Origin of the sequence: Enterobacter sp. MEB024 (assembly GCF_030209635.1) — a bacterium.
In the GTDB taxonomy this organism is placed as follows: Bacteria; Pseudomonadota; Gammaproteobacteria; order Enterobacterales; family Enterobacteriaceae; genus Enterobacter; species Enterobacter ludwigii.
Window position 1 is genome coordinate 57,672 of record NZ_JARVRQ010000013.1, and the last position, 114,126, is coordinate 171,797.

Consider the following 114,126-nt stretch of genomic DNA (forward strand, 5'->3'; position numbering starts at 1 on the left):
ACCGTTTGATCCAGCGGACCACCGGCAAAGCGATGGGCGATTATGGCTGCATGCTGCGCGCCTACCGCCGCCATATTGTCGACGCTATGCTGCACTGCCATGAACGCAGCACGTTTATTCCCATTCTCGCGAACACCTTTGCCCGTAAGGCGACGGAAATCCCGGTACTGCACGCCGAGCGCGAGCACGGGGAGTCGAAGTACAGCTTTATGCGTCTCATCAACCTGATGTACGACCTTATCACCTGCCTGACCACCACGCCGCTGCGCCTGTTGAGCGTTTTCGGCAGCATCATTGCCGTGTTCGGCTTCGCGCTCTCCGTGCTGCTGGTGTTACTCCGCCTGATCTACGGTCCCCAGTGGGCGGCGGAAGGGGTCTTCATGCTCTTTGCCGTGCTGTTTATGTTCATCGGCGCCCAGTTTGTCGGGATGGGTCTGCTCGGGGAATACATTGGCCGTATTTATAACGATGTTCGCGCACGTCCGCGCTACTTTATTCAACGTGTTGTCCGCCAGGAACACAAAGCATCTCAAGAGGAAATTCACCCATGAAAGCTGTTGTCTTTGCCTATCACGATATGGGGTGTGCGGGCACGCTGGCCCTGCTGGAAGCGGGCTATGAAATCGCTGCAATCTTCACGCATCCGGACACGGCCGGAGAGAATAACTTCTTTGGCTCGGTGGCGCGTATCGCCGCAGAGCGCGGTATTCCGGTTTACGCCCCGGACGATGTCAACCATCCGCTGTGGGTGGATCGCATCCGGGCGCTCGCGCCTGATGCCATCTTCTCGTTCTATTATCGCAACCTGATTTGCGATGAGATTTTAAGTCTGGCCGCAAAAGGGGCATTTAATCTTCACGGCTCTTTGCTGCCCGCCTACCGTGGCCGCGCACCGCTGAACTGGGTGCTGGTGAACGGCGAAACGGAAACCGGCGTCACTCTGCACCGTATGGTGCACCGCGCAGATGCCGGTGCCATCATCGCGCAGCAGCGCGTGGCTATCGATGCGGATGAAACTGCGCTGCAGCTTCATCAGAAGCTCTGCACCGTAGCGCAAAGCCTGTTACGTGATGTGTTGCCAGCGATCCTTAACGGCACCTTCAGCGAGACCGCGCAGGATGAGAGCAAGGCGAGCTGTTTTGGCCGTCGCAAGCCAGAAGATGGTCGCCTGGACTGGAACAAGCCGGCTCGTCAGTTGCACAACCTGGTGCGTGCCGTTACCGACCCTTGGCCGGGGGCGTACAGCTTTGCAGGCGTAAGTAAATTTATCGTCTGGAAATCCCGCGTACGCGACGACATTCCTGCCGCCAAACCGGGCACCGTTGTCTCGGCTTCCCCGCTGATTGTCAGCTGCGGCGAGCAGGCGCTGGAGATCGTTACCGGGCAAACCGATAACGGCGTTTATGTTCAGGGCGCGCAGCTGGCTCAGTCTCTGGGGCTGGTCACTGGCGCACTGATCACCAGCGCACCGGTTGTGGCCATCAAACGCCGCACCCGCGTGCTGATCCTCGGCGTCAATGGCTTTATCGGCAACCACCTGACCGAGCGTCTGCTGAAAGACGATAACTACGAAATTTATGGTCTGGATATCGGTGCTGATGCTATCAGTCGTTTCCTCGACAACCCGCGTTTCCACTTTGTGGAAGGGGATATCAGCATTCACTCCGAGTGGATTGAATATCACATTAAAAAATGTGACGTGGTGCTGCCGCTGGTGGCGATTGCCACGCCGATTGAGTACACCCGTAACCCGCTGCGCGTGTTCGAACTGGACTTCGAAGAGAACCTGAAGATCATCCGCGACTGTGTGAAATACGACAAGCGCATCATTTTCCCGTCCACTTCTGAAGTGTACGGCATGTGTACTGACAAAAACTTCGACGAAGATACCTCTAACCTGGTCGTCGGGCCGATCAACAAACAGCGCTGGATTTATTCCGTCTCCAAGCAGCTGCTCGACCGCGTGATCTGGGCCTACGGCGAGAAAGCGGGTCTGCGCTTTACGCTGTTCCGTCCGTTTAACTGGATGGGACCACGTCTGGATAACCTTAACGCGGCGCGTATCGGCAGCTCACGTGCCATCACCCAACTGATCCTGAACCTGGTGGAAGGCTCGCCCATCAAGCTTATCGAAGGCGGTAAACAAAAACGCTGCTTTACGGATATCAGCGACGGTATCGAGGCGCTGTTCCGCATCATCGAAAACAAAGAGGGTCGCTGCAACGGAGAGATCATCAACATCGGTAACCCGGATAACGAAGCGAGCATTCGCGAGCTGGCTGAGATGCTGCTGGCAAGCTTTGAACGTCATCCGCTACGCGATCGCTTCCCGCCGTTTGCCGGTTTCCGTGAAGTGGAAAGCAGCAGCTACTACGGTAAAGGTTATCAGGACGTTGAGCACCGTAAACCGAGCATTCGTAATGCGAAACGCTGCCTGAACTGGACACCGACGGTGAAGATGGATCAGACCATTGATGAAACGCTCGATTTCTTCCTGCGCACCGTGGAGCTGTCGGAACAGGTCTCATGAGAAAAGTCGGTTTACGCATTGATGTCGACACCTTCAGGGGGACGCGTGACGGCGTACCCAAACTGCTGGAACTGCTGAGCAAGCACAACGTGCGCTCATCCATTTTCTTCAGCGTGGGGCCTGACAATATGGGACGTCATTTATGGCGTCTGGTTAAACCGGCATTTCTGTTCAAAATGCTGCGCTCACGCGCAGCCTCTCTCTACGGCTGGGATATTTTGCTGGCCGGAACCGCATGGCCCGGCAGGCGCATTGGCGCGGGTAATGAAGCCGTTATCCGCGACGCGGCGCAGCACCATGAGGTTGGACTGCATGCCTGGGATCACCATGCCTGGCAGGCCTGGGCTGGCGTATGGGATATTCCACGCCTGTCGCGTGAAGTTGAACGCGGCATGCTGGAGCTGGAGGCCATTACCGGCCAGACGATTCGCTGCTCCGCCGTGGCGGGATGGCGTGCCGACCAACGCGTGGTGAAGGCCAAAGAACCCTTCGCGTTTCGCTACAACAGTGATTGCCGCGGCACCGGGCCTTTTTTGCCGCTCATCGGGGAGAATCGCCTGGGGACGGTGCAAATCCCGGTCACGCTTCCCACCTGGGATGAAGTGGTTGGGCGCGAGGTCAGTGCCGGAGGGTTCAATCGCTATATTCTGGACTGCATTCATCGCGACACTGGTACGCCCGTCTATACCATCCACGCGGAAGTGGAAGGGATTGCGTATCAGCATGATTTCGATGCACTGTTGACGATGGCCGCTCAGGAGGGCATTCAGTTTTGTCCATTGAGCGAATTGCTGCCAGAGGATCTTAGCGTCCTGCCCGTGGGCAAAATTGTGCGTAATGAACTGGCTGGCCGGGAAGGCTGGCTTGGCTATCAACAAACCGTGAGTCCGGTATCATGAAAGCAGCCCGTTATGGCTTAGCGCTTCTCGCACTGTTTATCGTTTACTACCTCATTCCGATCGATATCCGCCTGCTGTGGCAGCCTGATGAAACGCGCTATGCGGAAATCAGCCGCGAAATGCTGGCGTCTGGAGACTGGATTGTCCCGCATTTTCTGGGGCTGCGTTACTTTGAAAAGCCGATTGCGGGCTACTGGATCAACAGTATCGGGCAACTGCTGTTTGGGCATACTAACTTTGCCGTGCGCGCCGGCGCCATATTCTCAACCGGGTTGACGGCTCTGCTGGTGATCTGGATGGCGTGGCGCCTGTGGCGGGATAAGCGCGTTGCCATTTTCTCCGGCCTTATCTTCCTGACCCTGTTCCTGGTGTATGGCATTGGTACGTACGCCGTGCTGGATCCCATCATTACCCTGTGGCTGGTGGCCGCTATGTGCAGCTTCTGGCTGGCCTCGCAGGCTGAAACCGTGGCCGGAAAAGCGGGTGGCTACGTGCTGCTCGGGCTTGCCTGCGGCATGGGGGTGATGACCAAAGGATTCCTGGCGCTGGCGGTGCCGGTGATAGGCGTGCTGCCGTGGGTGATTGCGCAGAAGCGCTGGAAAGAGGTGCTGATCTTTGGCTGGCTGGCCATCGTGAGCTGTGTGCTGATCGTCCTGCCCTGGGCGCTGGCCATTGCGCACCGAGAGCCTGATTTCTGGCGCTACTTCTTCTGGGTTGAGCATATTCAGCGCTTTGCCCAGAGCGATGCTCAGCACAAGGCGCCGTTCTGGTACTACCTGCCGTTCCTGCTGGCCGGCAGTCTGCCGTGGCTGGCGCTGTTGCCCGGCGCATTTCGGCTGGGCTGGCGCGAAAGAGACAACACGGGCGGTGGCTTTTATCTGCTTGGATGGGTCGTGATGCCGCTGCTGTTCTTCAGCATTGCCAAAGGCAAACTGCCAACCTACATCCTGCCGTGTTTTGCTCCGCTGGCTATCCTGATGGCGCGCTATGCCTGCATCGCGGCGGACAAAGGGGCCAGAGCGTTACGCATTAACGGCGGGATTAACCTGGCGTTTGGTGTGATTGGCGTGGTGGCGGCGCTGGTGGTCTCACCGTGGGGGGTTGCTAAGCATCCGGTCTGGACATCCGTTGAGCTGTATAAAGTCTTCTGCGCGGTGCTGGCGTTTCTCGTCTGGGCGGCTGTCGGCTGGTTTACCGTGCGGCAAAGCGCGCAGCGCTGGTGGCTGGCGGCGTTGTGTCCTGCTGGCGTGGCGCTGCTGATTGGGTTTGCCATTCCTAACTTGGTGGTAGATTCCAAACAGCCGCAGTCGCTGGTGGATACCATCCGTGACCCGCTTCAGAGCAGCCGGTTTGTGCTGGCGAACAATGTTGGCGTGGCCTCCGGGCTGGCGTGGGAGCTTAAGCGTAATGACATCATTCTGTTTGGTCAGAGCGGCGAGCTGAGCTACGGGCTAGCGTACCCGGATGTGAAAGACCGGTTTGTCGAGAAAGATAATTTTGCGCAGTGGCTGGCAACGCATCGCCAGCAGGGGGGCGTGTCACTGGTGATCCTGCTGTCAAAACACGACGATATTAAGCGGGCTCATCTGCCAGAACCGGACAGCCTGTATATTCAGGGCCGTCTGGCCTGGCTGCAGTATTTACCGCAATGACGACCTGGCTCTGGTTGATACTGGCAAGCCTGCTGACCTGCGCAGGGCAGTTGTGTCAGAAGCAGGCCACCCGTCCGGCGAAAGCCGGGCGGCGTGGCGCGCATATTATGCTGTGGCTGGGCCTGGCATTGCTGGCACTGGGCAGCGGCATGCTGGTCTGGCTGGTGGTCCTGCAGCGCCTGCCTGTCGGCGTTGCCTACCCTATGCTGAGCCTCAATTTTGTCTGGGTGACCCTGGCGGCGAAAGCATTCTGGCATGAAAAAGTCGCGTTGCATCACTGGCTGGGCGTCGGGTTCATCATCATCGGCATTGTTATCCTCGGAGGAAGCCTGTGAGAGGAACGTTCTGGGCGTTATGCAGCGTAATGCTGGTCAGCGCGGCGCAGCTGCTGCTGCGCTATGCCATGCAGGCTCTGCCGCCAGTCAGCGAGCTTTATGCGTTTGTCTCTGCGCTCTGGCACTTATCATCCGGTACTGGCGCGCTGCTGCTGGGACTCATGGGGTATGTGGCCTCGATGGGCTGCTGGTATCTGGCGTTGCATCGCATGGCGCTCAGCAAAGCGTATGCCTTGCTGAGCCTCAGTTACATTCTGGTGTGGGCCGCGGCCATTTTGTTGCCCGGCTGGAACGAACACTTTTCCTGGCACGGGCTGGCGGGGGTCGGGATGATTATTCTCGGCGTGCTGGTGATTTTTATGCCACGGACATCCCGTGGTGAGCAATCGTCCCGGCGGTAAGGGTATAAGGCGTTGAGGTGCAGACGGCAAGACTGAGCGAGCCGAACTGGAGCTGGCTTACCGAATGCGTCTGCGACGTGCTGTCGATGCTGACAATCTGCCAGGCGCTGCCGCCTCGCTGCTTCACGATGGCCTCTTTACGCGTCCAGATCCCCCAGAAAGCAGAAAGCTTTGTCTCCGGGTCTTCGCGCTCCAGCTCCGCATGTTCCGCCACGCTGAAGACGGCGTTAGCCAGCGCCTGCCAGTTTTCACGTGGGCGGATAACTTCGATATCACACCCCACTTCGCCTTCGTCGCTCAGCAGCAGCGCGATATTATCGCCGCTGTGACTCAGGTTAAACCAGAAGGGCTGCGCATCCACGAAGGCCGGCTTCCCTTGATCACCATAGACGATCTCGGGTAACGGAGAAGGAGAAAGCGTTTTGGCGAGCAGGGTTCTCCCCGCCAGCCAGGATGCATTTCGTGCACCCGCAGGTGCCATATGTGCAAGCGTCGACGCCAGCGGGTCTGCGCTCAGGGTGGAGATCTTTCCCAGTATAAACTGGTACATAGTTACGCCCAGCGTTTGATGATTATCGACGTGTTGATGCCGCCAAATGCGAAGTTATTGCTTTGCAGATACTCGCAGTCAATCTGACGGGCTTCACCCATAATATAATCTAAAGCACCACATTGCTCATCCGGTTGTCTTAAATTGAGCGTCGGGACAAACCAGCCCTCACGCATCATCTGCAGACTCATCCAGGCTTCCAGCGCCCCACAGGCGCCTAACGTGTGGCCAAAGTAGCTCTTCAGCGACGAAATTGGCACATTGTCGCCAAAGATGGCGGCGGTGGCCTGGCTTTCGGCGATATCACCGCGATCGGTGGCGGTACCGTGCGCGGAGATGTACCCCATATCCCGCGCGCTTAACCCTGCTAACGCCAGCGACTGCTCCATACAAATTTGCATGGTTTCACGTTGTGGCTGGGTGATATGGGCTGCATCACAGTTGGTGGCGAAGCCAACGATCTCGCCATAGATAGTTGCACCGCGTGCTCTGGCATGCTCAAGCTCTTCCAGAATCAGGGTGCCTGCGCCTTCCCCAATGACCAGACCATCACGCTGCGTATCAAATGGCGAAGGGGTGGTTTTCGGCGCATCGTTGCGCTGGCTGGTCGCGAATAAGGTGTCAAATACCGCCGCCTCTGACGGACAAAGCTCCTCTGCTCCGCCTGCGACCATCACGGTCTGATAACCGTGACGAATGGCTTCCCAGGCGTAGCCAATGGCCTGACTGCCTGACGTACAGGCACTCGACGTCGGGATAACGCGACCCCGAAGACCAAAGAACAGGCCGGTATTCACCGCGGTCGTGTGTGGCATCATCTGCACATAGGTCGTACCGGTGATGTTGTGGGTGTGTTTTTCGGTGAGCATGGTGGCGAATTCGCTGACTGGCCCGGTACTGCCTGTGGAGGAGCCATAGGCGATACCGGTTTGGCCATTCGTGAGCACCGCCTCGCCAATCAGCCCCGCCTGCTCCAGCGCCAGCTCGGTGGCGCGGGTCGACATCAACGACACGCGGCCCATGGCGCGAATACGCTTGCGGGTATAGTGTTCCGGCAGGGTGAAATCATCAATCGGCGCGCCCAGCAGTGTGTGCAGGCCATCGTAAACCTGCCACTCCGGCATTTTGCGTACCGCGTTGTCATACGCCAGCAGCCTGCGGGAAACGGATTGCCAGTCCTCACCGAAGGCGGTAACGCCGCCCATACCGGTAATCACCACGCGACGCGTCATAGCATTCCTCCGTTAATGGAAATGACCTGGCGGGTAACGTAGCCTGCAATATCTGACATCAGATAGCTGGCAAGTCCTGCAACCTCTTCGGCCTGGCCCATCCGTTTCATGGGAATGATGGACATTGCCTCTTTCAGCGCAGCCTCTTCCATTTCAATCATGCCGGTATCAATCAGCCCCGGCGCAATGCAGTTCACGGTGATTTTGCGTTTTGCCAGCTCAATTGCCAGTGCTTTGGTCGCGCCAATAATGCCCGCTTTTGCCGCGCTGTAGTTCACCTGACCGCGGTTGCCCATCATGCCGGACACGGAGGATAAGGTGATAATGCGCCCCCCTTTTCGGGTGGCGATCATCGGCATAATGCAGGGTTGAATAACGTTATAAAAACTGTCGAGATTGGTATGGATGACGCTGTCCCAGTCGTCTTCGCTGAGGGCCGGAAACGCACCGTCGCGGGTGATACCGGCATTACTGACCACGCCATACCATGCGCCGTGGGCCTCGATATTCTGCTCCAGCACGTCACGGCACTGTTCGCGGTTACCTGCATCGAAAGAGAGCAGGCGACCCTGACCGCCCGCCTGTGTGATGGTATCCAGCGTCGCCTGCGCGCCTGCGGCGTCACGGTGGTAATGTACGCCTACGGTAAACCCGTCAGCGGCAAGCTGGCAGGCGATGGCACGACCAATGCCTTTGCTGGCCCCGGTGACCAGTACGGAACGACTCATGCGTGAGATCCCTGATTAAAAAGCGATGTTAATTCTTCTGCGCTCGGCTGGAAGGTATTGACCCGGCCCGTGGCCAGCGTCTCCTCACCTGAGGAGATCGTACATTCAAAACTGCCGAAGCGTTCATCCTGCATCAGCAGTCTGACGGTGATGTCCAGCGTCGCGTCTTTTGCGAAACGTCCGCTGGCGCAGACCAACTCGCGCGCACCCAGCACCATGCCCAGCGCAATATGATCTTGCCCTTTCTGCTGGCGATGCCAGCCTGACCAGACGCCAACGGTCTGCGCCATCAGTTCGAGCGCGTACCAGCCAGGCAAATCGCCCTCGGCATTTAAAAAGGGCGCCAGTACGCTTTGGCCGTTGACCGCGACACGGCATACGGCGGAATCGTCGGTGACGCGTTCAACGGATCCCAGCAGCATCATTGGCGCATCGTGCGGCAGATAGTCGACGGGTGATAAGTAGCTCATGACACTCTCCCCAACAGGATGCTGGCATTGTTGCCACCAAACGCGAACGAGTTAGATAAAATGACCGGTTTTTTCAGCGCGGTACTCTGGTGCAGCACGCCGCACGGCGACAGCGTCTCGTCCGGCGCGTAGCGGGCGAAATCCTGCGGGGGTAACGGCAGGTCACGCGTCAGAATAAGCCAGCTCAGGGCCGCTTCGGTGATACCGGCAGCGCCCAGCGTATGGCCGGTAAGGTGTTTGGTAGAACTGCAGGGCACGTTTTCTCCAAAGAGGTCGTGTACCACGTGTGATTCAATCTGGTCGTTGAGCGGTGTGGCGGTGCCGTGCAGGTTGATATAGCCAATATCCTCAGGCTGCAGACCCGCGTCATTGAGCGCCTGGGTAATGGCGCGAATGGCGCCTTCACCCTGCGGATGCGGCGCCGAAATATGGTAAGCATCGCTGGACTCGCCTGTTCCCAGCAGCGCGACCCCGGCGGGTTCACGGCTCAACACCATCAGCGCAGCGGCTTCACCAATGGTGATACCCCGACGGTCGCGGCCAAACGGCTCGCAGAGCGTTGGGGAAAGCGATTCCAGACTGTGAAAGCCATTGACGGGCATCCTGCTCAGGGTATCTGCGCCGCCCACAATGGCAATATCCACCAGCCCGGCGTCAATCAGACGCCGGCCGCTGATAATTGCCCGCGCGCTGGAGGAGCAGGCGGTCGAGAGGGTATATGCCGGGCCCTCGAGCTGTAACCAGTTTGCAAGAAAGCGGGACGGATCGCCCAGCTCCTGTTGCGGATACTGCCACCGGGTGCTGGCTTCGCCGTTGAGCGTTAATCGTACGTGCTCATCCCCTTCATCGAGGCCGGAGGTGCTGGTACCCAAAACCACGGCCACGCGGTCGCGGCCGACCCGGGTAATCGCGTCGTCAACGGTGGACTGAATCTGTGCCAGCGCGGCCAGCAGCAGCTGGTTATTGCGGGTGCGGTGCGCGGACAGGGTATCCGGAATGGACGGCAACTCGCCTTCCACGCCGCCCAGCACGGCATCGGGCGCATCCTGCAACCAGCCGGACCGACAATGCATGCCGGGGGCTACACCCGCCGTCAGGTTAGCGGCAATCTCATCCAGCGAGTTACCCAGCGCGTTGACCATGCCAACAGCAGAAATGTAAATCATCTCAGTCACCCAGATATTGAATGGTGATGTGGTAGTTAAAGACGTGTTGCTCGATGCTGATTGGCACGCGCTTGCCTTTGCGTTGCAGGTAGACAATGTCAGTCACCAGCTTGCCGCTGGCATTGCGTAGCTCGCGCCGATCGCCCTTGTCTTTAAGCGTCCAGCCCTTCGGCAGTTGTGGCTGCCAGGCGCTGAGTGGCCAGTGGCTGAGCATCACATCGGCCAGTACCTGGCTGGCGGGAGGCAGCTGCGGCACAACGATCGACTGTTCGGTGTGGATCCCGGTGTCGTCGTAAGTCGCCAGGAACAGACGGATACCGACGGAAGAGAGCCCGGCAAGCGTCACTTTGTGATCATCCGCGTTGAGCATGACCAGCAGGGACTGCGTTTGTCCGTTGAAGGTTCCGGTCAGCAGCTGCTGCGAACTGACCGCCGGGGTAATACCGGGCGGCGGCAGCGTCACTCGGGTTCCTGGCTGAAGCCAGGCCTGCGGACGTGTCCCTTCAGTATCGGTCGAATGGCTACAGCCTGCCAGCAGCAGCGTCGCGACCAGCGCGGCTGCGCGGTAAAAAGCATTCATTTTCGTTTTCTCTCTTTCTTAACAGGCATCGCCAGCGGCGCCAGCAGGAAGGCGGTAAAAATGCCGCTCACCAGCACAATACCGAAGCTGCTGATGGCCTGCGTGGCGCTGAACACGAGCATGCCTAACGTCAGCAGCGTGGTCATCATCGCCAGCGTGATGGCCAGCATCGACGTCAGCGGCGTACCGCGCGGGTTGCCGAAAAACAGCGTGTAGTTAATGCCAATGCCGAGCACCAGGACCAGCGCCAGCAGTGAAAACAGATTTACCGGATGCCCCGTGACGGCCAGCGCGGCCAGCCCGCAGCTGAGCGACAGCACGGACGGGACCAGACTGATAAGCCCTTTTCGCCAGCCGAGGCGTACCATCGCCCCGCAGGCAATCACCGCCAGCGCGACAAACAAGAGTCCCGTTAACAGCGTGCGGTAGAGCGCAAACAGGCTGTCAAAACTGGCCTTGCGATCGACCCAGACGACGCCCGCATGACGGGCGGCTACTTCGCTGAGTGCGGCGCTGTTGCGGGCGTTGTCCACCGGTACTAACACACCGCTTTCGCCGTCAGGCAGGGTCAGCCACAGCAGACGCCAGCCTTCGCTGGCCGGACTGGCGAGCCACGCCTCCACGCTCACGGGCATGGCGTTCAGATTCGGTGTGACGGTGTTCAGCCCCGCGTTTCGCAGCGCGTTCGTTATGGCCGGCGCGGCCTGCTGCAACAGCAGCAGATCGCTTTTCTGGCGCGCCAGCGAATTTAAGGGCAGGGTCCGCCAGCGGGTAATATCCCCCGCTTTTTGGGCCTGGGCTAACGCCGGGGTAAAGGCTTCCAGCCGTTCCAGCGTTTGCTGCGGCGATGCGCCATACACCACAAACCATTTCTGATCGACACCTTGCCCGGTCAGGGCGGTAATGGTTTTCTCCTGCGCCAGAATGTCTTTGGGCAGCGCCTGTAGCTGGGCGATATCGTCGTTGACCTTCAGGGTGGCAAGCCCGGCAGCCGAGACCAGCGCCAGTACCACAGGCAAGCCCACAGAGAGTTTTTTATTGCGTCGCCAGGCGGCCAGCCAGCGCAACATCAGGACCATAAACGGAACCGGCCGCACCGGCAAACCACGACACAGCCAGGGATGCCAGAAAATCACCGTCAGACAGGAGGCGCTCAGCCCCACCGCGGCAAACACCGCCATCTGGCGGATCCCGGGGAAGGGGGCCAGCATCATAATCAGGTAGGCGGCAACGGTCGTCAGCAGCGCCAGAAGCAGCGCATTACGCACTTTGGCCAGGCTTTGCCACGGGGAATGTTCTGCGCCGTGCACCATGCGTTCGGTGAGGTAATAGAGCGTGTAATCCGCTGAAATTCCGATGATGCTCATGCTCATCACCAGCGTCATCAGATGCAATTCGCCAAACAGCAGCAGCGTCACCACCGTGCCCGCCAGCGCACCTGTGGCAATGGAAATCAGACACAGCAGCAGGGGTTTCAGGGAACGAAACACTGCCAGGATGAGCAGGATAACCCCAAGGATCGTGACGATGCCCAGCGTGGAGATGTCCCGTTTTGCCTGCTGGCTGGCGTAATCACTATAAAACACGGTACCGCGTGAGAGCAGCTGCGCCTGCGGAAAGCGTGTTTTCAGCGTCTCCTGCAGGGCGGTAAGGGTGGTTACCAGCTGATGGGTTTGCTGCATATCAAACGATGAGCCCGCCAGCTCACCGTGCAGCATATACCAGTAATTTCCACTGGCATCCTGGGTGACCAGCCAGCCGTCCATCAGCCGTAGCTTCTGGCTGTTTTGCGCCAGCGCCAGCTGCGAGCCGCGCATCAGCATCAGGGGATCGTTTTGCAACTCTTTGCCACTCACGCCGGAAAAGGCCGAGTAGAGCTGGGATAAAATCCACTGCGCCTGCGCCTCACCGCCGTTTTGCAGGCGGTCCCGGGTGGCCGAATCAATCAGGCCGTTGCGATGCTGCCAGAAGAACTCGCCCCAGGCCTTTTGCCCGGCGGCGTCCATCGGGCCTTTAACCTCCCTGAGCGAATGGCTGTTTTTCAACAGATCCAGCCACTGCTGCGCCACCCGCGGATCGGGTTCTTTACCGGGACTGACCAGCCAGACAAGCTGGCGATCAAGACGCTGCATAAACGCGTCGTTGAGTGCCGGCGGGATTGCCCCGAGCGTCTGCTTCGGCAGCATAGCCAGTACGCTGCTGTTCAGGCGCGCGCCGGGCAGCAGCGACAGCAACACACCCAACAGAATCAGGCATACCGTCGCCCACAGCAGCGCCGGGCGCAGGGATTTACGGTGCGGCAAAGCGTTGGCGTTCGTCATCGGTCAGGCTGGCGGGCGTCAGTGTGTGGCGGGAAAGGACGATATCGGTACGATCGCCCTGCTTATCGTTGAGGCGAATCGTCTCAAGGTAGGTCGCGCCGCCCAGATCGAGGGTAGCGAAAATTTTGTCCAGCGGTGTCGTTGTGGGGGTCAGCACCAGCGACCAGCGGCCTTCGCCGAGATCGCGAAAATCGATGCGGAAGTTCTCTTCCAGCACCTTGCGGTCGGCCTGGAACAGCGCCCGCAGCAGGTGGTTGAACTGGAACATCTGCGGGTTATTGTCGGCGGTAATGGTCTGCGGAGGCTGGCCGTTGATCGTCTGGATCATCCGTTTATCATCCAGCAACAACGTCATGGGGAAAGGCGCTTTTTGATCCCACAGAAGGCCGCTGTCGCGTGCGATCAACATTTCGCCCTGCGAGCGCAGCGGCTGCGGCAGATCCTTAATCGTCCGGACCTGTTCGAAATGCGCGCGCACGACAGGTTGCCCGGTAAACCGCTGCTGCAGCTCATCCAGCGTTACGGCGCTCACCAGCGGGCTGATCATCAGTGCCAGCACAGGCAACCATTTCATGGCGTAACTCCCATTCGTTCAAACAATATAGCCGGGCTGACAAAGCACATTTCACGGCTGGCTTCTTCGACGGCCACCTGGATGGTATAGCCGGTGGTGGTGCGTTTACCGGTTTGCGCGTCGAAAATTTGATAGGCGATGCGCAGACGGTTTTCATACTCTTCGATGTGCGCGCGCACACGGATGCGCTGCTCAAAGGTCACCGCATCGCGGTATTTCACCCGGGTATCGACTACCGGCCAGACATAGCCTGACGCCTTCATCTGGCGATAGCCGTAGTTAAACTGGTTGAGCAGCGCCTCGCGGGCAATCTCAAAGTAGCGGAAATAGTTGCCGTGCCAGACCACGCCCATCATATCGACATCGTGGAACGGAACGGTGATTTCTACTTCGGTCGTAAAGCGGGGATCGGTCAGCACCCTTTACTCCTTCTCTTTGGCATCCGGCAGGTGCCAGAAATCGAAAAAATTAAACCAGTCGAGCGGTGACATTAAGGCGTAATGCTCAAGCCGCTGTGCATAGCGATCGACGGCCTGTTGCAGCGCCTGCTGGCGCTCCCCGCGTGGCAGAAGCAGCGGGTCGGCAAACGGTTCGCAGTGTATCGTGAGCGCACCCTGCTGACGCAGGGCGTAAATCAGCACTACCGGGCAGCGCAGAATGGAGGCGAGAATAAACGGCCCTTGCGGGAACGGGGCGGGCTGTCCCATAAACGAACTCCAGATCACCCGCCAGTCGCCGCCGCGCTGTGGCGTGACCGCTATGCGATCGCCCACAATGGCGACCCATTCACCGCGCTCAAGCTTCTCTTTGATGGCGATAGCGGTATCCGGCCCAATGTCCGTCACGGGCATCAGGTTAACCCCCGCCTGGGGTGCCATCTCGGTCATGATCTGTTTAAAGCGCTGCGCGTTATCGCTAAAGACCAGCGCGTTGATGACTTTGCTGCCTTCCAGCTGAACCAGTGCCCGGCAGGCTTCCACATCGCCAAGATGCGATGCGAGCAGCAGTTTGCCTTGCGATGCGTCAGCATCCAGCACGTCATATGCACCGGGAGCAAAGACCACGTCACGATGAAACTTCAGTTCGCCGCGCCAGCTGGCGACTTTATCCAGCATGGCGTTACCGAAGCGCATAAAATGGAAAAAGCTGTTAAGGCGTGGCGGAACAGGCATGTTCCGCTGCGTCAGCACCTGCTTCACTCGTGCTGTCCACTGCTGTGAAGCCTGTCGCGCCGGTCGGGCCGTAAGCCAGTACACCGCGATAACCGGCCACAGCAGCACGGTAAAGGCCCGGCGGCCAAACAGCTGCCAGACGCGCAGCATCAGGCGCATTCCCCACAGGCCTTTCACCTCGTCCTGCTGCGCCCAGTGCTGGCGGCGACGACGAAACAGCAGGGCGGGAATGCGGGGCAGCATGCCGAAGAACAGCCGGGTGTGCATCAGCGAGATCCGCACGTTGTCTTTGAGCGCGTCGAAATGGGATAACCCGTCCGGCGGATAGGTAACGCGGGTCGGCAGAAAATAGCTGGTATTGCCCTGCCAGTAGAGACGGACCATCACTTCGGTGTCAAAGTCCATACGTTTGCCAAGCGGCACGCGTGCGGCCAGCTGCAGCGTGGGCGAGACCGGGTAGACCCGAAAACCGCACATGCTGTCTTTAAGTTGCAGGGACAGGGTTTCAATCCATACCCAGACGTGTGTTATCCAGCGACCGTAGAGGCGGGAGCGCGGAATGGAATCATCGTAAATGGGCTGGCCAGATATCAGCGCCTCCGGGTGACGCTCAGCCAGAGCCAGCATTTTGGGGATATCCTCAATAGCATGCTGGCCGTCGGCATCCACCTGTACGGCGTGGGTATAGCCCGCGCGGGCCGACTCTTCCAGCCCCTTAATGACCGCGGCACCTTTACCTGCGTTTTGCGCCAGACGTACCAGCGTAATCTGGGGCTGCCCGGCGGCCAGACGCTCCAGAATGCGGCGCGTCTGCTCGTCACTTCCGTCATCGACCACCAGGCAGGGCAAGCCGAACGGCGCCAGCCGCGACAGTACCTTTGCCATCATCGCGCCATGGTTGTAGCACGGGATCAGCACGCAGGGGCGGAAGGTTACTGACACAGGCGAATCTTCCCGCTGCTGGCAGTATGGCGATCGTCACCGGCATGGCGCTGGTAGCTGAAGGTCAGTATCTGACGTTCGGCATGCCAGTTAAGGACCAGCGTGACCGTGGTATCCGGCAGCAGAGGGGCCTGGAATTTCACATTTTGGATGCTGTGAAAACGGTAACCCGGTGCCAGCAGCGTGGTGGCGTAGTGCATGACCCAGTCAATCTGTGCCACACCTGGCAGCAACGGCTGTACGGCAAAATGCCCCTGGAACCAGAACAGGGAGGGGTCAATATGCAAAACGATTTCCAGGTGCTGCGGCTGTGCCTGGTGGCGTTCGATTTCATGAATTTTCATGAAACAACTCCTGTAACTGCGCATAGACACGCTTATTCATACTGTTTACCGGCATCTCATCGATAATGCGCCAGTAGCGGGGGACGGCGACCGGCTCAAGCCAGGGCCGCAGGGCGCGGCGCCAGGCCAGTTCCTGCGTTTTTTTGCCCTGCTGATGCCAGCGCTGACGGGTCTTCTCATCCAGAACCAGCAGGACACCTATACCCTGACGACCTCCGCGGGTAACCGGTAACGCTGCGGCTTCACATATGCCCTCAAGCTCCAGCAGGCGACGTTCAATCTCGTTCAGTGAGATACGCTTTTCTTCGATTTTGACCACCCGACCACGACGTCCGGCAATGCTAAAAAAACCGTTACTGTCGAAGTGCAGGATATCGTCCAGCTGTAACCCTGCGGCTTCGTGAATGAGCGGGGAGGTCACGCGGCAGATTTCCCCTTCACTCTGGAACACCACACCGGGGAAGGCGAACCAGGGTACGCTGTCCGCCTGACGGTGCCGCCAGGCGAGGATCCCGGTTTCGGTGCTGCCATAGATTTCATCCGGCCAGACGTTAAGCCAGCCATGGGTCTCCGTGACATCGCACCAGGGCAGCATTCCCCCAGCGGAGATCAGCATCACGACGGGAGGGGCAGTCAGCTCGGTATCCAGCCGTTTCAGGAACGCCGGACTGCTGATAAAAAGGTACTGCCTGTCGTGAGGGAGTGCCGCCAGCTGCTCAGCGTAATAAAGCATGGCGGCGTGCAGCGGAAGCCCCATCGCCATTGGCAACATGATGCGGAACGTCAGGCCATAGAGATGTTGTGGTACGACCGAGGCCACAATGCTGCAGCCCGCCAGGCGTTCGCCAAAACGGTTCGCCAGCAGGCATGCTTCACGGTCCAGGCTGGTGATGTGCTTAATGACCCGGCGTGGGGTGCCCGTGGAGCCCGAGGTAAAAAGCTCAACAAAGCGCGCGTCGTCAATGACGGACAACGGTGCCCATTGGCGCACGGTCTGGGAGGAGGAGGTCACCACAATGACCTTTCCCTGAATATCCAGCGTCTTATCGCTCAGGACACCGCTAAACAGCGACTGCTGTTCGTCGAGCAGAGAGACCCGGCTATGGCCTGGAATGACCGGGGTTTTACCGGCATGCAGCGAGGCCAGCAGCGCAACAATAAACAGGTAGCTGTTTTCAAAGCACAGCGCCCAGCGTTCACCCTCCTGCTGTCGCAATGCTTCTACCAGCAAGGTGACATCGTGGCGCAACTCACCCAGCGTCCAGGTGCGATCGTCAAGCCAGGCGATCGGCATGTCGTCAGGGCGTGGAGCATTTAACCACTGGCCCAGCGGGAGGGGTTTATTCATCGAGCTTCTCTTTTTTCATCACCCGTTGACGCACCAGCCACTCTGTCGCCATCATCGTGCCCATCAGAAAATAAGCCACCATACCGTTCCACACTGTCCAGACATGCATATCGCCGTGTAGCACGGTAAACAGGGCTATCGCACCGTTACCGAGGAAAAACCCGCACCACACCAGCGTCACCTTACGGGTATATCGCACACCCGCCGGAGGCAAATTCGGTTCACGCAGACGTGCCAGCCGTTCAACCAGCGGCATGGTTGTCCACAGTGAGCCGCCAAACACGGCCAGCATCACGAGATTAACCACCACCGGATAGAGCAGCAGCCACTGGTGCGCTTTCAGCAGATAGCTTGCCGCGCAGAGCGCCAGGCCTGCCAGCGCAATGCACTGCACCACATACCGCATCGGGCCTGCGTTTCGCCGCGCCTGATGCAGACGCAGCACCAGCACCAGGGCCATCAGCGGCAACAGCCAGTGCAGACCGTTGTGCGTCAGCCCCAATCCAATCAGGAATGGCCACGCCAGCAACACGACTCCCGTCAGGAGTGGGATCGCCGGAAACGCTCGTCCTCCAGGCACGGTGGTTTACTCGTCGCGCAAAAGCTGAGCGACAGCGTCAACCACATCCTGCACGGTACGGACAGATTTGAAGGTTTCCGGTTTGATTTTCGTCCCCGTTTTCTTCTGCAGGTGAACAATCATGTCCACTGCATCGATACTGTCCAGATCCAGATCTTCGTACAGGCGAGCCTCAGGCGTGATTTCCTGTGGGTCGAGTTCAAACAGCGTAGCCAGGAGTTCGCAGACTTCCTGATAAATGGTTTCTTGTTCAGTCATAACGGATCACATCTCAGGCGCGTTGAGCGTTGATAAAAGAAGCCAGCGTGGCGACGGAAAAGAAGTGCTGACGCATCTCTTCGCTTTCGGCAGACAGCACCACGCCATACTGGTTTTTCACGGCCAGGCCAAGTTCGAGGGCGTCGATAGAGTCGAGGCCCAGTCCATCACCAAACAGCGCAGCATCGGTATCGATATCCTCGGCGGTAAGCTCGTCCAGATTCAGCGTAGTGATGATGAGATTTTTAATTTCAAGATGAAGCGCTTGCATCATTAATTCCTGACAAAGATTGAAGGCCTGATGTTAATCGATGCTGCAGATGCCGGTTTAACTGCCTTGCCGCCAGTGCCGGTTCTTGTGTCTTCGCATCGTAAAAAGCGTCGATATTCACGCGATCGCGAACATCTACGGTGAAAACAGGTTTTACGGGCGGTACGTCGTACCAGTGACTTTTTTTATCCAGCAGAGGTTCGCTGCAGTGGATCACCACGATGCGCAGGTCGCTGTGGCAGCGCACGGCAATATTTGCCGCGCCGCGCTGGAGGGAAATTGCCTCTCCCGACCGGGTTCGTGTGCCCTCCGGAAAGATTAACAGCGTGTCGCCCTGGGCCAGACGCTGCTGGCTTGCACTGAGGAGCGTTTCCGCTTCGCTGTTAATCAGGTAATCCGCTGCGCGAATGACGCCGCTGACAAAGGGATTGCGAAGCAACGCACTTTTCACCAGACAGTCGGTTTCGGGCATGACGGACGCCAGGATCACGTAATCAATCAGCGTCGGGTGATTGGCCACCACCAGACAACCGCGATCCCCGCGAAGGGCGTCAAGATTGTGAATGCGATAGTCCAGTACCCCGGTGCCACGGGCGACATGTAAGAAAAAGCGGAAGCTGGCCGCGATACTGCGACGCGCCAGGCGACGGCGTCTGGCGCGGTCGCGCTGAACCAGCAACAGCAGATTGAACCACACCAGCGACAGCAGCAACCCGCCCGTGCCAAACAGCACGAAGCAGAAGCCGGTCATCATCAGACGCCATAACCAGTTGATACGGGCAGTCAGGCGGCTCATTCGCGTGTCCATTGCCACAGCAGACGTTCGCCTGAAACCACAAACTGCCGTTCATCGCGGAGGTAACGTTGCAGGAACATCAGGCTCTGCGGCAGGGGAGGTTCTTCACCCGTGCTGCCGCTGTGGGTTTCACACTGCAGTGTGCTCCCGGCTTCAATCACCAGGGCCAGCGCGTAGGGCCAGGTGGGCATCTGCGGCGGTAAACCCGGATGATAAAAATCGGGCAGGGCGCCGTCAAAATCGACCAGCAAGACGCGGGAATAGCCCGCCTGAAGCAGGCTCAACACTTCATATAATGCCTGCTGGAAGGTGTCCAGCCCGGCAGAAACAGAAGACGAGACGATGGGGTGTCGCGCAGTGATCGTCAGGTTGCCCACCGCCGAATTGTGCACGGACATGGCAAAGTCTGTCGGCGAGACGGCCTGACCGGTCGCCAGGGAGTGCAGGATGCGGAAATTACGCTCCAGTTCGCCATGACGGCTGGAATAGACAACGGCATCAATCGCGTGGCGGCGAAGCAGGGTGAGTCCGAGGTCTACCGCCAGCTTACTGCCCGAGTTGAGGCGGCGCGCGGTCATCATTGGCAGTTCGGTAAGCTTAGGCAGCGGCGCAGCCGGGTCGAGGGTAAGGTGCTGGCGTGACCACGCCTGCCACTCTGCGGCATCGCTCAGGCCTGGCGCTCTTGCCTGCCAGTCAATTATGTTCAGTGAAAATTTCATCTACGCGCGTCCGCGGAAAACCATCATTAAAAGACAGGCAAGCCTGCCGGGCAGTTCAACTGCTCTATTGTTCAATTTTTTGACAAATCAAAAGGGTATGACCTACCCCAAGGTTGTCCAGCCGCTGTTCTACGTGGAAACCGGCCCGCTCCAGGTAGTGATAAAATTTCTCTACACTGTAAAACCGGCTGTTGCCGTTCGCCATACAGGTGAAATAAAGCGAGGTAGCATTCAGGCTGAATGAGGCGGCTTCAAATTTTTGGGCATCCCAGAACAGTTCCATGATGCACAGTCGCGCGCCGGGCTTCATAACCTGTGCAACGCGAGTCAACATGGCGACAATCTGGTCCGGAGAGAAACAATCCAGGAACTGGCTCATCCACCAGATATCGGCTTCACCCGGCAATGTCGCATGACTAAGCATATCGACAGCATGGAAGCCAATGCGATGAGATAAACCTGCTTTTTCGATGTTTTCCTGCGCCAGCGTTATCTGCTGTGGCAGGTCAAGGATCGTCACGGCAACATTGTCGTCATAGCGGCAGCAGCGTAACGCCCATTTACCCGTATTTCCGCCCACATCGTACAATTTTGTCGGCGAGCTTGCGAATATATATGGCAGCGCCGCGTCGAAAGCGGCATCAGAATAGTAATGATCAAAAGCGAACCAGCTCTCTTTTGTCTGCGCGGGTAATTGTGATAATGCCGGATAGATGGTTGGCCAGTTACCAAACACGGATAATCCCGCCGGTTTTTCTTCCTGCAGGGCATCGGCCAGATGGAATAACCCCTGGTAACAAACATCCTGCGTGAAATCCATATTCACGCGAGTCATGGTGTCATGCAATAAGAAATGGCCCACCTTTGCCAGGAAATAGCGCCCTTCTTTACAGGTAACGATCCGTCCGCTTAATCCCATATCCAGCAATACGCTTACGCTATAACTGCTCAGGGTACTGTTTTCGGTTATTTCCTCGAGACTTGCCCCTGTTTTCCCTTTTTTATCCAGCCAGGAAAGCACGCCCGAATTACGCAGACAACGCGCGGTCTGAAACAGCATCGGCGCAAAAGCGATGCGTTGCGCTTCGGTAATGGCATCCAGCGCGTTGAGGGTGTCCTTTTCGTACATGTGTGCGTAACCTTATGAGGCCGAGAAAAACGTTATCGGGCCATGTCGGCCCGACATGAGGAAAATATTACAGCGCGGCGCCTGCAGAGAGGTTCATCTGAATATCGTGGTCGAGGTTATGAACCCAGCGGTTATAGTTTTTGTGAATTTTACCGTCGGCGGCTTTCAGGTTCATACTGCTTTCGTAATTAATTGAATAGCTTGTCGCAGAATAAGGAATACGGATTTCGACCGAGTGGTCGCGTGCCTGCAGACGGCCTTTAATTACGCCCGGGCCCGCTTCGCTCATGATCCAGTCGCGCTTCTGGCCTGCTTTCAGAATGGCGGTTTTCACCTGCTCTGCGGTGTGGCCTGTACTGACAGTAGCGTGAACCTGATCGATTGGGGCGGTACGCGCGCAACCGGCCAGTGCGCCGACGACAGCAACAGTAGCAAACCATTTAATGATCTTTTTCATCAACAACTCCGTATCAATAATAACAATTTAAATCAGTAATTTTAAAAAATTATATTTTGGCGGGGTATTATCGCTAATGAGGATAATTTTTGTCGATATAAAAGTGGGTATTTATTTTACGTGACGGGAGGTGTAATGCATTGAAATGAAAGGGTGAGAATTATATGCCGTGTAATTTGCGTTAAATAAATATTTGCATGACGATTCATTTATTAGGGCGGGATAAATAACGCGAAATCCTCCTTACCGAAAATGAAAATTACCGCGCGGTGAGCGTCGCGGTAATTTTCGGTGTGTTGCACAGTTACGCGCTGTGGGACCCGTTATCCCGGCAGTCGGCTTTTCGGTCGCCCGGGACCCAACAGGATCGCCAGTTTGCTGCCACCTTTGGTGGTTTCCATCCAGATCTTACACACGCTGGTCAGCGGGACTGACAGTAACATCCCGACCGGCCCCAGCAGCCATCCCCAGATCAGCAACGACAAGAACACCACCAGCGTCGACATTCCGAGACGGTGGCCCATCATGCGCGGCTCAAGGATATTGCCCAGCACCATATGCACGACCAGAAACAGCGCCCCCACCAGCATGCACTCGTAAAAGCCATTGAACAGAAACGCCTGAATCATCGGCGGCACGGCGGAAAGCACCGCGCCGATGTTGGGTACGTAGTTCAGCAGAAACGCCAGTACGCCCCACATCAGCGCGAACTGCACGCCCATCAGCATCAGTCCCAGCCAGACAATCACCCCGGTCCAGACGCTTAACAGCGTTTTCAGGGCCAGATATTTGGACACGCCCTTCAGGGCCCGGTGTAAACCCGCAATATGAATTTGCGGGTTATTCAGCGCAAAGCGCAGCTTATAAGGAACATGGCGGACCTCGAACAGCATAAACACCACCGTCATCACCAGCAGCAGGATGCTGGCCATCGCGCCGGAAAGGCCGGTCATCAGGGTGGTGGCGTAGGTCATGACCTTCTCTGAATCCATGCGGCGTAACATCCGCTCGGGTGAGATATGCAGGTTAAGAAAAGGCATCATCTCCTGAAGCGAAACGATCTTACGCGTCAGCTCTTTGTTGTACTGCGGAAGCATGGTGGAGAATTCACTGAGCGACGCCGCCAGCACGCCGAAAAGCGCCGTCAGGGCAATCATCATCACGATGACCACGATAGTAATGGCCACCGGACGGCTGATGCCCCGGCGCAAAAACCAGGTCACCAGCGGATTAAGCACAATGGCAAAAAAGAGCGCCAGCAGGAGCTGGACAATGATGTCAGCGGCAGCATGGATACCTGCGAGGATAACCACCAGGCAGGCGAGTTTTAATAAGATGTGAAGTCCTGCTTTGTCGGACTGGTTCGGTATCATGCGGGTTCCTTAATGTGATAGCCCGTTAAGTGTAGTGCCCGGTGGCCGCTTCGTCTGGAGCCGATAATCTGAAAGTCAGTGCTGATTTTCTTATCCTGCCGTGGTAATAGTGAAACACTGTTGTAAAAATTCAGGTTAAACCCCATGCCAGAGCATGCCGCCGAACCGGCGCTGAGCGGATTGCGCCTCAATCTGCGCATTGTTTCCGTTGTGATTTTTAACTTCGCCAGTTATCTGACGATTGGCCTGCCGCTGGCGGTGTTGCCGGGCTATGTCCATGACGTCATGGGTTTTAGCGCATTCTGGGCGGGGCTGGTCATCAGCCTGCAGTATTTCGCCACGCTCCTGAGCCGCCCGCATGCCGGGCGCTATGCGGATCTGTTTGGGCCAAAGCGCATCGTCATTGTCGGGCTCTGCGGCTGTTTTCTGAGTGGTCTGGGCTACCTGCTGGCCGCCACCACCAGCCACTGGCCGCTGGCCAGCCTGGCGCTGCTCTGTCTGGGGCGAGTGATTCTGGGTATCGGACAAAGTCTGGCGGGCACCGGTTCGACGCTGTGGGGCGTGGGTGTGGTGGGTGCGTCCCATATTGGCCGGGTGATCTCGTGGAACGGTATCGTCACCTACGGCGCAATGGCGCTGGGCGCACCGCTGGGGGTGATCTGTTATGCCTATGGCGGGCTATCCGGGCTGGCTATCACCATTATGGTCGTCGCGCTGCTCGCGATTCTGTTTGCCCTGCCGCGCCCGAAGGTGAAGGCCAGCAAAGGCAAGCCACTGCCATTCAGGGCGGTGCTGGGGCGCGTCTGGCCTTATGGTATGGCGCTGGCGCTGGCAACCACCGGCTTCGGCGTGATCGCCACGTTCATTACTCTCTTCTATGACGCCAAAGGCTGGGACGGCGCAGCCTTTGCCCTGACGCTGTTTAGCTGTGCGTTTGTCGGCGCGCGTTTGCTCTTCCCGAACGGTATCAACCGTCTGGGGGGACTGAATGTGGCGTTGATCTGCTTTGCGGTAGAGATTGTCGGGCTGGTGTTGACCGGGATTGCCACCGCACCGTGGATGGCGAAAATGGGCGTTTTCCTCGCCGGCGCTGGCTTTTCGCTGGTCTTCCCGGCACTCGGCGTGGTCGCGGTAAAAGCCGTGCCACAGCAGAACCAGGGGTCGGCGCTGGCGACCTACACGGTGTTTATGGACATGTCGCTGGGCATTACCGGGCCGCTGGCAGGGCTGGTGATGGCGTGGGCAGGGGTACCGGTAATCTATCTTGCCGCGGCGGGTCTGGTGGTTATCGCATTGATGCTGACATGGCGGCTAAAAAAATGGCCCCCGGTGCAGGCACCGGAGGCCACGTCATCATCGTGAAGAATTACTGGATCACGATGGTGTTAATGATGTTTTCAGCAGCTGTCTGCGCTTTCTGCTGATTTTCCGCCGGCAGAGTGATCTGCAGGGTCAGCAGTTTGTTATCGACCTTGCCAAGCACCACGGAAGAGTAAGCGGTCTGGCCTTTTGCTGAAATGATGCTGTCCAGCTGTTGCAGCGTGTGGCCTTTCAGTTCGATAGATTTATTGGTCACGACCTGCAGCTGCGGATCGCGGCTGCGCTGCTGATCTTCCAGACGTTTGGTCATGACGGCCAGGTCTTCGCTGGTGTCGTCGCCCACAATCACAATAACGGCTTTCTGCCCGGTTGCATCGGAGTAAACGTGCATATTGTTCGCCTGGGTACCCAGCTTGCCGCTCTGGTCAGTCATATCTGCCGGCAGAGAGAAACTGAGTTTACCGTCCAGCAGACTCACCGGCTGACCGGTGGCGTTGCTCTCTGCAGACGCGCCCTGAGCAGGCGTTTTCGTGTCGCTGTTATCACAGGCTGCAAGGCCCACAACCAGCAGGCCAATCCCGACATATTTAACCAGATTGCGCATTAACTTCTTCCTTTCGATAAACGGCCATAACGGCTGATTGGCTCATCTTATCACAACTGATAAAGCGAACCCTTAACCAGCCTGCAATGCTGTGATTTCAGATTTATCTGCGAGTCTTTTCAGCAGCATATTCAGCAGGACGCCGTACATCGGCAGGAAGAACACAATGCTGATAAGCACCTTGAAGCAGTAGTCCACAAGGGCGATTTCCATCCAGTGCTGGGCCATAAATGCGTCCGGGCTACGCCAGAATGCGATAAAGAAGAAGGCCAGCGTGTCGCTGACGTTGCCAAACAGCGTGGACGCCGTGGGTGCCATCCACCAGCGATGATTTTGACGCAGGCGGTTAAACACGTGAACGTCGAGGATCTGCCCCAGCGCGTAGGCCATAAAGCTGGCGGAGGCGATACGGGCGACAAACAGGTTGAAGTGCGTTAACGCCTCGAACCCCTGCCAGCTTCCCATATAAAACAGGGAAGAGATCACGTACGAAATGAACAGCGCCGGCAGCATGACCGCGAAAATAATGCGGCGAGCCAGCGGTGCGCCGAAAATACGCACGGTCAAATCAGTGGCGAGAAAAATAAACGGGAAACTGAACGCGCCCCACGTGGTATGAAAACCAAAGATGGAGATCGGGAGTTGCACCAGATAGTTGCTGGAGGTAATCACCAGCAAATGAAAAAGCGAAAGCCAGAACAACGCTTTAACGCGCTGCGAATCAGAAAACTGCATCATGTTGTAACCTTTTTATACGTTGGGGTGAGGGAACCCAATAAAAACCGCAGCATGATACTGCTTTGGCCGGACATTGCAATGGTTAGTTTTTACGCAATCGTTAACCTGGTTGCATTGCCGACGATGGGGCGTAAACTACAGCCGTTTTTACCTGACCGAGAAGAACATGACCGATCTGTTTTCCAGCCCAGACCACACCCTTGATGCTCAGGGCCTTCGCTGCCCGGAGCCGGTAATGATGGTACGTAAAACCGTGCGCAACATGCAGACCGGTGAGACGCTGCTGATCATCGCCGACGACCCCGCCACCACCCGCGACATTCCCGGTTTTTGTACCTTTATGGAACATGAGCTGGTGGCACAGCAGACCGAAACGCTGCCGTACCGGTATGTGATCCGCAAGGGGTAAATGCGGCCTGATGGCCTCACCCCGACCCTCTCCCACAAGGAGAGGGAGAAAACCTTTCTAAACCATCGTTTCAAAATTTCACGCTTTTGTGAGGCGCTTCACCCCCGCTTTTCCGGCCGTAGTCTAGTTTTTAAGCGTACAAAAATAAAACACTGTTTTAACGCTTATCTCACTACCCTGGAGTTGACCCGATGAAAACGACCCTCAAGCCGTTACTGGCCGCCCTGTGCCTCTCCGCTTTTACCTGCTCCGTCGCTGCGCAAACCATCAAAGCCGCCGATGTGCACCCTGAAGGCTACCCGAACGTGGTGGCGGTTCAGCAAATGGGTGAAAAACTCAAACAACAAACCGACGGCAAGCTGGAGATTAAGGTCTTCCCCGGCGGCGTGCTGGGGGATGAAAAACAGATGATTGAGCAGGCGCAGATGGGGGCGATCGATATGATCCGCGTCTCGATGGCGCCGGTGGCGGCCATCCTGCCCGATATCGAAGTCTTCACGCTGCCCTACGTTTTCCGCGATGAAGACCACATGCACAAAGTGATCGACGGGGATATCGGCAAGCAAATTGGCGATAAGCTAACTGCCAACCCGAAATCACGACTGGTGTTCCTCGGCTGGATGGACTCCGGCACCCGCAACCTGATCACCAAAGATCCGATTGTTAAACCCGACGATCTGAAAGGGAAGAAAATCCGCGTACAGGGCAGTCCGGTGGCGCTGGCGACGCTGAAAGATATGGGCGCTAACGCGGTGGCAATGGGGGTAAGCGAAGTTTACAGCGGAATGCAAACCGGCGTGATTGACGGCGCGGAGAATAATCCACCGACCTATGTCGCGCATAACTATATGCCAGTCGCCAAAAACTACACCCTCAGCGGCCACTTTATCACCCCGGAAATGCTGCTCTACTCAAAAGTGAAGTGGGACAAACTCAGCGCCGACGAGCAGAAAAAGATCCTGACCCTGGCCCGTGAAGCCCAGTTTGAACAACGTAAGTTGTGGGAAGCCTATAACGCCCAGGCGCTGGAAAAAATGAAGGCTGGCGGGGTGCAGTTCCACGAGATCGACAAAACGGTATTTATCAAAGCCACAGAGCCGGTGCGCGCCCAGTATGGCGAAAAGCATCAGGATCTGATGAAAGCCATCGCTGACGTCAAGTAACCGGAGTACGTATGTCCGAACTCTATCTGAAGTGGATGGACCGTCTCTACCTGCTGGCGATGGCCGTGGCGGGCATTTCGCTGCTGGTGATGACGATTGTGATCCCCATCGGCATTTTTTCGCGCTATGTGCTTAACCGCGGTGAATCCTGGCCGGAGCCGGTTGCCATCATCTGCATGGTGACCTTCACCTTTATCGGCGCGGCGGTCAGCTACCGTGCCGGTTCGCACATTGCGGTGAATATGCTCACCGACCGGCTGCCCGGGCCGTTAAAATCCGTCTGCGCACGGGCCGTTGATCTGCTGATGCTGCTGATTGCTGGCCTGATGTTCTGGTACAGCTACTGGCTGTGCGTCGAACTCTGGGAGCAACCGGTCGCCGAATTTCCGGTCATGACCTCCGGCGAGAGCTATCTGCCGCTGCCGGTGGGCTCTGCCGTTCTGATCCTGTTTGTGATTGAGCGCCTGCTGTTTGGCTCGCAGGAAAACCGTCCCGTCGTGCTGATCGGCAACCACAGTTAAGGGGTGAACAATGGATGCATTTGTTTTGTTATTCACCCTCGCCATTTTGCTGGCGCTGGGGATGCCGGTGGCCTTTGCCGTCGGGCTAAGCGCCGTCGCGGGCGCATTGTGGATAGATTTACCCCTCGAGGCGCTGATGATTCAGATAACCAGCGGGGTGAATAAATTCACGCTGCTGGCGATCCCCTTCTTTATTCTCGCGGGTGCGATTATGGCGGAAGGGGGGATTGCCCGACGGCTGGTCAATTTCGCCTACGTGTTTGTTGGCTTTATTCGCGGTGGGCTGTCGCTGGTGAATATTGTGGCCTCCACGTTCTTCGGCGCGATTTCCGGCTCGTCGGTGGCGGATACGGCCTCCATTGGCAGCGTAATGATCCCGGAGATGGAGAAGAAGGGCTATCCGCGCGATTATGCGGCGGCGGTGACCGCCAGCGGATCGGTACAGGCGATTTTGATCCCGCCCAGCCACAACTCGGTAATTTATTCCCTCGCGGCAGGCGGAACGGTCTCTATCGCGACGCTGTTTATCGCGGGGGTGCTGCCAGGGCTGCTGCTCGGCGTAAGCCTGATGGCAATGTGTCTGGGCTTTGCCCGCAAACGTGGCTACCCGAAAGGGGAAAAAATTCCCTTTAAGCAGGCGCTGAAAATCACGCTGGACGCGCTGTGGGGGCTGATGACTGTAGTGATTATTCTCGGCGGGATACTGTCCGGGATATTTACCGCAACGGAATCCGCTGCCGTGGCCTGTCTGTGGGCGTTCTTTGTCACCATGTTTATCTACCGGGACTACAAGTGGAACGAGCTGCCGAAGCTGATGTGCAGGACGGTGAAAACCGTCACCATCGTGATGATACTGATTGGCTTTGCGGCGGCGTTTGGCGCGGTGATGACCTACATGCAGCTCCCGAGCCGTATCACCGAGTTCTTCACCTCGCTCTCCGATAACAAGTACGTGATCCTGATGTATCTCAACATCATGCTGCTGCTGATCGGCACGTTAATGGACATGGCACCGATCATCCTGATCCTGACGCCTGTGCTGTTGCCGGTGACCAATTCGCTGGGCATCGATCCGGTGCATTTTGGGATGATCATGATGGTGAACCTGGGGATCGGGCTGATTACGCCGCCGGTCGGTTCGGTGCTGTTTGTGGCGAGCGCGGTAAGTAAACAGAAAATCGAGCATGTGGTGCGCGCGATGCTGCCGTTTTACGGCATGCTGCTGGTGGTGCTGGCGATGGTGACGTACATCCCAGCCATCTCGCTGTGGCTGCCGCGCGTGTTAGGGATGCAGTAACGCCGTTTTCCGCCCTCTCCCGGTGGGAGAGGGCATCTTGTGTTATTGTCGACGTAATAAGCGGAGCGCGTTCGCCGTCACCAGTACCGTTGCGCCGGTATCCGCCAGCACCGCCAGCCACAGGCCGGTTATACCGAGCAGCGTGGTGACCAGGAAAATCCCCTTCAGGCCCAGCGCAATCCCGATGTTCTGACGGATATTGGCCCGCGTGGCGCGCGCCAGAGCAATCATCTGCGCCAGCCCGGTCAGGCGGTTGTGGGTGAGCGCCGCGTCGGCGGTTTCCAGCGCCACGTCGGTGCCGCTGCCCATTGCAATGCCAATGGTGGCGGCTTTCATCGCCGGGGCATCGTTGATGCCGTCACCCACCATTGCCAGCGGTGCATGGTTGTTCAGTTCCGTTACGGCGCGCACTTTATCCGCAGGCAATAACCCGGCTTTAAACGCCAGCCCCAGCTCACCGGCAATCGCTGCCGCGGCTCGCGGGTTATCCCCGGTGAGGATCACCCCCTGCACGCCCAGTTGATGCAGCGCGGCGACGGCGTCTTTTGCATCGTCACGCAGGGTGTCACGCAGTGCCAGCATCCCTATCGCCACGCCGTTTTGCACCACCATCACCACGGTTTGCCCGGCCTGTTCCAGCGCCTGGACTGGCTGGCTCAGCCCGGCCGCCGGAAACGTATTCGCGGCAACGATCAGGACGTTATTCCCTTCAACGTCGGCTTCAATCCCGGACCCGACCAGCGCCCGCTGTGCGGTGGCGGCAGGGATGTCCAGCCCACGCGACTGCGCTTCGCGGACTATTGCCTGTGCCAGCGGGTGGGTGGAGCCTTGTTCGACGGCAGCGGCCAGGGTGAGCAGCGTGTTTTCACTGACCTCCTGAGGATAAATGCCCGTGACCTGCGGTTTACCCACCGTCAGCGTACCGGTTTTATCGAAGGCGATATGTTGCACCTGGCTCAGCTGCTCCAGCGCCGCACCGCCTTTAATCAGCGCTCCACGACGCGCCGCGGCCGCCAGGCCGGAGGTAATGGCTGCCGGCGTGGAGATCACCAGCGCGCACGGGCAACCAATCAGCAGCAACGTCAGACCTTTATAAACCCAGCCTTCCCAGGCTGCGCCCAGGAACAGCGGTGGAATAATTGTCACCAGCAGGGCGACCAGCATGATGGCGGGGGTGTAGATCCGGCTGAAGCGATCGATAAAGCGCTCAACGGGTGCGCGACGCTCCTCGGCCTCTTCAATCAGCTTCAGGATACGGTCGATGGCGCTCTCACCCGGCCCGGAGAGGACCGTGAGTTGCACCAGACGATCGACGCTGGTGGCGCCTGCAGGCACTTTCTCGCCCGCTGAGCGTTCAACCGGAATCGACTCGCCGGTGAGGGCACTTTCATCGAAACTCGCCGTGGCGGTAAGCAGTTCACCGTCCGCAGGCAGACGCCCGCCGGCGGCGACCTCAATCACATCACCCGGGCGCAGCGTGTTAATAGCCACCGTCTGGCGTTCGCTGCCCGTCACCCGCGTTGCGGTTTCCGGTTTCAGCGCCATCAGCGCGCTGACCCCTTTCCGTGCCCGACTCGCCGCCCAGCCCTCAAGGCGCTCGCCAATTAAGAACAGCAGCAGCACCATGGCCGCTTCCGCCGTCGCGCCAATAAACAACGCGCCGATCGCCGCCACGCTCATCAGCGTTTCGATGGCGAACCAGCTTCCGCTTTTCATCAGCCGCACGGCCTGACGGGCAATCGGGAACAGTCCGACAAGCGTTGTGGCGATGAACGCCAGGTTACCGAACGGGTGGTTAAATTGCTCCAGACCCCAGCTCAGGGCCATCATGATGACAAGGGTGATAATGGGCAGGTTTTCTCGCAGGGCTGACGTCTTTTCGACAGGTGCGGTTTCGCTGCGCAGGCTGTAACCGGCCTTACTGACGGCGGCTTCAACCAGCGTGCTGATGTCATTATCGGCGCTGACCAGCAGCTTCTCGGTGGCGAAGAGCACCTGGACGTGGCTGACGCCGGGGACCTGTTTTACCGCGTTTTCGACTTTACGGGCGCAGGCCGCGCAGTCCATACCGTTGACCACCCAGCTGTAGCGGTTTGCGCTTTCCGGGAGCGGCAGCGTGTTTTGCGTTTCGCATGCGCCGTCGCAGCAGCAGTCGTCCTTCGCGGGAACGGGGCTGAGCTTAAGTGCCGAGAATTGTGGAACTTTTTTAGGTGTTTCTGGAGTCGACATGGCAGTCTCCGGTAATGATAATTTTCTCATTAACCGCAGCATACACTCTGGAGTCGACTCCAGAGTCAAGGCTTATTTAGATATACAGCGAACGCACAATCAGGAAGTGCCCGGCAAAGTAGCAGGCGGCGGCAATCGCGTTATCCGCACGGAAGCGGCGACGATAGTGGCTGCCCAGCCAGACGATATTCCCGAGTAACAGCAGCGTGGCACCAAAGAACGCGGACATTGCCGGTGCCGTCGGACGGAAGAACCACAGTTCACCCGCCAGCCATACCATCACCAGCGTCATGGCGATAAACGTGCAGACAGGCAAGCGCATCTCTTCCAGACGCGTCCAGATCACCGCGATCAGCAGCGCGCCAATGACCAGCAGCACCAGCGGCAGCGGCCAGAAGAAGGAGAGCGTCATCTGGCTGGCGAAGTAAATGGTATAAAGCAGATGCGACAGGAAAAATGCCCCAACGGCATACAGCAGGCGCTGTCGCGGCAGCAGGGTTAAGGCATCACCAATCAGGGACGCACACAGACCGGCAAGAACCAGATAGCTGACGGCGTTAAACATGGGCGCTTGCCAGGCAAGCAGCAGGAGTAACAACAGCGTGACGGGTTTAAACAACCATCGCTGCCAGGCAGGGCCGCGATAGGATGCATCGACGTAAAGCCATGCGGAAAAACAGACAGCGATAAATGACCAAAGCATATTAACTCCCTGTAACTGTTGAGTCTGAATAATCAGTTTCTTATTCAGTGTAGTGATGGGGGCAGGCGTTTGGCAATGCCGGGGAAGGCAAGGTATCCTGAATTCCGTATAATCTGATGGGATTTTTGAATGAGCAAGATGCCGCTTTTTTTCGTTATTGTGGTGGCGATTATCGTCATTGCCGCCTCCTTTCGTTTCGTGCAGCAGCGCCGTGAGAAGGCGGACAACGATGCCGCGCCGTTGATGCAAAAACGCGTGGTGGTAAGCAATAAACGCGAGAAAGCCCTCAATGACCGACGCTCGCGCCAGCAGCAGGTTACGCCGGCGGGAGCCACCATGCGCTATGAAGCGAGCTTTAAGCCGGAAACCGGCGGGCTGGAGATGACCTACCGTCTGGAGGCGCAGCAGTACCATCAACTGACGGTGGGAGAAAAAGGGATTCTGAGTTACAAAGGGTCGCGGTTTGAAGGGTTTACGCCAGATCGGTAATGTTCCCTCTCCCGCAGGGAGAGGGGTCAGCTGAGGCTTGAGGCGCCTTACTTCTTCGCCTGGGCCTTAAATTTCTTCATCCACACCAGCAGTTCAAATACGCCAAAAATAAACACGCGCAGCTGCTGCCAGCCGGTCATCTGCGGACCGTCTTTTGGCAGGCCGTTTTTCAGCATCACCATCTGCAGGGCGTGCATGAAGGTGGTAAAGATAAAGGCCACGTTCACAAAGATGTTCATCGGGCGCGGGAACGGGTGCACCAGATTGAGGAGCAGAAATGCCCAGACGCCCAGCATCAACAAACGTCCCACATTAATCAGTACTGGCATTGGATTCTCCTTGTGCCTGACGGTGATACAGACGATAAGCGACCTGACCTGCCACTTTTTCTCGGTGCAGATCCCAGTGTACCGGGACCGGCGGTAAACCATTTTCGACTTCGCTTTCGACGTAGATTAACGCGTCATCCGCCAGCCAGCCGTTGTTTTCCAGCAGGGATAACGTCTCCTCCAGCAGCCCCTTGCGGAACGGCGGGTCGACAAACACCACGTTGTGCGGCGTGCCCTTTTGCGCGAGGAAGCTCAGTGTGTTGGTATTCACTACTTTGGCGTTGGTCGCTTTCAGCGTTGCCAGATTTTGCTGCAACGTCTGCGCAACGCCGCGCTCCATTTCCAGCAGCGTGGCGCTGGCGGCATAGCGCGACAGCGCCTCCAGACCCAGCGCGCCGCTGCCCGCGAAGCAGTCCAGGCAGTGGGCATCCACCATTGAGGGGGCCAGCCAGTTAAACAGCGTTTCGCGTACGCGGTCCGTGGTTGGGCGTAGTCCGGGGCTATCCGGCACCGGTAATTTCCGGCCTCGCCACTGGCCGCCGATAATACGAATTTGACCGGCTGGGGCGCGGTTGGTTTTCTTCATCTCTGGAAAGCTCTGTTAACAATTGGCCTGCGATTGCGGGCGGTGATGTCAATTAAGTAAAGTGTTAGACTATTTCATCATTTTTTTAGCTTCCATGTATATAGCGCCGCGAGGAGTGTAGTCGCAGATGGCAAAACAAAAAAAACGTGGCTTCTTTTCCTGGCTGGGCTTCGGTGAAAAAGAGCAAGAAACAGAGCAGAAAACCGAAGAACAACAAGCCGTTGAAGAGCAGTCTCAGCCTGAAACGCCGGTAGAAACTGCCGCCGTTGTCGACGCGGAAGAGCACGCGCACAGCAAAGAAGAGACCGAAGCCTTTGCTGAAGAGGTGGTGGAAGTTACCGAACAGGTTCAGGAAAGCGAGAAGCCAGAACCCGTTGTGGTAGAAGACGTTATCGATACGCCGCAGGCGATTATCGAGCATGAAACGTTGCCGCTGCCGGAAGAGGTGAAAGCCGAAGAGGTTTCAGCGCAGGAGTGGCAGGCCGAGGCAGAAACCGTCGAAATTGTTGAGGCGGTGGAAGAAGAAGCACAAGACGAGCCAGCGCTTACCGACGAAGAGCTGGAAGCCCAGGCGCTGGCGGCAGACGCGGCGGAAGAAGCGGTTATCGTCGTGCCGGTGGAAGCGCAACCAGAGCAGGGTGAAGAGGTTGCTCAGGAGCAGGAAAAACCCACCAAAGAAGGTTTCTTCGCCCGCCTGAAGCGTAGCCTGCTCAAAACCAAAGAAAACTTAGGTTCCGGATTTATCAGTCTGTTCCGCGGCAAGAAGATCGACGACGATCTCTTTGAAGAGCTGGAAGAGCAACTGCTGATCGCCGACGTTGGGGTGGAAACAACCCGTAAGATCATCGCCAGTCTGACCGAAGGGGCGAGCCGCAAGGCGCTGCGTGACGCCGAAGCGCTGTACGGTCTGCTGAAAGACGAGATGGGCGAAATCCTCGCAAAAGTTGACGAACCGCTTAATATTGAAGGCAAAACGCCATTTGTTATTCTGATGGTTGGCGTGAACGGTGTGGGGAAAACCACCACCATCGGCAAGCTGGCGCGACAGTTTGAGCAGCAGGGCAAATCGGTAATGCTGGCGGCAGGTGATACCTTCCGTGCGGCGGCGGTTGAGCAGCTGCAGGTCTGGGGCCAGCGTAACAACATCCCGGTGATTGCGCAGCATACCGGTGCGGATTCCGCCTCCGTTATCTTTGACGCTATTCAGGCGGCGAAGTCGCGTAACGTGGATGTGCTGATTGCCGATACCGCAGGGCGTTTGCAGAACAAAGCGCACCTGATGGAAGAGTTGAAGAAAATCGTCCGCGTCATGAAGAAGCTGGACGAAGAGGCACCGCATGAAATTATGCTGACCATTGATGCCAGCACCGGACAGAACGCCATCAGCCAGGCGAAGCTGTTCCATGAAGCGGTAGGGCTGACCGGGATCACGCTGACCAAACTGGACGGCACCGCGAAAGGCGGGGTGATCTTCTCCGTGGCCGATCAGTTCAATATTCCTATCCGTTACATCGGTGTGGGCGAGCGTATTGAGGATTTACGTCCGTTTAAAGCGGACGACTTTATTGAGGCACTATTTGCCCGAGAGGACTAACAATGATTCGCTTTGAACACGTCAGCAAGGCCTATCTCGGTGGGAGACAAGCGCTGCAGGGGGTGACATTCCACCTGCAGCCAGGCGAGATGGCATTCCTGACCGGCCATTCCGGCGCGGGGAAAAGTACCCTGCTCAAGCTTATCTGTGGGATCGAGCGGCCGAGCGCCGGGAAAATCTGGTTCAGCGGCCATGATATTAGCCGTCTGAAAAACCGTGAGGTGCCGTTCCTGCGTCGTCAGATTGGCATGATTTTCCAGGACCACCACCTGCTGATGGATCGCACCGTTTTCGATAACGTGGCCATTCCGCTGATTATTGCCGGTGCCAGCTATGATGATATCCGTCGTCGCGTCTCTGCGGCGCTGGATAAAGTCGGGCTGCTGGACAAAGCGAAGAACTTCCCGATCCAGCTGTCTGGCGGTGAACAGCAGCGTGTGGGGATTGCCCGTGCGGTGGTGAACAAACCTGCGGTACTGCTGGCGGATGAACCGACCGGTAACCTGGACGACGCCCTGTCAGAAGGGATTTTGCGTCTGTTTGAGGAATTTAACCGCGTTGGGGTGACGGTATTGATGGCGACGCACGACATCGGGCTGATTTCCCGTCGTTCGTACCGCATGCTGACCCTGAGCGACGGTCATTTGCACGGAGGCCTCGGTGAATAAGCGTGATGCAATAAACCAGATTCGGCAGTTCGGAAACCGGTTTGACCGCTTCCGTAAGCCGCAGGGCGGCGGTGACGGCAATCGTAATGCGCCAAAGCGTGCGAAAGCGGCGCCTAACCCGAACTCCCGCAAAACCAACGTGTTCAACGAGCAGGTGCGTTATGCCTTCCACGGTGCGCTGCAGGACCTGAAAAGCAAACCGCTGGCGACGTTCCTGACGGTGATGGTGATTGCCATCTCCCTGACGCTGCCAAGCGTCTGCTACATGGTCTATAAAAACGTTAACCAGGCGGCGTCGCAGTACTATCCTTCTCCGCAGATCACGGTCTATCTGGATAAGGCGCTCGACGATAACGCGGCGGCGCAGGTTGTGGGGCAAATCCAGGCCGAACAGGGCGTAGAGAAAGTGAATTATCTCTCTCGTGAAGAAGCCCTGGGTGAGTTCCGTAACTGGTCAGGCTTTGGCGGTGCGCTGGACATGCTTGAAGAGAACCCCCTCCCGGCCGTGGCGGTGGTGATCCCGAAACTCGATTTCCAGGGGACCGATTCGCTCAACACCCTGCGTGACCGCATCACCCGTATCAACGGGATTGATGAAGTGCGCATGGATGACAGCTGGTTTGCGCGTCTTGCTGCGCTGACCGGGCTGGTAGGGCGCGTGGCGGCGATGATTGGTGTGCTGATGGTGGCGGCGGTCTTCCTCGTCATCGGTAACAGCGTGCGCCTGAGCATTTTCGCGCGTCGCGACACCATCAACGTGCAGAAACTGATTGGTGCGACGGATGGCTTCATCCTGCGTCCGTTCCTGTACGGCGGCGCATTGCTCGGTTTTTCCGGCGCATTTCTTTCACTGATATTGTCAGAAATTTTGGTGATGCGGCTGTCCTCTGCCGTAACCGAGGTGGCGCAGGTTTTCGGAACGAAGTTTGATATCAGCGGCTTAGGGTTCGATGAGTGCCTGTTACTGCTGCTGGTGTGCTCGATGATCGGCTGGGTGGCAGCATGGCTGGCAACCGTGCAACATTTACGTCACTTTACTCCCGACTAATAAAAGCGTGATATAATCTTTCCCTGCACCGAGATGTTCGCTCTGCAGGGAAAGCGTCCCTGTTGTCTCTTCCCCTGTTATCATCTCCATGTCACAATTTGTGCGTAATTTATTCACCGTTGCACCTGGAACTTGTGGATAAAATCACTGTCTGATAAAAGAGTGAATGCTAATCTCGTGGCTCAAACGCTTTGGCATGGTTGTTGCCTGATGGGGACAGCCTGGACCAGAAGAAACATTGAGAGGAATGAATGACCAAAGAAATGCAAACTTTAGCTTTAGCCCCTGTTGGTAACCTGGAATCTTATATCCGGGCTGCGAACACCTGGCCGATGTTAACGGCCGAGGAAGAAAAGGAGCTTGCTGAAAAGCTGCATTACCAGGGCGATCTGGAAGCAGCGAAAAAGCTGATCCTGTCTCACCTGCGCTTTGTTGTTCACATTGCTCGTAATTATGCGGGCTATGGCCTGCCGCAGGCGGACTTGATTCAGGAAGGTAACATCGGTCTGATGAAGGCTGTACGTCGCTTCAACCCGGAAGTGGGTGTGCGACTGGTCTCCTTCGCCGTGCACTGGATCAAAGCAGAAATTCATGAATACGTGCTGCGCAACTGGCGTATCGTGAAAGTCGCCACGACAAAAGCGCAACGTAAACTGTTCTTCAACCTGCGTAAAACCAAGCAGCGTCTGGGCTGGTTCAATCAGGATGAAGTTGAAATGGTGGCGCGCGAGCTGGGCGTATCCAGCAAAGACGTGCGTGAGATGGAATCCCGTATGGCCGCGCAGGACATGACCTTCGATATGTCCTCCGACGACGACGGCTCTGACAGCCAGCCAATGGCACCGGTTCTGTATCTGCAGGATAAAACCTCTAACTTTGCTGACGGCATTGAAGAGGATAACTGGGAAGATCAGGCCGCGAACAAGCTGACTTCAGCAATGGAAGGCCTCGACGAACGTAGCCAGGATATTATCCGCGCCCGCTGGCTGGACGAAGACAACAAGTCCACGCTGCAGGAGCTGGCCGACCGCTACGGCGTCTCCGCTGAACGTGTGCGTCAGCTTGAAAAGAACGCCATGAAAAAACTTCGCGCCGCTATCGAAGCGTAATTTCCGCGATGTCCCCGATAACCCTCGAATGCAAATTCGGGGGTTTTGTTTTTTTATCTCCCGCTCTGGCGAATTCCCTCCCCCTGGCAAACACTTACAGATGCGCTAAGCAGGTGACTTTCTCAGGGGGACAGGGTGAAAAACAGTGAACTGAATGACCGGCGTTTGCAGGCGACGCCGCGCGGTATCGGCGTGATGTGTAACTTCTACGCCGATAAAGCCGAAAATGCCACGGTGTGGGACGTCGAGGGTAACGAGTATATCGACTTCGCCGCCGGGATTGCGGTGCTGAATACCGGCCATCGGCATCCAAAAGTTATTGCCGCCATCGAAAAACAACTCCACGCATTTACCCATACGGCATATCAGATTGTCCCGTACGAAGGCTATGTGGCGCTTGCCGAGCGTATCAACCAACGTGTACCCGTTGATGGGCCTGCCAAAACGGCTTTCTTCTCTACGGGAGCAGAGGCGGTCGAAAACGCGGTAAAAATTGCCCGCGCGTATACCCGTCGTCCTGGCCTGATCGCCTTTGGCGGTGCCTTCCACGGCCGTACCTTTATGACGATGGCGTTGACGGGGAAAGTGGCGCCGTACAAACTCGGTTTCGGTCCGTTTCCAGGATCGGTTTATCACGCACACTATCCAAATGATCTGTACGGCGTCAGCACGGCAGAAGCGTTAAAAAGCCTCGAACGCATCTTCAAAGCCGACATTGCGCCGGACCAGGTGGCGGCCATTATCCTGGAACCGGTTCAGGGGGAGGGGGGATTCAACATTGCCCCCGCCGATTTTATGCAGGCCCTGCGCGAACTGTGCGATACGCACGGAATTTTGCTGATTGCTGACGAAGTGCAAAGTGGCTTTGCGCGAACCGGCAAGCTGTTCTCGATGGAACACCATTGCGTGAAGCCGGATTTGATCACCATGGCGAAAAGCCTGGCCGGCGGGATGCCGCTCTCGGCGGTCTCTGGCCGGGCGGAAGTGATGGATGCCCCCGCTCCTGGCGGGCTGGGCGGGACTTACGCCGGCAACCCGCTGGCGATTGCCGCAGCCCATGCCGTGCTGGATGTGATTGATGAAGAGGATCTCTGCACGCGCGCGGCGCATCTTGGCCATCATCTGGTGGAAGTGCTGAACAAAGCGAAGGGCGACTGTCCGTTTATCGCTGATATTCGTGCCCAGGGCTCAATGGTGGCGGTGGAGTTTAACGACCCGCAAACCGGGCTGCCGTCGCCGGAATTCACGCGTCAGGTCCAGGAGCGTGCGTTACAGGAAGGTCTATTGCTGCTGAGCTGCGGCGTGTACGGCAACGTTATCCGTTTCCTCTATCCGCTTACCATCCCCGAAGTTCAGTTCCGTAAAGCGCTGGATATTATCTCCGCGTCGCTGACACGTTAAAGCCCTGGCCCGGCGGTGATCCCTGCCGGGCTTATCATATATTCATTTCAAATTAGCTATTCCAAAATCATAAAAATGGGGTATGTTTTAGCAGAGTATGCTGAAAAAGCGCGACTGTCATACCTATAACTGAAATAAAGCGCTACACAACAACATCACGACAATCGTAATAACCATAATAATGGGGAATCTCAGGATGAATATGAAGGGTAAAGCGTTACTGGCAGGATGTATTGCGTTGGCATTCAGCACGATGGCACAGGCCGATATTAAAGTGGCTGTCGTGGGCGCGATGTCCGGTCCGGTAGCACAGTACGGCGACCAGGAATTTACCGGCGCAGAACAGGCGGTTGCAGACATTAATGCTAAGGGCGGCATCAAGGGCGAAAAACTGCAGATCGTAAAATATGATGATGCCTGTGACCCGAAACAAGCGGTTGCCGTGGCGAACAAAGTGGTGAACGACGGAATCAAATACGTTATCGGTCACCTGTGCTCCTCTTCCACGCAGCCCGCGTCTGATATCTACGAAGACGAAGGCATTCTGATGATCACCCCGGCTGCAACGGCGCCGGAGCTGACCGCACGTGGCTATAAGCTGACCCTGCGTACCACCGGTCTGGATTCAGACCAGGGCCCAACCGCGGCAAAATACATTCTGGACAACGTGAAGCCGAAGCGTATCGCGATTGTTCACGACAAACAGCAGTATGGTGAAGGTCTGGCGCGTGCCGTGCAGGATGGTCTGAAGAAAGGCAATGCCAATGTGGTCTTCTTCGACGGTATCACCGCCGGTGAGAAAGACTTCTCCACTCTGGTGGCACGTCTGAAGAAAGAGAATATTGATTTCGTTTACTACGGTGGCTATCACCCTGAAATGGGCCAGATCCTGCGTCAGGCACGTGCGGCCGGCCTGAAAACCCAGTTTATGGGTCCGGAAGGGGTTGCGAACGTTTCCCTGTCTAACATCGCCGGTGAGTCTGCTGAAGGCCTGCTGGTGACCAAACCGAAGAACTACGACCAGGTGCCTGCGAACAAACCGATCGTAGATGCCATCAAGGCGAAGAAACAGGATCCAAGCGGCGCGTTCGTCTGGACCACCTACGCTGCGCTGCAGTCTCTGCAGGCGGGTCTGAACCAGTCAGCCGATCCGGCTGAGATTGCCACCTGGCTGAAAGCCCACTCTGTCGATACCGTGATGGGTCCGCTTTCCTGGGATGCGAAGGGCGATCTGAAAGGCTTCGAGTTCGGCGTGTTTGACTGGCATGCTAACGGAACGGCGACCGACGCCAAATAAAAGCAAACGGCAACCTTTCGGTTGCCGTTTTAGTATTTTCACCCTCTCCTGTGGGAGAGGGGCGGGGTGAGGGCATCAGGCGGCATTCAGCAAACCTGACGTTTCTCCCACCCGTTCTCCTGCGCCGTAAACCCTAACGCCTGCATAAACGCCGCCATCACACCGCGGTCTTCCACGCCCACGTCGGCCATCCACCAGGAGGTGACGTTCGGGTTTTCACGGATTATCTCTTCAATTAAATACTGCCCCACACCGCGACGACGGGTCACGTCACGTACGCGCAGTGAGTCCAGCGCCCCTTCGGTGCCGCTCAGGGTCACGCGAACCGCGGCGAGCAGACGCTCGTTAAAGCGCGCGGCGTAGATGCGGTGTGTCTCATCGACACGGAGCGACGAAGGGGAATATTCCGGCCAGATCTTGCCCAGGTCGATATGATCCTGGTCGCTAAAGGTCACCAGACGCACGATAGTCAGTTTCATTAGCTGCTTGTCCAAATCAAATTGAGTAGGGGCAGTGTACTCAATTTATTCCCTCAGCGGCTTCCTCTTTTTATTACGGCTCACCAGGTGATTAGTTTTTTGGCAGCGCGAAGGGCAGTTTGAAAACACATGGATCGAAAAATAAGCAGAATTTTAACCTGAATGGCAGTGAATTATTCGGCGCTTTGTACCGTTATTTTATGCTGCAAACTGCAATTTTATTTGTTTATCTCTGCCTTGTTTCAGAATATTATCTTTGCTTAATCGCCTGAAAAATAGAGATTTTAGTCTGGTTTTTATGAAAAAACTGCGCTAAACCATTAAAGGCGCTGGTAAAAATAGCGTTGTGCATTAAAAGTACAGAATGCTTTTTAACCATAATAAAACAAAATATATACACGACATCACGAATGGGGATTCAGAGATGAAAAGGAACGCGAAGACGTTACTCGCGGGGATGGTTGCATTGGCGATTTCGCATGCAGCCATGGCGGAAGATATTAAGGTTGCTGTAGTGGGTGCGATGTCCGGTCCTGTTGCCCAGTGGGGGGATATGGAGTTCAACGGTGCTCGCCAGGCAATCAAAGACATCAACGCCAAAGGCGGCATCAAAGGCGACAAGCTGGTTGGCGTGGAATATGACGACGCCTGCGATCCCAAACAGGCCGTCGCGGTCGCTAACAAAATCGTGAACGATGGCATCCAGTACGTGATTGGCCACCTGTGCTCGTCGTCCACCCAGCCTGCGTCTGATATCTACGAAGACGAAGGCATTCTGATGATTACCCCGGGCGCAACCAACCCTGAACTGACTCAGCGCGGTTATCAGCACATCATGCGTACTGCCGGTCTGGACTCGTCTCAGGGACCAACCGCCGCCCGATACATCCTCGACACCGTCAAGCCGACGCGCATCGCCATTATTCATGACAAACAGCAGTATGGTGAAGGCCTGGCGCGTTCCGTTCAGGACGGGCTGAAAAAAGGCGGCGCGAATATCGTCTTCTTTGATGGCATCACCGCTGGCGAGAAAGATTTCTCCGCGCTGATCGCCCGTCTGCAAAAAGAGAATATCGATTTTGTTTACTACGGCGGCTACTACCCGGAAATGGGTCAGATGCTGCGTCAGGCGCGTTCGGTCGGGCTGAAAACCCAGTTTATGGGGCCAGAAGGCGTCGGTAACGCCTCCCTGTCGAACATCGCCGGGGACGCAGGCGAAGGAATGCTGGTGACGATGCCAAAACGCTATGACCAGGATCCTGCGAACAAGGCTATCGTAGACGCGCTCAAGGCGCAGAAGAAAGATCCAAGTGGTCCGTACGTCTGGATCACCTACGCGGCGGTGCAGTCTCTGGCAACCGCGCTGGATCGCACCGGCAGCAAAGAACCGCTGGATCTGGTGAAAGATTTAAAAGCACACGGGGCGAACACCGTGATTGGGCCGCTGAACTGGGATGAGAAAGGCGATCTGAAGGGATTTGAGTTTGGTGTCTTTAAGTGGCACGCCGACGGTTCGTCCTCGGTCGCCAAATAATTATCCCACCGCCCGGACCGCCGGGCGGGTATAAAAAGGTTTGCATATGTCCGAGCAGTTTCTCTATTTCCTGCAGCAGATGTTTAACGGCGTCACGCTGGGAAGCACCTACGCGCTGATCGCCATCGGCTACACGATGGTTTACGGCATTATCGGCATGATTAACTTCGCCCACGGCGAGGTCTACATGATCGGTAGCTATGTCTCCTTTATGATTATCGCCGCCCTGATGATGATGGGTATCGACAGCAGCTGGCTGCTGGTCGCCGCCGGGTTTGTCGGCGCGATTGTGATTGCCAGCGCCTATGGCTGGAGCATTGAACGCGTGGCGTACCGGCCGGTGCGTAGCTCCAAACGCCTGATTGCGCTGATCTCCGCCATCGGGATGTCGATCTTCCTGCAAAACTACGTCAGCCTGACGGAAGGCTCGCGCGACGTGGCGCTGCCAAGCCTGTTCAACGGTCAGTGGGTGGTCGGTGCCAGCGAGAACTTCTCTGCCTCTATCACCACCATGCAGCTGGTGATCTGGGTGGTGACCTTCGTTGCAATGCTCGCCCTGACGGTCTTTATCCGCTACTCGCGTATGGGACGCGCCTGCCGTGCCTGCGCAGAAGATCTGAAGATGGCGAGCCTGCTTGGCATCAACACCGACCGCGTTATCGCCCTGACCTTTGTGATTGGGGCAGCGATGGCGGCGGTCGCGGGTGTCCTGCTGGGGCAATTCTACGGCGTTATCAACCCGTACATCGGCTTTATGGCCGGGATGAAAGCCTTCACCGCGGCGGTCCTGGGCGGTATCGGCAGTATTCCTGGCGCGATGATTGGCGGCCTGATCCTGGGCGTGGCCGAAGCGCTCTCCTCCGCGTATCTGAGTACGGAATATAAAGATGTGGTGTCGTTTGCCCTGCTGATTCTGGTTCTGCTGGTAATGCCTACCGGTATTCTGGGTCGTCCGGAGGTAGAGAAAGTATGAAACCGATGCATTTCGCAATGGCGCTCCTCTCAGCCGCCATGTTCTTCGTGCTGGCAGGCGTCTTTATGGGCGTCCAGTTAGAGCTGGACGGCACAAAACTGGTGGTGGATACCGCCGCCGACATTCGCTGGCAGTGGATATTCATTGGCACCGCGGTTGTGTTTCTGTTCCAGATGCTGCGTCCTGTGTTCCAGAAGACGCTGAAAAGTGTCTCCGGTCCGAAATTTGTTCTGCCGGCTCTCGACGGCTCAACAGTTAAGCAGAAGCTGTTCTTCGTGGCGCTGCTGGTGGCTGCGGTGGCGTGGCCGTTTGTGGTCTCTCGCGGTACGGTCGATATCGCGACCCTGACCATGATCTACGTGATCCTCGGTCTGGGCCTGAACGTAGTGGTGGGGCTGTCTGGCCTGCTGGTGCTGGGCTACGGTGGTTTCTACGCCATCGGGGCCTATACCTTCGCGCTGCTGAACCACTATTACGGTCTCGGCTTCTGGACCTGTCTGCCGCTGGCGGGCCTGGTCTCCGCCGCCGCGGGCTTCCTGCTGGGCTTCCCGGTCTTACGCCTGCGCGGTGACTATCTGGCGATTGTGACTTTAGGCTTCGGCGAAATCGTGCGTATCCTGCTGCTCAACAACACCGAAGTGACCGGCGGCCCGAACGGGATCAGCCAGATCCCGAAACCGACCTTCTTTGGTCTGGAGTTCAGCCGTACGGCTCGCGAAGGGGGCTGGGATACCTTCAGCAACTTCTTTGGCGTGAAGTACGATCCGTCCGACCGGGTGATTTGGCTCTACCTGGTGGCGCTGCTGCTGGTGGTGCTTACCCTGTTCGTGATTAACCGTCTGCTGCGTATGCCGCTGGGCCGTGCGTGGGAAGCGCTGCGTGAAGATGAAATCGCCTGCCGTTCACTGGGCCTCAACCCGACCCGCATCAAGCTGACTGCGTTTACCATCAGCGCCGCGTTTGCCGGTTTTGCCGGTACGCTGTTTGCCGCGCGTCAGGGCTTTGTCAGCCCCGAATCGTTTACCTTTGCTGAATCTGCCTTTGTACTGGCGATTGTGGTGCTCGGCGGTATGGGCTCGCAGTTTGCCGTTATCCTGGCGGCCATTCTGCTGGTGGTCTCCCGTGAGCTGATGCGCGACTTTAACGAATACAGCATGCTGATGCTGGGTGGTTTGATGGTGCTGATGATGATCTGGCGTCCGCAGGGCTTGCTGCCGATGACCCGTCCACAGCTGAAGCTGAAAAACGGGCAAGCGAAAGGAGAGCAGGCATGAGCCAGCCATTATTATCCGTTAACGGCCTGATGATGCGTTTTGGCGGCCTGCTCGCCGTCAACAACGTGAATCTGGATCTGCACAAGAAAGAGATTGTCTCCCTGATTGGCCCTAACGGCGCGGGGAAAACCACGGTCTTTAACTGCCTGACCGGTTTCTACAAGCCGACGGGTGGCACCATCAAGCTGCGCGACCAGCATCTGGAAGGGCTTCCGGGCCAGCAGATTGCCCGCATGGGGGTGGTGCGAACCTTCCAGCACGTGCGTCTGTTCCGCGAGATGACGGTGATAGAGAACCTGCTGGTGGCGCAACACCTGCAGCTCAAAACCGGCCTTTTCTCTGGCCTGCTGAAAACCCCGGCCTTCCGCCGTGCTCAGGATGAAGCGCTCGACCGCGCCGCCACCTGGCTCGACCGTATCGGCCTGCTGCAGCATGCGAACCGTCAGGCCAGCAACCTGGCCTACGGTGACCAGCGTCGTCTGGAGATCGTGCGCTGCATGGTGACGCAGCCAGAAATCCTGATGCTCGATGAACCGGCGGCAGGGCTTAACCCGAAAGAGACCAAAGAGCTGGACGAGTTGATTGCCGAACTGCGCGATCATCACGACACCACCATCCTGCTGATTGAGCATGATATGAAGCTGGTGATGGGCATTTCTGACCGTATCTACGTGGTGAACCAGGGCACGCCGCTGGCAAACGGGACGCCGGAAGAGATCCGCAACAACCCGGACGTGATCCGTGCATACCTGGGTGAGGCATAAGATGGAAAAAGCGATGTTAACGTTCGACAAGGTTAATGCTCACTACGGCAAGATACAGGCGCTGCACGACGTCAGCCTGCATATCAATCAGGGCGAAATCGTCACCCTGATTGGCGCGAACGGTGCGGGTAAAACCACGCTGCTCGGCACCCTGTGCGGCGACCCGCGCGCCACCAGCGGGCGGATTGTCTTTGATAGCAAAGATATTACCGACTGGCAAACCGCCAGAATCATGCGTGAAGCGGTGGCGATTGTCCCGGAAGGGCGTCGCGTCTTCTCACGAATGACGGTGGAAGAGAACCTTGCGATGGGCGGCTTCTTTGCCGACCGCGACCAGTACCAGTCCCGCATCAAATGGGTCTATGAGCTGTTTCCGCGTTTGTGGGAGCGCCGTATTCAGCGGGCCGGCACGATGTCCGGTGGTGAACAGCAGATGCTGGCGATTGGTCGCGCGCTGATGAGCCAGCCGCGTTTACTGCTGCTGGATGAACCGTCGCTCGGTCTTGCGCCGATCATCATTCAGCAGATCTTCGACACCATCGAACAGCTGCGTAAAGAGGGGATGACCATCTTCCTCGTCGAACAGAACGCCAACCAGGCGCTGAAGCTCGCCGACCGCGGCTACGTGCTGGAAAACGGCCACGTGGTGCTCTCCGATACCGGCGACGCGCTGCTGGCAAACGAAGCGGTGCGAAGCGCCTATCTCGGCGGCTAGATAAAAGCAAAAGCAAAAAGGCAACGTCAGTTGCCTTTTTTCATGCAGGGTACCAGACCGCACCGAACTTACCCCAACCGCCTTCACACAACCATCATCCGCCTGACGTTTTGTTGTCATCTCACTGTAAAGAAACAGTTATTTTTCTGTCATTCGAGCATGTCATGTTACCTCGCGAGCATAAAAACGCGTGATATCGCGCATCCGGCACAATAAGAGAGATGACAATGACATCGTTACGACACACAGCTTTGGGTCTGGCAATGGGGCTGACTTTTGCGGCGAACGCAATGGCTGTCACCACCATTCCGTTCTGGCATTCCATGGAAGGGGAGTTGGGTAAAGAAGTTGACTCCCTGGCGCAGCGTTTCAACGACACCCATCCGGATTACAAAATTGTGCCGGTGTACAAAGGTAACTACGAGCAGAGCCTGAGCGCGGGCATTGCCGCTTTCCGTACCGGTAATGCACCTGCGCTGCTTCAGGTTTACGAAGTCGGTACTGCGACCATGATGGCCTCTAAAGCCATTAAACCGGTCTACGAAGTGTTTAAAGACGCAGGTATCAACTTCGACGAATCGCAGTTCGTGCCGACCGTGGCGGGTTACTACACCGATTCCAAAACCGGTCATCTGTTGTCTCAGCCGTTTAACAGCTCCACGCCGGTGCTGTACTACAACAAAGACGCCTTCAAGAAAGCCGGTTTAGATCCGGAACAACCGCCAAAAACCTGGCAGGACCTGGCGGCGTACACCGCTAAGCTGAAAGCGGCGGGGATGAAGTGCGGCTACGCCAGCGGCTGGCAGGGCTGGATCCAGATTGAAAACTTCAGCGCCTGGCACGGCCTGCCGGTGGCCACCAAAAACAACGGCTTCGACGGCACCGACGCGGTACTGGAGTTCAACAAGCCAGAGCAGGTGAAGCACATCGCTCTGCTCGCCGATCTCAACAAGAAGGGCGATTTCAGCTACTTCGGGCGTAAAGACGAATCCACCGAGAAGTTCTACAACGGTGACTGTGCGATTACGACCGCCTCTTCCGGCTCTCTGGCGGATATCCGTCATTACGCAAAATTCAACTACGGCGTAGGCATGATGCCTTACGATGCTGACGTGAAAGGCGCACCGCAGAACGCCATCATCGGTGGGGCGAGCCTGTGGGTCATGCAGGGCAAAGACAAGGGCACCTACAAGGGCGTGGCCGAGTTCCTCGACTTCCTGGCGAAGCCAGAGAATGCCGCCGAATGGCATCAGAAAACCGGCTACCTGCCTATCACCACGGCCGCGTATGACCTGACCCGCGAGCAGGGCTTCTACAGCAAAAACCCGGGCGCGGATATCGCGACGCGTCAGATGCTCAACAAGCCGCCATTGCCGTTCACCAAAGGCCTGCGTCTGGGGAACATGCCGCAGATCCGTACCATCGTAGATGAAGAGCTGGAAAGCGTGTGGACCGGGAAGAAAACCCCACAGCAGGCGCTGGATTCTGCGGTAGAGCGCGGTAATCAGCTGCTGCGCCGCTTTGAGCAATCAACAAAGTCTTAATCATTTTACCCTCATCCTGTCCCTCGCCCTGCGGGAAGGGCTGGGGTGAGGGCTACCTACGCTGAGCTAAACTATGTCCTCATCCCGTCCGGTGTTCCGTTCGCGCTGGCTGCCGTATTTGCTGGTCGCGCCGCAGCTGGTCATCACCGTTATCTTCTTTATCTGGCCTGCGGGCGAGGCGCTCTGGTACTCGGTACAAAGCGTCGATCCGTTTGGGCTTTCCAGCCAGTTTGTCGGGCTGGATAACTTTACCGCACTGTTCCATGACAGCTATTACCTCGACGCCTTCTGGACGACCATGAAGTTCAGCGCGCTGGTCACTGTCAGCGGTCTTGTCGCATCGCTCTTTTTCGCGGCGCTGGTGGATTACGTGGTGCGCGGCAGCCGTCTGTATCAGACGCTGATGCTGCTACCTTACGCCGTGGCGCCTGCCGTCGCCGCCGTGCTGTGGATCTTCCTGTTTAATCCAGGGCGCGGGCTGATTACCCATTTCCTGGCGGAGTTCGGCTACGACTGGAACCACGCCCAGAACAGCGGTCAGGCGATGTTCCTGGTGGTCTTCGCGTCGGTGTGGAAACAGATCAGCTACAACTTCCTGTTCTTCTTTGCTGCGCTGCAGTCTATTCCGCGCTCGCTGGTTGAAGCCGCGGCGATTGATGGTGCAGGGCCGGTCCGTCGTTTCTTTAGGCTGTCGCTGCCGCTGATTGCCCCAGTGAGTTTCTTCCTGCTGGTGGTCAACCTGGTTTACGCCTTCTTCGACACCTTCCCGGTGATCGACGCCGCTACGGCCGGTGGCCCGGTACAGGCCACGACGACGCTTATCTATAAGATCTATCGCGAAGGCTTTGCCGGTCTGGATCTCTCGGCATCCGCCGCCCAGTCGGTCGTGCTGATGTTCCTCGTCATCCTTCTCACGGTAGTGCAGTTCCGTTATGTCGAAAGTAAGGTGCGCTACCAATGATCGAGAACCGTCGCGGGCTGACGATGTTCAGCCACACCATGCTGATTTTGGGCATCATCGTTATTCTGTTCCCGCTGTACGTGGCCTTCGTTGCCGCCACGCTGGACACCAAAGCGGTGTTTGATACGCCGATGACGTTGATCCCAGGCGGGCATCTTTTCGAAAACATGAAAACCATCTGGACCCAGGGCGTGGGCGCTAACAGCGCGCCATTCTGGCTGATGATGCTGAACAGCTTCATCATGGCGTTCGGTATTACGGTGGGCAAAATCACGGTGTCGATGCTCTCGGCTTTCGCCATCGTCTGGTTCCGCTTTCCCCTGCGTAACCTGTTCTTCTGGATGATCTTCATCACCCTGATGCTGCCGGTAGAAGTGCGTATCTTCCCGACGGTGGAAGTGATCGCCAACCTGAAGATGCTGGACAGCTACGCAGGTTTAACCCTGCCGCTGATGGCCTCGGCCACCGCCACCTTCCTGTTCCGCCAGTTCTTTATGACCCTGCCGGACGAGCTAATTGAGGCCGCGCGTATTGACGGAGCCTCGCCGATGCGCTTCTTCCGTGACATCGTGCTGCCGCTGTCGAAAACCAACCTTGCGGCGCTGTTTGTCATCACCTTTATCTACGGCTGGAACCAGTATCTGTGGCCGCTGCTGATTATTCAGGACGTCAATCTTGGCACCGCCGTGGCGGGCATCAAAGGCATGATCGCCACCGGTGAAGGTACCACGCTCTGGAACCAGGTGATGGCGGCGATGCTGCTCACCCTTATCCCCCCGGTCGTTATCGTTTTAGCCATGCAACGTGCGTTCGTGCGTGGTTTAGTGGACAGTGAGAAATAAGATGGCAGGTTTAAAATTACAGGCAGTGACCAAAAGCTGGGACAACAAAACCCAGGTCATTCAGCCGTTAACGCTCGACGTGGCGGACGGGGAATTTATCGTGATGGTTGGCCCGTCAGGCTGCGGAAAATCGACGCTGCTGCGCATGGTTGCCGGGCTTGAACGTGTGACCAGCGGCGATATCTGGATCGATCGCCAGCGCGTGACCGAGATGGAGCCGAAGGACCGGGGCATCGCGATGGTGTTTCAGAACTACGCCCTTTATCCGCACATGAGCGTGGAAGAGAACATGGCATGGGGGCTGAAAATCCGCGGGATGGGCAAAAGCCATATCGATGAGCGCGTGAAAGAGGCAGCGCGTATTCTGGAGCTGGATGGCCTGCTCAAGCGACGTCCGCGTGAACTGTCCGGCGGACAGCGCCAGCGTGTGGCGATGGGGCGCGCCATTGTGCGTGACCCCGCGGTATTTCTGTTCGATGAGCCGCTCTCAAACCTTGATGCCAAGCTGCGCGTGCAGATGCGCCTTGAGCTGCAGCAGCTGCACCGTCGTCTGAAAACCACCTCCCTGTATGTGACGCACGATCAGGTGGAAGCGATGACCCTCGCCCAGCGCGTGATGGTGATGAACAAAGGCGTCGCCGAGCAGATTGGCACCCCGGTAGAGGTATACGAGAAACCGGCCTCCCGCTTTGTGGCGAGCTTTATTGGCAGCCCGGCGATGAACCTGCTGGAAGGGCGGATCAGCAGCGCCGGTACGCACTTTGAGCTGGAAAGTGGGATGGCGCTGCCCGTAAACGGGTACTATCGTGGCTATGCCGGGCGTAAGATGACGCTCGGTATCCGCCCGGAACATATTGGGTTAACCTCACAGGCGGAAGGCGGCGTGCCGCTGGTGATGGACACGCTGGAGATGCTGGGGGCTGACAACCTGGCGCACGGACGTTGGGGTGAACAAAAAATGGTGGTGCGTCTGGCCCATCAGGAGCGCCCTAAAGCAGGCAGCACGCTGTGGCTGCATCTGCCGGAAAATCACCTGCACGTATTCGACGGTGAAACAGGACAACGTATATGAGTAACTGGCCTTATCCCCACATCGTCGCCCACCGGGGCGGCGGTAAACTGGCACCGGAAAACACGCTGGCGGCTATCGATATGGGCGCGCATTACGGTCACACGATGATCGAGTTCGACGCCAAGCTATCGAAAGACGGCGAGATTTTCCTTCTGCATGATGACAACCTCGAACGCACCAGCAATGGCTGGGGCGTGGCGGGAGATCTGCCGTGGCGCGATCTGCTGAACGTCGACGCCGGAAGCTGGTACAGCAGCGAGTTCAAAGGCGAGCCGCTGCCGCTGCTGGCGGAAGTGGCCGACCGCTGTCGTCTGCACGGCATGATGGCCAATATCGAAATCAAACCAACCACCGGCACCGGGCCACTCACAGGTAAAGTCATTGCGCTGGCCGCGCGTGAGCTGTGGGAGGGCATGACGCCACCCCTGCTGTCGTCGTTTGACATTGATGCCCTGGAGGCGGCGCAGGCGTCCGTCCCGGCGTTGCCGCGCGGACTGCTGCTCGACACGTGGCGTGATGACTGGCGTGAGCTGACCAGCCGTTTAGGGTGTGTGTCGATTCACCTGAACCACACGCTACTGGATGAGGCGCGGGTGAACATGTTGAAAGCGGCGGGGCTGCATATCCTGGTCTATACCGTCAACAAACCCCAGCGCGCGGCGGAGCTGCTGCGCTGGGGGGTGGACAGTATCTGTACCGATGCGATTGACGTAATCGGCCCGGACTTTAGTTCTGCGAAGAATTAAGCATCCCGCCATTCGACGGTGACTGGGACGGCAGCATATGCTGCTGTCCGCTGCCCGACGAGGTCATCCCGCCCAGCATTCCGCCGTTCGGGTTAGGCAGCGGCTGCTCACGCACCTGACCCTGCTGTATGCGCTGGGTGTTGGTGTTCATCTGGTTTTGCAGGCTTTGCTGCTGCATCTGGGTCTGCGTTTTCAACTGCTGGTTCAGCATCCCTTTCTGCTGTTGCTGCTGGCTCATCATCTCCGTTTGCATACGCTGCTGGCTTGGAATGACGTAGCCCTGCTGGTTCGGGTTGTTCATCGTATTGAGTGGCTGTGCGAGCGCGGCAAACGGAAGCAGCGCCGTAAGAATCAGTAAGCGTTTCATTGTCATCTCCTTCTTTTGAGGCTTCTCTTAAGTTTACCCTGATTTCACCATGACGATGATTTTTTAGGAGTTGTGAACCAGGCTTAAGCGGGGAATATGGCCCTCTTCACCTGGAGAACAATAATGATGAAACCAACGTTTTTGCGCTGGATAGCGATCGCCGCGCTGATGGCAGGCGGCACATTTAGCGTGGCGGCCAACCCGCCAGCGGCTCCGCCAGTCTCGTACGGCGTGGAGGAAGATGTTTTTCATCCCGTGCGGGCAACGCAGGGTATGGTGGCGTCGGTGGATGCGCTGGCAACGAAAGTGGGCGTCGATATTCTCCGGCAGGGCGGTAATGCGGTGGATGCGGCAGTCGCGGTGGGCTATGCGCTGGCGGTGACGCATCCGCAGGCGGGGAACCTGGGCGGCGGCGGCTTTATGATGCTGCGGACCAAAGACGGCAAAACCACCGCCATCGACTTCCGTGAGATGGCCCCCGGACAGGCTTCCCGCGATATGTTCCTTGACGATCAAGGCAACCCGGACAGCAAAAAATCCCTGACCTCGCATCTCGCCTCCGGTACGCCGGGCACCGTCGCAGGCTTCTCCCTGGCGCTGGAAAAATATGGCACCCTGCCGCTCAACAAAGTGGTACAGCCTGCGATTAAGCTCGCCCGTGAAGGTTTTGTGGTGAATGACGCCCTGGCTGACGATCTTAAAACCTATGGCAGCGAAGTGATTCCGAATCACGAAAACAGCAAGGCTATCTTCTGGAAAGACGGTGAACCGCTGAAGAAGGGCGATAAGCTGGTGCAGAAGAACCTGGCGAAAAGTCTGGAGCTGATTGCGGAGCACGGCCCGGATGCGTTCTACAAAGGGGCGATTGCCGACCAGATTGCCGAAGAGATGCAAAAAAACGGTGGGCTTATCACCAAAGCGGATCTCGCGGAGTACAAGGCCGTCGAGCGTGAGCCGATTCACGGAAGCTATCGCGGCTATGACGTTTTCTCGATGCCACCTCCGTCTTCCGGTGGCATTCACATCGTGCAGATCCTTAACATTCTTGAAAACTTCGATATGCACAAGTTCGGCTTCGGCAGTGCGGATGCCATGCAGGTGATGGCAGAGGCGGAAAAACGCGCCTACGCCGACCGTTCAGAATACCTGGGCGACCCGGACTTCGTGAAGGTGCCGTGGCAGGCGCTGACCAATAAAGCCTATGCCAAATCGATTGCTGATGAGATTGACATCAACAAGGCCAAACCGTCGAGCGAGATCCGCCCGGGCAAGCTGGCACCGTATGAGAGCAACCAGACCACCCACTTCTCGGTGGTGGATAAAGACGGTAACGCGGTGGCGGTGACCTATACCCTCAACACCACCTTTGGTACAGGCATCGTGGCAGGCAACAGCGGGATTCTGCTCAATAACGAGATGGATGACTTCTCGGCCAAACCGGGCGTGCCGAACGTCTACGGGCTGGTAGGCGGGGATGCGAATGCGGTCGGGCCGAAGAAGCGTCCGCTGTCGTCCATGTCGCCTACCATCGTGGTCAAAGACGGTAAAACCTGGCTGGTGACAGGCAGCCCTGGCGGCAGCCGTATTATCACCACGGTGCTGCAGATGGTGGTGAACAGCATCGACTTTGGAATGAATGTCGCCGAAGCGACGAACGCACCGCGTTTCCACCATCAGTGGCTGCCGGACGAGCTGCGTGTTGAGAAGGGCTTTAGCCCGGACACCTTAAAACTGCTGGAGCAGCGCGGGCAGAAGGTGGCGCTGAAAGAGGCAATGGGCAGCACCCAGAGCATTATGGTCGGCCCGGACGGCACGCTGTTTGGGGCCTCGGATCCGCGTTCGGTGGATGATTTGACGGCGGGGTTCTGATTTTATTGCCCGGTAAGCGTCGCGTTACCGGGCAATTTATCACTTCAGCCGCGCCATGTAATACGCGTCCACATAGTCGCCGTTACGCAGGGCGAAGTTCCTGCCGGTCCCTTCGATTTCAAACCCAAACTTCTTATACAGCGCCAGTGCCGCTGGGTTATCCGCAAAAACCGTGAGCTCAATGCGTTCAATGCGCAACCAGTTGTCGCAGAGATTGACCATTTCGCGCATGAGCGCACGACCCACACCGCGTCCCTGTACATCAGCGGCCACGCTAATGCCGAACGTTGCAACGTGGCTGCGGCGGGGATTTTCCATCACATCGAGTGCCATATGGCCAACCACTCGCTGGTCAAGACAGGCGACGAGATGCCGTCTTCCCGGTTTCGTCGCGACCCGGTCATGCCACATATCCATTGAGGGATGGGGAAGTTGTAGCGTGTCGTGATACACCCCAGGATGCGACATAATGTCACGTAACGCTTCTGCATCGCGGGCTTCGATATGGCGTATCACAATCTCACTCATTCCTTCATCCTCAGTCAGTTAAACGTCCATTCCAACATCAGTGAGATTAAAATTTGAGTCAACTGCTAATTTTTGCAAAAAAGATTGGACAAGTGCGAATGAGAATGATTATTATTGCTCTGCGTTCAGGAAGACCCCTACGGGAACCTGAAAGCACGACATTGCTCACATTGCTTCCAGTATTACTTTAGCCAGCTTTTCGCTGGCTTTTTTTTGTCTTTTTTCGCCCGCTCCCCGTGGAAGAGGGCTGGGGTGAGGGCAAAACTTGCGCTATGGTTGCACTCAGTAACCTTAAAAAGGACTGAGCCATGACATTACATTGCGCATTTATTGGATTTGGCAAAAGCACCACGCGTTACCACCTTCCGTATGTTCTCAACCGCAAAGACAGCTGGCACGTTGCCCATATCTACCGGCGTCGCGCGAAGCCGGAAGAGCAGTCTCCCCAGTACTCCCATATTCATTTCACCTGCGATCTTGATGAGGTCCTCAACGATCCGCAGGTCAAACTGGTGATTGTCTGTACCCACGCTGACAGCCATTTCGAGTACGCAAAACGCGCGCTGGAGGCGGGCAAAAACGTGCTGGTGGAAAAGCCGTTTACCCCGACAATGGCAGAGGCGAAAACGTTGTTTGACCTGGCGAAGCGCAAAGGGCTGACCGTCACGCCGTACCAAAACCGCCGCTTTGACAGCTGCTTCCTGACGGCAAAAAAAGTGATTGAGAGCGGTAAACTGGGTGACATCGTCGAGATTGAAAGCCACTTTGATTACTACCGCCCGGTGGCCGAAACGCATCCCGGCCTGCCGCAGGATGGCTCATTCTATGGTCTGGGCGTGCATACGCTCGATCAAATCATCTCTCTGTTTGGCCGACCGGACCACATGGCGTACGACATCCGCAGCCTGCGCAACAAAGCCAATCCGGATGACACCTTCGAAGCCCAGCTGTTTTACGGCGACCTGAAAGCCATCGTCAAAACCAGCCATCTGGTGAAAATTGACTACCCGAAATTTATCGTTCACGGCACCCGAGGCTCGTTTATCAAATACGGTATTGACCAACAGGAGACCAGCCTGAAGGCCAATATTATGCCCGGTGAGCCGGGCTTTGCGGCGGATGACTCTGTGGGCGTGCTGGAGTACGTCAACGCAGAGGGAATCACCGTTAAAGAGGACGTGAAACCCGAAGCGGGTGACTATGGCCGCGTTTACGATGCGCTGTATGAGACCCTGACTAACGGTGCGCCCAATTACGTCAAGGAATCTGAAGTTATGACCAATCTCGAACTCCTTGAACGGGCCTTCGAACAGGCCTCTCCTGCCACGATAACCCTCGCCAGATAAGAAATTATGACTCCTCTTTGCTTGTTCTAAATTTTTGAACAGAGGAGTCAATTTTCACCCTCTATGATCCCAGGCCGTTTGCGTCCACACTTACTCCATCGAAACGAACTGAGGGTGAAACAATGATCTACTTACGCAAAGCAAACGAACGTGGTCACGCGAATCATGGCTGGCTGGACTCATGGCATTCATTCTCGTTTGCTGACTACTACGACCCGAACTTTATGGGCTTCTCCGCACTGCGCGTCATTAACGATGACGTGATTGATGCAGGCCAGGGCTTCGGTACCCACCCGCACAAAGACATGGAAATCCTGACGTATGTGCTGGAAGGGGCGGTTGAGCACCAGGACAGCATGGGCAACAAAGAGCAGGTTCCGGCGGGCGAGTTCCAGATTATGAGTGCGGGTACCGGGGTGCGTCACTCTGAATACAACCCAAGCAAAACGGAAAAACTGCACCTGTATCAAATCTGGATCATTCCGGAAGAAACCGGCATCACCCCGCGCTACGAACAGCGCCGCTTTGATGCTAAACAGGGCAAACAGCTGGTGCTCTCTCCGGATGCGCGTGACGGTTCGCTGAAAGTGCACCAGGATATGGAACTGTACCGCTGGGCGCTGGCAAAAGACGAACAGTCTGTCCATCAGATTGCCGCTAACCGCCGCGTCTGGATCCAGGTGGTGAAAGGCGAGGTGTCTATTAACGGCACGAAAGCCACCACGGCGGATGGTCTGGCAATCTGGGATGAGCAGGCACTGTCCGTGCATGCCGACAGTGAAAGCGAAATTCTGCTGTTTGATCTGCCACCGGTGTAATAAATCATAAATAAATGCCCATCCTTCCCTTTGACAGGGGAAGGATGGGCTTTGTCCGTGATAAACTGAGCAAATCTATCACTTACGATTTCTCAGGACGATGAAAAAGAAACGCCCCGTACTTCAGGATGTAGCCGATCGCGTCGGTGTGACCAAAATGACGGTCAGCCGGTTTTTACGTAACCCGGAACAGGTTTCCGTGGCGTTGCGTGGCAAGATTGCCGCTGCCCTCGATGAACTGGGGTATATCCCTAACCGCGCCCCCGATATTCTTTCGAATGCGACCAGCCGCGCGGTTGGCGTCCTCCTGCCTTCCTTAACCAACCAGGTTTTTGCCGAAGTGTTGCGCGGCATTGAAAGCGTGACCGATGCCTTTGGCTATCAGACCATGCTCGCTCACTATGGGTACAAGCCGGAACTGGAAGAAGAACGTCTTGAGTCCATGCTCTCCTGGAACATCGACGGCCTGATTTTAACCGAACGTACTCACACCCCCCGTACGCTAAAAATGATTGAAGTGGCAGGCATTCCGGTGGTGGAGCTGATGGACAGCCAGTCGCCGTGTCTCGATATTGCGGTGGGCTTTGATAACTTCGAAGCGGCGCGCCAGATGACGGCGGCCATCATTGCCCGCGGCCATCGCCATATTGCCTACCTGGGTGCACGTCTGGATGAACGTACTATCATCAAACAGAAGGGATACGAGCAGGCAATGCTCGACGCCGGTTTAACACCGTACAGCGTGATGGTTGAGCAGTCTTCATCCTATACGTCGGGTATTGAGCTGATGCGTCAGGCACGACGCGAGTATCCGCAACTGGACGGTATTTTCTGTACCAACGATGACCTTGCGGTCGGTGCAGCGTTCGAATGCCAGCGTCTGGGGCTGAAGATCCCCGAAGATATGGCGATTGCCGGTTTCCACGGCCACGACATCGGCCAGGTGATGGAACCCCGTCTGGCGAGCGTCCTGACACCGCGTGAACGTATGGGCCGTATTGGCGCAGAACGCCTGCTGGCGCGCATACGTGGCGAGACGGTGACGCCGAAAATGTTAGATTTAGGTTTCACCTTGTCACCGGGTGGATCTATTTAAGCTGACAAATTTGAAGTGGGTCACACTTATTCACTTCGCGCACGTTTGGATATTGCTTCTCTTTTGCCCCAGCAGGACAATGTTACCGATAACTGTTACCCGTAACAATTGACTGAGGGACACCCTTTGAGCACGACTAATCATGATCACCACGTTTACGTCCTGATGGGCGTTTCCGGTAGCGGTAAATCTGCCGTGGCCAGCGAAGTGGCGCATCAACTTCATGCGGCGTTTCTTGATGGCGACTTCCTCCATCCGCGCAGCAATATCATGAAAATGGCCTCCGGCGAGCCGCTGAACGATGACGACCGCAAACCGTGGTTGCAGGCGCTGAATGACGCCGCGTTCGCGATGCAGCGTACCAACAAGATCTCCCTGATCGTCTGCTCCGCGCTGAAAAAAACCTACCGCGACCTGCTGCGTGACGGCAACCCGAACCTCTCTTTCATCTACCTGAAAGGCGATTTCGAGGTGATTGAGAGCCGTCTGAAGGCGCGTAAAGGCCACTTCTTCAAAACCCAGATGCTGGTGACGCAGTTCGAAGCGTTGCAGGAGCCGGGCGACGATGAGAAAGACGTCTTAGTGGTTGATATCGATCAGTCACTGGAGGGTGTTGTTGCCAGCACCATCGAGGTCATTAATAAAAGGCAGTAAGTTTTGAGTACATTAACGCTAGTTTTAACAGCAGTTGGTTCCGTATTGCTGCTGCTGTTTTTAGTGATGAAAGCGCGTATGCATGCTTTCGTTGCCTTAATGGTGGTGTCTATTGGTGCAGGTCTCTTTTCCGGTATGCCGCTCGATAAGATCGCAGCGACGATGGAAAAAGGGATGGGAGGCACGCTGGGTTTCCTGGCCATTGTGGTCGCGCTGGGCGCGATGTTTGGCAAGATCCTGCATGAGACGGGCGCAGTCGACCAGATTGCCGTCAAAATGCTCAAATCCTTCGGACACAGCCGTGCGCACTACGCGATTGGCCTCGCCGGTCTGATTTGTGCGCTGCCGCTGTTCTTCGAAGTGGCCGTGGTGCTGCTGATTAGCGTGGCGTTCTCGATGGCGCGCCATACCGGCACTAACCTCGTGAAGCTGGTGATTCCGCTGTTTGCGGGCGTGGCGGCTGCGGCGGCGTTCCTGCTGCCTGGGCCTGCGCCGATGCTGCTGGCTTCTCAGATGCACGCCGATTTTGGCTGGATGATCCTGATTGGCCTGTGTGCGGCAATCCCGGGAATGATTATTGCCGGCCCGCTGTGGGGCAACTTCATCAGCCGTTACGTTGAGCTTCACATTCCGGATGACGTCACCGAGCCGCACCTTGGCGAAGGCAAAATGCCGTCCTTCGGCTTCAGCCTGGCGCTGATCCTGCTGCCGCTGGTGCTGGTGGGGCTGAAAACCATCGCCGCGCGTTTCGTGCCGGTGGGGTCTACCGCGTACGAATGGTTTGAGTTTATCGGCCACCCGTTCACCGCGATCCTGGTGGCGTGTCTGGTGGCGATGTACGGCCTGGCGATGCGCCAGGGCATGCCGAAAGACAAAGTGATGGAAATCTGCGGCCATGCGCTGCAGCCTGCGGGTATCATTCTGCTGGTGATCGGTGCCGGTGGCGTGTTCAAACAGGTGCTGGTGGATTCCGGCGTGGGTCCGGCGCTGGGCGAAGCCCTGACCGGCATGGGGCTGCCCATTGCGGTGACCTGTTTCGTACTGGCTGCGGCGGTGCGTATCATCCAGGGCTCTGCGACGGTGGCATGTTTAACCGCCGTGGGTCTGGTGATGCCGGTGATTGAACAGCTTAACTACTCCGGTGCCCAGATGGCCGCGCTCTCAATCTGTATTGCGGGCGGTTCGATTGTGGTGTCACACGTCAACGACGCCGGCTTCTGGCTGTTCGGTAAATTTACCGGTGCGACCGAAGCGCAAACCCTGAAAACCTGGACGCTGATGGAAACCATCCTCGGCACGACGGGTGCCATTGTCGGGATGATTGCGTTTACGCTGCTGAGTTAAACCCGGCTAAAAGCAAAAGGACAACGTGAGTTGTCCTTTTTTGTTTTTACCTAGCCCTTCATCCACGCGCGGATCCCGTCCAGGAACATCTGCGTCGCCATCATCACCAGAATCAACCCCATCAGGCGCTCCAGCGCGTTTACGCCTTTCTCACCCAGCAGGCGCAGGAACAACGACGACTGCAGCAGAATGATAAACGTCCCGCCCCAGGCAATCAGCAAGGCAATCACCAGATGGCTCATCTGATTGGGGTACTGATGCGACAGCAGCATCAGCGTTGCCAGAATCGTCGGTCCGGCGACAAGGGGAATCGCCAGCGGCACAATAAACGGCTCTTCCCCCGCGGGCAGGCCGCTGCTGCTGCCTTCGGCACTCGGGAAAATCATCTTAATCGCTATCAGGAACAGGATAATCCCACCGGAAATCGAAACCGTTTCGGCACGCAGATTCAGGAAGGCGAGGATTTTCTCACCGGCAAACAGGAAGATGAACATCACCAGCAGCGCGATAAGCAGCTCGCGGATCATGATCGCCCGACGGCGTTTGGGTTCGGTGTGCTTCAGCACCGACATGAAGATAGGCAGGTTGCCCAGAGGATCCATTATCAGGATCAATAAAACCGCCGCGGATATGATTTCACTCATTAAAATTATCCCTGAAACTCTCTATGGTTATTATGATGATTAGCGCTATTTCTGATTGGCGAGCCATCATCGATTAATTTCGCTTGCGACTTTGGCAGCATTTTGTAATGTGAAGCATATCCCAGTTGAATACTGGTTTGCACAATCAGCACACACCCTCTGCAGGAAAAAAATGCTATGAAAAACGTTGGTTTTATCGGCTGGCGCGGTATGGTCGGCTCTGTTCTCATGCAACGCATGGTTGAAGAGCGCGATTTTGACGCCATCCGCCCGGTCTTCTTCTCCACTTCCCAGCTCGGCCAGGCTGCACCTTCTTTTGGCGGCAGCACCGGTACGTTGCAGGATGCTTTCGATCTGGAAGCGCTGAAGGCACTCGACATTATTGTCACTTGCCAGGGCGGCGATTATACCAACGAAATTTATCCAAAGCTGCGTGAAAGCGGCTGGCAGGGCTACTGGATTGATGCGGCGTCTTCACTGCGCATGAAAGACGATGCCATCATCATTCTCGACCCGGTCAACCAGGACGTCATCACCGACGGCCTGAACAACGGCGTAAAAACCTTTGTCGGCGGTAACTGCACCGTCAGCCTGATGCTGATGTCCCTCGGCGGCCTGTTCGCGCAGGACCTGGTGGAGTGGGTCTCCGTGGCGACTTACCAGGCCGCGTCCGGCGGCGGTGCGCGCCATATGCGCGAGCTGCTGACGCAGATGGGCCAGTTGCACCACAGCGTTGCGACCGAGCTGGCAAACCCGGCCTCCGCTATTCTCGATATCGAGCGTAAAGTCACCGAGCTGACCCGCAGCGGCGAGCTGCCGGTGGATAACTTTGGTGTACCGCTGGCCGGTGGTCTGATCCCGTGGATCGACAAACAGCTGGATAACGGCCAGACCCGCGAAGAGTGGAAAGGTCAGGCTGAGACCAACAAAATACTCAATACCGCGAACACCATTCCAGTTGACGGTCTGTGCGTACGTATCGGCGCGCTGCGCTGCCACAGCCAGGCCTTCACGATTAAACTGAAAAAAGATGTGTCGATTCCGACCGTGGAAGAGCTGCTGGCTGCACACAACCCGTGGGCGAAAGTGGTTCCAAACGATCGCGACATCACCATGCGTGAATTGACCCCGGCTGCCGTCACCGGCACGCTGACCACCCCGGTTGGTCGTCTGCGTAAGCTGAACATGGGGCCGGAGTTCCTTTCTGCATTCACCGTCGGCGACCAGCTTCTTTGGGGCGCAGCCGAGCCGCTGCGTCGCATGCTGCGCCAGCTGGCGTAATAATTTGTTAAACCCCGGGGGGTGATTTTCACCCCCTTTTCCGCGTACTACATGGAGTAAAACGCATATGTCTTATTTTTTATCAGGAGTCATTTAGAGCGTTGGCTATGCTTTAAGGAAGAGTTATTTCTTACCTGAGGTTAGGACGGGGCTGAGAGGATGCCCGTTCAGGTCACATTAAAGTCGTCCCAGGCGCTAAAAAAGGACGACATAAAAAACAGGATGAATACCATGTCCGATCGTGTGGATAGAGACGTGATTAATGCGCTTATTGCGGGTCATTTTGCCGACCCCTTTTCCGTACTGGGGATGCACCGTACCGAGGCCGGGCTGGAAGTCCGGGCACTGTTACCGGATGCCACAGAAGTGTGGGTTATCGAACCCAAAACCGGCCGCAAGGTCGGCAATCTGGAATGCCTCGATTCTCGTGGCTTCTTTTCGGGCGTAATGCCCCGTCGTAAAAACCCTTTTCGTTATCAGCTTGCCGTTATCTGGCATGGTCAGCAAAATCTCATCGATGATCCCTACAGTTTTGGGCCTCTTTTACAGGAGATGGACGCGTGGCTGCTGTCTGAAGGTACCCACCTGCGACCTTATGAAACGCTGGGTGCCCATGCCGATACGATGGATGGCATCACCGGCACGCGGTTTGCCGTGTGGGCGCCTAACGCCCAGCGAGTCTCCGTTGTTGGCCAGTTCAACTACTGGGATGGCCGTCGTCACCCGATGCGTCTGCGCCGCGAAAGCGGTATCTGGGAGCTGTTTATCCCCGGCGCGCACAACGGCCAGCTGTATAAATTCGAGATGATCGATGCGCACGGCAAGCTGCGTATTAAGTCCGACCCGTACGCCTTCGAAGCGCAGATGCGTCCGGAAACCGCGTCAATGATTTGCGGCCTGCCGGAGAAAGTTGTCCAGAGTGAAGAACGCAAGCAGGCCAACCGCTTTGATGCGCCAATCTCCGTCTACGAAGTGCATCTCGGTTCCTGGCGTCGCCATACCGATAACAACTTCTGGCTCAGCTACCGGGAGCTTGCTGACCAGCTGGTTCCGTACGCGAAATGGATGGGCTTTACCCACCTTGAGCTGCTGCCAATTAATGAACACCCTTTCGACGGAAGCTGGGGTTATCAGCCGACCGGGATGTATGCCCCGACGCGTCGCTTCGGCACGCGCGATGACTTCCGCTATTTTATCAATGCCGCGCACGCCGCCGGGTTAAACGTGATCCTCGACTGGGTGCCGGGCCATTTCCCGTCCGATGATTTTAGTCTTTCAGAGTTTGACGGCACTAAGCTGTACGAGCACAGCGACCCGCGCGAAGGCTATCACCAGGACTGGAACACGCTGATCTACAACTACGGTCGTCGTGAAGTGGCAAACTACCTCGTGGGCAATGCGCTGTACTGGATTGAGCGCTTTGGCATTGATGCCCTGCGCGTTGATGCCGTGGCGTCGATGATCTACCGCGACTACAGCCGCAAAGAAGGCGAGTGGATCCCGAACGAGTATGGCGGCCGTGAAAACCTAGAAGCGATTGAGTTTCTGCGCAACACCAACCGTATTATCGGCGAGCAGGTAGAAGGTGCGGTGACGATGGCGGAAGAGTCCACCGACTTCCCTGGCGTCTCCCGTCCACCGTCAACCGGCGGACTGGGGTTCTGGTACAAATGGAACCTGGGGTGGATGCACGACACGCTCGACTACATGAAGCTGGATCCCGTCTACCGCCAGTATCACCATGACAAACTCACCTTCGGGCTGCTCTACAACTACACCGAGAACTTCATGCTGCCGCTGTCGCATGACGAAGTGGTGCATGGCAAAAAATCCATTCTCGACCGCATGCCGGGCGATGCATGGCAGAAGTTCGCCAACCTGCGCGCCTACTACGGCTGGATGTTCGCCTTCCCGGGTAAAAAACTGCTGTTTATGGGCAATGAGTTCGCCCAGGGGCGCGAGTGGAACCACGACACCAGCCTCGACTGGCATCTGCTGGAAGGGGGCGACAACTGGCACCACGGCGTGCAGCGTCTGGTGCGGGACCTGAACCTGACCTACCGTCACCACAAAGCCCTGCATGAGCTTGATTTTGACCCGTACGGTTTCGAGTGGCTGGTGGTGGATGACCATGAGCGCTCGGTGTTTGTCTTTGTGCGGCGGGATAAAGCCGGCAACGAAATTATCGTCGCCAGCAACTTTACCCCTGTACCGCGCCATCATTACCGCTTCGGGATTAACCAGGCCGGCAAGTGGCGTGAAATCCTGAATACCGATTCCACGCACTACCACGGCAGCAATGCCGGTAACGGTGGTCTGGTGCAAAGCGATGCCATTGAAAGCCACGGGCGACCAAATTCCCTGAGCCTTACGCTACCGCCGCTCAGCACCATCTGGCTGATCCGGGAGGGGGAATGACCCAGCTTACGGCAGGTAAACCCGAACCGCTCGGGGCACGTTTTGATGGAAAGGGGGTGAATTTCACGCTCTTTTCTGCCCATGCGGAGCGGGTTGAACTGTGCGTATTTGACGGCGAGGGTAATGAACATCGTTACGACCTGCCGTCTCGCACAGGAGATACCTGGCACGGCTATCTGGCCGGGGGACGGCCAGGAATGCACTACGGCTATCGCGTACACGGCCCGTGGGCACCTGCGCAGGGGCACTGGTTTAACCCGGCGAAGCTGCTGATCGATCCGTGTGCGCACCGCGTGGATGGCGAGTTTAAAGACGACCCTATTTTCCATGTCGGCTACGGTGAACCCGACCACCGCGACAGCGCCCCCGTGGCGCCTAAAAGCGTGGTGGTGAACGATCTCTACGACTGGGAAGACGATGCCCCACCGCGCACGCCGTGGGGCAACACCGTTATCTACGAGGCGCATGTTAAAGGGCTGACGTATCTGCATCCGTCAATCCCGAAAGAGATGCGCGGCACCTACAAGGCGCTCGGTCATCCGACCATGATTGCCTACCTCAAGCACCTCGGGATCACGGCCCTGGAGCTGTTGCCCGTCGCGCATTTTGCCAGTGAACCTCGTCTGCAGCGGCTGGGGCTCAGTAACTACTGGGGCTACAACCCACTGGCGATGTTTGCGCTCGAACCCCGCTATGCCGCTCATCCGGACAAGGCGCGGGACGAGTTTCGTGATGCGGTAAAGGCGCTTCATGCGGCAGGCATTGAGGTCATTCTGGACGTGGTACTGAACCACAGTGCGGAAAGCGATCTCGATGGACCGACGCTCTCCATGCGCGGAATTGATAACCGTAGCTATTATTGGATCAGGGACGATGGCGATTACTTCAACTGGACCGGTTGCGGTAACACGCTCAATCTCAGCCACCCGGCGGTCATGCATTTCGCGTATGAATGCCTGAAGTACTGGGTGGACACGTTCCACGTCGACGGTTTTCGTTTTGATCTGGCACCCGTTATGGGGCGTACGCCGGCCTTCAGCCAGCAGGCGCCGCTGTTTGAAGCGATCAAAAACTGTCCGGTGCTGTCACAGGTGAAGCTCATTGCCGAGCCGTGGGACATCGGTGAAGGGGGTTATCAGGTCGGGAATTTCCCGCCCCTGTTTGCCGAGTGGAACGATCACTATCGCGATGCCGCGCGCCGCTTCTGGCTGGAACGGAATCTGTCGCTGGGGGAGTTCGCCGGACGCTTTGCCGGGTCCAGCGATCTTTTTAAGCGCGATGGCAAACGACCGTCTGCGACGATCAACCTGCTGACGGCGCACGACGGTTTTACGCTCCGGGACTGCGTTTGTTTCAATCAGAAACACAATGAAGCGAACGGCGAGGAGAATCGCGATGGCACTAACAATAACCATAGCTTCAATCATGGTATAGAAGGGTTAGGCGGAAGCCTTGATGTTATCGAGCGGCGACGCGCCAGCGTGCATGCGCTGCTGACAACGCTGTTATTGTCGCAGGGCACGCCGATGCTGCTGGCAGGCGATGAACATGGTCACAGTCAGCATGGTAACAACAATGCGTATTGCCAGGACAACACGTTGACCTGGCTCGACTGGGGTGAAGCGAACAGCGGGTTGATTCACTTTACCGCTGCGCTGATCCATCTTCGCCAGCAAATTCCCGCGCTCACCGCCGATCGCTGGTGGGAAGAGGGCGACGGTAATGTCCGCTGGCTGAATCAAGACGCGCAACCCTTAAGCGCGCAAGAGTGGCAACACGGCGTACCACGCCTGCAAATCCTGCTTTCGGAGAGGTGGCTGGTCACGCTGAACGCGACGGATGACGTCGCTGAGATTGTTTTACCTGGCGGGGAATGGCGCGCTGTTCCCCCATTTGCCGGAGCGGATAATCCGGTAGTAATGGCTGTCTGGCACGGGCCTGCGCACGGAGTGTGCGTATTCCAAAGATGATAAAAAAGGAGTTAGTCATGGTTAGATTAGAGAAGAACGATCCCTTAATGTTGGCACGCCAGCTACCATTAAAAACTGTTGCCCTGATACTCGCAGGCGGGCGTGGTACTCGTCTGAAAGATTTGACCATCAAACGCGCCAAACCTGCCGTCCACTTTGGTGGTAAGTTCCGTATTATCGACTTTGCGCTCTCCAACTGCCTGAACTCAGGCATTCGCCGCATTGGCGTCATTACGCAGTATCAGTCGCATACTCTGGTGCAGCACATCCAGCGCGGCTGGTCATTCTTCAGTGAAGAGATGAATGAGTTTGTCGATCTTCTGCCTGCCCAGCAGCGCGTTCACGGTGAGAACTGGTATCGCGGGACGGCGGATGCGGTGACGCAAAACCTCGACATTATTCGTCGTTATAACGCGGAATACATCGTGATCCTCGCGGGCGATCATATCTACAAGCAAGACTACTCCCACATGCTGATCGACCACGTCGAAAAAGGGGCGCGTTGCACCGTGGCATGCCTGCCCGTGCCTGTTGCTGAGGCGACGGCATTTGGGGTGATGCACGTCGACGCCGACGACAAGATTATCGATTTTGTCGAAAAACCGGCGAACCCACCGACAATGCCAGGGGACGATACCAAATCGCTCGCCAGCATGGGGATCTATGTCTTTGATGCCGATTATCTTTACGCGCTGCTGGAAGAAGACGACAAAGACGAAAACTCCAGCCACGACTTCGGCAAAGACATCATTCCGAAAATTACCAAAGCTGGCATGGCGTATGCACATCCCTTCCCGTTGTCCTGCGTGCAGTCTGATCCGAATGCTGAACCTTACTGGCGCGACGTCGGAACGCTGGAGGCCTACTGGAAGGCAAACCTCGATCTCGCGTCGGTGACGCCTGAACTGGATATGTACGACCAGAACTGGCCAATCCGTACCCACATGGAATCGCTGCCGCCGGCGAAATTCGTTCAGGACCGCTCCGGCAGTCACGGCATGACGCTGAACTCGCTGGTGTCCGGCGGATGCATTATCTCGGGGTCGGTGGTGGTGCAGTCGGTGCTGTTCCCCCGCGTGCGCGTGAACTCATTCTGTAATATTGATTCGGCGGTGCTGCTGCCGGATGTCTGGGTCGGACGCTCATGCCGTCTGCGCCGTTGCGTTATCGACCGTGCCTGCGTCATACCTGAAGGCATGGTGATTGGTGAAAATGCGGAAGAAGACGCGCGTCGTTTCTACCGTTCGGAAGAGGGGATCGTGTTAGTAACACGGGAAATGTTGCGGAAGCTGCAGGTCAAACAGGAGCGATAATGCAGGTTTTACATGTATGTTCTGAGATGTTCCCGTTGTTAAAAACGGGCGGTCTGGCGGATGTTCTTGGCGCATTGCCTGCGGCGCAAATCGCCGGGGGTGTAGATACCCGAGTTCTGTTGCCCGCTTTTCCGGATATCCGGCGTGGTATTCCAGATGCAAAGGTGGTCACTCGTCGTGAAACCTTCGCCGGACGCATCACCCTGCTGTTTGGACATTACAATGGCGTAGGCATTTACCTGATTGATGCGCCGCATTTATACGATCGACCGGGTAGCCCGTATCACGATACGAACCTGTTCGCCTATACCGACAACGTGCTGCGTTTCGCACTGCTCGGCTGGGTCGGTGCTGAAATGGCAACCGGGCTGGATCCGTTCTGGCGCCCGAATGTGGTACACGCTCACGACTGGCACGCCGGGCTTGCACCGGCGTATCTGGCGGCGCGCGGCCACCCGGCGAAATCGGTCTTTACCGTTCACAACCTGGCGTATCAGGGCATGTACTATGCCCATCACATGAATGACATCGATCTGCCATGGTCGTTCTATAACATGCACGGGCTGGAGTTTAACGGGCAGATTTCGTTCCTGAAAGCCGGCATCTACTACGCCGATCACATTACGGCCGTGAGCCCGACCTACGCCCGCGAAATTACCCAGCCGGAGTTTGGTAACGGTCTGGAAGGGTTGCTGCGACAGCGCCATCGTGAGGGCCGCCTGTCGGGGATCCTCAACGGCGTTGATGAGCAGATCTGGAATCCGGAGACCGATCTTCTGCTGGCGGCACGCTATGGCCGCGATTCCGTGGAAGACAAAGCGGAAAACAAACGCCAGCTGCAGATTGCGATGGGGCTGAAGGTGAACGATAAAGTGCCGCTGTTCGCCGTCGTCAGCCGTCTGACCAGCCAGAAAGGGCTGGATTTAGTGCTGGAGGCGCTGCCGGGCTTACTGGAGCAGGGGGGGCAACTGGCGCTGCTCGGTGCCGGCGACCCGGTGCTGCAGGAAGGTTTCCTTGCGGCAGCGGCGGAACACCCCGGGCAGGTAGGGGTGCAGATTGGCTATCACGAAGCGTTTTCGCACCGGATTATGGGCGGTGCTGACGTCATTCTGGTGCCGAGCCGTTTCGAACCGTGTGGCCTGACGCAGCTCTATGGCCTGAAATACGGCACGCTGCCGCTGGTACGTCGTACCGGCGGGCTGGCGGACACCGTATCGGACAGTTCTCTGGAAAACCTTGCGGACGGTATCGCCAGCGGGTTTGTCTTTGAGGACAGTAATGCCTGGTCGCTGCTGCGGGCGATTCGGCGTGCTTTCGTCTTGTGGTCCCGTCCATCTCTGTGGCGTTACGTTCAGCGTCAGGCGATGTCTCTGGACTTTGGCTGGCACGTTGCGGCGCAGTCATACCGCGACCTTTATCAACGCTTGATGTAACGAGGCGAAGTTACTGATATGAATGCTCCTTTTAGCTATTCTTCACCCACGCTCAGCGTTGAGGCGTTAAAGCACTCTATCGCCTATAAGCTGATGTTCACCATCGGGAAAGACCCGGTCATCGCCAACAAACACGAGTGGCTGAACGCCACGCTGTTTGCCGTGCGTGACCGCTTAGTGGAACGCTGGCTGCGCTCTAACCGCGCCCAGCTCTCGCAGGAAACGCGGCAGGTTTATTACCTGTCGATGGAATTTTTGATTGGCCGCACGCTGTCCAATGCGCTGTTGTCGCTCGGTATCTATGACGACGTCAAAACCGCACTGGAAGAGATGGGGTTAGATTTAGAAGAGCTGATTGACGAAGAGAACGACCCGGGCCTCGGTAACGGCGGCCTGGGGCGCCTGGCCGCCTGTTTCCTGGACTCGCTGGCGACGCTGGCCCTGCCGGGCCGCGGCTACGGGATTCGCTACGACTACGGCATGTTCAAGCAGAACATCGTGGAAGGCCGACAGAAAGAGTCTCCGGACTACTGGCTTGAGTACGGTAACCCGTGGGAATTCAAACGACACAACACGCGCTACAAAGTGCGCTTTGGTGGCCGTATTCAGCAGGAAGGGAAAAAATCCCGCTGGGTTGAGACGGAAGAGATCCTGGCCGTGGCCTATGACCAGATTATCCCCGGCTACGACACCGATGCCACCAACACCCTGCGCCTGTGGAGCGCCCAGGCCAGTAGCGAAATCAACCTCGGTAAATTCAACCAGGGCGACTATTTTGCGGCGGTGGAAGATAAAAACCACTCTGAAAACGTCTCCCGCGTGCTCTATCCGGATGACTCGACCTATTCCGGACGCGAACTGCGTCTGCGTCAGGAGTATTTCCTTGTGTCCGCGACGATTCAGGACATCCTGAGCCGTCATTATCAGCTGCACAAAACCTACAGTAACCTGGCGGAAAAAACCGCCATTCACCTTAACGACACCCACCCGGTGCTTTCGATCCCCGAGCTCATGCGTCTGCTGATCGACGAGCACAAATTCAGCTGGGATGATGCGTTTGAAGTGACCTGCCAGGTCTTCTCGTACACCAACCACACCCTGATGAGCGAAGCGCTGGAAACCTGGCCGGTCGACATGCTCGGTAAAATTTTGCCGCGCCATCTGCAGATTATCTTTGAGATTAACGACTACTTCCTGAAGACGCTGCAGGAGCAGTATCCGAACGATACTGGCCTGCTGAGCCGGGCTTCAATCATTGATGAATCCAACGGTCGCCGCGTGCGTATGGCCTGGCTGGCGGTGGTGATCAGCCACAAGGTGAACGGGGTTTCCGGACTGCACTCGAACCTGATGGTGCAGTCGCTGTTTGCTGATTTCGCGAAGATCTTCCCGACGCGTTTTTGCAACGTGACGAACGGTGTTACCCCGCGTCGCTGGCTGGCGCTGGCTAACCAGCCGCTCTCCGACGTCCTGGACGAACATATTGGCCGCACCTGGCGTACCGATTTGAGTCAGCTGGGCGAGCTTGAACAGCACCTGGATTTCCCGGCGGTGAACAAAGCCGTGCGTGAAGCCAAGCTTCTGAACAAGAAGCGGCTATCGGTGTATCTTGCGCTGCACCTGAACGTGGTGGCCAACCCGAAAGCGTTGTTTGATGTGCAAATCAAGCGTATCCATGAGTACAAGCGACAGCTTATGAACGTGCTGCACGTCATCACGCACTACAATCGCATCAAAGCCGACCCAACGGCCGACTGGGTGCCACGGGTGAAAATCTTTGCCGGTAAGGCGGCGTCGGCATACTACATGGCGAAGCACATTATTCATCTCATCAATGATGTGGCGAAGGTGGTCAACAACGATCCGGATATCGGTGACAAGCTGAAGGTGGTCTTTGTCCCGAACTACAGTGTGAGTCTGGCGCAGCTGATCATTCCGGCGGCGGACCTGTCTGAGCAGATTTCCACGGCCGGTACGGAAGCCTCCGGCACCAGTAATATGAAGTTTGCCCTGAATGGCGCACTGACCATCGGTACGCTGGATGGCGCGAACGTTGAGATGCTGGAGCATGTCGGGGCAGAAAATATCTTTATCTTCGGTAACACGACGGAGGAGGTGGAGGCGCTTCGCAGGAAGGGCTACTCGCCGCGCGAGTACTATGAAGAAGATGAAGAGCTGCGCCAGGTGTTGACGCAAATCGCCACCGGCGTGTTTAACCCTGAAGAGCCGAGCCGCTATCGCGATCTGGTCGATTCACTGATTAACTTTGGTGACCACTATCAGGTGCTGGCGGATTACCGCAGCTATGTCGACTGCCAGGACAACGTGGACGAGTTGTACCGTCAGCAGGAGAAGTGGACCAGCGCCGCGATGCATAACATCGCCAATATGGGCTATTTCTCATCAGACCGTACTATCAAAGAATATGCTGAAACTATCTGGCATATCGATCCCGTGCGGTTATAAAAAAACAGAGCCGGGTGGCGGCTTCGCCTGACCCGGCTTGTGCGATCTGCAGGCCCGGGAAGCGTAACGCCACCGGGCCTTTTTGCATCACGATGCTAATGACAGCTCACGCTTTCCCGCGTTCTGCGCCAGCCACTGCGCCACGCGCGACTGCTGCTCGGCATCCAGCCACATCCCTTCTTTGGTACGACGCCAGATGGCATCATCCAGGCGGCGCACCCACTCGTTCTCAACCAGATAGCGCAGTTCGGCTTCGTAGAGTTCGTGACCGAAATGTTCACCCAGGTCGGCAAGCGTTTTGGCTTCACCCAGGATCCATTCCGTATTACTGCCGTAGGTACGGGCGTAGTGACGCGCCATCCCTTCGGTGATGAACGGGTAACGACGGCGCAGTTTCGCGGCATAATCATCGCGGTTATCCCCAATATCGCCGCCAGGCAATACGGCACCTTTAGTCCAGGCCGGGCCAATGCCCTTGTAGTACGGCACCAGTTTTTCCAGTGCGTGTTCGGCCAGCTTACGATAGGTAGTGAGCTTGCCGCCAAAGACCGACAGCAGCGGTGCCTGGCCGTCCACGTCATGAATATCCAGCGTATAGTCGCGGGTGATGGCCTGCGGTGAGTCCGATTCGTCATCACACAGCGGACGCACGCCGGAGTAGGTCCAAACCACGTCATCGCGTGCCAGCTGTTTTTTGAAGTGCGCGTTATACACTTTCAGCAGGTAGCTGACTTCACTTTCGTCGATCTCGACATTTTTCGGATCGCCTTTGTACTCCACGTCGGTGGTGCCGATGATGGAGAACTCGTCCATCCACGGGATCACAAACACGATACGTTTATCTTCGTTTTGCAGGATATAGGCCTGCTTCTGGGTATGCACGCGTGGCACGACAATGTGGCTGCCTTTGATCAGGCGGATGCCGTACGGCGAAGGCAGGTGCATTCCCTCATCAAAGAACTGTTTCACCCACGGCCCGGTGGCGTTCACCAGGCCGCGCGCTTTCCAGCTGAACTTCTCGCCGGTATCCACGTCTTCCGCTTCAACAACCCACAGGCCGTTTTCACGACGGGCAGCTGTGGCGCGGGTGCGGGTTTTCACCTCGCCGCCCTTTTTCACCACCATCTGCGCATTGGCAAGGACCAGACGCGCATCGTCTACCCAGCAGTCGGAATATTCGAATCCGCGCACGATTTCAGGTTTAAGGACCGATTCTGAGCCAAAACGCAAACCGGTCGATCCTGGCAGGCTGGTACGTTTGCCCAGATGATCGTACATAAACAGACCGATTCGAATCATCCACGCCGGACGCAGATGCGGGCGGTGGGGCAGGCGAAAGCGCATCGGAATCGCCAGATGCGGGGCCATTTTCAGCAGCACTTCACGTTCGGCCAGGGCTTCGCTGACCAGGCGGAATTCGTAGTGTTCCAGGTAGCGCAGGCCACCGTGAATCAGTTTGGAGCTGGCGGACGAGGTCGCGCAGGCGAGATCGTTAGCTTCCAGCATCAGCACGGATAAACCGCGTCCTGCAGCATCGGCCGCAATCCCGGCACCGTTGATGCCACCGCCTATCACAATCAGATCTTTGGTTTCCATAACACCCTCACGCACTTTCGTTAAAGCTCAGAAATGTTCGATATCGCTCATAATAGCAAAGGAACGCGCTTTTGGTAACATCAAAAAAACAATTTAGAGTGATATGGATAACATAATGGCGTTTACCCGCCGCCAGGACGTACACTACGGGGTAAAATAGTGCCGCTTGATGCCCTCGCCCAACCTTCTCACTTCAGGAGAGAGTGGGGGGAGAGGAAGCGCACCACACCTGAATATAAGATGAGAGCACCATGGATCAGTTTGAATGTATTAACGTAGAAGAAGCCCATCAGAAAATGCACCAGGGAACGGCTGTGCTGGTGGACATCCGCGATCCACAGAGCTTTGCGATGGGCCACACGCCAGGCGCGTTCCACCTGACCAACGACTCCCTGGGCGCGTTTATGCGCGATAACGATTTCGACACGCCGGTGATGGTCATGTGCTACCACGGCAACAGCAGTAAAGGTGCAGCGCAGTACCTGCTTCAGCAGGGCTACGATGCGGTTTACAGCGTTGATGGCGGCTTCGATGCCTGGCATCGTCATTTCCCGGCAGAAGTTGAATACGCGTTTGAGCGCTGATACCGCTATACTGTCCCCTTTTGTGTGGAAATAAGCGACGGCTGCCCATGTTGATGATCACCTCTTTTACCAACCCGCGCGTCGCCCAGGCGTTTGTCGACTATATGGCGACGCAGGGCGTTATTCTGACCATCCAGCAACATCATCAGACCGATGTTTGGCTGGCCGACGAGAGCCAGGCCGCGAGGGTAAATGAGGAGCTGGCGCGATTCCTTGAGAACCCCGGCGACCCGCGCTATCTGGCCGCAAGCTGGCAATCAGGCCAGACGGACAGCGGGCTGCACTATCGCCGTTTTCCCTTCTTTGCCACCGTGCGCGAACGCGCGGGTCCTTTTACGCTGCTGCTGATGGCGGCCTGCATTATCGTGTTCATTATGATGAACGTGGTCGGCGACCAGAGCGTCATGATCGCCCTGGCATGGCCCTATGACCCTTCACTGGACGTTGACGTCTGGCGCTATTTTACCCACGCGCTGATGCACTTCTCGGTGATGCATATTCTCTTTAACCTGCTGTGGTGGTGGTACCTTGGCGGTGCCGTCGAGAAGCGTCTGGGCAGCGGGAAGCTGATTGTGATCACCGTCATCAGTGCCCTGTTGAGTGGCTATGTGCAGCACAAATTCAGCGGCCCGTGGTTTGGCGGATTATCAGGTGTTGTGTATGCCCTGATGGGCTATGTCTGGCTCAGAGGTGAGCGCGATCCTGAAAGTGGCATCTATCTGCAACGCGGGTTAATAACCTTTGCGTTAATATGGCTAATTGCCGGATGGTTTGATCTGTTTGGTATGTCTATCGCCAATGGTGCACACGTCACCGGGCTGGCCGTTGGGCTGGCGATGGCGTTTGCCGACACGCTCCATGCGCGAAAACGAACATAATTCTCAGGGATAATTGATGAAACAAACACAACGTCATGACGCCATTATCGAACTGGTTAAAAAACAGGGATATGTCAGTACCGAAGAGCTGGTCGAGCAGTTTGCCGTCAGCCCGCAGACCATTCGTCGTGACCTGAACGACCTTGCCGATCAAAACCGTATTCTGCGCCACCACGGCGGGGCGGCGCTGCCGTCCAGCTCGGTCAACACCTCATGGCATGACCGTAAAGCCACGCAAACGGCGGAGAAAGAGCGTATTGCGCGGAAAGTCGCCAGCCAGATCCCTAACGGGGCGACGCTGTTTATTGATATCGGCACCACGCCGGAAGCCGTCGCCCATGCGCTGCTGGATCATGAAAACCTGCGCGTCGTGACCAATAACCTGAACGTCGCGAATACCCTGATGCAGAAAGACGATTTCCGCATCATCCTTGCGGGCGGCGAGTTACGCAGCCGCGACGGCGGTATCATCGGTGAAGCGACGCTCGACTTTATCTCTCAGTTCCGTCTCGATTTCGGCATTCTCGGGATCAGCGGTATCGACAGCGATGGCTCCCTGCTGGAGTTTGATTATCATGAAGTCCGCACCAAGCGCGCGATTATTGAGAATTCACGCCACGTTATGCTCGTGGTGGACCACTCCAAGTTTGGCCGTAACGCGATGGTGAATATGGGCAGTATCAGCATGGTTGATGCGGTTTATACCGACGTGATGCCGCCGGCAGGCGTGATGCAGGTGATTAAGGATAATAATCTGCAACTGGAACTGTGCTGACGTAAAAGCAAAACGGCAACCGAAGGTTGCCGTTTTTAGTTTGTGCAAAACAGGCCGGGTGAGGGCACCCACGCGCACCGGAATTACACGCCGTACCCCATCATCTTCAGCAGCTGCTGTGCATGCTGCACCGCATCCTGACGATGGGCCACGCCCAGCTTCTGATAGAGATTGCGGATATGGGTTTTGATGGTGGTCGCCGCCACCGCCAGTTCACCGGCGATCTGCTCGTTGCTGTAGCCTGAGTAGATCAGCCCCAGCACCTGCCATTCGCGCTGAGTGAGCGGACTGGTGCGGATCAGTTCCGGTACTTCCGGATGGTTCAGCAGACGTTCAACGAAGTTCTCATCAAAGTGCGCAAACTTATGGCGATGGTGCTGATTAATCTCGCGCAGAATACGCTGAGCACGATGCTGATCCAGCTCTGGCAGCGTATTGAGTTGAATCAACTGTCGCAGCTGCTGGGCCATCACTTCACCTTCAATGACAAAGTGGCTGATAAACCCGGTGCGGTTCGCCAGCTGCAGCGCTTCCAGCAGGACGCGCTGGGCATCGTTTTTGCGGCCCGCCTGCCAGTAAAGCTGGTTCAGCAGAAGCAGGTTGCGGTTGAGATCGCTCATCAGCCGCAGGCTGCGGGCGTTTTCATTAAGCTCTTCCAGCACGATTTCGGCAGGTTCTAATTCACCGAGCAGGATCTGGACGCGGGCAATGTTGCGCCACTGGCTCTGCAGGAAGTGGTTGTTGGCAAATTCCGGTTTAGGGGTCTGACGTAACCAGTTGGCGGCGGATTTTTTGTCGCCGGTCATCTGCCAGTAAATCACCCGCACCTTATCGGCGTTGGACACCCAGTCGCTGTGGTACTGACCGTTACCGAGCAGGTTTTCCAGACGGTTAAGGTGGTTGCGGGCATTATCGAGATCGCCACGCGCCAGCGAGCACTGGACCAGCAGTGCCAGACATTGCAATTGCTGCTGTGGCTGGAAGCTGGAGAGAACGTCCACACCCTGACGGGCGCAGCTTTCCGCTTCATCCAGACGCGACCATGCCCAAAGGAGCTGTGCACGAATGCGCAGCAGGAACTCGTGCATCGGCAGCTGTTCCAGATGCTGCTCACGAATCAGCTGGAAAGCCTTTTCCTGATTTTCCCAGGCGGCCTGCAGGAACCCCTGCGCAAACAAAATTTCACTTTGCTGGATCAGGCTCCACAGCGCGTAATGCCAGACATCGTGGCGGCGGGCCATCTGTTCAGTTTGTTGCATGAGCGAAAGGGAGCGCGTCAGCTCGCCTTTGCAGTGCAGAACTTCACCGTGTACCGAGGTGGCAACAATACGGCTGTAGAAATTGGCCAGCGGCAGTTCATCCAGCGCAACCATCGCCAGGCGCTCTGCCTCTTCCGGGTCACCGTCGTTAATCGCCACCTGCGCTCGCAGGGCGTTGAATTCGCCGTGCAGGGTGGCATCCATATCGCTTTCCATCTCCTGCTCGGCACGTGCCAGCAGGGTATTTACTTCACTGTAGCGATGCTGGCTCTGCATCAGCCAGGCCTGCAGCAGCACCAGGCGCGGATTCTCCAGCAGGCTCTCCCACGGCAGGGCTTTCAGTGACTCTTCAAGCAGCGTCAGCTCGCTGTGGTTAAACAAGCCCCATGCGTGGTTAAGGAGGATATCGCGCAGCATGCCGGCATCACCGGCGGCAAGCGCGTGGTGAATCGCCTCGCTCGGGAAACCTTGCGCCATCCAGCTTTCGGCGGCGGCGCGATGGATTTCCGGCAGTTCCGTCGCAAGCTCCCACTGACAGCGCTGGCGCAGGAAGCTGCCGAACAGTGGGTGATAGCTGAACCACTCGCCGGGATCGTCCATTCGGGTCAGGAACAGGCCCTGGCGCTCAATCTCTTCCAGCTGCAGCTGACCGTTTTCACAGCCGGTCACGCGCACGATCAGCGCGTCGTTCATGGAACGCAGCAGAGAACTTTTGAGCAGGAAATTTCGGGTCGACGGATCAACGCTGTTCAACACCTCGTCGACGAGATAATCAGAAAGATGGCTCGCGTTAATCCCCGCCAGGCGACGCGCAGACTGGTGCGTCGGGCTGTTATTTTGCCGGGCAGAGAGGGCAATCAGCTGCAGCGCCGTCGCCCAGCCGGCGACATCATCACACAGGCGGCTGCTTTCGGAGGCCTCAATTGGCGAGTTCAGTCGACAGTCAAAGAACTGTTTGGCTTCCTGATGGGTAAAGGCCAGCTGCTGGCTGCCGACTTCCAGCAGCTGATCGCGCACGCGCAGGTTGGCGATGCCCAGTTGCGGCAGGTTACGCGACAGCACGACCAGGGTCAGGTTTTCCGGCTGATGACGCAGGAAGAAACGCATCGATTCATGGATAACCGGGTTAGTGATGAGATGATAATCATCAATCACCACGTACAGCGGGCGATGCCATTCGGCCAGTTCGATAAACAGCTGTGAGAAAAGGGAAGACAGACTGGCGTACTGGCGCTTTTGCACCATGACCTCACTGGCGACGCAGTGTCCGTTGGTTGCCTGCTGAATGGCAGCAATCAGATAGCTGGCAAAACGCTCTTGCTGGTTATCGCCCTCATCAAGGGAGTACCAGCCAAGGTCGCTCTTACCTGCGGCCCATTGCGAAATGAGCGTTGTTTTTCCATAACCTGCAGGGCTCGTAACCAGCGCCAGTCGGAAATTATGCGCGCCGGAAAGTTTAGCCAGCAGACGCTCGCGGACCACTGTATGGTCAAGACGAACCGGGCGACTTAATTTAGACGGAATCAACATAGTTTTCACTTCACTGTGGGGAACGAGAGAATTTATTTTTTTTGCGCTTCGTAATTAATAGCTATAAGGTCGGCCAGAAAGAGAACTATTGCAAGTTATGTCTGGGTTTTGTGGCTCTGAATTTGCACTCTGTCACAAAACATTCAGGCGAGTACCGGAACTTTTCCAGAATGGCTTTAACACCGCGTCAGCGCTGGCTTGTCCCAGTGTCACACGGTTACGCTGAAACTGGTTTCAGAAAGGTATAGTGACGTCAAATTTAATAAAGTTCGGGTAAAGTTGAGTGAGATTAATAATCCCCTTAGGTAAGGCCCCATTGCAGAAATATTATTCTGCGTAAGTAATCATTTCGGCGCGGATTAATTTCATCCGAAACTGTATTTCATTTTTTTGACATTCTCCCCGGTTATCTTTTTTTCTTCCTGGCACACTCACACTATGCTCTCAGAGTGGCCTTGATCACACTTTTATGCTCATCCCCGCTACTCCTCCCTGCCTAATCCCCTGCGGGATGAGGAAGAGGCGAAATGAGCCTGGCACACTAGCGCCAACATGTGTTTTCTCTCTACAGGATGCCAATTCCCTATGTCACAGCCTACCTTTAACAAAGCTCAATTCCAGGCTGCCCTGACGCGTCAGTGGCAGCGTTTTGGTCTTCACGCTGCAAACGAGATGACGCCTCACCAGTGGTGGCAGGCAGTGAGCGGTGCGCTCGCGGAGCAGCTGGATGCTCAACCGTTGGCAAAACCGACGAAAGACCAGCGCCACGTTAACTACATCTCAATGGAGTTCCTGATTGGCCGTCTGACAGGTAACAACCTGCTGAACCTCGGCTGGTATCAGGAGGTGGGTGATGTGCTGAAAGAGCATGACATTAACCTGACTGACCTGCTGGAAGAAGAGATTGACCCGGCGCTGGGTAACGGTGGTCTGGGACGTCTGGCGGCCTGTTTCCTTGACTCGATGGCCACCGTCGGTCAGTCGGCCATTGGCTACGGTCTGAACTACCAGTACGGCCTGTTCCGTCAGTCGTTTGCTGATGGTCATCAGATGGAAGCACCGGATGACTGGCACCGCAATACTTACCCCTGGTTCCGCCACAATGCACAGCTTGATGTGCAGGTGGGCATTGGTGGTAAAGTCACGAAGCAGGGGCTGTGGGAGCCTGCGTTTACCCTGACCGGCGAAGCCTGGGATCTGCCGGTGCTGGGCTACCGTAACGGCGTGGCGCAACCGCTGCGTCTGTGGCAGGCAAAGCACGCTCATCCCTTCAACCTGACCAAATTCAACGACGGCGATTTCCTGCGTGCCGAGCAGCAGGGGATTGACGCCGAGAAACTGACCAAAGTCCTTTACCCGAACGACAACCATCTGGCGGGCAAGAAACTGCGTCTGATGCAGCAGTACTTCCAGTGTGCCTGTTCCATTGCGGATATTCTGCGTCGTCATCACCTGGCGGGCCGCAAGCTGGCGCAGCTGCCGGACTTCGAAGTGATCCAGCTTAACGATACGCACCCGACGATTGCGATTCCTGAACTGCTGCGCGTGCTGATTGACGAGCGCCAGCTGAGCTGGGATGACGCGTGGGCGATCACCAGCCGTACGTTTGCCTACACCAACCACACCCTGATGCCTGAAGCGCTGGAGTGCTGGGATGAGAAGCTGGTGAAAGCCCTGCTGCCGCGTCATATGCAGATCATCAACAAGATTAACGACGCGTTTAAAAAGCAAGTGGATAAAACCTGGCCGGGCGACAAAGCGGTGTGGGCGAAGCTGGCTGTGGTACATGACAAACAGGTGCGCATGGCGAACATGTGCGTGGTGAGCGGTTTTGCGGTGAACGGTGTGGCGGCGCTGCACTCGGATCTGGTGGTGAAAGACCTGTTCCCGGAATACCACCAGCTGTGGCCGACCAAATTCCATAACGTCACCAACGGCATCACGCCGCGTCGCTGGATTAAGCAGTGCAACCCGCTGCTGGCCAGCCTGCTGGACAAAACCCTGAAGAAAGAGTGGGCCAACGATCTGGACCAGCTTATCAATCTGGAAAAGTATGCCGACGACGCGGCATTCTGCGAGCAGTACCGCGCCATTAAGCTCGAAAACAAAGTGCGTCTGGCGCATTTTGTCAAAGCGCGTACCGGCATTGAGATCAACCCGAACGCCATTTTCGATATTCAGATCAAACGTCTGCATGAGTACAAACGCCAGCACCTGAACCTGCTGCACATTCTGGCGCTGTATAAAGAGATCCGCGAGAACCCGCAGGCTGACCGCGTACCGCGCGTGTTCCTGTTTGGGGCGAAAGCCGCACCGGGCTACTACCTGGCGAAAAACATTATCCTCGCCATTAATAAAGTGGCCGCGGCCATCAATAACGATCCGAAAGTGGGTGACAAGCTGAAGGTGGTGTTCCTGCCGGACTACTGCGTCTCTGCAGCTGAGATGCTGATCCCGGCGGCGGATATCTCCGAGCAGATCTCCACGGCAGGGAAAGAAGCTTCCGGTACCGGCAACATGAAGCTGGCGCTGAACGGTGCGCTGACCGTCGGTACGCTCGACGGCGCGAACGTCGAGATCGCCGAAAAGGTGGGGGAAGAGAACATCTTTATCTTCGGCCATACCGTCGAAGAAGTGAAAGCCCTCAAGGCCAAAGGTTACGACCCGGTGAAATGGCGTAAGAAAGACAAAGTTCTTGATGCGGTTCTGAAAGAGCTGGAAAGCGGCAAGTACAGTGACGGCGATAAACATGCCTTTGACCAGATGCTGCACAGCATGGACAAACACGGCGGTGACCCGTATCTGGTCATGGCGGATTTTACGGCCTATGTGGACGCGCAAAAACAGGTCGACGTGCTGTATCGCGACCAGGAAGCGTGGACCCGGGCTTGCATTCTGAACACCGCCCGCTGCGGGATGTTCAGTTCTGACCGCTCAATCCGTGATTATCAGGCTCGTATCTGGCAGGCAAAACGCTAAGGAAGCGCGATGGAGAGTAAACGTCTGGACAGTGCCGCGCAGGCGGCGGGGATCAGCCTCAGTTACATTAATGCTCACGGCAAACCACAGTCTATTGGCGCCGACACCAAAAGACGTTTGCTGGATGCCATGCACAAGACCGACGCGAAAGCGTCGGTTGCGCCGGTGCCGAACGTGAAGGTGTTTACCGCCGGTAAAAAGATGCCGCTTACGGTAAACGGGCGCGGCGAATTTAGCTGGCTGCTCACGACCGAAGAGGGGCAACAGCACAAAGGCCACGCCACCGGTGGCAAAGCGCTTAACCTTCCGGCAAAACTGCCGGAGGGCTATCACACGTTAACCCTCACGCAGGACGACCAGCGTTTTCATTGTCGGGTGATTGTTGCGCCAAAACGCTGCTATGAGCCGCAGGCGTTGCTCGAGGGTAAAAAGCTGTGGGGGGCCTGCGTGCAGCTCTACACGCTGCGCTCTGACAGCAACTGGGGTATCGGCGATTTTGGCGACCTGAAAAAGATGCTGGCGGATGTGGGCGAGCGCGGCGGTGCGTTTATCGGCCTCAACCCCATTCATGCGCTCTATCCGGCGAACCCGGAAAGTGCCAGTCCGTACAGCCCGTCATCCCGTCGCTGGCTGAACGTGATTTACATTGACGTGAATGCCTTAGACGATTTCAAAAGCAGCAAAGAGGCGCAGGCGTGGTGGAACCTCACGACCACTCAGCAGGCGCTGAAGCAGGCGCGCGAGACGGACTGGGTAGACTATGCCACCGTCACCGCACTGAAAATGGCCGCGTTACGTCTGGCGTGGAAAGGTTTTTCGCAGCGTGATGACGAGCAGATGTCGGCTTTCCGCCAGTTTGTGGCCCAGGAAGGCGAGAGCCTTTACTGGCAGGCGGCGTTCGATGCATTGCACGCTTATCAGGTAAAAGAGGACGAAATGCGCTGGGGCTGGCCGGTATGGCCGGAAGCGTATCAATCTGTCGATACGCCCGAAGTGCAGGCGTTCTGCAAAAAGTATGCTGACGAGGTGGATTTCTTCCTCTGGCTGCAGTGGCTGGCTTACAGCCAGTTTGCCGCCTGCTGGCAGGTGAGCCAGGGCTATAAAATGCCGATCGGCCTGTACCGCGATCTGGCCGTTGGCGTGGCAGAAGGCGGGGCGGAAACCTGGTGTGACCGCGAGCTTTATTGCCTGAAGGCCTCCGTGGGCGCACCGCCGGATATTCTTGGCCCGCTCGGCCAGAACTGGGGTTTGCCGCCGATGGATCCGCACGTCATGGCTGCGCGGGCTTACGAGCCGTTTATCGACCTGCTGCGCGCCAACATGCAAAACTGCGGCGCGCTGCGAATTGACCACGTGATGTCCGTCCTGCGTCTGTGGTGGATCCCTTATGGTGAAACGGCTGACCACGGCGCGTATGTACAGTATCCGGTTGACGATCTGCTCTCGATCCTGGCGCTGGAGAGTAAACGTCATCAGTGCATGGTGATCGGCGAAGATCTCGGTACCGTGCCGGTTGAGATTGTCAGTAAGCTCCGCGACAGCGGTGTTTACTCCTATAAAGTGCTCTATTTTGAAAACGACCATGAGAAAACCTTCCGCGCGCCGAAAGCGTACCCTGAACAGTCAATGGCAGTCGCGACGACGCATGACCTTCCTACGCTTCGTGGCTATTGGGAAAGCGGCGATCTGACGCTCGGTAAAACGCTGGGTCTGTATCCGGATGAAGAGGTCTTACGTGGGCTGTATCAGGATCGCGAGCTGGCGAAGCAAGGGTTGCTTGATGCGTTACACAAGCATGGCTGCCTGCCGAAACGCGCCGGGCATAAGGCATCACTGATGTCGATGACGCCTACGCTCAACCGCGGATTGCAGCGCTATATCGCCGACAGCAACAGTGCCCTGCTGGGTCTGCAGCCGGAAGACTGGATTGATATGGCGGAGCCGGTGAACATTCCGGGTACCAGCTATCAGTACAAGAACTGGCGTCGCAAATTGTCCATCACGCTTGAGAAGATGTTTGCCGATGACGGGGTGAACAGGCTGATTAAGGATTTGGATAAGCGCAGAAAAGCGGTGGGTAAAACGCGGTAGTCTCGCAGAGAGAAGAAAGCCGGGTAAGCGCAAGCTACCCGGCTTTTTGATATCAGATAACCATGTTCAACAGCAGAACCCCGACCAGACCACACACCGAAATAATGGTTTCCAGTGCAGACCAGGACTTGATGGTTTCACCGATAGTCAGGTTGAAATATTCCTTGAACAGCCAGAAGCCCGGATCGTTCACGTGAGAGAAAATCACGCTACCGGAACCTACCGCGATAACCATCAGCTCAGGGCTCACGCCCGTCGTCGCAATCAGCGGCGCAACGATACCACCGGCGGTGATTGCCGCAACGGTTGCAGAGCCGAGCGCGATACGCAGCACCGCAGCGATAGACCACGCCATCAGCAGCGGTGACACATTGGTTTCATGCATCATGGCCGCGATGTATTTATCCACGCCGCTGTCGACCAGCACCTGCTTGAACGCACCGCCACCACCGATAATCAGCAGCATCATGGCAATGATTTTGATGGAAGAGGTCAGCGTGTCGTTAATCTGATCCATCGAACGACCACGGTTCAGGCCGAAGGTGAACATCGCAATCAGCACCGCAATCAGCGTCGCCATCACCGGGTCGCCCAGGAACTCGGCAACGGACAGGAACGGGTGGCCTTTTGGCAGGATCATTTCCGCCACGGCACGCATCGCCATCAGGATGACCGGCACCAGAGAGGTCCAGACGCTGACGCCAAAACCAGGCATCTCTTCTTCCGTGAAGGTTTTCGCGCTGTACAGACCTTCCGGGATAGGCTTATCAATCCCTTTCAGGAAGCGGGCATAAACCGGGCCGGCCAGGATCACCGTCGGGATTGCCAGAATCGTACCGAACAGCAGGGTTTTACCCATATCGGCATGGAAGATGGTGGCGATCGCGGTTGGACCCGGGTGTGGTGGCAGGAAACCGTGCGTAACGGACAGCGCGGCGGCCATCGGTACACCGACATACAGCAGTGGAATGTTCGCTGCCGCTGCGATGGTGAACACCAGTGGCAGCATCAGCACGAAGCCCACTTCATAGAACAGTGCGAAACCGACGGTAAACCCGGTTAACACAACCGCCCACTGAATATTCTTCTTACCAAATTTGGCAATCAGCGTGGTGGCAATACGCTGGGCGCCCCCACAGTCCGCCAGCATTTTGCCGAGCATAGCGCCAAAGCCCATGATCAGTGCCAGGCTACCGAGCGTGCCGCCGACACCGGCTTTAATGGAGCTGATGACTTTCACCAGCGGCATCCCTTGCATCAGACCGACTGCAAGTGCCACCAGAACCAGAGCGATAAACCCGTTCATTTTGAAACGGATCATCAAGAGCAGTAATAACACAACACCGATAGCAACGATGACTAATGGCATGATTTACCTGGCCTTTGAATTGTTATGGGTAACGTCATTGTTTCAACGACAAATTCCGATTGTCCCAACTGGGAACAGAGTGTTAACGGCACTAATACTGTTGCCTTGGAAACTATTAAGTTTAGTCGGCTGTTATGAAGGTGCTTAGTGCCCACGAGAATGATACGGGTAACATGTCGTGGTTGAGAATCACCCTGGGGGGCTAAATTTGAATTATGAGACGCAGGTCAACATATGGGGAGGCAAGGCAGGGAGGGGAAAGCAGGCCCGGTAAGCATAGCGCCACCGGGCAAAAGCAGGCGGGCGCTTAGTAGTAAGAGTGCTCGCCGCGCTGGTGTTCGGTCAGATCGCGCACACCTTTCAGTTCCGGGAATTCGTTCAGCAGCTGCTTCTCGATCCCTTCTTTCAGCGTGACATCAACCATTGAACAACCGTTACAGCCGCCGCCGAACTGCAGGATCGCCAGGCCGTCTTCAGTAATTTCCATCAGGGAAACACGACCGCCGTGGCCCGCCAGCTGTGGGTTGATCTGAGACTGCAGCAGGTACTCGACGCGCTCCATCAGTGGGGCATCGTCAGACACTTTACGCATTTTGGCGTTTGGTGCTTTCAGGGTCAGCTGAGAACCCAGCTGATCGGTGACGAAGTCGATCTCCGCATCTTCAAGATACGGTGCGCTCAGCTCATCAACGTAAGCCGTGAGCTGTTCAAATTTAAGGGCAGTGTCAGTCGCTTCCACTGCGTCCGGAGGACAATAAGAGACACCACATTCTGCATTCGGAGTGCCTGGATTGATCACAAACACGCGGATCTGCGTCCCTTCTTCCTGATTTGCCAGCAGTTTGGCAAAGTGCGCTTGTGCAGAATCGGAAATACGGATCATAGCTTTGGCCTAATAGTTGACTAAATTACCTGGGTATAATCATACGCCCATTGAAGAAGGGCTACAAGGTACGGCACAGACACCATACCTGAACCGACGCGGCGCCGCTTTGCAAAAGCAGTCGGGAAAGTTCAGCAACGGTACTGCCTGTGGTGACGACATCATCCACAATCGCGATATGGAGGCCTTTGACCGGGAATTCAAGACGAAAGGCATTTTTGAGGTTCCTTTTGCGAAGCCGGGCCGTGAGCTGATGCTGGATGGCCGTGTTATGGACGCGTTTGAGCGCACGGGCGTCGTACCGGCAACCGAGCCATCGCGCGAGCGGGCGGCAAAGCAGGTCACTTTGGTTGTAGCCGCGTCGCCAGTGTCGGCGACGGTATAAAGGCACGTTAACCACCATGTCGATGTTCGGCAGGCCGCGGGTGCGTCGCGCCTGTAAAACGGCCAGCAGTAACAGGCGGGCGAGGGGACGCGCCAGCACACTCTGGCCGGCAAACTTCAGCGCATGTATAAGGCCGCTTAACGGCGCAACATAATCATCCACAGCCACCAGGGCACACCACGGCGGCGCTTTTTTCAGGCAGCGGCCGCAGGGAACGTCTCGCCCGGTGGCCGCTAGCCCACACTGCGGACACGTCATCGCCTGCCTTTTCAGCGAGCGGGTGCAAACGGAGCAGACGCCCCATGCGCTGAGGGCAAGCGGCATCCGGCATAGCCAGCACAAGCCAGGCACTGTTAACATGTGCAACCTCCATGTGAAAAAAGAGAACAGTAACTGATGAAGACGCTGTGGTGGCAGACCGTAGGGACGGGAAATTGCCATCTTGTGCTGCTGCACGGATGGGGCCTGAATGCCGAAGTATGGAATTGCATAACCGGGGAACTCGCCTCGCAATTTACCCTGCATCTGGTGGATTTACCGGGCTTTGGCCGCAGTCGCGGCTTTGGGGCAATGTCGGTTGAGGAGATGGCGCAGCAGGTGCTGGACGCTGCGCCGCAATACGCCATCTGGCTGGGCTGGAGCCTGGGCGGACTGGTGGCGAGCCAGATTGCGTTGACCCATCCCGAGCGCGTGCGTGCGCTGGTCACGGTAGCCTCGTCACCGTGCTTCAGTGCAAAGCACGACTGGCCGGGCATAAAACCGGATGTGCTGGCCGGGTTCCAGAAACAGTTGAGCGAAGACTTCCAGCGGACCGTTGAGCGTTTCCTGGCCCTGCAGACAATGGGAACCGACACCGCGCGTCAGGATGCCAGAGCGCTGAAGCAGACCGTGCTTTCCCTGCCGATGCCGGACGTTGAGGTGCTTAACGGGGGGCTTGAGATCCTCAAAACCGTCGATTTGCGTGAGCCGCTGGCCGCGCTGGCGATGCCGCACCTGCGTATCTACGGCTACCTCGACGGGCTGGTGCCTCGCAAAGTGGTTCCAGTGCTGGATTCACTCTGGCCACAAAGTGAGTCTCTGGTGATAAACAAAGCCGCGCATGCGCCGTTTATCTCTCATCCGGCGGAGTTTTGTTCAGCGCTCGTTGCGTTAAGTCAACGTTTAGACTGATTATTTTCTATCCAGCCTGGAAAAAGTTTCACACCGCAACCATACTCCAGATGTCGTTGCGGTTGTTCTGCCTACGATAATCAAAACAACAATCCTATGGAGAGTCAGGCTATGAAACTTGTTACAGGTATCGTCACTTCTCTGGTTATTGGGTCACTTTCATTTGGCGCCTTTGCGGCACAAGAGCTGGAAAAAGATAAAGTTGCCGGGATGAATCTGACCAAAGTTGGTGAGATTTCTACGTCTGACACGACCGCGCCGATGGACGCCAAAAAAGAGCTGTCTAAGAAAGCGGATGAGCTGGGTGGGAAGTACTACGTCGTCACCAGTGCCGAAAAACAGACCAAAAACGTGCGCGCAACGGCGGACGTCTATAAGTAATACGATAATGCCGGGCAGCGATGCCCGGCATTATGCGCGCAGTGCCCACCACTCTCTGAGGCAGGCTTTTCCTTCCGGGCAGCTTTTACAACTGCCGGAAAGGCAGCCTTCCGCCTCTTCCTGAATACGCACCGCTTTTCCCATGGCTTCCAGCCTTTCCAGCATGGCATCGATCATCGGCTGCGGGGTATGCAGGGTGAGGCTCAGCTGTTTCGCCTCCATTCGCCCTTGTAACGCCAGCAGGTCACGTACCTGAATCAACGATGCCATGGCTTACCCCTTAGTGACAGTCGCCCGCCGGGCTGTTGCAGCAGGTGGCAGCCGTTTTGCGGTTTGCCAGCAGGTTGATATCAACCCGGCTGCGTGCCCGGCGTAACAGGCCGAGAACGAGCACGTTAAACAGCACAACCGCCAGGATGCACGCCAGGCTATAACGCGGGTGCTGGCTAAAGTTAACGGTCTGATAAAAGAGCGTCGCCAGCGAGTAAGCGATGTTGAGCCCCCACAGAATGGAGAAGCCCATCCAGCCACGGCTGGACTCGCGGGCAATCGCGCCCATGACGGAGATGCACGGAATATAGAGCAGAACAAAGATGAGGTAGCTGTAGGCCGCAGAGGCGCTGCCAAATTTCTCGCTCATCACGCCCATGGCACCCGTTGCCATTTCGCCGTCACCTTTACTGGCCTCAATAGGGTTCGCCAGCACGCTCAGGCTGAAGGTGTCTTTCAGGCTCTGCCATGTCTCTTCGACGGCGCCCAGCAGTTCGTTACCGAGATGAAACTCTGCCGGATTGAACGCTTGCTCCTGGATGTTCTCCGCGGTGTAGAGTGTATTCAGGGTCCCGACGACCACCTCTTTCGCCATCGCACCGGTGAACAGACCGACGGTCGCCTGCCAGTTATCGTCATGGACGCCGATCGGTTTGAAGACCGGGGTTATGACGCGGCTGACGGAGGCGAGGGCGGAGTCGTTGATGTTATCCGCAGCCTGTCCGCTCAGGGTGAAGCTGTTCAGCGCGCTCAGGAAAATACTCACGATAACAATCACTTTACCGGCACGCAGGACGAAGCCTTTCAGGCGCTGCCAGGTCTGGATCACCAGGCTTTTAAGATGGGGGACGTGGTAGACCGGCAGTTCCATGACGAACGGCGACGCTTCGCCGCGCATGATGGTGTGTTTCAGCATCAGCCCCGTGAGAATGGCCATGACGATACCCAGCACGTACAGCGAGAAGACCGCCAGCGCCCCCTGCTGCCCAAAGAAGGCCGCGGCAAAGACCGCGAAGATAGCCAGTCGCGCACCGCAGGACATAAACGGTGCCATCATAATGGTCATCAGACGTTCACGCGGCGCATCCAGCGTACGGGCACCCATAACCGAGGGCACGTTACAGCCGAAGCCCACGATCAGCGGCACGAAGGATTTGCCCGGCAGACCGAGCGCCTGCATCAGGCGATCCATGACGAAGGCGGCGCGCGCCATGTAACCGGAATCCTCAAGGAAGGAGAGGAACAGATACATCATGCCGATTTGCGGCACCAGAGGCAGTACGGTGTTGATACCACCGCCAATCCCCTGGGCAAGGAAGATGGTCAGCCATTCCGGGAAATGCAGGGTGTAACCCACCCACTGAATGCCATGAACAAAGATAGCAACGGAACCGGCATCGAAAATCGGCTGGAGTGCGCCACCAATGTTAATGGCGAGCAAGAACATCAGGTACATCACCAGCAAGAAGACCGGCAAACCGAGGAAACGGTTAAGCACAACCTTATCCACGGCAGCGGTGAAGCGGCTCGGTTCCGCCGTCAGGGCGTTACTGACCACGTCGCAAATCGCGGCGATGGCCTGATAGCGAGCATCAGCGATATGCAGGGCCGGGTCATCCAGCTCGTCGCTCAGACGGGCGAGGACCACGTCCAGTTTATCTGCCGCATGACCAGCATAGGCGCGGCTGTAGATATCCCCTTCCAGCATTTGCAGGCCGAGCCACAGGCGCTGTTTCGCGGGCATGCTTTTGTCCATCTCTTGCGCCAGCAGATCCGCTTCGCGCAGGAGCGGCTGGGCGTAGTGCACCAGCTCAACGTTACGATTTCCCGCGTGGCGATCGATAGCCAGTTTCAGGGCATCAATACCGCGGGCGCGCGTCGACACCAGCGGAACGACCGGGCACCCCAGCCGTGCGGAGAGGGCATCGACGTCGATGCGCAGTTTCTGTTTCTCTGCAATGTCGAGCATGTTGAGCGCCACGATGCAGGGAATGCCCAGCTCCAGCAGCTGCAGCGTCAGGTAGAGGTTACGCTCAAGGTTTGAGGCATCAACCACGTTGATGAGCAGATCCGCGTCGCCGCTAAGAATATAGTGGCAGGCAATCTGCTCATCGAGCGAAGTTTGCGAGGAGATCGTGGTTAAGGAGTACGTGCCGGGCAGGTCAACCAGCGTGACCTGGTGATCTGTTGTTGAGAACAGGCCTTCTTTACGTTCAACCGTTACGCCAGCCCAGTTACCGACGCGCTGGCGCGCACCCGTGAGCTGGTTAAATAGCGTTGTCTTGCCGGAATTAGGATTGCCAATTAAGCCAATAGTTAATTTTTTCATTTTTCTGGACTCACTGAAACCGCTGGCTTGTTATCGGGATAAAGCTTCGACTTCTATTAATGCGAGATCTTTTTTACGCAATACCAGATTTACGCGTCGGGTTTCGATATGCACCGGATCACCTAACGGGGCGACGCGCACGACCTGAAATGACGAGCCGGGCAGCATGCCCAGCGACAGCAGCTTTTGTCGATAAGCCGGGCTAATTTCGTGGGTAAAACCGGTAATTTTCCATGCACTGTCTGGAGTGAATTGCATAATGCCTGATTCCACGAGAGGTTAAAATATCTACTATGGGATGATAATGAGAATAGTTTTTATCAGCAATAATAAAACTGTGACGGAATGTTGTTTGCGGTATTAATTTACGGCCTGTTTGACCTTGCTCAATATTTACTGATTCTGCGGCAGGGAGAGGAAAGGCTTATATGTTAATAGTGTGATCACTGATGGTTGAAATATAGATATACAACCGGTTTCATATTTTACAATTAATTTCGGCGGGATATCGGCCCGGTGAGTGACGCATCACCGGGCCTTTTTTATGCGGTTAGCGTTTCTTACCCATTGCTGCCGCCAGCGCATCCATCATGGCGCTGTTGCCCGCAGGCTGGGCGTCACGTCCGCGTGGCTTCGCCGCTTTTGCGGCCGGGCGCTGCTGCTCGCGTCCGCCGCCGTTACTGCCGCGGCGCGCGTTGGTTTCACCTGGCTGCTCGTCCAGACGCATCGTCAGGGCGATACGCTTACGCTGCAGATCCACTTCCATCACCTTCACCTTCACGATGTCGCCCGCTTTGACCACGGTATGCGGATCTTCAACGAATTTATCGGCAAGGGAAGAGATGTGGACCAGACCGTCCTGGTGCACGCCGATATCGACAAACGCGCCAAAGTTGGTGACGTTAGTGACAGCCCCTTCGAGTACCATGCCTGGAAGCAGGTCATTCATGGTTTCAACGCCGTCGGCGAAGGCCGCGGTTTTAAACTCAGGACGCGGATCGCGGCCCGGTTTTTCCAGCTCTTTGATGATGTCCGTGACCGTCGGCACCCCGAACTGCTCGTCGGTAAAATCGACCGCCTTCAGGTTACGCAGCGCGCTGCTGTCGCCCATCAGGTCTTTCAGCGCCTGCTGGGTTGCGGCCAGAATGCGTTCCACTACCGGGTACGCTTCCGGGTGAACGGTTGAGGCATCCAGCGGGTTATCGCCGTGGTTGATGCGCAGGAAGCCCGCGCACTGCTCAAACGCTTTTGGCCCCAGACGGCTCACCTTCAGTAACTGCTGGCGGTTCTGGAACTGGCCGTTTTCATCACGCCAGGCAACGATGTTTTGCGCCATCATGCGGGTTAAGCCCGCCACGCGGGTCAGCAGGGGAACAGAGGCCGTGTTCAGGTCAACGCCGACGGCGTTTACGCAGTCTTCCACGACCGCATCCAGCTTACGGGCCAGCTGAGTCTGGCTCACGTCATGCTGATACTGGCCGACGCCGATGGATTTCGGGTCGATCTTAACCAGCTCCGCCAGCGGATCCTGCAGACGACGGGCGATAGAAACTGCACCGCGCAGGGAAACGTCCAGGTCCGGGAACTCCAGGGCGGCCAGTTCAGACGCCGAATAGACGGAAGCGCCCGCCTCGCTGACAATCACTTTCTGCGCGGTGACTTTCGGGAACTGTTTCTGCACGTCGAGGTAGAAACGCTCGGTTTCACGGGAGGCCGTACCGTTGCCGATGGCCACCAGCTCCACGTTGTATTTCTCGCACAGCGCCGCAACCACGACGGCAGCCTTCGCCGCCTGGCCGGTATGCGGATAAATGGTGTCGGTAGCCACCAGCTTGCCGGTACCGTCAACCACGGCCACTTTTACGCCGGTACGCAGACCCGGATCGAGACCCATGGTGGCGCGCAGGCCGGCAGGTGCGGCCATCAGCAGGTCGTGCAGGTTGCGGGCGAAGACGTTGATTGCTTCGTCTTCGGCGCGTTCACGCACGGTGCCCATCAGTTCGGTTTCGAGGTGCATTAGCACCTTGATGCGCCACGTCCAGCTCACCACGCCTTTGCGCCAGCTGTCTGCCGGCGCGTTGTTCAGGCGAAGGCCGAGGTGGTCGATAATGATCTGCTCGCAGTGGCTCTCTTTTGGTGGCTCGTCAAACTGTGGGTCGGCATTCAGGGAGAGCTGGAGCACGCCTTCGTTGCGGCCGCGGAACATCGCCAGCGCGCGGTGTGAAGGGGTGGTAGAGATGGGTTCGTGATGATCGAAATAATCGCGGAACTTGGCGCCTTCTTCCTCTTTCCCGCTGACCACGGTAGAGACGATGTGGGCGTTTTTCCACAGATAGTCACGCACTTTCGCGAGCAGGGCGGCATCTTCGGAGAAACGCTCCATCAGAATATAGCGCGCGCCGTCGAGTGCGGCTTTGGTGTCTGCGACCCCTTTATCGGCATCGATAAACTTCGCGGCTTCGGTTTCCGGGTCGTGGGACGGTTCGTTCCACAGCAGTTCGGCCAGCGGCTCCAGGCCTGCCTCAATTGCAATCTGTCCACGGGTGCGGCGCTTCGGTTTGTACGGCAGATAAAGGTCTTCGAGTTCGGTTTTGCTCAGGGTGCCGTTGATTGCGGTTTCCAGCTCGCTGGTCAGTTTTCCCTGTTCGCCGATGGATTTGAGGATCGCCTGACGACGGTCTTCCAGTTCGCGCAGGTACCCGAGACGGGTCTCCAGGTTACGCAGCTGCGTGTCATCCAGACCGCCGGTGACTTCCTTACGATAACGTGCAATAAACGGCACGGTGTTCCCTTCATCAAGCAGGCGAACGGCAGCTTCTACCTGTTCGGCTCTGGCCTGAAGTTCACCCGCAATAATGCGGCAGAGCGAATCTTTCATCATGGCTTTATCATCTGTTGAGTCGAAAAAATCAGGGGATAGTTATACGGGCTGACACGGCAAAATGCCAGCCGCGGAGGGCGCTCTCGGACTATTTAACGTACGTAATTTCGTTGACGTACCAGCTGGCTTCGCCGCCAGGGGTCTGCACGACGGCCAAATCGCCCACTTCCTTTTTCAGCAGCGCACGGGCCATTGGTGAGTCGATAGAGATGTAATCCTTACGACCAAAAATTTCGTCATAGCCGACGATACGAAAACGCAGGGTGTCGCCATCGTCGTTCTCAATCTCGACCCACGCGCCGAAAAACACTTTGCCTTCCTGCTGTGGGGAGTAATCCACTATTTTGAGGTTCTCAAGGCATTTGGTCAGATAGCGGACCCGGCGGTCGATTTCACGTAACCGTTTTTTGTTGTACTGGTAGTCAGCATTTTCACTGCGATCGCCCAGGCTTGCGGCCCAGGTCACTTTCTTGGTCACTTCAGGACGCTCTTCGCGCCACAGGTAATCCATCTCTTTTTTGAGTTTCTCATACCCTTCGCGGGTGATCAGGGGCGTTTTCATGGGGTGACCTTAAGACTCGACATCATTGCATTCTTTGCGCACATTACGTATCACGTAGTCTAACAGACAACGTTAATAATGATTTATGTGATGAAATGTGCAGATAAGCTGCTGTTAAATATGCTTTGTAACAATTTCGACTAGAATTTATACCAGAATTAGCTGGTCGAACACGTGCACTTTTTTAGAATACGCTGTTATTAGACTATCCGAACCTTTGGGAGTACACACAATGCAAGAGAACTACAAAATTCTGGTCGTGGATGACGACATGCGCCTGCGTGCGCTGCTTGAGCGTTATCTGACCGAGCAGGGCTTCCAGGTTCGTAGCGTGGCCAACGCTGAGCAGATGGACCGTCTGCTGACCCGCGAATCATTCCATCTTATGGTACTCGACCTGATGCTGCCTGGTGAAGACGGGCTTTCCATCTGTCGTCGTCTGCGTAGCCAGAGCAACCCTATGCCGATCATCATGGTGACGGCGAAAGGGGAAGAGGTTGACCGCATCGTTGGTCTGGAAATCGGCGCTGACGACTACATTCCAAAACCGTTCAACCCGCGTGAACTGCTGGCCCGTATTCGCGCCGTGCTGCGCCGTCAGGCGAACGAACTGCCTGGCGCACCGTCGCAGGAAGAAGCGGTGATTGCGTTTGGTAAGTTCAAGCTGAATCTCGGTACCCGTGAGATGTTCCGTGAAGATGAACCTATGCCGCTCACCAGCGGTGAGTTCGCAGTGCTGAAAGCGCTGGTCAGCCACCCGCGTGAGCCGCTTTCACGTGACAAGCTGATGAACCTGGCGCGTGGCCGTGAATACTCCGCAATGGAACGTTCCATTGACGTGCAGATCTCCCGTCTGCGCCGCATGGTGGAAGAAGATCCGGCGCATCCTCGTTATATTCAGACCGTATGGGGTCTGGGCTACGTGTTTGTCCCGGACGGCGCTAAAGCATGAGGCGAATGCGCTTCTCTCCGCGAAGCTCATTTGCCCGTACGCTGTTACTGATTGTCACCCTGCTGTTTGTCAGCCTGGTGACAACCTATCTGGTGGTGCTGAACTTTGCGATCCTGCCGAGCCTCCAGCAGTTCAATAAGGTTCTGGCATACGAAGTGCGTATGCTGATGACCGATAAACTGCAACTGGAGGACGGCACGCAGTTAGTTGTTCCCCCGGCGTTTCGCCGTGAAATCTACCGTGAGCTGGGTATTTCGCTTTACTCCAACGAAGCGGCAGAAGACGCTGGCCTGCGCTGGGCGCAGCATTATGAGTTCCTCAGCCAGCAGATGGCGCAGCAGTTAGGTGGCCCAACGGAAGTGCGCGTTGAGGTCAACAAAAGCTCGCCGGTCGTCTGGCTGAAAACCTGGCTGTCACCCAATATCTGGGTGCGTGTCCCGCTGACCGAAATTCATCAGGGTGACTTCTCACCGCTGTTCCGCTACACCCTTGCCATTATGCTGCTGGCGATAGGCGGCGCGTGGCTGTTTATTCGTATACAGAACCGACCGCTGGTCGACCTGGAGCACGCTGCGCTGCAGGTCGGTAAAGGGATTATTCCTCCGCCACTGCGTGAGTACGGCGCCTCAGAAGTGCGTTCCGTGACGCGGGCCTTTAACCATATGGCGGCCGGCGTGAAACAGCTGGCAGACGACCGTACGCTGCTGATGGCGGGCGTGAGTCATGACCTGCGCACGCCGCTCACGCGTATCCGTCTGGCGACGGAGATGATGGGCGAAGAGGATGGTTATCTTGCGGAGTCCATTAACAAGGACATCGAAGAGTGTAACGCCATTATCGAGCAGTTCATTGACTACCTGCGTACCGGGCAGGAGATGCCGATGGAGATGGCCGATCTGAATGCGGTACTCGGTGAAGTGGTCGCGGCGGAAAGCGGCTACGAGCGGGAAATCGATACCGATCTGCAGGCCGGTGAAATTCAGGTGCGGATGCACCCGCTTTCCATTAAACGTGCTGTGGCCAATATGGTGGTTAACGCGGCCCGTTATGGCAATGGCTGGATTAAAGTCAGCAGCGGGTCTGAGCTCAACCGCGCCTGGTTCCAGGTCGAAGATGACGGTCCGGGCATTAAGCCAGAGCAGCGTAAGCATCTGTTCCAGCCGTTTGTGCGGGGCGATAGCGCGCGCAGTACCAGCGGAACCGGCTTAGGCCTGGCGATTGTGCAGCGTATTGTGGATAACCATAACGGCTTGCTGGAGATTGGGACCAGTGAGCGGGGCGGTTTAAGCATTCGCGCATGGTTACCGGTGCCGGTGACGCGCGGGCAGGTGAGAGAGAGTTAAAAAAGGGTGGCAAAAGCCACCCTTTTTTTTGCAGGTCGTGTCAGCTGTTACAGCTTCGGACCCGCACTCACCAGCGCTTCACCTGCCGGGGTATCGGTATACTTCTCGAAGTTCTCAATAAACAGTTTCGCCAGCGATTCTGCTTTCTCACGCCACTGCTCCGGTGAGCCGTAGGTATTGCGTGGGTCGAGAATACGGGTCTCTACGCCCGGCAGCGCCGTCGGGATTGCCAGATCAAACATCGGCAGCGTGAAGGTTTCGGCGTTATCGAGTGAACCATCCAGAATGGCGTCGATAATGGCGCGGGTATCTTTGATGGAGATACGTTTGCCGGTGCCGTTCCAGCCGGTATTCACCAGGTACGCCTGTGCACCGGACGCCTGCATGCGTTTGACCAGCACTTCCGCGTACTGCGTCGGGTGCAGCGACAGGAACGCTGCGCCGAAGCAGGCGGAGAAGGTTGGCGTTGGCTCCGTCACGCCGCGCTCGGTACCGGCCAGTTTGGCGGTAAAACCAGACAGGAAGTGGTACTGCGTCTGGCTGGCGGTCAGGCGGGACACCGGAGGCAACACGCCGAACGCATCTGCCGTCAGGAAAATCACCTTCGTCGCGTGGCCCGCTTTTGACACCGGCTTCACGATGTTGTCGATGTGGTAGATAGGGTAAGACACGCGGGTGTTTTCGGTTTTCGAAGCATCGTCGAAGTCGATCGTTCCATCGGCACGCACGGTGACGTTTTCCAGCAGCGCATCGCGGCGGATGGCATGGAAGATATCTGGCTCCGCTTCTTCAGACAGGCGAATGGTCTTCGCGTAGCAGCCCCCTTCGAAGTTAAACACGCCGTCATCATCCCAGCCGTGCTCGTCATCGCCAATCAGACGACGTTTCGGATCGGTAGAAAGGGTGGTTTTACCGGTGCCGGACAGGCCGAAGAACACCGCCACATCCCCTTTTTCACCGACGTTTGCCGAACAGTGCATGGAGGCGATACCGCGCAGCGGCAGCAGGTAGTTCATCACCGAGAACATCCCTTTCTTCATTTCGCCGCCGTACCAGGTACCGCCGATCAGCTGAATACGCTCGGTCAGGTTAAAGGCGATGAAGTTTTCGGAGTTAAGACCCTGCTCTTTCCACTGTGGGTTCGTGCATTTCGCCCCGTTCATCACGATGAAGTCAGGGGTGAAATCCTGCAGCTCTTTGTCGTCAGGACGAATAAACATGTTTTTCACGAAATGCGCCTGCCAGGCCACTTCAGTGATAAACCGTACGGAAAGGCGAGTGTCGGCGTTAGCGCCGCAGAAAGCATCAACGATAAACAGACGCTTGCCGGAAAGTTGATGGGTAACGAGCCCTTTCAGATGCTGCCAGGTTTCCGGAGAGAGCGGTTTGTTATCGTTCTTCCCTTTGCCTTTATCAGCCCACCACAGCGTGTCGCGGGTGGTCTCGTCTCGGACGATGTATTTATCTTTCGGCGAACGACCGGTAAAGATACCGGTATCGACGGCGATAGCACCAAGGTTAGTCAACACACCTCGCTCGTATCCTTCCAGTGCTGGATTGAGCTCTTCCTGATACAGCGTATCGTAATCGGGGTTGTAGACGATTTCCTGGACGTCGTGAATACCATAAGCCTTGAGATCTTGCGGGGTTAAACCAGTAACACGCATATCACTGCTCCTTAGCCAATATGTACTGTCTGAAATTGTAGGGTTTTTGTGAGGTTGTTAACCGCGACGGGGCTCATAGATTTACGCATCTGGACAAAACCCTTACTAACGGAAAACGCTGCGACTCCAGTCACAGGGCAGGCGGATTATCGCAGGAATCGCTTTTTGGTTGGGGAAAATGTTCCGAAAAGGTTAATGGCTGGTGATTTTATCGGAAGGAATGTGAATGTAATCGCATACACGTAAGAAAATTACGTAAGAGTTACAGTGTTAAAAACGATTCAGCCAGAGAGGGCTTTTTTGCACCTTGCCCTCTCGCAAAAGGGAGAGGGCAAGGTGAGGGCAGGCTTTGCTTAGTGGACCTGAGGATCCGCCGGGGAGGCGTTGTTGCGGATCTCAGCAATATCCATCGAATTGAACACGTAGTGCGTACCGCAGTAGTCACAGTGCATATCGATTTCGCCGTCTTCCGCCATGATGCTGTCGATCTCTTCATCCGGCAGCGTCTTCAGCGCGCCAGCGCAGCGTTCACGTGAACAGGTGCACTTAAATTCCACCGACTGTGGGTCGTAAACCGTCACTTCTTCTTCGTGATAAAGACGCCACAGGACATCGGTCGCCGACAGGGTGAACAGCTCTTCTGCTTTGACGGTTTCCGTCAGGGTCGCGAGGTGCTCGAAGTCGTTGGTCTGCGCGTCCTGCGCAGGCAGAACCTGCAGTAGCATACCGCCAGCAGCAGGCTGACCGTCTACTTCACCTGTGCGGATGAACAGACGCGTCGGCAGCTGTTCTGAACGCATGAAGTAATCTTCCAGGCAGGCCGCCAGCGTATCGCCTTCGAGGCCAACCACGCCCTGATAGCGCTCACCTTCCTCCGGGGAGATGGTGATGACCAGATAGCCATTACCCACCAGCGTTTTCAGGTCCGCGTTTTCAGGAACATCGCCCTGTACGCGCGCCACGCCGCGCATCTGCTGCTGGTTATTTCCGTTAATGACCGCCAGGGTCATAGGGCCATCACCCTGCAATTGCACGGTGATATCCCCGGCAAATTTCAGGGTGGCAGTCAGCAGGCTGGTGGCAACCAGCAGTTCGCCCAACAGGGTTTTCACCGGCAGCGGGTAGTTGTGGTTTTCCAGAATCTGTTTCCAGGTTTCGGATACGGTGACCAGCTCGCCGCGCACGGCGAATTGTTCAAACAGATAGCGGTGTAATTGGTCGTGTTGGGCCATAATAGTCTCTCGTGCAGGTGAGGGTTACTCGGTCTCACCGTGTTTAAATTTCATCAGATCGCGGCGCTCTTTTTTATCCGGACGCCGGTCCGGGTGGGGCATTGTCAGCGCATTCATTTTGCGCGCCAGCGCGGTCTTCTCGCGTTTTTCAATGCTCTCAGCCGTCTCTTCATACAGCAGTACGGCTTCGGTTGCGGGCCGTCGTTGTTCAGTAATGGCTTTAATCACCACGGTACGTTCATCGTTGCCCTGACGCAGCGTTAAGGTGGCATTCAGTTCGACCAGCTTGCTCGGTTTGCTGCGCTGGCCGTTGTAATGCACTTTACCGCCGTCAATCATGTCGCGGGCAAGGGCGCGCGTTTTATAAAAACGGGCCGCCCACAGCCATTTATCCAGTCTTACCCCTTCAGAGGGTTTTTCTTTCATGGCCTCTCCTTCACGGTCAGTGAGGGGATCATCTGGCGATAGTCGTTCAGCCCCGGATGGCGCAGATAGCTTTTTTCAGCCAGGCCAGAGTCAGGATTAGTAACGCCCAGACAATAGCGAATGCCAAACCTGGCCGCGGAATCCAGAATAGGCTCGCTGTCATCAATAAACAGCGTGCGTTCCGGCTGCAAACCGGTCTCTTCCGCCACCGCATGCCACAACCGCTGATCCTCTTTCGGATAACCAAATGTGTGGGTGGAAAGTAATAAATCAAGGTGCGAAGCAAGACCCGTATGCTCCAGCTTCACGGCCAGATTGTGAGGATGGGCGTTGGTCAGCAAGATACGGCGCTTGCCGCTCGCTTTCAGCGCATCCAGAAAAGGCACGGTATCCTCACGCAGTACGGCGCGCGGGCCCTGGGCGGTGGTCATGGCACAAATATCCAAACCGAGGCGCTCGCTCCAGTAGTCAAGACAGTACCAGTTTAGCGTATGCTGCACCGCGCTATATTGCGAACGAATGAATTCCTGCGCTTCTGCCGGGGAGATCCCCTGCTGTTCACCATAGGTTTCCGGAACCAGCTTTTGCCAGAAATAGTTATCAAAGGCGAGGTCGAGCAGCGTGCCGTCCATATCCAGCAGAACGGTATCAACCTCCTGCCAGGCGATATCAAGATGCATAAGGGGGAACTCCAGCCTGAAGAAACGTGCGCGACAGGGTAGCACATCTTGTCGCGCATCGACGTTATCAGATCAGGCTCTCAGAGGAGGGGATCAGCTTAGGGTTAAGGCAATTTTCGTAATACTGCTGGATGTCGGCAAGCCTGGTGCGTGAGCGCTGATAGCGACGCAGCGCCATAAAACCGTTCCAGCAAATGCATACCAGCATCGCAATCATCAGCAGCGAGGTGCCAATGTAGCGCCACAGGCCAGCGCTGTCTGGCATGCGGTGCAGGCCGATGTGGCGCGTGCCGTTGGCATCGGTAAAGATACTCGTCACAATCCCTTCAGCGCTAAACGGCGTCTGCATCAGCATCTGCGCCAGGCGCTGGAACTGGCCCCACTGTTCCTGAGCCGGGTAGTCATAAAGTGCGACCTGCGGGTATGGCTGATCGACCAGGTCGCTCCCTTCATCACTGACAATCACAAAGCCGCCCGGTGCCGGGCTATTCAGCGCCTGCGCCGCGCGGGTAGTTTCGCGCATCACGAAGGGTGCGGTTGACGTAGCGACCAGATTATCCAGCGACTCGGCGCTGACCGGACGCAGCAGCACGTTAACGCCATCCAGCCGGCCCGCTTCCGCGCGTTTCACCAGCGAATCCCAGTCTTTACTGTTACCCAGGTTCACAAGGGCGTTTTTGAGACGTACGCATTCGTCCTGAGCGGAACACAAATCCTGTGTTTTCAGAACGATGTCACCAAAGTCGTCCAGAAGCACCATCCCCGATTTCTGAATGGCCGAGCGCAGGGCAGGGCTCACGCGTGAGTCGTCATCGGGTTTTGGGTGCAGCTGGCGATTGACCGTCTGGGTAAGCGACGTGGCTTTATTGACAACCTCAGATTCAGGCAGCGGCAGCGGCGGCGCGTCATTCCAGATAATTTGCGAGCAATCGAACGGCATGAACGGCGAGCTCTGACGCGTATTCCATGCGCCAGGCGTATGAATGTTACACATCCCGGTGCCCTTCAGGCGCAGCGTATCACCGACCCGCACGCCAGCCTCGTCCAGTTGGTTGACGCTGGTTGCCTCAATGGTTTGCGCCCCTTTTATCCATGACAGGGTAAATTTAATGGGCATATCCAGCGGGACAAACAGCAGAAGCATGATAAAGACCAGCGCTGCCCCCCCGGCAATGACCGCACTGCGTAACCAGTGCTGAAGCGGGAAGTTTTTTACTTCATCATGCAGGGACAAAAAGCGCCCCTGGCGCACCACATGGCGGTCAAGGTAGATATCGATATCGGTTTTCTGCCCTAAATCCTGGGCAATCCACGGCTGCCAGTGGCGCGGGTAGATAAGATCGATAATACCGAGCGAGATATTATTGAGGTGCTCCTGGTCACTCTCACCGAACAGACCCCAGCGCTTAGGAGTACCGCGCAGGCAGTGGATCTCACGTAGCGAGGTTTTTGCCGGCGGGGCAAAGAGCCCCCACAGTCCGGCTGCCAGCAACAGCACCGCACCGCCAGCCAGCCAGGGGACAAACACATCCGGCGTCAGCAGGCAGATGAAAAAGAGCAGGAACGCGGCCACGATCAGAATCGCTTCGCGAATGCCGTCCGGGCGGCTCAGGGCGTACTCTTCATGCGTCTCCTGGCGAATGTTCAGCAGCTCGATCTGCTCTGTCTCTTCGCCACGAATGGAGGCCTGCGTTGAGCTTGCGCGTTCCAGCGCAAAACGCGGGGCTTCCTGAAGATATTCATTCAATGTATGGCCGTTGAGCGAGATAACCAGCGGCAACGAATCGGTATGGATCAGCTCTACGCTGTTTTCGTCATTAATGTACTGCTCCCAGGACGGGGGCAGATGCACTTCAACCGAATCCAGGTAATAGCGCCATTTATTGGGATCGTCTGTGGTGATGCCATAGCGGGTGATGGAGCGCGTCACACTGAGCACTGTGTCACTTTGCGCATTTAACTTGAGCGCCACCGGCGCAGCAGTTGCCCCCGTCGGCCCAGGTGTTAACTGAGAACGGTTCAGTGTTTCGAGATAGTTTTCTACTGCATCGCGCTCTTCTTGCGTCAGTTTACGCGTCGTCGCACCGGCAAAGGCGTTTAAAAAGGGCAGCCGGTAACGACGCCTTACGCGACGCCTGTATACCCACCCTGCAACCAATGCGCCGGCCAGCATAGCAGCGAGAACAATCAAAATGGTGCTCATGCTTTCCCCATCTTACTTATCTTCTTACAGGTGTAGTCAGTAGCACCTTTAACATTGAATGAGAGTCTGTGGTTGGCTATCGGCAAGTATGGAGTCGAACTTGAGCATTCTGAAGCGCATCCCAGTGACCGATGATGATAGCAAAGCCTGTTATGGCGCGATATCAGCAAATTCCTGGAAACATTTCAACCTCTTGACATTTGTTTTGAATTGAGGATTGATTCCTGTTACGTTGCATAAATGTAAATACAGAACAATTGACATTGCCGAAACCGTGCGGCGTATCGCACAATAAAGCCAGTTCCCACTGCTAAGACCCCATCACGATGAGCAAACCACTACAAAAACCCACCATTCTGAATGTTGAAACAGTCGCAAAATCGCGCCTGTTTAATGTCGAAAGTGTGGATCTGGAGTTCAGCAACGGTGTGCGTCGCGTTTACGAACGTATGCGCCCTTCTTCGCGCGAAGCGGTGATGATTGTTCCTGTCGTCGACGACCATCTGATCTTAATCCGCGAGTATGCCGTGGGAACCGAATCTTACGAACTTGGGTTCTCGAAAGGGCTCATCGATCCGGGTGAAACGGTCTTTGAGGCGGCCAATCGCGAGCTGAAAGAAGAGGTCGGTTTTGGCGCGAACGAACTGACGTTCCTGAAAAAACTGAGCATGGCACCCTCCTATTTTTCCAGCAAAATGAACATTGTGGTTGCTGAGGATCTCTATCCAGAATCGCTGGAGGGGGACGAGCCGGAGCCGCTGCCACAGGTTCGCTGGCCGCTGGCCCATATGATGGACCTGCTCGAAGACCCTGACTTTAACGAGGCCCGCAACGTGAGCGCGCTGTTCCTGGTACGCGAATGGCTGAAGGGGCAGGGGCGGTTATAACAGTCTGATGTCTGCAACGTGTGAGAGAACAAAAAAAACGGCAACCTGAGGTTGCCGTTTTTACGTTGCCCGTTAGAACAACTCGTGCGTTTCGCCGTTATCAATGATTTCTGTACCCACCTCATGCACCGCCTGTGTGGTTGGCTGCGTGCCCTCGATGAAATACTCTGCACGGCTATTGCCGCCATTGGCGAGCTGCCCGGTGCTGCGGTCGATATTGACGGTAACCACGCCCGGTGGTGGCGTCAGCGGTTGCTCCGGAACGCCTTCCAGCACGGATTTCATATAGGCATCCCAGGCCGGTTGCGCACTCTTCGCGCCGCCTTCGTAGCCAGAAATCTGATCTTTAATCGCGCCTGAAGCCGTGGTGCGGCCTAAATCACGGCGATGATCGTCAAAACCGATCCAGACTGACGTCACCACGCCCGGACCGTAACCGGAGAACCACGCATCTTTCGAGCTGTTTGTTGTCCCCGTTTTACCGCCGATATCATGGCGCTGTAAATCACGTCCTGCCCGCCAGCCGGTCCCTTGCCAGCCAGGTTCGCCGAAGATGTTGGTGTTCAGCGCGCTCTTTATCAGGAACGACAGCGGCGTGTTAATGACATGCGGTGCATACTCCTGCGCCCCGCTCTGCGCCACCAGCGACTGGTTAGCCTGTTCCAGCTGCGGCTGCGGCAACACAGGGTTCGTCTGCTCCTGAGACACGGCAACGTCTTCCATGTCCTTGTTTTCAATCACTTCAGATTTTGGCGTATTGCCGTAAATGACCGGAATATCGCAGTCAGGGCAGGCAATTTTCGGCTTCGCTTCAAACAGCACGCCACCCTGGTCGTTCTCGATTTTACTGATGAAGTACGGGTCAATCAGGAAGCCGCCGTTAGCCATCACCGAGTACCCCCGCGCCACCTGAAGCGGCGTAAAGGACGCAGAGCCTAACGCCAGCGATTCGGTGCGCACGATGTTCTGAGCCGGGAAACCGAAGCGTTGCAGATATTCCGCGGCATAGTCGACACCCATCGCACGCATTGCGCGCACCATCACCACGTTTTTCGACTGCCCAAGACCCTGACGAAGACGAATAGGGCCTGAATATTCCGCCGGTGAGTTCTTCGGCTGCCAGTCAGAACCGGCACCGGCATCCCAGCGGGAGATAGGCACGTCGTTCAGGATACTGGCGAGAGTCAGTCCCTTATCCATGGCTGCGGTGTAGAGGAATGGCTTGATGTTAGAGCCAACTTGACGCAACGCCTGGGTGGCGCGGTTAAATTTGCTCTGGTTGAAATCGAACCCACCGACCAGGGCCAGCACGGCACCGTTCTGCGGATTGATGGACACCAGGGCCGAGTTAACGTCTGGGACCTGCGCCAGCCACCAGCTGTCGCCCACCTTGCGTACCCAGATTTGCTGTCCGGTCTGGACGACATCCGTCACTTTACGCGGCGTCGGGCCTTGCAGGGTGTCTGAGCGGTACGGGCGAGCCCAACGGATCCCGTCCATACGCAGGGAGACAGACGTTCCATCCGCCAGCGTTGCCACCGCTTCCTGCGGATCGGCCTGAGTCACCACGGCAGGAAGGAGCGGGCCATAGGTGGGCAGCGCTTTCAGCGTACTGGTGATTTTTTTGCTGTCCCAGGCGCTTTCGCCGACTTTCCACAGCACATTCGACGGGCCGCGATAACCGTGGCGCATGTCGTAATCCATCACGTTGTTACGCACCGCTTCCTGAGCCGCCTGCTGAACGTTGCGGGTCACGGTGGTGTAAACGCGGTAGCCATCTTCGTAGGCTTTATCGCCGTAGCGGCTCACCATCTCCTGACGCACCATTTCGGTGAGATAAGGGGCAGAGAAGGCAATTTCCGGCGCATGGTAGTTGGCATCGATGACATCGTTGCGCGCCTGTTCGTACTCGCTCTGGCTGATATAGCCTTCGCTCAGCATACGTGACAGGACGACGTTACGACGCGCCGTAGCGCGTTCAAGCGAGTAGAGCGGGTTGAAGGTCGATGGTGCTTTAGGCAGACCGGCAATGGTCGCCATTTCGCTTAACGTCAGCTGCTCGACAGGTTTACCAAAATACACCTGCGCGGCCGCACCAACACCGTAGGCGCGGTAGCCGAGGTAGATTTTATTGAGGTACAGCTCAAGGATCTCGTCTTTGCTCAACAACTGCTCAATACGGATCGCAAGGAACACCTCTTTGATCTTACGGGTCAGGGTCTTTTCTGGGCTAAGGAAGAAGTTACGCGCCAGCTGCTGTGTAATGGTACTTGCCCCCTGAGAGGCATGACCGGAGAACAGCGCAATACTTGCAGCACGGAAAATCCCCACCGGATCGACACCGTGGTGCTCGTAAAAACGGCTGTCCTCGGTAGCGATAAAGGCTTTGACCATCACGGGCGGAATTTGATTTAAGGTCAGCGGGATACGACGCTTTTCGCCGTACTGCGCCATTAACTCGCCATCGGCGCTGTAGACCTGCATCGGGATCTGGAGTCGCACATCGCGAAGCGTAGCGACATCAGGCAGCTGCGGCTCAATATATTTGTACAAACCATAAATCGAGCCTGCTCCCAGCAGAATGCAACAGACTGCAAGGATTAATAAATACTTTACGAACTTCACCGGAGATTTCCCATTTGGTTTCACTTGGGCAGTTTCTAAACAATCGCGCGGTAGTATAAAGGCAAGCCTGATTCATTGATATAGCCGTCACCTGACGGGCGATAAGGAGATCGTGAAGCATGGCTTTCAAAACATGGCAAACAGGCGTTCATATTCAACAGGATAGGGTGCAGATAGTGGCGCTGGCCCGGGAGCGGTCGGGCTGGCGTTTGTGCCGCTGGTGGGCTATCACTCTGGCCGAAGGGATTATCCGGGATGGCAAAATTTGCCAGCCTGAACAACTGGTTGACGCCCTGCGCGACTGGCGGAAAACGTTGCCCCACTCCCACCGGGTGTTTCTCTCATTTCCGGCGGCACGCACGTTGCAACGATCGCTTCCCCGTCCGGGCGTGGCGCTGCGCGACAGCGAACAGCTCTCCTGGCTGGGGGCGACGCTCTCGCGTGAACTGGAGATGGCTGCTGACACGCTCTGTTTTGATTATGTGCAGGATACGTTCAGCAATACATTCCATGTCACCGCGGCACAAAACAACGAGATTCACCCCCTGCTGACGCTGGCAAAGATGTTGCGTTTACGGCTCGTGACGATCACCCCGGATGCCAGTGCGCTGGCGAATCTTCTCCCTGCGGTAGCGCCGGCGCAGTGTGTCGCCTGGCGGGATGGGCATCAGTGGCTGTGGGCGATGCGCCATCAGTGGGGACGGCGTTTTACCACGGAAGCGGAAAACGTGGCCGATCTCGCGGCACTGCTGGCCCTCACGCCGGAGGACATTGCCCTCTTTGATAGTCAGCGAGACCCCTGGGACGCCCTGGTTCGTTGCCATGCTCCTCTGCCGGCATGCGGCGCTGATTATACCGTCGCGCTGGCGCTGGCCATGAGTGAGGTGCCGGAATGAGCATGACGAATTTTTTGCCGTGGCGGCGGCAGCGACGCGTGCGCTGCCTGCGATTCTGGGGCGTACTGTTTGTCGCTACGTGGCTGCTGATACTGACGGGGGTTTTCAGCCTGCGGATGAATCCTCTCGTGATGACACGTGCGCTACATATTCAACTGGCGGGCATGCAGTCCGTGCAGCAGGTGCTGGTGTCTCGTACAAGGTCAGGCACAGAGACGCCGACGCCCGCGCCAGCGCCTCAACGACGCGCCTGGCAGCCGGTGCTGGAGTCCTTTGCCGGGATGATGCCATCCCAGGTCTGGCTGACCGAACTGCGCTATCAGCCCCCTACACTGATGTTAACCGGATATGCCGCAACACTCCCCGCGCTCTCTGCTCTGCGGGATGGGCTCGGAAAGATGGCGGGGTTTACCCCCGGGCCGACGGGGGAATTACAGCAGGATGACCTGGGGCGCTGGATGTTCACCTTTCATCTGCGAAGCGAGGGCTAATGCGTGGAAACCTTGTTCGAACGCTGGTGCGAAAGCAGCCCCCGATGGCGGGTGCTGTGCTGGTGTCTGAGCGTTCTCTTTCTGGGGAGTACGACATGGGGCATGGTGCTTCGACCGGTTGCAAAGCAGGTGGCTGAACTTCAGCGGCAGGTCAGCGAGGCCGCACAGGCTAATGTCTCGCTATGGCCCGCCGCCAGTCAGGTGCCGCGGCGTCACGCACCCCGTGAAGCCACGGTAATGACGCCTTTTTCGCCACTCGAGTTTCAGGGGGCGGGCACAAGACTGGTTCACTGGAAGCCGTTGCAAAACGGAGGGGAACTGACGCTGGATGCTGAATGGCAGGCCATCCCGACTGTTTTCAGCCGGCTGGCGCAGCGGGATGTTCAGGTTGCCGCCTTTGCTCTCTCTGCACAGGGTTCGGCATTACGCCTGCGGGTGGAGCTGGAGGAGCAGCATGCGAAATAGCGCGCGTTGCCTGCTGGTGTGTTGCGCCCTGTTAGTGACCGGGATGCGGGATCCTTTTCGCCCGCCGGATGACCCTTGTGCGGTAGGGCAACTGGCGCAGTGGCATTACCACGGGATGGTGGGCGGCACTCAGGACACTGGCATTTTACAGGACGGGCAAAAGCGCTGGCATCGCCTGACACCGCAACAGCATCTCCCGGTGGGCTGGCGGGTAACGGCCCTCAATGAAAGGGAACTGGTCGTCGATGTGGGGGATGCATGTGAACCCAGACAATGGACGTGGCAACGAGAAGGAACGAAAAAGAATGAACATAAGGATAACGCTGTGGCTGCTGGCGTTCAGTCATCCGCTGTGGGCCGCCGCGCCAAAGCCGGTCACGCTGGTGGTGGATGAGGTACCGGTGGTGCAGGTGCTACAGGCGCTGGTCGCACAGGAGAACCGTAATCTGGTGGTATCGCCAGATGTCAGCGGCACGCTGTCGCTCAATCTGACACGCGTCCCCTGGCGACAGGCGCTACAGACGGTTGTCACCAGCGCCGGGCTTGTTCTGCATGAAGAAGGGGGGATTTTTTATGTTCACACCGCAGCCTGGCAGCGTGAACAGCTGGAACGCAAAGAGCAGGAGCGGACACGCCGACAGCTTGATGCGCCGCTGGTCTCGCACAGCATACCTTTTTCTTACGCTGACGCCGGGGAACTGCAAAAAGCGGCGGAAAAACTGCTCAGTCCAAAAGGGAGTTTGTCTGTCGACAAGCGTACCAACCGTCTGCTGATACGGGATAACCAGGCGGTGCTTGATACGCTGCAGCACTGGGCGACACAGATGGATATCCCTGTCGAGCAGGTGGAACTGGCGGCGCATATCGTGACCATCAATGAAAAAAGCCTGCGTGAGCTGGGGGTGAAGTGGAATCTCGCCGACGCAACGGAGGCGGGCAAGGTCGGGCAACTCACAACGCTTGGCAGCGATCTGTCCGTGGCAAACGCCACCACCCATGTGGGTTTTAATATCGGGCGGATTAACGGCAGGCTGCTGGATCTGGAGTTGTCGGCGCTGGAGCAAAAGCAGCAGGTCGATATCATCGCCAGCCCACGACTGCTGGCCTCGCATATGCAACCGGCCAGTATTAAGCAGGGCAGTGAGATCCCATATCAGGTCTCCAGTGGTGACAGCGGGGCGACCTCCGTGGAATTTAAAGAGGCGGTGTTAGGCATGGAGGTGACGCCGGTGGTGCTGCCCGGCGGTCGCGTACGCCTGAAGTTGCACATCAGTGAAAATATGCCAGGACAGGTGCTGCAGCAGGCCGATGGTGAAACGCTGGCCATCGATAAACAAGAAATTGAAACCCAGGTGGAAGTAAAAAGTGGAGAAACGCTGGCGCTGGGCGGAATTTTTTCGCAAAAGAATAAAACCGGAAGCGATCGCGTGCCCGGGCTGGGCAACATCCCGTGGCTTGGACAGCTTTTTCGCCATGACGGAAAGGACAATGAACGACGGGAGTTAGTGGTGTTTATTACACCACGACTGGTCGGTATTCGCTGAAGAGTCACGATCCTCCCAATGATTTTGCATTCAGATTGTTGCAGATGTTTGACGTGGGGCATGAATTAGCATACAAGGAGTACCGATTTGAGTTGGACTTACGTCTTATTGCCTTATGCGTCTGGTGCGGTGATTTAATCAGTTGCCAAACAAGCCGGAGTATTGAGATAATTTTTAGTCTGACTCTCGCTCTATTGCATATGAGGTTTCAGTTCATGTCCTGCTACGCCGGGTGTCTGCGAAGCGGGGATTACCATTAACGAATAGTCTTAGTAGTACCGATAAAATGGCAGAGAAACGCAATATCTTTCTGGTTGGGCCTATGGGTGCCGGCAAAAGCACTATTGGGCGTCAGTTAGCTCAACAACTCAATATGGAATTTTACGATTCTGATCAAGAGATTGAGAAACGAACCGGAGCTGATGTGGGCTGGGTTTTCGACGTAGAAGGCGAAGAAGGTTTCCGTGACCGAGAAGAAAAAGTGATCAACGAACTCACGGAAAAGCAGGGCATTGTTCTGGCAACAGGCGGTGGCTCTGTCAAATCTCGCGAAACCCGCAACCGTCTCTCCGCCCGTGGCGTAGTGGTCTATCTCGAGACGACCATCGAAAAACAGCTGGCACGTACGCAGCGCGATAAAAAGCGCCCGTTGCTGCAGGTTGAAACGCCACCACGCGAAGTTCTGGAAGCGTTGGCCGATGAACGCAATCCGCTGTACGAAGAGATTGCTGATGTGACCATTCGTACTGACGATCAGAGCGCTAAAGTGGTTGCAAACCAGATTATTCATATGCTGGAAAGCAACTGATTCTGGCTTTATATACAATCGCCTGCGGGTAAAAGCATTAAAGGTGGATGTCGCGTCATGGAGAGGATTACAGTTACTCTCGGGGAACGTAGTTACCCAATCATCATCGCGGCTGGTTTGTTTAACGACCCAGCTTCCTTTTTACCACTGAAAGCGGGTGATCAGGCGATGCTGGTCACCAATGAGACGCTGGCTCCGCTTTATCTCGACCGCGTTCGCCACCTGCTTGAACAGGCGGGCGTTAAAGTCGACAGTGTAATTCTGCCCGATGGCGAGCAGTATAAAAGCCTGGCGGTACTGGATACCGTCTTTACCGCATTGCTGCAAAAACCGCATGGTCGCGATACAACACTGCTTGCCCTGGGCGGCGGTGTTGTGGGCGATCTGACGGGCTTTGCGGCTGCAAGTTATCAACGTGGTGTGCGTTTTATTCAAATCCCTACCACGTTACTGTCTCAGGTCGACTCTTCTGTCGGCGGCAAAACGGCCGTTAACCATCCGCTCGGTAAAAATATGATTGGCGCGTTCTACCAGCCGGCATCGGTGGTGGTGGATCTCGACTGTCTGAAAACCCTACCGAAACGCGAGCTGGCTTCTGGCCTGGCTGAAGTGATCAAATACGGCATTATTCTGGATGGCGAGTTCTTTGACTGGCTGGAAGAGAATATGGATGCGTTGCTGCGCCTGGATGAGGCGACACTGGCTTACTGCATTCGTCGTTGTTGTGAGCTGAAAGCAGAAGTTGTCGCTGCAGACGAGCGTGAAACGGGCTTACGTGCTTTACTGAATCTTGGGCATACGTTTGGTCACGCGATTGAAGCCGAAATGGGTTACGGTAACTGGCTTCACGGTGAAGCAGTCGCTGCCGGAATGGTAATGGCTGCTCGCACTGCTGAACGTCTGGGGCAGTTTAAACCGGAAGAGACGGCACGCATCATCACGCTGCTTGAGCGTGCGGGCTTGCCGGTAACCGGGCCGAAAGAGATGTCGGCACAAGCGTATTTACCCCACATGATGCGCGATAAAAAAGTATTGGCAGGTGAGATGCGTCTTGTACTCCCGCTTGCAATAGGGAAGAGTGAAGTACGCGGCGGAGTGCCGCATGATGTGGTTCTTGGCGCTATTGCTGACTGTCAGCAGGCGTAACAACTAGAAAGGTCAGGCCACTGTTACAGGTGGTCGTTTAGCTTCAGGCGAAATGCAAAGTCGTTGGCATAAGCCTTTGAGTGGGGTGTTAAATGGATGAATTCAAACCAGAAGACGAGCTGAAACCCGATCCCAGCGATCGTCGTACTGGTCGTTCTCGTCAATCTTCAGAACGTGATAACGAGCCGCAGATCAACTTTGACGATGTTGATCTGGATGCAGACGATCGTCGCCCTTCGCGTAGCCGCAACGCGCGTGATGAGCGAGAAGAAGAGGGTTATGAGTCCGAAGAAGATTCAATGGACGAAGAGCCTGTAGAGCGTCGCCCACGTAAACGTAAAAAAGCCGCTGCGCAGAAACCCGCCTCCCGCCAGTACATCATGATGGGACTCGGCGTTCTGGTGCTCGTGCTGCTGATTGTCGGTATTGGTTCTGCGTTAAAAGCGCCTTCGACCCCTTCCGGTGAGCAAGCGGCATCCACTGAGAAGAGCATCAGCCTCTCTGGTAACGATGCGACCGATCAGGCGAATGGTGCACAGCCAGCGCCGGGTACCACCTCCGCCGAGCAGACTGCCGGAAATACAACACAGCCGCAGGATGTTTCTCTGCCGCCAGTTTCTTCTACCCCCGCACAGGGTCAGGCACCTGCCACGCCGGAAGGCCAGCAGCGTGTAGAAGTTCAGGGCGACCTGAACAATGCCCTGACGCAGCCGCAAAATCAGGCGCAGGTGGACAATGCCGTGGTTAACTCTACGCTGCCAACTGAACCTGCGACCGTTGCACCGATCCGCGGTGGCAACGCTCAGCCGCAAACGGCTGCAACCGAAACCAAACCGCGCCAGACGCAACCTGCGACCCGTCCTGAACGTAAGCAGGCTGTGATTGAACCTAAGCGTGAAACCAAACCTCAGGCAGTCGTCAAAGCGCCTGAAGTGAAAGCGCCAGCTCAGACAAAACGTACTGAAACGGCCACGGTGAGCGAACCGGCAAAAGCACCGGTTACGCAGACAGCACCGAAAGCAACGGCTGCCACTTCGGCACCGGCTGCAACTGCACCTACTGCAACTGCACCTGCAGCAACGGCAACAACCAGCGCCGCAGCAGGCAAGACTGCAGGTAACGTCGGTTCGCTGAAGTCAGCCCCGTCCAGCAATTACACGCTGCAGCTGAGCAGTTCGTCTAACTATGACAACCTCAACGGTTGGGCGAAGAAAACAAATCTGAAAAACTATGTGGTTTATCAGACGACCCGTAATGGTCAGCCGTGGTACGTGCTGGTAAGTGGCGTTTATGCTTCAAAAGATGAAGCGAAACGTGCTGTCGCAACGCTGCCAGCCGACGTTCAGGCGAAAAACCCATGGGCTAAGCCAATTCATCAGGTTCAGGCTGATCTGAAGTAATGTTTAAAGCGCAGGATGCTGTCGGAGCTTTCTCCACAGCCGGAGAAGGTGTAATCAGTTAGTCAGCATGAAAAAAAATCGCGCTTTTCTGAAATGGGCAGGGGGGAAATACCCCCTGCTCGATGATATTAAAAAGCACCTGCCGAAAGGCGAGTGTCTTATCGAGCCCTTTGTGGGCGCTGGATCGGTATTCCTGAATACCGATTTTTCTCGTTATATCCTGGCGGATATCAACAGCGACCTCATCAGCCTCTACAACATCGTCAAGCTGCAGACCGACGAGTACGTGGAAGAGGCTCGGAAGCTGTTTACACCCGAGCACAATAATCCGGACGTTTACTACCAGTTCCGCACTGAATTTAATCAGAGTCAGGATCCGTTCCGCCGGGCGCTGTTGTTCCTCTATCTCAATCGACACGGCTACAACGGTCTGTGCCGGTATAATCTTCGTGGTGAATTTAACGTGCCGTTTGGCCGTTATAAGCGTCCGTATTTCCCACAGGATGAGTTGTATCACTTTGCTAAAAAAGCGCAGAATGCCGAATTCCACTGCCTCTCCTATGAAGAGTGCATGGAGCTGGCAGGCGTAAACTCGGTGGTCTATTGCGACCCGCCTTACGCACCGCTGTCTGCGACGGCAAATTTCACCGCTTATCACACCAACAGCTTCAGTCCGGCCGAGCAGGCCCGTCTGGCGGAGATGGCGGAAAAGCTGGTCAGCAAAAGAATTCCGGTGTTAATTTCGAATCACGATACCCCTGATACGCGCGAATGGTACAAAGCCGCGAAGCATTTTCAGGTCAAAGTGCGGCGTAGCATAAGCAGCAACGGCGGCACACGTAAAAAGGTGGACGAACTCCTGGCGCTTTATCGCCCCTGAGCCGTTTTGCCCGCCGGTAAACACATTTCAAGGAGATGCGGATGAAACAGTTTTTGATTGCTCCCTCAATTCTGTCGGCCGATTTTGCCCGCCTGGGTGAAGACACTGCAAAAGCACTCGCGGCGGGCGCGGATGTCGTCCATTTCGACGTTATGGATAACCACTACGTTCCTAATCTGACCATTGGCCCGATGGTGCTTAAAGCGCTGCGTAACTACGGTATTACCGCGCCGATTGATGTCCATCTGATGGTGAAGCCTGTTGACCGTATCGTGCCTGATTTTGCCGCTGCGGGAGCCAGTATCATCACCTTCCACCCTGAAGCGTCTGAACATGTGGATCGCACGCTGCAGCTCATCAAAGAGAATGGCTGTAAAGCGGGTCTGGTTTTCAACCCGGCTACGCCGCTGAGCTATCTCGACCATGTGATGGATAAGCTGGATGTCATTTTGCTGATGTCCGTTAACCCGGGCTTTGGCGGTCAGTCGTTTATCCCTCATACGCTGGATAAACTGCGTGAAGTGCGCCGTCGTATTGATGAGTCAGGTTACGACATTCGTCTGGAAGTCGACGGTGGTGTAAAAGTGAATAACATTGGTGAAATTGCGGCAGCGGGCGCGGATATGTTCGTTGCAGGTTCAGCGATTTTCGACCAACCGGATTACAAAAAAGTCATTGATGAAATGCGCCGTGAACTGGCGAAGGTAAGTCATGGATAAATTGCAGGCAACCCGGGGTATCGCATTTGACCTCGACGGCACGCTGGTCGACAGCGCGCCGGGCTTAACCAGCGCCGTAGACCAGGCGCTGTATGCTCTTGAATTGCCCGTTGCGGGCGAAGAGCGTGTCATCACGTGGATTGGCAATGGCGCCGATGTCCTGATGGAGCGCGCGTTGACATGGGCCCGCCAGGAGCGTGTGTCCCAGCGTTCCGCACAGGGTAAACCGAGCGTGGATCATGCGGATATCCCGCAGGAAGAACAGCTGCGTATCCTGCGTAAATTGTTCAATCGTTTCTATGAAGAGACGGTCGAAGAGGGCAGTTTCCTGTTCCCGGATGTCGCAGAAACGCTGAGTGCGCTTCATGCCAACGGCATTCCGCTGGGGCTGGTGACAAACAAACCGACACCTTTTGTCGCCCCTCTGCTGGAAGCGCTGGATATCGCGAAGTATTTTTCCGTCATTGTTGGCGGTGATGATGTGCAGAACAAAAAGCCGCATCCGGAACCGTTACTGCTGGTGGCAGGAAAATTATCCTTAACGCCCGCGGAGCTGCTCTTTGTCGGTGATTCCCGCAATGATATTCTGGCTGCCAGAGCGGCGGGTTGTCCTTCAGTGGGATTAACCTATGGCTACAACTACGGTGAGGCCATCACGCTGAGTGAGCCGGACGTCGTGTTCGACCACTTCAAAGATTTGTTGCCCGCACTCGGGCTTTCGCACAGTGATAATCAGGAATTGAATAATGACTAAGCCCATCGTTTTTAGTGGCGCACAGCCGTCAGGTGAATTGACCATTGGTAACTACATGGGTGCGTTACGTCAGTGGGTCAGCATGCAGGATGATTACCATTGCATTTACTGCATCGTGGATCTGCATGCTATCACTGCACGTCAGGATCCTGAGAAGCTGCGTAAGGCCACCCTGGACACCCTGGCGCTGTATCTGGCCTGCGGAATTGATCCTGAGAAGAGCACCATTTTCGTTCAGTCTCACGTTCCAGAGCATGCGCAGCTGGGCTGGGCGCTGAACTGCTACACCTACTTCGGCGAACT

General features: G+C 56.6%; 108 protein-coding genes (2 of these 108 running past the window's edge). 62 read left to right on the top strand and 46 right to left on the bottom strand.

What is annotated here, in order from left to right; genetic code table 11:
* The 6 genes in view from arnC to arnF are tightly spaced (each overlapping or abutting the next) and all read left to right on the top strand, a layout consistent with a single transcriptional unit that may run on beyond the window.
* Window positions 1-551 carry the 3' portion of an undecaprenyl-phosphate 4-deoxy-4-formamido-L-arabinose transferase gene (gene arnC, locus QRN24_RS18645; protein ID WP_020884516.1) on the top strand. It extends 433 nt beyond the left edge of the window, so the window shows 551 of its 984 coding nt (coding positions 434-984); its start codon lies beyond the left edge, outside the window; the stop codon is at window positions 549-551.
* The gene (gene arnA / locus QRN24_RS18650) at window positions 548-2,530 is read left to right on the top strand and encodes a bifunctional UDP-4-amino-4-deoxy-L-arabinose formyltransferase/UDP-glucuronic acid oxidase ArnA (RefSeq protein ID WP_032680121.1); all 1,983 of its coding nucleotides are present in this window, start codon (window positions 548-550) and stop codon (window positions 2,528-2,530) included. Before arnC ends, arnA begins: the two co-directional genes overlap by 4 nt.
* Window positions 2,527-3,429, top strand: a complete 903-nt coding sequence (arnD, locus tag QRN24_RS18655) for a 4-deoxy-4-formamido-L-arabinose-phosphoundecaprenol deformylase (RefSeq protein WP_020884517.1) — start codon at window positions 2,527-2,529, stop codon at window positions 3,427-3,429. Before arnA ends, arnD begins: the two co-directional genes overlap by 4 nt.
* Window positions 3,426-5,081, top strand: a complete 1,656-nt coding sequence (gene arnT / locus QRN24_RS18660) for a lipid IV(A) 4-amino-4-deoxy-L-arabinosyltransferase (RefSeq protein WP_063435118.1) — start codon at window positions 3,426-3,428, stop codon at window positions 5,079-5,081. The genes arnD and arnT overlap by 4 nt, the downstream gene beginning before the upstream one ends.
* Window positions 5,078-5,416 carry a 4-amino-4-deoxy-L-arabinose-phosphoundecaprenol flippase subunit ArnE gene (gene arnE, locus QRN24_RS18665; protein WP_014172049.1) on the top strand — a complete coding sequence of 113 codons (339 nt, stop codon included), beginning with the start codon at window positions 5,078-5,080 and terminating at the stop codon, window positions 5,414-5,416. The genes arnT and arnE overlap by 4 nt, the downstream gene beginning before the upstream one ends.
* A complete protein-coding gene (gene arnF / locus QRN24_RS18670; protein ID WP_025202826.1) occupies window positions 5,413-5,817 on the top strand; it encodes a 4-amino-4-deoxy-L-arabinose-phosphoundecaprenol flippase subunit ArnF in 405 nt (134 codons plus the stop codon). Before arnE ends, arnF begins: the two co-directional genes overlap by 4 nt.
* Here arnF and acpT read toward each other — a convergent pair.
* The 20 genes from acpT to QRN24_RS18770 form a co-directional block, all read right to left on the bottom strand.
* Window positions 5,774-6,367, bottom strand: coding sequence for a 4'-phosphopantetheinyl transferase AcpT (gene acpT, locus QRN24_RS18675; protein WP_073397689.1), 594 nt, complete (start codon window positions 6,365-6,367; stop codon window positions 5,774-5,776). The two genes, arnF and acpT, sit on opposite strands and share 44 nt — an antisense overlap.
* A 2-nt stretch (window positions 6,368-6,369) precedes the next feature.
* Window positions 6,370-7,599: a beta-ketoacyl-ACP synthase gene (locus QRN24_RS18680; RefSeq protein WP_284942961.1), complete on the bottom strand. Its 1,230-nt coding sequence runs from the start codon at window positions 7,597-7,599 to the stop codon at window positions 6,370-6,372.
* Window positions 7,596-8,327 carry a 3-ketoacyl-ACP reductase FabG2 gene (locus QRN24_RS18685; RefSeq protein WP_014172045.1) on the bottom strand — a complete coding sequence of 244 codons (732 nt, stop codon included), beginning with the start codon at window positions 8,325-8,327 and terminating at the stop codon, window positions 7,596-7,598. Before QRN24_RS18685 ends, QRN24_RS18680 begins: the two co-directional genes overlap by 4 nt.
* Window positions 8,324-8,797: a hotdog family protein gene (locus QRN24_RS18690; RefSeq protein ID WP_025202828.1), complete on the bottom strand. Its 474-nt coding sequence runs from the start codon at window positions 8,795-8,797 to the stop codon at window positions 8,324-8,326. Before QRN24_RS18690 ends, QRN24_RS18685 begins: the two co-directional genes overlap by 4 nt.
* Window positions 8,794-9,963 carry a beta-ketoacyl-[acyl-carrier-protein] synthase family protein gene (locus tag QRN24_RS18695; protein ID WP_020884523.1) on the bottom strand — a complete coding sequence of 390 codons (1,170 nt, stop codon included), beginning with the start codon at window positions 9,961-9,963 and terminating at the stop codon, window positions 8,794-8,796. The genes QRN24_RS18690 and QRN24_RS18695 overlap by 4 nt, the downstream gene beginning before the upstream one ends.
* Before the next feature lies 1 nt (window position 9,964).
* Entirely contained in the window at window positions 9,965-10,543 is a 579-nt protein-coding gene (locus QRN24_RS18700) for a DUF3261 domain-containing protein (RefSeq protein ID WP_014172042.1), read from the bottom strand.
* Window positions 10,540-12,864, bottom strand: coding sequence for an MMPL family transporter (locus QRN24_RS18705; protein WP_284942962.1), 2,325 nt, complete (start codon window positions 12,862-12,864; stop codon window positions 10,540-10,542). Before QRN24_RS18705 ends, QRN24_RS18700 begins: the two co-directional genes overlap by 4 nt.
* Window positions 12,833-13,438 (bottom strand): outer membrane lipoprotein carrier protein LolA, encoded by a 606-nt coding sequence (locus QRN24_RS18710; RefSeq protein ID WP_032679154.1) that lies wholly within the window; start codon window positions 13,436-13,438, stop codon window positions 12,833-12,835. The genes QRN24_RS18705 and QRN24_RS18710 overlap by 32 nt, the downstream gene beginning before the upstream one ends.
* Window positions 13,435-13,857 carry an acyl-CoA thioesterase gene (locus QRN24_RS18715; RefSeq protein ID WP_014172038.1) on the bottom strand — a complete coding sequence of 141 codons (423 nt, stop codon included), beginning with the start codon at window positions 13,855-13,857 and terminating at the stop codon, window positions 13,435-13,437. Before QRN24_RS18715 ends, QRN24_RS18710 begins: the two co-directional genes overlap by 4 nt.
* 3 nt (window positions 13,858-13,860) lie before the next feature.
* Window positions 13,861-15,552 (bottom strand): glycosyltransferase family 2 protein, encoded by a 1,692-nt coding sequence (locus QRN24_RS18720; RefSeq protein WP_032679153.1) that lies wholly within the window; start codon window positions 15,550-15,552, stop codon window positions 13,861-13,863.
* Window positions 15,543-15,896 carry an ApeI family dehydratase gene (locus QRN24_RS18725; RefSeq protein WP_032679152.1) on the bottom strand — a complete coding sequence of 118 codons (354 nt, stop codon included), beginning with the start codon at window positions 15,894-15,896 and terminating at the stop codon, window positions 15,543-15,545. Before QRN24_RS18725 ends, QRN24_RS18720 begins: the two co-directional genes overlap by 10 nt.
* Window positions 15,883-17,244 (bottom strand): class I adenylate-forming enzyme family protein, encoded by a 1,362-nt coding sequence (locus tag QRN24_RS18730; RefSeq protein WP_284942963.1) that lies wholly within the window; start codon window positions 17,242-17,244, stop codon window positions 15,883-15,885. The genes QRN24_RS18725 and QRN24_RS18730 overlap by 14 nt, the downstream gene beginning before the upstream one ends.
* A complete protein-coding gene (locus tag QRN24_RS18735; RefSeq protein ID WP_032679150.1) occupies window positions 17,237-17,824 on the bottom strand; it encodes a COG4648 family protein in 588 nt (195 codons plus the stop codon). The genes QRN24_RS18730 and QRN24_RS18735 overlap by 8 nt, the downstream gene beginning before the upstream one ends.
* Before the next feature lie 6 nt (window positions 17,825-17,830).
* Entirely contained in the window at window positions 17,831-18,082 is a 252-nt protein-coding gene (locus tag QRN24_RS18740) for an acyl carrier protein (RefSeq protein ID WP_014172033.1), read from the bottom strand.
* 13 nt (window positions 18,083-18,095) lie between these two features.
* Window positions 18,096-18,353, bottom strand: coding sequence for a phosphopantetheine-binding protein (locus QRN24_RS18745; protein WP_020884530.1), 258 nt, complete (start codon window positions 18,351-18,353; stop codon window positions 18,096-18,098).
* Window positions 18,334-19,149, bottom strand: a complete 816-nt coding sequence (locus QRN24_RS18750; protein WP_025202835.1) for a lysophospholipid acyltransferase family protein — start codon at window positions 19,147-19,149, stop codon at window positions 18,334-18,336. Before QRN24_RS18750 ends, QRN24_RS18745 begins: the two co-directional genes overlap by 20 nt.
* Window positions 19,146-19,868, bottom strand: coding sequence for a beta-ketoacyl synthase chain length factor (locus QRN24_RS18755; protein ID WP_032679149.1), 723 nt, complete (start codon window positions 19,866-19,868; stop codon window positions 19,146-19,148). The genes QRN24_RS18750 and QRN24_RS18755 overlap by 4 nt, the downstream gene beginning before the upstream one ends.
* A 64-nt stretch (window positions 19,869-19,932) precedes the next feature.
* The gene (locus QRN24_RS18760) at window positions 19,933-20,997 is read right to left on the bottom strand and encodes a methyltransferase (RefSeq protein WP_032679148.1); all 1,065 of its coding nucleotides are present in this window, start codon (window positions 20,995-20,997) and stop codon (window positions 19,933-19,935) included.
* 67 nt (window positions 20,998-21,064) lie between these two features.
* Window positions 21,065-21,454 carry an LptM family lipoprotein gene (locus tag QRN24_RS18765; protein WP_032679147.1) on the bottom strand — a complete coding sequence of 130 codons (390 nt, stop codon included), beginning with the start codon at window positions 21,452-21,454 and terminating at the stop codon, window positions 21,065-21,067.
* Between the two features lie 323 nt (window positions 21,455-21,777).
* Complete coding sequence (locus QRN24_RS18770; RefSeq protein ID WP_014172027.1) at window positions 21,778-22,827, bottom strand: AI-2E family transporter; 1,050 nt, start codon at window positions 22,825-22,827, stop codon at window positions 21,778-21,780.
* 144 nt (window positions 22,828-22,971) lie between these two features.
* Here QRN24_RS18770 and QRN24_RS18775 point away from each other — a divergent pair, with 144 nt between their 5' ends.
* Entirely contained in the window at window positions 22,972-24,189 is a 1,218-nt protein-coding gene (locus tag QRN24_RS18775) for an MFS transporter (protein ID WP_032679146.1), read from the top strand.
* Between the two features lie 4 nt (window positions 24,190-24,193).
* Here QRN24_RS18775 and QRN24_RS18780 read toward each other — a convergent pair whose 3' ends face one another.
* The gene (locus QRN24_RS18780; protein WP_014172025.1) at window positions 24,194-24,751 is read right to left on the bottom strand and encodes a DcrB family lipoprotein; all 558 of its coding nucleotides are present in this window, start codon (window positions 24,749-24,751) and stop codon (window positions 24,194-24,196) included.
* Window positions 24,752-24,823: 72 nt separating this feature from the next.
* On the bottom strand, window positions 24,824-25,489 hold the full coding sequence (locus tag QRN24_RS18785; RefSeq protein WP_020884536.1) for a 7-cyano-7-deazaguanine/7-aminomethyl-7-deazaguanine transporter: 666 nt from the start codon (window positions 25,487-25,489) through the stop codon (window positions 24,824-24,826).
* A gap of 166 nt (window positions 25,490-25,655) precedes the next feature.
* Here QRN24_RS18785 and tusA point away from each other — a divergent pair, with 166 nt between their 5' ends.
* The 4 genes from tusA to QRN24_RS18805 all read left to right on the top strand — a co-directional run bounded on the left by tusA (window position 25,656) and on the right by QRN24_RS18805 (window position 28,879).
* A complete protein-coding gene (gene tusA, locus QRN24_RS18790) occupies window positions 25,656-25,898 on the top strand; it encodes a sulfurtransferase TusA (RefSeq protein ID WP_020884537.1) in 243 nt (80 codons plus the stop codon).
* A 191-nt stretch (window positions 25,899-26,089) separates the two neighbouring features.
* Window positions 26,090-27,061 carry a TRAP transporter substrate-binding protein gene (locus tag QRN24_RS18795; protein ID WP_032679145.1) on the top strand — a complete coding sequence of 324 codons (972 nt, stop codon included), beginning with the start codon at window positions 26,090-26,092 and terminating at the stop codon, window positions 27,059-27,061.
* An 11-nt stretch (window positions 27,062-27,072) separates the two neighbouring features.
* Entirely contained in the window at window positions 27,073-27,582 is a 510-nt protein-coding gene (locus QRN24_RS18800; RefSeq protein WP_032679144.1) for a TRAP transporter small permease, read from the top strand.
* A gap of 10 nt (window positions 27,583-27,592) precedes the next feature.
* Window positions 27,593-28,879, top strand: a complete 1,287-nt coding sequence (locus tag QRN24_RS18805; RefSeq protein ID WP_014172020.1) for a TRAP transporter large permease — start codon at window positions 27,593-27,595, stop codon at window positions 28,877-28,879.
* A 42-nt stretch (window positions 28,880-28,921) separates the two neighbouring features.
* Here the strand turns inward: QRN24_RS18805 and zntA are convergent, their stop codons facing one another.
* On the bottom strand, window positions 28,922-31,108 hold the full coding sequence (zntA, locus tag QRN24_RS18810) for a Zn(II)/Cd(II)/Pb(II) translocating P-type ATPase ZntA (protein ID WP_032679143.1): 2,187 nt from the start codon (window positions 31,106-31,108) through the stop codon (window positions 28,922-28,924).
* 76 nt (window positions 31,109-31,184) lie between these two features.
* On the bottom strand, window positions 31,185-31,811 hold the full coding sequence (locus QRN24_RS18815; protein WP_014172018.1) for a lysoplasmalogenase: 627 nt from the start codon (window positions 31,809-31,811) through the stop codon (window positions 31,185-31,187).
* A 129-nt stretch (window positions 31,812-31,940) separates the two neighbouring features.
* Between QRN24_RS18815 and QRN24_RS18820 the strand changes: the two genes are divergently transcribed.
* Window positions 31,941-32,300 carry a DUF2500 domain-containing protein gene (locus QRN24_RS18820; RefSeq protein WP_032679142.1) on the top strand — a complete coding sequence of 120 codons (360 nt, stop codon included), beginning with the start codon at window positions 31,941-31,943 and terminating at the stop codon, window positions 32,298-32,300.
* 47 nt (window positions 32,301-32,347) lie between these two features.
* On the opposite strand, the gene QRN24_RS18825 is transcribed toward QRN24_RS18820, so the two are convergent.
* Together QRN24_RS18825 and rsmD are read right to left on the bottom strand one after the other, a co-directional pair.
* Window positions 32,348-32,629 (bottom strand): DUF1145 family protein, encoded by a 282-nt coding sequence (locus QRN24_RS18825; protein WP_014172016.1) that lies wholly within the window; start codon window positions 32,627-32,629, stop codon window positions 32,348-32,350.
* Window positions 32,613-33,215, bottom strand: coding sequence for a 16S rRNA (guanine(966)-N(2))-methyltransferase (gene rsmD, locus QRN24_RS18830; protein ID WP_032679141.1), 603 nt, complete (start codon window positions 33,213-33,215; stop codon window positions 32,613-32,615). Before rsmD ends, QRN24_RS18825 begins: the two co-directional genes overlap by 17 nt.
* A gap of 127 nt (window positions 33,216-33,342) precedes the next feature.
* Between rsmD and ftsY the strand changes: the two genes are divergently transcribed.
* The 6 genes from ftsY to livJ all read left to right on the top strand — a co-directional run bounded on the left by ftsY (window position 33,343) and on the right by livJ (window position 40,332).
* Window positions 33,343-34,809: a signal recognition particle-docking protein FtsY gene (gene ftsY, locus QRN24_RS18835; protein WP_044857784.1), complete on the top strand. Its 1,467-nt coding sequence runs from the start codon at window positions 33,343-33,345 to the stop codon at window positions 34,807-34,809.
* Between the two features lie 2 nt (window positions 34,810-34,811).
* On the top strand, window positions 34,812-35,477 hold the full coding sequence (gene ftsE, locus QRN24_RS18840; RefSeq protein ID WP_014172013.1) for a cell division ATP-binding protein FtsE: 666 nt from the start codon (window positions 34,812-34,814) through the stop codon (window positions 35,475-35,477).
* On the top strand, window positions 35,470-36,525 hold the full coding sequence (gene ftsX, locus QRN24_RS18845; RefSeq protein ID WP_284942964.1) for a permease-like cell division protein FtsX: 1,056 nt from the start codon (window positions 35,470-35,472) through the stop codon (window positions 36,523-36,525). The genes ftsE and ftsX overlap by 8 nt, the downstream gene beginning before the upstream one ends.
* A 251-nt stretch (window positions 36,526-36,776) precedes the next feature.
* Window positions 36,777-37,634 carry an RNA polymerase sigma factor RpoH gene (gene rpoH / locus QRN24_RS18850; protein WP_014172011.1) on the top strand — a complete coding sequence of 286 codons (858 nt, stop codon included), beginning with the start codon at window positions 36,777-36,779 and terminating at the stop codon, window positions 37,632-37,634.
* A gap of 135 nt (window positions 37,635-37,769) precedes the next feature.
* Entirely contained in the window at window positions 37,770-39,035 is a 1,266-nt protein-coding gene (locus QRN24_RS18855; protein ID WP_032679136.1) for a 4-aminobutyrate--2-oxoglutarate transaminase, read from the top strand.
* Window positions 39,036-39,231: 196 nt separating this feature from the next.
* The gene (gene livJ, locus QRN24_RS18860) at window positions 39,232-40,332 is read left to right on the top strand and encodes a branched chain amino acid ABC transporter substrate-binding protein LivJ (RefSeq protein WP_074148115.1); all 1,101 of its coding nucleotides are present in this window, start codon (window positions 39,232-39,234) and stop codon (window positions 40,330-40,332) included.
* A gap of 86 nt (window positions 40,333-40,418) precedes the next feature.
* Here livJ and panM read toward each other — a convergent pair whose 3' ends face one another.
* Complete coding sequence (gene panM / locus QRN24_RS18865) at window positions 40,419-40,811, bottom strand: aspartate 1-decarboxylase autocleavage activator PanM (protein ID WP_020884545.1); 393 nt, start codon at window positions 40,809-40,811, stop codon at window positions 40,419-40,421.
* A 424-nt stretch (window positions 40,812-41,235) separates the two neighbouring features.
* Between panM and livK the strand changes: the two genes are divergently transcribed.
* The 10 genes from livK to ugpQ all read left to right on the top strand — a co-directional run bounded on the left by livK (window position 41,236) and on the right by ugpQ (window position 51,236).
* Window positions 41,236-42,345, top strand: a complete 1,110-nt coding sequence (livK, locus tag QRN24_RS18870) for a high-affinity branched-chain amino acid ABC transporter substrate-binding protein LivK (protein WP_049022901.1) — start codon at window positions 41,236-41,238, stop codon at window positions 42,343-42,345.
* 46 nt (window positions 42,346-42,391) lie between these two features.
* Entirely contained in the window at window positions 42,392-43,318 is a 927-nt protein-coding gene (gene livH, locus QRN24_RS18875; protein ID WP_020884547.1) for a high-affinity branched-chain amino acid ABC transporter permease LivH, read from the top strand.
* Window positions 43,315-44,592: a branched chain amino acid ABC transporter permease LivM gene (gene livM, locus QRN24_RS18880; protein WP_014172003.1), complete on the top strand. Its 1,278-nt coding sequence runs from the start codon at window positions 43,315-43,317 to the stop codon at window positions 44,590-44,592. Before livH ends, livM begins: the two co-directional genes overlap by 4 nt.
* The gene (livG, locus tag QRN24_RS18885; protein ID WP_014172002.1) at window positions 44,589-45,356 is read left to right on the top strand and encodes a high-affinity branched-chain amino acid ABC transporter ATP-binding protein LivG; all 768 of its coding nucleotides are present in this window, start codon (window positions 44,589-44,591) and stop codon (window positions 45,354-45,356) included. The genes livM and livG overlap by 4 nt, the downstream gene beginning before the upstream one ends.
* Before the next feature lies 1 nt (window position 45,357).
* Window positions 45,358-46,071 (top strand): high-affinity branched-chain amino acid ABC transporter ATP-binding protein LivF, encoded by a 714-nt coding sequence (livF, locus tag QRN24_RS18890; protein WP_032679133.1) that lies wholly within the window; start codon window positions 45,358-45,360, stop codon window positions 46,069-46,071.
* Window positions 46,072-46,298: 227 nt separating this feature from the next.
* A complete protein-coding gene (gene ugpB / locus QRN24_RS18895) occupies window positions 46,299-47,615 on the top strand; it encodes a sn-glycerol-3-phosphate ABC transporter substrate-binding protein UgpB (RefSeq protein ID WP_032679132.1) in 1,317 nt (438 codons plus the stop codon).
* A gap of 73 nt (window positions 47,616-47,688) precedes the next feature.
* Window positions 47,689-48,576, top strand: a complete 888-nt coding sequence (gene ugpA, locus QRN24_RS18900; RefSeq protein ID WP_014171998.1) for a sn-glycerol-3-phosphate ABC transporter permease UgpA — start codon at window positions 47,689-47,691, stop codon at window positions 48,574-48,576.
* On the top strand, window positions 48,573-49,418 hold the full coding sequence (gene ugpE, locus QRN24_RS18905; RefSeq protein WP_014171997.1) for a sn-glycerol-3-phosphate ABC transporter permease UgpE: 846 nt from the start codon (window positions 48,573-48,575) through the stop codon (window positions 49,416-49,418). Before ugpA ends, ugpE begins: the two co-directional genes overlap by 4 nt.
* Before the next feature lies 1 nt (window position 49,419).
* On the top strand, window positions 49,420-50,490 hold the full coding sequence (locus QRN24_RS18910; RefSeq protein ID WP_020884551.1) for a sn-glycerol-3-phosphate import ATP-binding protein UgpC: 1,071 nt from the start codon (window positions 49,420-49,422) through the stop codon (window positions 50,488-50,490).
* Window positions 50,487-51,236, top strand: a complete 750-nt coding sequence (gene ugpQ, locus QRN24_RS18915; protein WP_284942965.1) for a glycerophosphodiester phosphodiesterase — start codon at window positions 50,487-50,489, stop codon at window positions 51,234-51,236. The genes QRN24_RS18910 and ugpQ overlap by 4 nt, the downstream gene beginning before the upstream one ends.
* Here ugpQ and QRN24_RS18920 read toward each other — a convergent pair.
* On the bottom strand, window positions 51,217-51,603 hold the full coding sequence (locus QRN24_RS18920; RefSeq protein ID WP_020884553.1) for a DUF2756 family protein: 387 nt from the start codon (window positions 51,601-51,603) through the stop codon (window positions 51,217-51,219). The genes ugpQ and QRN24_RS18920 overlap by 20 nt on opposite strands.
* Before the next feature lie 126 nt (window positions 51,604-51,729).
* Here QRN24_RS18920 and ggt point away from each other — a divergent pair, with 126 nt between their 5' ends.
* Entirely contained in the window at window positions 51,730-53,472 is a 1,743-nt protein-coding gene (gene ggt / locus QRN24_RS18925) for a gamma-glutamyltransferase (RefSeq protein WP_025202845.1), read from the top strand.
* A gap of 39 nt (window positions 53,473-53,511) precedes the next feature.
* Here the strand turns inward: ggt and yhhY are convergent, their stop codons facing one another.
* A complete protein-coding gene (gene yhhY / locus QRN24_RS18930; protein WP_014171992.1) occupies window positions 53,512-54,000 on the bottom strand; it encodes an N-acetyltransferase in 489 nt (162 codons plus the stop codon).
* A 308-nt stretch (window positions 54,001-54,308) separates the two neighbouring features.
* Between yhhY and QRN24_RS18935 the strand changes: the two genes are divergently transcribed.
* From QRN24_RS18935 to gntU, 5 genes are all read left to right on the top strand, one after another.
* Window positions 54,309-55,346 (top strand): oxidoreductase, encoded by a 1,038-nt coding sequence (locus tag QRN24_RS18935; protein ID WP_284942966.1) that lies wholly within the window; start codon window positions 54,309-54,311, stop codon window positions 55,344-55,346.
* 122 nt (window positions 55,347-55,468) lie between these two features.
* A complete protein-coding gene (locus tag QRN24_RS18940; RefSeq protein WP_014171990.1) occupies window positions 55,469-56,164 on the top strand; it encodes a pirin family protein in 696 nt (231 codons plus the stop codon).
* Window positions 56,165-56,264: 100 nt separating this feature from the next.
* On the top strand, window positions 56,265-57,260 hold the full coding sequence (gene gntR / locus QRN24_RS18945) for a gluconate operon transcriptional repressor GntR (RefSeq protein ID WP_014171989.1): 996 nt from the start codon (window positions 56,265-56,267) through the stop codon (window positions 57,258-57,260).
* Between the two features lie 126 nt (window positions 57,261-57,386).
* Window positions 57,387-57,914 (top strand): gluconokinase, encoded by a 528-nt coding sequence (gntK, locus tag QRN24_RS18950; protein ID WP_032679128.1) that lies wholly within the window; start codon window positions 57,387-57,389, stop codon window positions 57,912-57,914.
* A gap of 3 nt (window positions 57,915-57,917) precedes the next feature.
* Complete coding sequence (gene gntU / locus QRN24_RS18955; RefSeq protein ID WP_014171987.1) at window positions 57,918-59,258, top strand: gluconate transporter; 1,341 nt, start codon at window positions 57,918-57,920, stop codon at window positions 59,256-59,258.
* A 50-nt stretch (window positions 59,259-59,308) separates the two neighbouring features.
* Here gntU and yhgN read toward each other — a convergent pair whose 3' ends face one another.
* Entirely contained in the window at window positions 59,309-59,902 is a 594-nt protein-coding gene (yhgN, locus tag QRN24_RS18960; protein WP_003861574.1) for an NAAT family transporter YhgN, read from the bottom strand.
* 177 nt (window positions 59,903-60,079) lie between these two features.
* On the opposite strand from yhgN, the gene asd reads away from it, so the two are divergent.
* The 6 genes from asd to glgP all read left to right on the top strand — a co-directional run bounded on the left by asd (window position 60,080) and on the right by glgP (window position 70,783).
* Complete coding sequence (gene asd / locus QRN24_RS18965; RefSeq protein ID WP_014171986.1) at window positions 60,080-61,183, top strand: aspartate-semialdehyde dehydrogenase; 1,104 nt, start codon at window positions 60,080-60,082, stop codon at window positions 61,181-61,183.
* 231 nt (window positions 61,184-61,414) lie between these two features.
* Entirely contained in the window at window positions 61,415-63,601 is a 2,187-nt protein-coding gene (glgB, locus tag QRN24_RS18970; RefSeq protein WP_020884557.1) for a 1,4-alpha-glucan branching enzyme, read from the top strand.
* A complete protein-coding gene (gene glgX, locus QRN24_RS18975; protein ID WP_049022897.1) occupies window positions 63,598-65,571 on the top strand; it encodes a glycogen debranching protein GlgX in 1,974 nt (657 codons plus the stop codon). The genes glgB and glgX overlap by 4 nt, the downstream gene beginning before the upstream one ends.
* Before the next feature lie 17 nt (window positions 65,572-65,588).
* Complete coding sequence (glgC, locus tag QRN24_RS18980) at window positions 65,589-66,884, top strand: glucose-1-phosphate adenylyltransferase (protein ID WP_020884559.1); 1,296 nt, start codon at window positions 65,589-65,591, stop codon at window positions 66,882-66,884.
* On the top strand, window positions 66,884-68,317 hold the full coding sequence (glgA, locus tag QRN24_RS18985; protein ID WP_014171982.1) for a glycogen synthase GlgA: 1,434 nt from the start codon (window positions 66,884-66,886) through the stop codon (window positions 68,315-68,317). Before glgC ends, glgA begins: the two co-directional genes overlap by 1 nt.
* 18 nt (window positions 68,318-68,335) lie before the next feature.
* Window positions 68,336-70,783 (top strand): glycogen phosphorylase, encoded by a 2,448-nt coding sequence (gene glgP, locus QRN24_RS18990; RefSeq protein WP_014171981.1) that lies wholly within the window; start codon window positions 68,336-68,338, stop codon window positions 70,781-70,783.
* Window positions 70,784-70,870: 87 nt separating this feature from the next.
* Here the strand turns inward: glgP and glpD are convergent, their stop codons facing one another.
* Window positions 70,871-72,379, bottom strand: coding sequence for a glycerol-3-phosphate dehydrogenase (glpD, locus tag QRN24_RS18995; RefSeq protein ID WP_020884561.1), 1,509 nt, complete (start codon window positions 72,377-72,379; stop codon window positions 70,871-70,873).
* 251 nt (window positions 72,380-72,630) lie between these two features.
* Here glpD and glpE point away from each other — a divergent pair, with 251 nt between their 5' ends.
* Genes glpE through QRN24_RS19010 form a run of 3 tightly spaced genes read left to right on the top strand, consistent with a single transcriptional unit; the run spans window position 72,631 to window position 74,616 of the window.
* On the top strand, window positions 72,631-72,963 hold the full coding sequence (gene glpE / locus QRN24_RS19000; protein ID WP_020884562.1) for a thiosulfate sulfurtransferase GlpE: 333 nt from the start codon (window positions 72,631-72,633) through the stop codon (window positions 72,961-72,963).
* Window positions 72,964-73,010: 47 nt separating this feature from the next.
* A complete protein-coding gene (glpG, locus tag QRN24_RS19005; RefSeq protein WP_106503540.1) occupies window positions 73,011-73,841 on the top strand; it encodes a rhomboid family intramembrane serine protease GlpG in 831 nt (276 codons plus the stop codon).
* A gap of 16 nt (window positions 73,842-73,857) precedes the next feature.
* Complete coding sequence (locus QRN24_RS19010) at window positions 73,858-74,616, top strand: DeoR/GlpR family transcriptional regulator (RefSeq protein WP_008503060.1); 759 nt, start codon at window positions 73,858-73,860, stop codon at window positions 74,614-74,616.
* A gap of 83 nt (window positions 74,617-74,699) precedes the next feature.
* On the opposite strand, the gene malT is transcribed toward QRN24_RS19010, so the two are convergent.
* Complete coding sequence (gene malT, locus QRN24_RS19015) at window positions 74,700-77,405, bottom strand: HTH-type transcriptional regulator MalT (RefSeq protein ID WP_020884564.1); 2,706 nt, start codon at window positions 77,403-77,405, stop codon at window positions 74,700-74,702.
* A 585-nt stretch (window positions 77,406-77,990) separates the two neighbouring features.
* Here malT and malP point away from each other — a divergent pair.
* On the top strand, window positions 77,991-80,384 hold the full coding sequence (gene malP, locus QRN24_RS19020; RefSeq protein WP_183516891.1) for a maltodextrin phosphorylase: 2,394 nt from the start codon (window positions 77,991-77,993) through the stop codon (window positions 80,382-80,384).
* A 9-nt stretch (window positions 80,385-80,393) separates the two neighbouring features.
* Complete coding sequence (gene malQ, locus QRN24_RS19025) at window positions 80,394-82,475, top strand: 4-alpha-glucanotransferase (protein ID WP_025202852.1); 2,082 nt, start codon at window positions 80,394-80,396, stop codon at window positions 82,473-82,475.
* Between the two features lie 52 nt (window positions 82,476-82,527).
* Here malQ and gntT read toward each other — a convergent pair whose 3' ends face one another.
* The 3 genes from gntT to gntX form a co-directional block, all read right to left on the bottom strand.
* Window positions 82,528-83,844 carry a gluconate transporter gene (gntT, locus tag QRN24_RS19030; RefSeq protein ID WP_014171973.1) on the bottom strand — a complete coding sequence of 439 codons (1,317 nt, stop codon included), beginning with the start codon at window positions 83,842-83,844 and terminating at the stop codon, window positions 82,528-82,530.
* Between the two features lie 307 nt (window positions 83,845-84,151).
* A complete protein-coding gene (gene nfuA / locus QRN24_RS19035; RefSeq protein WP_003861601.1) occupies window positions 84,152-84,727 on the bottom strand; it encodes a Fe-S biogenesis protein NfuA in 576 nt (191 codons plus the stop codon).
* Window positions 84,728-84,788: 61 nt separating this feature from the next.
* The gene (gntX, locus tag QRN24_RS19040; RefSeq protein WP_032679118.1) at window positions 84,789-85,472 is read right to left on the bottom strand and encodes a DNA utilization protein GntX; all 684 of its coding nucleotides are present in this window, start codon (window positions 85,470-85,472) and stop codon (window positions 84,789-84,791) included.
* Window positions 85,473-85,508: 36 nt separating this feature from the next.
* Here gntX and bioH point away from each other — a divergent pair, with 36 nt between their 5' ends.
* On the top strand, window positions 85,509-86,282 hold the full coding sequence (gene bioH / locus QRN24_RS19045; RefSeq protein ID WP_193163547.1) for a pimeloyl-ACP methyl ester esterase BioH: 774 nt from the start codon (window positions 85,509-85,511) through the stop codon (window positions 86,280-86,282).
* A 111-nt stretch (window positions 86,283-86,393) separates the two neighbouring features.
* Window positions 86,394-86,663 carry a YdgH/BhsA/McbA-like domain containing protein gene (locus QRN24_RS19050; protein WP_025202855.1) on the top strand — a complete coding sequence of 90 codons (270 nt, stop codon included), beginning with the start codon at window positions 86,394-86,396 and terminating at the stop codon, window positions 86,661-86,663.
* A gap of 30 nt (window positions 86,664-86,693) precedes the next feature.
* Here QRN24_RS19050 and feoC read toward each other — a convergent pair whose 3' ends face one another.
* From feoC to greB, 5 genes are all read right to left on the bottom strand, one after another.
* Window positions 86,694-86,933 carry a [Fe-S]-dependent transcriptional repressor FeoC gene (gene feoC / locus QRN24_RS19055; protein ID WP_014171968.1) on the bottom strand — a complete coding sequence of 80 codons (240 nt, stop codon included), beginning with the start codon at window positions 86,931-86,933 and terminating at the stop codon, window positions 86,694-86,696.
* A gap of 10 nt (window positions 86,934-86,943) precedes the next feature.
* The gene (feoB, locus tag QRN24_RS19060; RefSeq protein WP_193163546.1) at window positions 86,944-89,262 is read right to left on the bottom strand and encodes a Fe(2+) transporter permease subunit FeoB; all 2,319 of its coding nucleotides are present in this window, start codon (window positions 89,260-89,262) and stop codon (window positions 86,944-86,946) included.
* A gap of 30 nt (window positions 89,263-89,292) precedes the next feature.
* Window positions 89,293-89,520, bottom strand: a complete 228-nt coding sequence (gene feoA / locus QRN24_RS19065) for a ferrous iron transporter A (RefSeq protein ID WP_020884570.1) — start codon at window positions 89,518-89,520, stop codon at window positions 89,293-89,295.
* 292 nt (window positions 89,521-89,812) lie between these two features.
* The gene (locus QRN24_RS19070; protein ID WP_284942967.1) at window positions 89,813-92,143 is read right to left on the bottom strand and encodes a Tex family protein; all 2,331 of its coding nucleotides are present in this window, start codon (window positions 92,141-92,143) and stop codon (window positions 89,813-89,815) included.
* 88 nt (window positions 92,144-92,231) lie between these two features.
* Window positions 92,232-92,705, bottom strand: a complete 474-nt coding sequence (gene greB, locus QRN24_RS19075; protein WP_014171964.1) for a transcription elongation factor GreB — start codon at window positions 92,703-92,705, stop codon at window positions 92,232-92,234.
* A 232-nt stretch (window positions 92,706-92,937) separates the two neighbouring features.
* Between greB and ompR the strand changes: the two genes are divergently transcribed.
* Window positions 92,938-93,657 carry an osmolarity response regulator transcription factor OmpR gene (ompR, locus tag QRN24_RS19080; protein WP_006177890.1) on the top strand — a complete coding sequence of 240 codons (720 nt, stop codon included), beginning with the start codon at window positions 92,938-92,940 and terminating at the stop codon, window positions 93,655-93,657.
* Complete coding sequence (envZ, locus tag QRN24_RS19085) at window positions 93,654-95,000, top strand: two-component system sensor histidine kinase EnvZ (protein ID WP_014171962.1); 1,347 nt, start codon at window positions 93,654-93,656, stop codon at window positions 94,998-95,000. Before ompR ends, envZ begins: the two co-directional genes overlap by 4 nt.
* A 47-nt stretch (window positions 95,001-95,047) precedes the next feature.
* On the opposite strand, the gene pckA is transcribed toward envZ, so the two are convergent.
* From pckA to QRN24_RS19110, 5 genes are all read right to left on the bottom strand, one after another.
* Window positions 95,048-96,667: a phosphoenolpyruvate carboxykinase (ATP) gene (gene pckA, locus QRN24_RS19090; RefSeq protein ID WP_014171961.1), complete on the bottom strand. Its 1,620-nt coding sequence runs from the start codon at window positions 96,665-96,667 to the stop codon at window positions 95,048-95,050.
* Between the two features lie 353 nt (window positions 96,668-97,020).
* Window positions 97,021-97,899 carry an Hsp33 family molecular chaperone HslO gene (gene hslO / locus QRN24_RS19095; RefSeq protein WP_014171960.1) on the bottom strand — a complete coding sequence of 293 codons (879 nt, stop codon included), beginning with the start codon at window positions 97,897-97,899 and terminating at the stop codon, window positions 97,021-97,023.
* Window positions 97,900-97,923: 24 nt separating this feature from the next.
* Window positions 97,924-98,325: a ribosome-associated heat shock protein Hsp15 gene (hslR, locus tag QRN24_RS19100; RefSeq protein ID WP_020884572.1), complete on the bottom strand. Its 402-nt coding sequence runs from the start codon at window positions 98,323-98,325 to the stop codon at window positions 97,924-97,926.
* Window positions 98,322-99,005, bottom strand: coding sequence for a GMP/IMP nucleotidase (yrfG, locus tag QRN24_RS19105; protein ID WP_025202858.1), 684 nt, complete (start codon window positions 99,003-99,005; stop codon window positions 98,322-98,324). The genes hslR and yrfG overlap by 4 nt, the downstream gene beginning before the upstream one ends.
* A gap of 67 nt (window positions 99,006-99,072) precedes the next feature.
* Window positions 99,073-101,208: an intracellular growth attenuator family protein gene (locus tag QRN24_RS19110; protein WP_032679110.1), complete on the bottom strand. Its 2,136-nt coding sequence runs from the start codon at window positions 101,206-101,208 to the stop codon at window positions 99,073-99,075.
* Between the two features lie 326 nt (window positions 101,209-101,534).
* On the opposite strand from QRN24_RS19110, the gene nudE reads away from it, so the two are divergent.
* Window positions 101,535-102,095, top strand: a complete 561-nt coding sequence (nudE, locus tag QRN24_RS19115; protein ID WP_014171956.1) for an ADP compounds hydrolase NudE — start codon at window positions 101,535-101,537, stop codon at window positions 102,093-102,095.
* Window positions 102,096-102,167: 72 nt separating this feature from the next.
* On the opposite strand, the gene mrcA is transcribed toward nudE, so the two are convergent.
* Entirely contained in the window at window positions 102,168-104,720 is a 2,553-nt protein-coding gene (gene mrcA / locus QRN24_RS19120) for a peptidoglycan glycosyltransferase/peptidoglycan DD-transpeptidase MrcA (protein WP_020884575.1), read from the bottom strand.
* A gap of 119 nt (window positions 104,721-104,839) precedes the next feature.
* Between mrcA and QRN24_RS19125 the strand changes: the two genes are divergently transcribed.
* From QRN24_RS19125 to trpS, 12 genes are all read left to right on the top strand, one after another.
* Window positions 104,840-105,616: a type IV pilus biogenesis protein PilM gene (locus QRN24_RS19125; protein ID WP_284942968.1), complete on the top strand. Its 777-nt coding sequence runs from the start codon at window positions 104,840-104,842 to the stop codon at window positions 105,614-105,616.
* A complete protein-coding gene (locus QRN24_RS19130) occupies window positions 105,613-106,107 on the top strand; it encodes a PilN domain-containing protein (protein WP_134180044.1) in 495 nt (164 codons plus the stop codon). The genes QRN24_RS19125 and QRN24_RS19130 overlap by 4 nt, the downstream gene beginning before the upstream one ends.
* 3 nt (window positions 106,108-106,110) lie before the next feature.
* Complete coding sequence (locus QRN24_RS19135) at window positions 106,111-106,572, top strand: HofO family protein (protein ID WP_020884578.1); 462 nt, start codon at window positions 106,111-106,113, stop codon at window positions 106,570-106,572.
* Complete coding sequence (locus QRN24_RS19140; protein WP_059305538.1) at window positions 106,562-106,966, top strand: HofP DNA utilization family protein; 405 nt, start codon at window positions 106,562-106,564, stop codon at window positions 106,964-106,966. The genes QRN24_RS19135 and QRN24_RS19140 overlap by 11 nt, the downstream gene beginning before the upstream one ends.
* Window positions 106,878-108,116: a DNA uptake porin HofQ gene (gene hofQ / locus QRN24_RS19145; protein WP_032680150.1), complete on the top strand. Its 1,239-nt coding sequence runs from the start codon at window positions 106,878-106,880 to the stop codon at window positions 108,114-108,116. The genes QRN24_RS19140 and hofQ overlap by 89 nt, the downstream gene beginning before the upstream one ends.
* Before the next feature lie 286 nt (window positions 108,117-108,402).
* Entirely contained in the window at window positions 108,403-108,924 is a 522-nt protein-coding gene (gene aroK / locus QRN24_RS19150; protein WP_003861630.1) for a shikimate kinase AroK, read from the top strand.
* A gap of 57 nt (window positions 108,925-108,981) precedes the next feature.
* A complete protein-coding gene (gene aroB / locus QRN24_RS19155; protein WP_284942969.1) occupies window positions 108,982-110,070 on the top strand; it encodes a 3-dehydroquinate synthase in 1,089 nt (362 codons plus the stop codon).
* 92 nt (window positions 110,071-110,162) lie between these two features.
* Window positions 110,163-111,470, top strand: coding sequence for a cell division protein DamX (gene damX, locus QRN24_RS19160; protein ID WP_284942970.1), 1,308 nt, complete (start codon window positions 110,163-110,165; stop codon window positions 111,468-111,470).
* A 67-nt stretch (window positions 111,471-111,537) separates the two neighbouring features.
* Window positions 111,538-112,350 carry an adenine-specific DNA-methyltransferase gene (gene dam, locus QRN24_RS19165; protein WP_032679102.1) on the top strand — a complete coding sequence of 271 codons (813 nt, stop codon included), beginning with the start codon at window positions 111,538-111,540 and terminating at the stop codon, window positions 112,348-112,350.
* 41 nt (window positions 112,351-112,391) lie between these two features.
* Window positions 112,392-113,069, top strand: coding sequence for a ribulose-phosphate 3-epimerase (rpe, locus tag QRN24_RS19170; protein ID WP_014885523.1), 678 nt, complete (start codon window positions 112,392-112,394; stop codon window positions 113,067-113,069).
* Window positions 113,062-113,823 (top strand): phosphoglycolate phosphatase, encoded by a 762-nt coding sequence (gene gph / locus QRN24_RS19175; protein WP_020884582.1) that lies wholly within the window; start codon window positions 113,062-113,064, stop codon window positions 113,821-113,823. Before rpe ends, gph begins: the two co-directional genes overlap by 8 nt.
* On the top strand, window positions 113,816-114,126 hold the 5' end (the start) of the coding sequence (gene trpS / locus QRN24_RS19180; RefSeq protein WP_014171943.1) for a tryptophan--tRNA ligase. 694 nt of this gene lie beyond the right edge of the window; 311 of the gene's 1,005 nt are visible here — the first part of the coding sequence; the start codon lies at window positions 113,816-113,818; its stop codon lies beyond the right edge, outside the window. The genes gph and trpS overlap by 8 nt, the downstream gene beginning before the upstream one ends.

What these genes read in the sequence shown, in the direction of transcription:
- malT (WP_020884564.1), bottom strand. Translation starts at nt 77,405, where the DNA reads ATGTTGATTCCGTCTAAATTAAGTCGCCCGGTTCGTCTTGACCATACA.
- gntR (WP_014171989.1), top strand. Translation starts at nt 56,265, where the DNA reads ATGAAAAAGAAACGCCCCGTACTTCAGGATGTAGCCGATCGCGTCGGT.
- QRN24_RS18710 (WP_032679154.1), bottom strand. Translation starts at nt 13,438, where the DNA reads ATGAAATGGTTGCCTGTGCTGGCACTGATGATCAGCCCGCTGGTGAGC.
- QRN24_RS18755 (WP_032679149.1), bottom strand. Translation starts at nt 19,868, where the DNA reads ATGAAATTTTCACTGAACATAATTGACTGGCAGGCAAGAGCGCCAGGC.
- ugpQ (WP_284942965.1), top strand. Translation starts at nt 50,487, where the DNA reads ATGAGTAACTGGCCTTATCCCCACATCGTCGCCCACCGGGGCGGCGGT.
- ugpB (WP_032679132.1), top strand. Translation starts at nt 46,299, where the DNA reads ATGACATCGTTACGACACACAGCTTTGGGTCTGGCAATGGGGCTGACT.
- QRN24_RS18940 (WP_014171990.1), top strand. Translation starts at nt 55,469, where the DNA reads ATGATCTACTTACGCAAAGCAAACGAACGTGGTCACGCGAATCATGGC.
- malQ (WP_025202852.1), top strand. Translation starts at nt 80,394, where the DNA reads ATGGAGAGTAAACGTCTGGACAGTGCCGCGCAGGCGGCGGGGATCAGC.
- QRN24_RS19010 (WP_008503060.1), top strand. Translation starts at nt 73,858, where the DNA reads ATGAAACAAACACAACGTCATGACGCCATTATCGAACTGGTTAAAAAA.
- hslR (WP_020884572.1), bottom strand. Translation starts at nt 98,325, where the DNA reads ATGAAAGAAAAACCCTCTGAAGGGGTAAGACTGGATAAATGGCTGTGG.
- arnE (WP_014172049.1), top strand. Translation starts at nt 5,078, where the DNA reads ATGACGACCTGGCTCTGGTTGATACTGGCAAGCCTGCTGACCTGCGCA.
- QRN24_RS18740 (WP_014172033.1), bottom strand. Translation starts at nt 18,082, where the DNA reads ATGACTGAACAAGAAACCATTTATCAGGAAGTCTGCGAACTCCTGGCT.
- greB (WP_014171964.1), bottom strand. Translation starts at nt 92,705, where the DNA reads ATGAAAACGCCCCTGATCACCCGCGAAGGGTATGAGAAACTCAAAAAA.
- aroB (WP_284942969.1), top strand. Translation starts at nt 108,982, where the DNA reads ATGGAGAGGATTACAGTTACTCTCGGGGAACGTAGTTACCCAATCATC.
- livM (WP_014172003.1), top strand. Translation starts at nt 43,315, where the DNA reads ATGAAACCGATGCATTTCGCAATGGCGCTCCTCTCAGCCGCCATGTTC.
- zntA (WP_032679143.1), bottom strand. Translation starts at nt 31,108, where the DNA reads ATGTCGACTCCAGAAACACCTAAAAAAGTTCCACAATTCTCGGCACTT.
- feoB (WP_193163546.1), bottom strand. Translation starts at nt 89,262, where the DNA reads ATGAAAAAATTAACTATTGGCTTAATTGGCAATCCTAATTCCGGCAAG.
- ggt (WP_025202845.1), top strand. Translation starts at nt 51,730, where the DNA reads ATGAAACCAACGTTTTTGCGCTGGATAGCGATCGCCGCGCTGATGGCA.
- QRN24_RS18780 (WP_014172025.1), bottom strand. Translation starts at nt 24,751, where the DNA reads ATGCGCAATCTGGTTAAATATGTCGGGATTGGCCTGCTGGTTGTGGGC.
- QRN24_RS18825 (WP_014172016.1), bottom strand. Translation starts at nt 32,629, where the DNA reads ATGCCAGTACTGATTAATGTGGGACGTTTGTTGATGCTGGGCGTCTGG.
- panM (WP_020884545.1), bottom strand. Translation starts at nt 40,811, where the DNA reads ATGAAACTGACTATCGTGCGTCTGGTGACCTTTAGCGACCAGGATCAT.
- QRN24_RS18820 (WP_032679142.1), top strand. Translation starts at nt 31,941, where the DNA reads ATGAGCAAGATGCCGCTTTTTTTCGTTATTGTGGTGGCGATTATCGTC.
- glpG (WP_106503540.1), top strand. Translation starts at nt 73,011, where the DNA reads ATGTTGATGATCACCTCTTTTACCAACCCGCGCGTCGCCCAGGCGTTT.
- livG (WP_014172002.1), top strand. Translation starts at nt 44,589, where the DNA reads ATGAGCCAGCCATTATTATCCGTTAACGGCCTGATGATGCGTTTTGGC.
- arnD (WP_020884517.1), top strand. Translation starts at nt 2,527, where the DNA reads ATGAGAAAAGTCGGTTTACGCATTGATGTCGACACCTTCAGGGGGACG.
- QRN24_RS19125 (WP_284942968.1), top strand. Translation starts at nt 104,840, where the DNA reads ATGGCTTTCAAAACATGGCAAACAGGCGTTCATATTCAACAGGATAGG.
- QRN24_RS18750 (WP_025202835.1), bottom strand. Translation starts at nt 19,149, where the DNA reads ATGAGCCGCCTGACTGCCCGTATCAACTGGTTATGGCGTCTGATGATG.
- livF (WP_032679133.1), top strand. Translation starts at nt 45,358, where the DNA reads ATGGAAAAAGCGATGTTAACGTTCGACAAGGTTAATGCTCACTACGGC.
- QRN24_RS18730 (WP_284942963.1), bottom strand. Translation starts at nt 17,244, where the DNA reads ATGAATAAACCCCTCCCGCTGGGCCAGTGGTTAAATGCTCCACGCCCT.
- ompR (WP_006177890.1), top strand. Translation starts at nt 92,938, where the DNA reads ATGCAAGAGAACTACAAAATTCTGGTCGTGGATGACGACATGCGCCTG.
- QRN24_RS18775 (WP_032679146.1), top strand. Translation starts at nt 22,972, where the DNA reads ATGCCAGAGCATGCCGCCGAACCGGCGCTGAGCGGATTGCGCCTCAAT.
- QRN24_RS18690 (WP_025202828.1), bottom strand. Translation starts at nt 8,797, where the DNA reads ATGAGCTACTTATCACCCGTCGACTATCTGCCGCACGATGCGCCAATG.
- livJ (WP_074148115.1), top strand. Translation starts at nt 39,232, where the DNA reads ATGAATATGAAGGGTAAAGCGTTACTGGCAGGATGTATTGCGTTGGCA.
- QRN24_RS18795 (WP_032679145.1), top strand. Translation starts at nt 26,090, where the DNA reads ATGAAAACGACCCTCAAGCCGTTACTGGCCGCCCTGTGCCTCTCCGCT.
- aroK (WP_003861630.1), top strand. Translation starts at nt 108,403, where the DNA reads ATGGCAGAGAAACGCAATATCTTTCTGGTTGGGCCTATGGGTGCCGGC.
- livH (WP_020884547.1), top strand. Translation starts at nt 42,392, where the DNA reads ATGTCCGAGCAGTTTCTCTATTTCCTGCAGCAGATGTTTAACGGCGTC.
- malP (WP_183516891.1), top strand. Translation starts at nt 77,991, where the DNA reads ATGTCACAGCCTACCTTTAACAAAGCTCAATTCCAGGCTGCCCTGACG.
- QRN24_RS18815 (WP_014172018.1), bottom strand. Translation starts at nt 31,811, where the DNA reads ATGCTTTGGTCATTTATCGCTGTCTGTTTTTCCGCATGGCTTTACGTC.
- asd (WP_014171986.1), top strand. Translation starts at nt 60,080, where the DNA reads ATGAAAAACGTTGGTTTTATCGGCTGGCGCGGTATGGTCGGCTCTGTT.
- tusA (WP_020884537.1), top strand. Translation starts at nt 25,656, where the DNA reads ATGACCGATCTGTTTTCCAGCCCAGACCACACCCTTGATGCTCAGGGC.
- QRN24_RS18805 (WP_014172020.1), top strand. Translation starts at nt 27,593, where the DNA reads ATGGATGCATTTGTTTTGTTATTCACCCTCGCCATTTTGCTGGCGCTG.
- QRN24_RS18920 (WP_020884553.1), bottom strand. Translation starts at nt 51,603, where the DNA reads ATGAAACGCTTACTGATTCTTACGGCGCTGCTTCCGTTTGCCGCGCTC.
- nudE (WP_014171956.1), top strand. Translation starts at nt 101,535, where the DNA reads ATGAGCAAACCACTACAAAAACCCACCATTCTGAATGTTGAAACAGTC.
- feoA (WP_020884570.1), bottom strand. Translation starts at nt 89,520, where the DNA reads ATGCAATTCACTCCAGACAGTGCATGGAAAATTACCGGTTTTACCCAC.
- acpT (WP_073397689.1), bottom strand. Translation starts at nt 6,367, where the DNA reads ATGTACCAGTTTATACTGGGAAAGATCTCCACCCTGAGCGCAGACCCG.
- envZ (WP_014171962.1), top strand. Translation starts at nt 93,654, where the DNA reads ATGAGGCGAATGCGCTTCTCTCCGCGAAGCTCATTTGCCCGTACGCTG.
- yhhY (WP_014171992.1), bottom strand. Translation starts at nt 54,000, where the DNA reads ATGAGTGAGATTGTGATACGCCATATCGAAGCCCGCGATGCAGAAGCG.
- ftsE (WP_014172013.1), top strand. Translation starts at nt 34,812, where the DNA reads ATGATTCGCTTTGAACACGTCAGCAAGGCCTATCTCGGTGGGAGACAA.
- livK (WP_049022901.1), top strand. Translation starts at nt 41,236, where the DNA reads ATGAAAAGGAACGCGAAGACGTTACTCGCGGGGATGGTTGCATTGGCG.
- QRN24_RS18800 (WP_032679144.1), top strand. Translation starts at nt 27,073, where the DNA reads ATGTCCGAACTCTATCTGAAGTGGATGGACCGTCTCTACCTGCTGGCG.
- QRN24_RS18680 (WP_284942961.1), bottom strand. Translation starts at nt 7,599, where the DNA reads ATGACGCGTCGCGTGGTGATTACCGGTATGGGCGGCGTTACCGCCTTC.
- QRN24_RS18785 (WP_020884536.1), bottom strand. Translation starts at nt 25,489, where the DNA reads ATGATGCAGTTTTCTGATTCGCAGCGCGTTAAAGCGTTGTTCTGGCTT.
- glgX (WP_049022897.1), top strand. Translation starts at nt 63,598, where the DNA reads ATGACCCAGCTTACGGCAGGTAAACCCGAACCGCTCGGGGCACGTTTT.
- gph (WP_020884582.1), top strand. Translation starts at nt 113,062, where the DNA reads ATGGATAAATTGCAGGCAACCCGGGGTATCGCATTTGACCTCGACGGC.
- rsmD (WP_032679141.1), bottom strand. Translation starts at nt 33,215, where the DNA reads ATGAAGAAAACCAACCGCGCCCCAGCCGGTCAAATTCGTATTATCGGC.
- QRN24_RS18695 (WP_020884523.1), bottom strand. Translation starts at nt 9,963, where the DNA reads ATGATTTACATTTCTGCTGTTGGCATGGTCAACGCGCTGGGTAACTCG.
- feoC (WP_014171968.1), bottom strand. Translation starts at nt 86,933, where the DNA reads ATGGCATCGTTGATTCAGGTACGTGACCTGCTGGCGTTACAAGGGCGA.
- QRN24_RS19070 (WP_284942967.1), bottom strand. Translation starts at nt 92,143, where the DNA reads ATGATGAAAGATTCGCTCTGCCGCATTATTGCGGGTGAACTTCAGGCC.
- glpE (WP_020884562.1), top strand. Translation starts at nt 72,631, where the DNA reads ATGGATCAGTTTGAATGTATTAACGTAGAAGAAGCCCATCAGAAAATG.
- bioH (WP_193163547.1), top strand. Translation starts at nt 85,509, where the DNA reads ATGAAGACGCTGTGGTGGCAGACCGTAGGGACGGGAAATTGCCATCTT.
- arnA (WP_032680121.1), top strand. Translation starts at nt 548, where the DNA reads ATGAAAGCTGTTGTCTTTGCCTATCACGATATGGGGTGTGCGGGCACG.
- QRN24_RS18760 (WP_032679148.1), bottom strand. Translation starts at nt 20,997, where the DNA reads ATGTACGAAAAGGACACCCTCAACGCGCTGGATGCCATTACCGAAGCG.
- rpoH (WP_014172011.1), top strand. Translation starts at nt 36,777, where the DNA reads ATGACCAAAGAAATGCAAACTTTAGCTTTAGCCCCTGTTGGTAACCTG.
- QRN24_RS18910 (WP_020884551.1), top strand. Translation starts at nt 49,420, where the DNA reads ATGGCAGGTTTAAAATTACAGGCAGTGACCAAAAGCTGGGACAACAAA.
- QRN24_RS18700 (WP_014172042.1), bottom strand. Translation starts at nt 10,543, where the DNA reads ATGAATGCTTTTTACCGCGCAGCCGCGCTGGTCGCGACGCTGCTGCTG.
- pckA (WP_014171961.1), bottom strand. Translation starts at nt 96,667, where the DNA reads ATGCGTGTTACTGGTTTAACCCCGCAAGATCTCAAGGCTTATGGTATT.
- glgB (WP_020884557.1), top strand. Translation starts at nt 61,415, where the DNA reads ATGTCCGATCGTGTGGATAGAGACGTGATTAATGCGCTTATTGCGGGT.
- glgP (WP_014171981.1), top strand. Translation starts at nt 68,336, where the DNA reads ATGAATGCTCCTTTTAGCTATTCTTCACCCACGCTCAGCGTTGAGGCG.
- QRN24_RS18935 (WP_284942966.1), top strand. Translation starts at nt 54,309, where the DNA reads ATGACATTACATTGCGCATTTATTGGATTTGGCAAAAGCACCACGCGT.
- gntT (WP_014171973.1), bottom strand. Translation starts at nt 83,844, where the DNA reads ATGCCATTAGTCATCGTTGCTATCGGTGTTGTGTTATTACTGCTCTTG.
- QRN24_RS18765 (WP_032679147.1), bottom strand. Translation starts at nt 21,454, where the DNA reads ATGAAAAAGATCATTAAATGGTTTGCTACTGTTGCTGTCGTCGGCGCA.
- dam (WP_032679102.1), top strand. Translation starts at nt 111,538, where the DNA reads ATGAAAAAAAATCGCGCTTTTCTGAAATGGGCAGGGGGGAAATACCCC.
- hofQ (WP_032680150.1), top strand. Translation starts at nt 106,878, where the DNA reads ATGAACATAAGGATAACGCTGTGGCTGCTGGCGTTCAGTCATCCGCTG.
- gntX (WP_032679118.1), bottom strand. Translation starts at nt 85,472, where the DNA reads ATGTTAACAGTGCCTGGCTTGTGCTGGCTATGCCGGATGCCGCTTGCC.
- QRN24_RS18705 (WP_284942962.1), bottom strand. Translation starts at nt 12,864, where the DNA reads ATGACGAACGCCAACGCTTTGCCGCACCGTAAATCCCTGCGCCCGGCG.
- QRN24_RS19130 (WP_134180044.1), top strand. Translation starts at nt 105,613, where the DNA reads ATGAGCATGACGAATTTTTTGCCGTGGCGGCGGCAGCGACGCGTGCGC.
- QRN24_RS19050 (WP_025202855.1), top strand. Translation starts at nt 86,394, where the DNA reads ATGAAACTTGTTACAGGTATCGTCACTTCTCTGGTTATTGGGTCACTT.
- glgA (WP_014171982.1), top strand. Translation starts at nt 66,884, where the DNA reads ATGCAGGTTTTACATGTATGTTCTGAGATGTTCCCGTTGTTAAAAACG.
- hslO (WP_014171960.1), bottom strand. Translation starts at nt 97,899, where the DNA reads ATGGCCCAACACGACCAATTACACCGCTATCTGTTTGAACAATTCGCC.
- damX (WP_284942970.1), top strand. Translation starts at nt 110,163, where the DNA reads ATGGATGAATTCAAACCAGAAGACGAGCTGAAACCCGATCCCAGCGAT.
- QRN24_RS19140 (WP_059305538.1), top strand. Translation starts at nt 106,562, where the DNA reads ATGCGAAATAGCGCGCGTTGCCTGCTGGTGTGTTGCGCCCTGTTAGTG.
- rpe (WP_014885523.1), top strand. Translation starts at nt 112,392, where the DNA reads ATGAAACAGTTTTTGATTGCTCCCTCAATTCTGTCGGCCGATTTTGCC.
- QRN24_RS18745 (WP_020884530.1), bottom strand. Translation starts at nt 18,353, where the DNA reads ATGCAAGCGCTTCATCTTGAAATTAAAAATCTCATCATCACTACGCTG.
- glgC (WP_020884559.1), top strand. Translation starts at nt 65,589, where the DNA reads ATGGTTAGATTAGAGAAGAACGATCCCTTAATGTTGGCACGCCAGCTA.
- glpD (WP_020884561.1), bottom strand. Translation starts at nt 72,379, where the DNA reads ATGGAAACCAAAGATCTGATTGTGATAGGCGGTGGCATCAACGGTGCC.
- ugpE (WP_014171997.1), top strand. Translation starts at nt 48,573, where the DNA reads ATGATCGAGAACCGTCGCGGGCTGACGATGTTCAGCCACACCATGCTG.
- ugpA (WP_014171998.1), top strand. Translation starts at nt 47,689, where the DNA reads ATGTCCTCATCCCGTCCGGTGTTCCGTTCGCGCTGGCTGCCGTATTTG.
- QRN24_RS19110 (WP_032679110.1), bottom strand. Translation starts at nt 101,208, where the DNA reads ATGAGCACCATTTTGATTGTTCTCGCTGCTATGCTGGCCGGCGCATTG.
- yhgN (WP_003861574.1), bottom strand. Translation starts at nt 59,902, where the DNA reads ATGAGTGAAATCATATCCGCGGCGGTTTTATTGATCCTGATAATGGAT.
- ftsY (WP_044857784.1), top strand. Translation starts at nt 33,343, where the DNA reads ATGGCAAAACAAAAAAAACGTGGCTTCTTTTCCTGGCTGGGCTTCGGT.
- yrfG (WP_025202858.1), bottom strand. Translation starts at nt 99,005, where the DNA reads ATGCATCTTGATATCGCCTGGCAGGAGGTTGATACCGTTCTGCTGGAT.
- QRN24_RS18770 (WP_014172027.1), bottom strand. Translation starts at nt 22,827, where the DNA reads ATGATACCGAACCAGTCCGACAAAGCAGGACTTCACATCTTATTAAAA.
- nfuA (WP_003861601.1), bottom strand. Translation starts at nt 84,727, where the DNA reads ATGATCCGTATTTCCGATTCTGCACAAGCGCACTTTGCCAAACTGCTG.
- arnT (WP_063435118.1), top strand. Translation starts at nt 3,426, where the DNA reads ATGAAAGCAGCCCGTTATGGCTTAGCGCTTCTCGCACTGTTTATCGTT.
- QRN24_RS18685 (WP_014172045.1), bottom strand. Translation starts at nt 8,327, where the DNA reads ATGAGTCGTTCCGTACTGGTCACCGGGGCCAGCAAAGGCATTGGTCGT.
- QRN24_RS18725 (WP_032679152.1), bottom strand. Translation starts at nt 15,896, where the DNA reads ATGAAAATTCATGAAATCGAACGCCACCAGGCACAGCCGCAGCACCTG.